Source organism: Parabacteroides faecis, from assembly GCF_014647375.1.
In the GTDB taxonomy this organism is placed as follows: Bacteria; Bacteroidota; Bacteroidia; order Bacteroidales; family Tannerellaceae; genus Parabacteroides; species Parabacteroides faecis.
Map to the genome: position 1 here is coordinate 57,672 of NZ_BMPB01000005.1, position 115,343 is coordinate 173,014.

Below are 115,343 nucleotides of genomic sequence, written 5' to 3' on the forward strand. Positions count from 1 at the left end.
GGTACAGAGCGGAATGCATTGAACCATTTTGAATAATTATACTATTGAACCTAATAAAAGAACACCATGAAACTAGTATCAATCGGCAAAGTAATTCTATTTTTATTTATTTTATTTGTTTGTTCCGGTATAACGGCACAGTCTTATGAACGTGACTGGCGTACGGATCGTCAGAAGATCAAGATCATCTCTTATAACATCATGGATGGTTTCAGTAATGGTGCGGACAAAGACCGTATCGCACGCTTTACCGCCTGGGTTAAAGAGCAGTCGCCCGATGTCCTGGCTTTGAACGAACTTTGTGGTTTCACCGAGGCGAAACTGAAAGAATTGGCTGCCGGTTACGGCCATCCTTATGTCGCTATTGTAAAGGAGAACGGTTATCCGGTTGGTCTCACTTCCAGAACTCCGCTCAAAGTGATCGATAGAAAGATAGATGGCTACGGTCACGGGCTGTTACACTGTAAAGTGTTGGATATGGATTTCCTGGTGACACATCTGAATCCTTCCGACCGTCTGAAACGTAAGAAAGAAGCCGATAATATCGTCGACTATATAAACAGTAACCAATTAACCAACTGTCTGTTGATGGGAGATATGAATGCCCATTCTCCTTTTGATGCCTCCTGGACAGACGAACATCTGGAAGATTATGCTGTTATCTCCACATTTATGGCTGCATCTTTACATGATATCTGTTATATGTTCACCCCTGACAGCCAGCGTTATTCTTTTCCTTCCCGGATATTGGCAGGTTCACCGAAGGGGGATGCTTTACGCCGTCAGCAAGAACGGATCGATTTTATCTTTGTAACCGACAGTCTGCGTCCGGATTGTGTAGATGCACAAATTTATAATGGTCCGGAAAATGATTATCTGTCTGACCATTATCCGGTCGGGATCAGTATGTTCATACCTAAAAAGTAACAAGATAAAAATACCCCCGGCGGAAATTCCGTCGGGGGTTATTCATCTGTTGGCTCCGAGATTATTTAATCTCAATGTTTCTATGCAATTTAGCTGCTTCTACAGGTGCTTTTTTAGGAACATCTACTGTTAATACACCATGTTCCACTTTTGCACTGACCTGATCTTTATCAACATTATCCGGCAATATCATTGTCTGCTGGAATCTTGAATATGAGAATTCGCGGCGCAGATAACGTCCGTTGTGCTTTTCGTCTTTATTCTCACTTTTCTTTTCCATCGAAATAACCAGGCAATTGTCGTCGTCGATACGAACGTTGAAATCGTCCTTTGTCATTCCGGGAGCAGCCAATTCTATTCTATAATCTTTTTCGCTTTCAATCACATTGATGGCAGGGGCTGTAGAATTAGCTTTTTCCATCCAGTCGTTATCGAAGAAATCATTGAAGATACTCGGTAACCAATTTTGATTTTTTCTGATCGGCATCATAATTAAATCTCCTATATTTAAGTTACACATTCAATAATTTATTGAACTCCGGGCTTTTTCCGAACCCTTCGTTCATCTATCAATATACAAACTGTGTGCCAGAGTGCATAGAAGAAGTACAGTGTCTTTTTGTCATGTATTTAAGTCTATATTACTTATTTCTGTGACAAAATGCTTCTATACTCTTCTATTTACTTCTAATATGATTAATTCTTTTTGGCCTTTTCCGTAACATGCTCTACACGGTCGGCGATGTATTCAGCCTGATTGACACCTTTGTCGACAACATCTTTGAATTTCTTTTTTGTTCTGTCTGCCAACTCACTCATGTCGTCGTGGATACATTTGAATTTACCATCGTCTTCCATTTTACGGAGTACATAACCAATTGCGATACCGGCTGCAATGCCAATTAATACATTTTTCATAACTATTTTATTTTAAATGATTCTGTCTGGTTTATTTATATATGAAACAGAACCCCGGGTCATATTGTTCCCGGCTTAAAGAGAAAAAATATGAAATATAAAAACAACGTTTCCCCATCTCTTTCCGCTGAAAGTAGTGGGGAAACATAAAGTTAGGAAGAAGGTTTGGTTGTTTTCTTAGTGTCTTCAAAATAAGGAATAAAGTGTGTTTCATTTCGATAACAAAAGTAGAGTGGCGGTATTACAAACCTGTTACATGCACTATACAGTTTTATTAAATAATACCGGAATAATTACCTTCTGATATTGTTTGCTGATTGAAATACTGTATTTTTGCCTTAAAGCAGAGATAAGCTGCGCCTCAGTATAAAAAATGAACGAGTTCATTTTATTCTGCTCCCGACTTGCATTATCTTTGCAGAAGAACATTTAGAAATTAAAATAGATAGAGATGGCACAGTACAAACGAATTCTCCTGAAACTCAGTGGTGAATCGCTGATGGGAGGAAAACAATATGGTATCGACGAAGTTCGTCTGAACGAATACGCAGCACAGATCAAAGAAATTGCCGAAATGGGCGTACAGATCGGGATCGTGATCGGCGGAGGAAATATTTTCCGTGGCCTGAGCGGGGCTTCCAAAGGTTTCGACCGGGTGAAAGGCGATCAGATGGGGATGCTGGCAACGGTGATCAATAGTCTGGCATTAAGTTCTGCCCTTGTCGCACAAGGTGTAAAGGCAAAGGTTCTGACAGCTATCCGCATGGAGCCGATCGGTGAATTTTATAATAAATGGCGTGCCATCGAATTGTTGGAACAGGGGAATGTCGTGATCATGTCAGGCGGTACGGGTAACCCGTTCTTCACAACCGACACCGGTTCATCCTTGAGAGGTATCGAGATCGAAGCTGATGTGATGCTGAAAGGAACTCGTGTGGATGGTATCTATACGGCTGATCCTGAAAAAGATCCGACGGCAACCAAATTCTCGGATATCACTTATGACGAAATCTATACACGTGGCTTGAAAGTAATGGACCTGACGGCAACCACGATGTGTAAGGAGAATAACTTGCCTATCATTGTCTTCGATATGGATACGAACGGTAATCTGAAGAAGGTAATGAGCGGAGAGAATATCGGGACATTGGTACACAACTAGACAGAAGACCCTGTCTCTTCTATTTTTCATAGTAGTGACAGGGTAGTGCCACAGTTATGGCACAAGACTGCCACAGTTATGGCACAAGACTGCCACAGTTATGGCACAAGACTGCCACAGTTATGGCACAGCATTCAGGTAAGGATAAAACAGATCCCGTTATAGGGTCAAAATATGATAAAAACCATAATTGTAAGCCATGAGGCATATCTTATCCATACTACTTCTTTTAAGTCTTCTTGTCGGTTGCAACCATACCGATAAGGAGAAGAAGTATGTGATAGGAATTTCCCAATGTATGTTGGATGATGCCTGGCGGCAGGAGATGATCCGGGAAGTGGAGATCGAAGCATCCAATTATGATAATATCCAATTGGTGATAAAAGACGCCGACAGCAACAACGATCGTCAGATTAAACAGATTCGTGAGCTGATCGCTCAAAAAGTGGATATACTGATCATCTCTCCTTTCCAGTCCGACCCGATTACGGGAGTGGCGGAAGAGGCCTACCGGGCAGGTATTCCGACTATTATTACCGACCGGAAAGTCAATACGGACCAATATACCACTTTTGTCGGTGCCGATAATTATGAACTTGGTTTTACTGCGGGCAGGTATGCTGCCAGATATTTGCCGCCACATGCTACTATACTTGAAATATGGGGTATGATGGCTTCTTCTCCGGCTCAGGAACGTCATAAAGGTTTTCAGGCTGCATTGAAAGACCGGACAGACCTGGCTTTTCGTCCGATAGAAGGAGACTGGCGGTATGATGTGGCGGTAAAATGTCTGAAAGATATCGATTTTTCCCAGCCGGTAGATTTTGTGTATTCCCATAACGACATGATGGCGATTGCCGCACGTGAACGTTTCCTGGCTTTGGACTCCGTTCGCGGCCGGGAGTTGCATATCATCGGGATGGATGCCGTTGCACATGCCGGGCTGGAGGCTGTGGCAGACGGGCGGATCAATGCTTCTTTCCTTTACCCGACCGGAGGGGAACAGGTTATACGGACCGCCATGCAGTTGATAAGAGGGGAACAGGTGGATAAATATATCCCTTTGCTTAGCGGCCAGGTAGATCAGGCGGCTGCTCAAACCCTTCTGCTCCAATCCGAGCGGCTGAGCAATTATCAGCAGCGCATAGAGACGCAAAGGAATCGTATGCTCGAACTCCTGAACCGCTTTTATTTTTTGCAGGATTCGCTGGGGATTATCATGCTTTTGATGATCGGGCTTATTTCTTTATCTGTCTATGTCTTCTTTATCAACCGGAAGGTGCGTATTAAGAACCATGAATTGCATGAGATCAATAAAAAAGAAGAGGAGCAACGGCGTAAACTGATTTCGCTGAATGCAGAGATAGAACAGGTGACAGCCTCTAAATTGCAGTTCTTTACGAATATCTCCCATGAAGTACGTACTCCGTTGACTCTGATACTCGGCCCGCTGGACAAGCTGCTTAATTTGTTGCATGATTCGCCCTATATATCCGATCTGGAACTGATCCATAAGAATGCAGGCCGTTTGCTCAGGGTGATCAATCAGATCCTGGATTTCCGGAAAGTGGAGAATAAACAGGAGACACTAAAAATCCGCGAAGTCGAGATCGTCTCTTTTGTCAGCGAGCTGAAGTCTTATTTCAACAGTATGGCGAAGGTACGTTCCATCGATTATACATTTTTCCCGGAGATGAAAGAGTGTACTGTCTGGATGGATGCCGACCTGATGGAGAAAGTTCTGGTTAATCTGCTGTCCAATGCCTTCAAATTCACTCCCGAAGGAGGAAAGATTCGTGTGTCCCTTTACGATAAAGGAGAATGGGTAGAGATTGGTGTCGAAGATAGCGGCTGTGGTATAAAAGAGGAAAATATACCTTATTTATTCAACCGCTTTTATTCGGAGAATGGCCGGGTTGGTACCGGTATCGGCCTTCATTTGGTGGATGAATATGTCCGGATGCACAATGGTAAGGTGTCTGTCGATAGTACATTGGGTAAAGGGTCCTTATTTACCGTCAGTCTCAGAAAAGATAAAAAAGAACTGAAAGGGGATTACATAACGGAAACGCCTGTCTCGCTGCTGGCTTATGATGCCTCCCAGTTGGATGATTCGGAAGAAAGAGCGTTGGTAAGCAAGGAGTATCCTTATACGGTTCTTATTGTGGAGGACGACGATGAGGTGCGGAGTTTCCTGGAAAAAGAGCTGTCCGCTAACTTCCGTGTTCTGACAGTTACCAATGGAAAAGTCGCTTTGGCAATTTTGCAGGATGAGGAAGTCTCGTTGGTGTTAAGCGATGTAATGATGCCGGAGATGAATGGTTTTGAGTTATGCCGGTCGATAAAGACGGATTTGCTGACAAGCCATATACCGGTGATTCTCCTGACGGCTTTGTCTGACGAACGTCAGCGGATGTACGGTATCTCAGGCGGTGCGGACGGTTATATCCAGAAACCGTTCCGGATCAACTATGTGAAGATCCGCATTGTCCGTATCCTGGAGGAACGCAGACGCTTGCGGGAACAACTGTTGCATAAATTGCAGGATAGCAACCTACTGATGTCAGAGCCGGAGAAAGTGGAAAATATGGATGACCTTTTCCTTCGTAAATTTGTGACACGTATAGAAGAAATTTATACGGACCCGGAATTTAACGTCGAAAAACTAAGTGACACCCTGGGCCTGTCACGCGGGCATTTACACCGTAAGATAAAAGAACTGACCGGAACGACTCCTGTCGACTTTCTTCGTAATTACCGCCTGGGAAAAGCGGCACAGTTACTTAAACAAAAACAATATTCAGTCAGCGAGATAGCCTATCAGACAGGTTTCTCTTCTCCCGCTTATTTCTCGAAATGTTTTAAAGCGGTGTATAATATGACTCCTTCCGAATTCCAGTAAGATTGAAAATATAACAAATGTCATCTGATTATGACAAATGTCGCATGCTGTAGGCTTTTTCTTACAGATGTTACATTTATTATCGACTTGAGCAGGATTGTGATCGTCGGCTATTCAGGCGGGTGGTATTTTTGTCGAAAATAATTGTTCAACAAATAAATTTAAACACATGAAAACATCACTCACTAAATGGTGCCTCTGTGTCTGCCTGTTATTCTTTATACAGACAGTTTGCGCACAACAAGTGTCTGTAAAAGGTGTTATCACAGCCAAATCAGACGGATATCCTGTTATCGGTGCCTCTATTGTGCAGACAGGAACCACAAATGGGATCGTATCCGACCTGGATGGTAAATTTACACTGGATGTGCCGGCCGGCTCATCATTGACCATATCTTATATAGGTTATAAGACAATCACGTTGAAGGCTGCTCCGGAGATGGAGATCGTTATGGAAGACGATTCGCAGGCATTGGAAGAAGTGGTCGTAACAGGTTATACCACCCAGCGGAAAGCTGATCTGACCGGTGCCATATCGGTGGTCAGCATGGACGATATTGCAAAGCAAAATGAAAATAACCCTATGAAAGCATTGCAAGGACGTGTCCCGGGTATGAATATTACAGCCGACGGTAATCCGAGCGGAAACACCACGATCCGTATTCGTGGTATCGGGACGTTAAATAACAACGATCCTCTTTATATTATCGACGGAGTACCGACGAAAGCCGGCATGCATGAACTGAATGGGAATGATATCGAATCCATTCAGGTTCTGAAAGATGCCGCTTCCGCTTCCATCTACGGTTCGAGAGCCGCAAACGGGGTAATCATCATTACGACTAAAAAGGGGAAGGAAGGACAGTTGAAGATCAACTTCGACACATCTGTTGCTGCTTCTATGTACACGAATAAAATGGAGGTGCTGAATACCGAACAGTATGGCCGTGCCATGTGGCAGGCTTATGTCAATGAAGGACAGGATCCCAATACCAATGCCTTGGGTTACAAATATAATTGGGGATATGATCCGAACGGTTACCCATTGCTGAACAGTATCAGCATGTCTAAATATCTGGATGCGGCCAATACGGTGCCGGCAGCGGATACCGACTGGTTTGACGAAACGACCCGTACCGGTATTATACAACAATATAATGTATCGGTAAGCAACGGCTCTGAAAAAGGAAGTTCTTTCTTCTCTTTGGGTTACTATAAAAACCTGGGTATTATTAAAGAGTCTGATTTCGAGCGTATCTCAGCCCGTATGAACTCTGATTATAATCTGATTGGGAAAGTCCTGACGATCGGTGAACATTTTACCTTGAATCGTACTTCTGAAGTACAGGCTCCGGGTGGCTTCCTGCAGAATGTATTGCAATTCAATCCCTCTTTGCCTGTATATACTATTAACGGAGAATATGCCGGCCCGGTAGGAGGATATCCCGATCGTGAAAATCCGGTAGCAAGACTCGAACGTAATTCGGATAACCGTTATACCTACTGGCGTATGTTCGGTGATGCTTATATAAACCTGAATCCGTTCAAAGGCTTTAATCTCCGCTCCACTTTCGGATTGGATTATGCCCAGAAAGCACAGCGTATTTTTACTTATCCGATTACCGAAGGAAATGTAGCAAACGATAAAAATGCTGTCGAGGCAAAACAGGAACACTGGACGAAATGGATGTGGAATGCGATCGCAACCTATAATCTGGAAGTGGGTAAACATCGTGGCGACGCTATGGTCGGTATGGAGCTTAACCGGGAAGATGATATGAGTTTCTCAGGTTATAAAGAAGATTTCTCTATTCTTACCCCTGATTATATGTGGCCGAATGCCGGTTCGGGAACGGCTCAGGCTTACGGTATAGCCGAAGGATATTCGTTGGTTTCCTATTTCGGGAAATTCAATTATGCTTATGACGATAAATATTTGGTCTCTTTAACCGTACGTCATGACGGTTCTTCCCGCTTCGGAAAGAACAACCGGTACGCCACTTTTCCTTCTTTCTCTGTGGGATGGCGTTTGAAACGTGAAAAGTTTATGGAAAGCATTACCTGGCTCGACGATCTGAAAGTTCGTGCTTCATGGGGGCAGACCGGTAATCAGGAAATCTCCAATATAGCCCGGCATACGATCTATGTTCCTAATTACGGCGTTACGGAGTCGGGAGGTCAAAGCTACGGGACTTCTTATGATATTGCCGGAACCAATGGCGGAAGTATCCTTCAGTCCGGATTTAAACGGAATCAGATCGGTAATGATGATATCAAATGGGAAACGACTGCACAGACTAATCTGGGGGTTGACTTTTCTCTTCTCGATCAGACATTGTACGGTTCGCTCGACTGGTTCCATAAAAAGACAACAGATATTCTGGTTGAAATGGCCGGTATTGCCGCTATGGGTGAAGGCAGTACTCAGTGGATCAATGCCGGAGAAATGAAAAACGTCGGTTTTGAATTTAATCTGGGTTACCGTAATACGACCTCTTTCGGTTTGAAATATGATCTGAGTGCGAATATCTCTACTTACAGGAATGAAGTTACCGCATTACCGGCCACGGTTGCGGCAAACGGTACTTTTGGAGGTAACGGTGTGCAGAGCGTGATAGGACATGCCAACGGTTCGCAGGTGGGTTATGTCGCTGACGGCATTTTCAGATCGCAGGAAGAAATTGATAACCACGCAACGCAGGAGGGGGCCGGTCTGGGACGTATCCGCTGGCGTGACCTGGATAATAACGGTGTGATCAATGAAAAAGATCAGCAATGGATTTACGACCCTACTCCCGCATTCAGCTATGGCTTGAATATCTATCTGGAGTATAAGAATTTCGATCTTACCATGTTCTGGCAAGGCGTTCAGGGAGTAGATGTCATCAGCGACCTGAAAAAAGAAACGGATTTGTGGAGTGGGTTGAATATCGGTTTCCTGAATAAAGGCAGGCGGGTACTGGATGCCTGGACGCCAACTAATTCCGGTTCGGATATTCCAGCATTATCACGCAGCGATTTGAATAATGAAAAGCGGGTTTCCACCTATTTCGTGGAAAACGGTTCTTTCCTGAAACTGCGTAATATCCAGTTAGGCTATAATCTGCCGCAGTCTTTAACCAGAAAAATAAAGATGGAACGATTACGCTTTTATTTAAGTGCTCAGAATGCACTGACGATCAAGAGTAAGAGTTTTACGGGAGTGGATCCGGAAAATGCAAACTATGGTTATCCTATTCCGATGAATTTGACATTTGGCATTAACGTAGGTTTTTAATACAATAAATCGGTTTATCATGAAAAGAATAATATATACAACAATTTTAGGGCTAACCTTGATGTGCAGTAGTTGCTCCGACTTTCTGGAAGATCAGGTGCCTCAGGGAACGATCAGTGACGAACAGCTGAAAGATCCTGCTTATGTAGACAATCTGGTTATATCGGCTTATGCGGTATGGATCACGGCCGAAGATATCAATTCCTCTTTCTCTATGTGGAACTACGACGTACGTTCGGATGACGCTTATAAAGGAGGAAACGGTACGGAAGACGGAGATGTGTTTCATGCTTTGGACGTTTCACAGGGCATCATGACCACTGCCTGGAATATCAGCGACATGTGGCAACGTCTGTATAACTGTATTTCGCGTGTCAACACTGCATTGCAGTTGCTCGAACAGGTAGATGGAACCAATTATTCGTTGAAGCAGGAGCGTATTGCAGAAATGCGCTTTCTGCGCGGACATGGTCATTTCTTACTGAAACGCCTGTACAAACAGATTGTATTTGCCAACGATGCAAACTTATCGCCCGAAGAATACAATTATTTGTCGAATACAACCTATACAAACGATGAAGGCTGGCAACAAATCGCCGATGATTTTCTGTTTGCTTATGAGAATCTGCCTGTAAAACAAGCGGAAAAAGGACGTCCGGCAAAAGCAGCAGCGGCAGCATACCTGGCAAAGACTTATCTCTACAAGGCGTATCATCAGGATAACGCAGGATCTCATGAAGTTACGGGGATCAGTTCTGAAGATTTGCTTCAGGTGGTGAAATATACGGAGAATGCGATTATGTCGGCTGGAGGTTGTGCGCTGGAGCCGGATTTCCATTCAAACTTCCGTCCGGAACCTCAGTATGAGAATGGGCCGGAATCTTTATGGGCAATGCAGTATTCCATGAATGACGGGACAAATAACGGTAACTGTAACTGGTCTTACGGGTTGATCGTGCCGAATATACCTGGAGTGACTGACGGAGGTTGCGATTTCTATAAACCGAGCCAGAACCTGGTGAACGCATTCAGGACAGATGCGGCCGGACATCCGGTATTCGATTCTTTTAACAGCAAAGATTATGACTCGCAGTCGGATTATGCAGACCCTCGTTTGTTCCTGACTGTCGGAATGCCCGGATTCCCTTATGCTTTCAATAAGAAATACATGATGGACGAATCTACAACCTGGAGCCGTAGTAACGGACTTTATGGTTATTACGTGACTTTGAAACAGAATGTAGATCCTGATGGAGGTTATCTGATAAAAGGATCCTGGTGGGGATCTCCGATGAACCGGATCGTATTGCGTTATGCGGATGTATTGTTGATGCGCGCCGAAGCATTGATCCAGTTGAACGACGGCCGTATCAATGAGGCTATAGGCCTGATCAACCAGGTACGTAACCGCGCCAGGCAGAGCACGTCTTCGATCTCGGATTATGAACTGGAATATGGCGTACGTTTTAATGTGCAACCTTACGCCGGAACTTACCCGCAGCAGGATGCCCTCAAATTATTGAAGTTCGAACGTCGTGTAGAGATGGCGATGGAATCGGAGCGTTTCTTCGACCTGGTCAGATGGGGAGAGGCTGCTGAGGTATTGAATAAGTTCTATGCAGAGGAAGCCAATGATTGTACAATCTATTCGAACGCTTTATTCACAAAGAATAAGAATGAGTATTTACCGATTCCGTTTGCCCAGATGAGTGCCAGCAATGGCAACTATACACAGAACTGTGGAGGCTGGTAATAATAATCTTTTTAAAGCATAAACATATGAAATCAATGATAAATAAAATCAGTTTGCTTCTTCTGGGATTTACGATACTGTTTGTTCTTCCGGGATGTAGCGATGACAATAAATCCGATCTTCAGTTGGATGGGGATACCTGGCTGACGGTTCTTGAACTGGATGATAATTACCAGGGAATCATAGACCGGACGACAAAAACGGTAACAGTGGCGGTTCCCGAAATATATCAAACGGACGCCATGAAGGTTACGGCTATTGAGGCTTCTGAGGGTGCTGTCACTTCCATACAGCCGGGCGATATGGTAAATTTCTCTTTCCCTCAGGTAATTAAGGTTTCAAATGGAGATGTTTTTCTGGATTTTACAGTTCAGATAAAACATGATGAGGCTAAGATAATCTCTTTCAAGTTGAATGATACGTATGCCGGGGTAATCGACCAGACTAACCATACTATTACCGTGCGTGTTCCGGGAACTGTGGATGTGAGGAATCTGGTGCCGGTGATAACGACGTCGGAAGATGCCCTTGTAACTCCGGCTTCCGGTCAGGCTGTCGATTTTACCGATCCTGTCGATTTCAAAGTAACATATAACACGGCTTCGGCGGTTTATAAAGTAACGGTTATTCCTACGGATGCCCCAAGTGCCGTATATGTCGGTTTGGCTGTATCCATGGACCAATTGAATGCAGAAGAGAAAGAAGCGGCAATCTGGATGCTGAATAATATTGCAAATTCACAATACATCTCTTTTGAAGATGTTCAGGCAGGAAGAATCGATTTAAGTGAATGTAAACTGATGTGGTGGCATCTGCATATCGACGGAGGCATCGATACGATGGACAAATTCGATAAAGCGGCTCCGCAGGCTGTTAATGCTTTAGTCAGGATGAAAGAGTTGTACAATGACGGTATGAATTTGTTGTTGACCCGTTATGCGACCTATTATGCGGCTAAACTGGGAGCGACTAAAGACGGGAACAATCCGAATAACTGTTGGGGACAGTCGGAAGAATCGGGTGAAATAGCCGGAGGTCCGTGGAACTTCTTTATCGCAGGACACGAATCTCATCCTATCTATCAGAACCTGATCATGAATAGCGGTGAAAATGATAAGGTTTACACCTGTGATGCCGGATACAGGATAACCAACAGTACGGCACAATGGCATATCGGCTCTGACTGGGGCGGCTATGATAATAATGATGTATGGAGAGAAAAGACCGGCGGAGTCGATCTGGGTTATGGCGGTGACGGTGCTATTGTGGTTTGGGAATACCTGCCGGAAGAAACCAAAGGCGGAATTGTCTGTATCGGTTCCGGTTGCTACGATTGGTATGCCTTCGGGGTAGATGCTTCGGGTGACAAATATCACGGGAATGTTGGCCGGATGACAGAGAATGCAATCAACTATTTAATGAGTAAATAAAAAATTAAATTATGAGAACAATGATATATTCATTTGCCCTGACTGCCTTACTGACATCATTTGTCGGTTGCAGTGACGACAACGATCCGGTCCTGACACAGAAAGACTGGGATGGAACCACGACTTATTTCGCTCCGACCGATGCTATGAGTTTTGATACTTATTATAAACCTTATGCCGGTTATGTAGGCGACCCGATGCCTTTTTACGACCCGGTTGCAGGAGACTTTAAAATAATGTACTTACAGGAATTCCGGCCGAACCAGGCCGGAACTTACCATCCTGTCTGGGCGTTAAGCACTGAAGATGCGGCTTCATATACGGCGTTGGGAGAACTGATCTCTTGCGGAGGTTTGGCGGAGCAGGATGCTGCTATCGGTACGGGCAGTACGATTTATAATCCGGCCGATAAATTGTATTACACATTCTATACAGGCAATAAATATCGTCCTACGTCTGCCGATAACGGCCAGGTTGTGATGGTGGCGACTTCTCCTGACTTTAAAACCTGGACAAAGAACCGTTCTTTTTATCTGAAGGGAGATATCAACGGTTATAGCAAAAATGATTTTCGTGACCCGTATGTTTTTGAAGGAGAAGACGGAAAATATCATATGCTTGTTTCTACGACCAAAGATGGGAAAGGAGTATTGGCTGAATATACGTCTGCCGATATGAATAACTGGGAACATGCAGGTATATTTATGTCAATGCACTGGGATCGCTTCTATGAATGTCCCGACGTTTTCAAGATGGGAGACTGGTGGTATCTGGTTTATTCGGATATGTCGAAATACTCCCGCAAGGTGCAGTATTTTAAAGGCCGTACGTTGGATGGGTTGAAAAATACAACCGATCCTCTTGCCTTTCCGGATAATAAAGAAGGTGTTCTGGATTCACGTGCTTTTTATGCCGGAAAAACGGCTTCGGATGGAACAAATCGTTATATTTGGGGATGGTGTCCGACACGTCCGGGCAATGATAATACGGATGTCGGTGCGGATAATGAACCGGAGTGGGCAGGAAACCTTGTCGCCCATAAAATTGTTCAGCATGCAGACGGTACATTATCTTTTGGGTTAATAGACGGCATTGGTAATAAGTATACAACGGAATCGACCGTAAAGGTGATGGAGAAAAGCAACAGTGTATCTGAAAATGGTGGTAGTTACACGTTGACAGGTAGTTCGTATGTTCTTTTCAATCGTTTGAATGTACATAACAAGATATCGTTTACGGTGAAAACTGCCGGTAATGCGGATAAATTCGGTTTCTCCTTTGCCCGTGGCACCGATTCAGAAAAGTATTATTCGGTAGTTCTGAATCCGGAAGACAACGGTAATAAACGGAAAATAAATTTTGAAGAGGAAGGTGAGAGCGGTAAAGGTTTTATCGCCGGAATAGATGGTTATCTGTTCGATACTCCTACGGATCATGTATATAACGTGACCGTTTGTACGGATAATTCGGTTTGTGTGATTTATATAAATGATAACGTGGCTTATACAAACCGTATTTATGGTGTACAGCAAAATACATGGTCTGTCAATTGTTATTCGGGAACTGTGGAAGTGAGTAATCTGAAGATTAGCTATTATTAAGTAAGTAGAACATCAAAAGAATAAACGTACCATGAAAACACACGATCAGTATATCTATAAACTAAAAACGGCATGTATGGGATTCTTATTGGGAATAGCATCCATAGTCAATGCGGCAGATACTTCACTGACCATCCGGCATCTTGCCAATGAGCAGAATATCCTGTCGGTTAAGTCGGCGACAAGGTTTGTACTGCTTCCTGTTCAGGATAGTGCTCCGGAAGGAAAAGTGTATGTCGTAGTCGATAATCAGGCTGTGAAAGGAATGAATGTTCGTATGGCGAGAGAAAAGGTCGATTATTATGTGCCGCTGGACCTGACCGGGTTTGAAGGAAAGGACCTTGCGATCGACGTGCAGAATGTTCCCCAATCCTCTCTTTGTTGGAAAGAAATTAAATTATCCGATACGTTCGATCTGACAAATCGTGAGTCTTATCGTCCTGTCTATCACCATACACCGCCTTACGGGTGGATGAACGATCCGAACGGAATGTTTTATAAGGATGGCGTGTATCATTTGTATTATCAGTTCAATCCTTATGGTTCGACCTGGGGAAACATGCACTGGGGGCATTCCACCAGCACAGACCTGGTAAGCTGGAAACATGAAGATATAGCGCTGTCTCCTGACGCCTGGGGTTCTATATTCAGTGGTTCTTGCGTGGTAGACCATGATAATACGGCGGGTTTCGGAGCCGGGGCTGTTATTGCCATTTATACTTCCGCAAAGCCGACTCCCTGGGGAGATTGCCAGACACAGAGTCTTGCATACAGTCTGGATAACGGATATACATTTACCAAATATGCACATAATCCGGTATTGACATCCACGGAACGCGATTTTCGCGACCCGAAAGTGTTCTGGTATGCACCGGATAAACATTGGGTGATGTTGTTGGCTGTAGGTCAGGAGATGGAAATTCATACCTCTGCCGATTTGAAAGAATGGAAGAAAGAAAGTACTTTCGGTGCAAAACAGGGGGCACATGGCGGAGTCTGGGAATGTCCGGATCTGGTGGAGCTTCCCGTTGAGGGGACCGGTCGGAAGAGATGGGTATTGATCTGCAACCTGAATCCTGGCGGACCTTTCGGGGGAAGTGCCGCCCAATATTTTGTCGGTTCTTTCGATGGTAAAACATTTGTAAACGAATCGCCGGCAGTGACGAAATGGCTGGACTGGGGAAAAGATAATTACGCGACTGTAACATGGAGCAATGCTCCCCAGGAACGTTGCATAGCATTGGGGTGGATGAGTAACTGGCAGTATCAGGCTATACTTCCAACCAAACAGTATCGGGGAGAGAATACGATAGCACGTGATCTGACTTTGTACGATCAGGGAGGAGAGCTTTATTTGAAGTCGTCTCCGTCTCCTGAAATAAAGATGATCCGTAAGGAAAAAGTATCGATGCCTTCTTTTAACGTAAGCGACACTTATGAGATCGCGGAATTGCTTAAGGATAATTCCGGTACGTACGAACTGGAAATGACAATAAAGAATATAAGTGCCGGGAAAGTTAAATTCTGCCTCTCAAATGAAAAAGGGAACAAGGTGGACATGTATTACGATATGAAACGTAAACTGTTTGTGATGGACCGTAGTCTGAGTGGCAAAGTCGATTTCAGTAAAGAATTCCCGGCTGTAACTGTTGTACCGATTGCTGAAACGAAGGAGATGCAGATACGTTTGTTTGTAGATAAGTCCAGTATAGAGGCCTTCGGTGAAGAGGGTAAGTTCGTTATGACTAATCTGGTATTTCCGGATGCTCCTTACAATCGTATCAGTTTCCAGTCTGAAGACGGTTCTTATAAAGTTTCCTCATTGAAGCTATATAAATTAACCCTTTAGAAGAAATAGTGCCTTGTTTTCAGTGTAAAGCGACGTTTGTAATAGTTTATGTGTGATTTGTTATCGTCTATTTTATAAGTATATCATACTTTTGCCATACACTTTGAGTATAATTTAATAACATGAAAACAGTATGAATTACGGTAAATTGTTAACTTTATTAGTTATGGCGTTTACTCTTTCGGGAAGTATGAACGCAGAAGATCTTACACTGAAAATTACGAAGAAATATCTGAATCTTCCGGTTTCTCATCAGAAAGAACGGGCTGTGATGACTTTGGCTGTAGATGGAAAGCCTGTCCATTCTTTTGATATCCGACTGGCATCGGCAGAGCCGGATTACTGGGTGTTTTGTGATGTATCTTCTTTCAAGGGGAAGCAGATAAAAATATCTTACCGCGGAGATGCCGCCGGTATGGATAAGATCTATCAGGCAGATGAAATAGCCGGGCAGGATAGTCTTTATAAAGAGACGAATCGTCCGCAAATACATTATACTCAACGCCGGGGATGGAATAACGACCCGAACGGATTGATTTATTATGAAGGCGAGTATCATCTGTTTTATCAACATAATCCTTATGAGCGCGACTGGGGAAATATGCATTGGGGGCATGCTGTAAGCAAAGACCTGATCCATTGGGAAGAGTTACCCATCGCTTTATTCCCGGACGAACATGGAACCATGTTTTCAGGATCGGCTGTGATCGATTATAAGAATACGGCTGGTTTCAATAAAGGCAATATTCCGGCGATGGTTGCTGTTTATACTGCCGATAGTCCGGAAAAACAGGTGCAATGTATTGCATATAGCCTGGATAAAGGGAGGACCTGGACGAAATATGACGGAAATCCGGTTGTCGACTCCAAAGCAAAGTGGAATAGTCATGATACCCGGGATCCGAAAGTCTTTTGGTATGAACCGACCGGTAAATGGGTGATGGTACTGAATGAACGGGACGGACATTCCATTTATAATTCGGATGATCTGAAGCATTGGACTTTTGAGAGCCATATAACCGGTTTTTGGGAATGTCCCGAATTATTCGAGTTACCGGTCGATGGAGTTACCGGTAATAAGAAATGGGTGATGTACGGAGCTTCCGGTACTTATATGATCGGTTCATTTGATGGCAGGACTTTCGTGCCGGAATCGGGTAAACATTATTATTCAACCGGAACGATTTATGCTGCCCAGACGTTTACTAATATTCCTTCCGGCGACGGACGCAGGATACAGATTGGCTGGGGACGGATTTCTCATCCGGGAATGCCGTTTAACGGAACCATGTTGTTGCCTACGGTTTTATCTCTGCGGACGACAAAGGATGGCATTCGTTTATTCAGTGAGCCGATAAAGGAATTGGAGGCCCTTCAAATTGCGAAAGGACAGTGGAAAGATCTGTCGGCAGAAAAAGCCGGAGAGTTATTGCAGCCTTACAATCATACCGGCAGTCTTCGTATTCGTACGACTTTGTCTTTGTCACATGCCACCAATGCCGGATTGAGCTTGTATGGACAGAATCTGTTGGATTATGATATGAATTTTAATAAAGTGAACGGAGTCTTTTATTCTCCGGAAGATATGACCAGCATGGAGATTTCCGTTGATATTATTCTGGACAGGACTTCCGTAGAGGTGTTTGTGGATGGAGGTGCCTATTCCTATTCGATGGAAAGAAGGGCTGATTCGAATAATAAAGACGGTTTCCGTTTCTGGGGGAATAATATACAGGTGAAGAACCTGGAAGTTTATGAACTTCAGTCTATTTGGAATAAATAAAATATAAAATCATGGAAAAGAATAAACCAGTAGTAGTCGGTATCGGTGAATTGCTTTGGGATGTTTTGCCCACCGGAAAAAGAGCCGGAGGAGCCCCGATCAACTTTGTTTATCATGCCACGCAGATGGGAGCGGAGGGATATGCGATCAGTGCTGTCGGGAATGATCTGTCCGGTACGGAAATTGTTCAGGAGTTGGAAAAGAACCATATCTCCAACAGCCTGGGAATCGTGGAATATCCGACCGGAAGTGTGATGGTCGAATTGAAAGAAGGTATTCCGACCTATACGATCATTGAAGGTGTAGCCTGGGATCATATTCCTCTGACTCAGGAATCGATCGATCTGGTAAAGAAAGCAGATGCCATTTGTTTCGGTACATTGGCTTTGCGTTCACAGGCATCCAAAGACACTATTTTATCTTTGTTGACGTATGCCCGTGAAGAAGCTCTGCGCTTTTTCGATATCAATATCCGTCAGTCGTACTATTCGAAAGAACTGATAGAAACATTGCTCCACAAAGCGAATGTATTTAAAGTAAATGATGAAGAACTGGTTTTACTTCGTGGCATGTGTGATTTGGAGGGCTCGGATGAAGAGGTCTGCCGCAAGATGCTGCGGAAATATAATCTGAAATATGTCATTCTGACGGCAGGCAGTGCATTCAGTTCTATCTATTCGCCGGATGAGCAGTCTACTATCCCGACACCTAAAGTTGAAGTGGTCGATACGGTCGGTGCCGGTGACTCCTTCTCCGGTGCGTTTGTTTACTCCCTGTTAACCGGGAAATCCTTGCGTGAAGCTCATCAGATCGCTGTAGAAACGGCCGCATTTGTTTGTACCCGGGAAGGCGCATGGCCTCCTTATCCTAATAAAGATTGATCATGAAAGAAAAAGGACTCTATATAAAGTTGATCCCGATCATGCTGGCGTTCTTCGCTATGGGATTTGTGGATTTGGTGGGTATTGCCTCTAATTATGTAAAGGCAGACCTTGGGTTGACCGATTCGGAAGCTAATATCTTCCCCTCTCTGGTTTTCTTCTGGTTTCTTATTTTCTCCGTTCCGACAGGAATGCTGATGAACCGTATCGGGCGGAAAAAGACTGTATTATTAAGCCTGGTTGTCACTTTCTTTTCTTTACTTCTGCCCATTTTTGGCGATGGTTATACGCTGATGCTTATTTCCTTTTCGCTGCTGGGTATCGGTAATGCATTGATGCAGACTTCACTTAACCCATTGCTGTCAAATGTGATACGAGGAGATAAATTGGCCAGTAGCCTTACTTTCGGTCAGTTTGTAAAGGCAATCGCCTCTTTCCTTGCACCGTATATCGCTATGTGGGGGGCAACGGCAGCAATTCCTTCGTTCGGTCTGGGATGGCGTGTGTTATTCCCGGTCTATATGGTCATTGCGGTCATCGCTATCCTGTTGTTGGGAGCAACGCAGATAGAAGAAGAGAAACCGGAAGGGAAACCTTCTACATTCAGCGAATGTTTTGCCTTGTTGGGTAAGCCCTTCATCTTATTATGCTTTATCGGGATCATGTGTCATGTCGGTATCGATGTCGGTACGAACACGACAGCACCGAAGATATTGATGGAACGTCTCGGAATGGGACTTCATGATGCTTCGTTCGCAACCAGTCTTTATTTTATCTTCCGTACGGCAGGTTGTTTCCTCGGAGCAATTATCCTGAGTCGTATGTCGGCAAAGCTGTTTTTCGGGATCAGTGTGATGATGATGGCTGCGGCTATGGTCGGGCTATCCATTTTCCAGAGTAAAGATATCATATATATATGTATTGGATTGATCGGATTAGGGAACTCCAATGTATTTTCGATCATCTTCTCTCAGGCTATCCAATCGATGCCGCAACGGAAGAATGAAATATCCGGCCTGATGATTATGGGATTGTTCGGAGGAACAATTTTCCCTCTGTTTATGGGGCTCCTTTCGGATGCGATGGCTTCCCAACTAGGTGCTGTGATCGTGTTGAGTATAGGCGTATTGTATTTGATATTCCTTTACCCGAAATTGAAATCGGCCTGATGGACCTGTAAGATTCATACAAATAGAATCAGTGCCGGATCATACGACTGCATGGTCCGGCACTGAACTCAAAACTACTTCGCTATATTATTCCCAGCTAATATCCAGGGCATTATATCCTTTGGTCTCATCACTGTTAAAGTTGTAATGATACAAGCGTCCTTTCTTTGTCTTTAGATTCAGGTAAGTATAACTTGCTCCTAAATACAGGTAGAACGAGTTGATGGAAATCTCAGATCCGGTAGGGTAACATGGGATAGGGATTTTTTCCGTATCATTATTATAGAAATACCAGGCTGTTGCACTCGATTGATAGCCACCTGCCGGTGTGATAACATTCGTGGTGGCATCTAATGTAAATATAAAATCAGTACCGGAATTCAGATAGTTGGTGATCTTATATTTGTTCGTACCTTCCATTTGCAGGATATCTTGTTTGAATGCCGGGAAGATGGAACCGAATTTGAACGTTGCCTCTTTGATGGCAACTTCCCAACTGGCAACTAATACCGAACCTGTGAATTTACTGGCTCCGTCGAGTATTGAATAGGGATCTGCATATTCGCTGCCGTCTATCTCGAGACGGTAAGAATAGGGAGTTGCCGTTGCAGCATTCGGAAAACTGATCTTGATAGTTGAAATGCTTTGACCGGCAGTAAATTCTACTTTTGTCGGAATGGAGAGCACTTCGTCCTGGCTAAGTATTTTAATGGGTACGGATGCGGCAGATGCGGTTTGTTCGCGCCCTATTTTCAACGTGATGGCATATTCTTCCGAGGCATCGATTACTTTAGATGCTTCGTTCGTACTCAGGAAATAAACCTGCATGCAGTTCGGAGATGTTTGCGGACCGGGTTCGTAAGAATCATCGTCGTTGCATCCTGTGAAACCGAATCCAATCAGACCGGTCAACAGATATATAATGTTTTTAATTGTTTTCATAAGATTATTCATTTACTGATTTGAGAATAGACGGATTATTCAGACCAGAGTTTGATCGCCATGGTTGGATCCGGATTATTGATGACACTATCGTTGATCCTGTTTTCCGTTTCTGTGATATAGATATTAAGCCATGGGGCAACATATCCCAGAATGGAATTGAAACGTTGTGAAGCGACATGATTAGTTCCTTTGTATCCGCGGACTATTTGCATTTCCAGGCGTTTGTAATCAAAATAGATAATACCTTCTCCCCAGAATTCGATGCGTTTCTGTACTATTAACTTATCCATAAACTCTTCTATTCCGGCTAATTGCCCGCATTCATACGAACCGTCTGTGTAGCGATATTGGTTCATAAAACTTTCCAGTGCGGATACCCCGGCTTCCATTCCTTGCGTAAAAGCCAGTGCTTCAGCTTCGATGAAATACATTTCTTCGATTCGCATGACCGGAATGTCTGTTGCTGCCCCGATTTTGTAGGTATCCATTTCGCCTGAACCCGGACGGAATTTGAAACCTGTGTATGCCGGTGTTTTTGCCCAGTTCTCATCGCTTAATAATGTGTGATATTTGGCCGAAGGAGCTTTTCCGGCATCTTCAGGGGCAATCCAGGTTACTTTTCGCCAGTCACCGTCGGGAATCTGGTCGAAAAGGCTTTTACTGATCATCCTGTATGTGTTGTACTTATAGTTAGCCACACCGAATGTTGTTTCCGGCGATATGTTACCGATAAAGTTCTTGTAATTTGAGTTTATGGAGTTGGTACCGATAATGATGCCCAACATCCACGACATTTGCGAATCACTTTTATTAAAACCTGAAGTCGTGTTATGCCATTGATCTTCCGTCAATGGCGAATAGGCTCCGGAGTTGATCGCTTTTCGTGCGTATTCCAGTGCTTTGGCATAGCATCCTTCAGCAGATGTTACTCCCAGAGGGACCAGATCCTGGAGCTCGGCATCGCTTTCATGAGACATTTGCGTCGATAGGTCATCCGGATAAAGCCGGAAACGTGTTGCAATCTCCAGCCAGGTACGTGCTTTCAATCCGTAGACAACTGTCAGGTCCGGAGTGTTCCTGGCTTTGCGTGTAAAACCGGCCAGATATTCTTCAGCTTTGTCGAGGTCATTCAGGATGAAACGGTACATCTTGTAGAAAGGAGCACGCGGGTTGTTTTTGGCTTCTTCTTCAGATATATTTTCCGTTATGATAGGAACTGTAAGGCCGTAAATCTTATCGGCTGCGGCTTTACTGTCCAGGCTTGATACTCCTGTGTGCTTATATTCAAACATACAGGATAACTCCAGATATGCCAGTGCCCGGTAAGCCAGAGAGCTGCCCAGATATTGTTTGGCTGCTTCAGTCGCTTCTTCCGGGTCGACTGTACGGATGGTACTGTGGGCATTGTTGATCAATCGGTAATAAAAATACCAGATAATCTGTTGATATGTATAATTTCCCAGGTAATTCGTACTGCCCCACGGGTTATTAAAATAATCGTATCCTGTTTTGCTGACCGGGAAATCGTTACACATAACATCCCGCGAGGTCATAATGGCTGGATAGCCGTAATCTGTAGCTCCGGCACTGGTACTGTTCAGAATATTATATGCATTCATATGGGCTGCTGTCGCGTTAGCCAGGGCTTCCAGTGCCGTGGTCGACTTTGCTACTTGTTCCGTTGAAGCGACATCTGTTGGGAATGTCTCTTCAATACAGCTGCTTAATAAAGTGACTGCTGTACAAAAAGCGATTGTTTTTATAGATATTTTTTTCATCTTTACTTCGTTTTCAAATTAGAACTGGACATTTATGCCTCCTGAAATACTCCGGACAGGCGAGTAGGATAATCCGGACGGGTTACCATCGAAATTGCTACGCGGGTCGAAACCTTTTCGTTTTGACCAGTAGAAGAGGTTGTCGCCGGCTACATAGACACGTACCTTGTTAAGGTATAAAGTTTTAACCAGTTTAGTGGGGAACGTATATCCCAGATTGACATTTTGTAAAGTTAGCCAACTGGCATCTGTTAACCAACGGTCGGAGGAACTCGTCGTATTGGTGTCTGCATATTGCCAACGTGGTATATTGGATGTCTGGTTGTCTTCCGACCAGGCGTTCAGGATATCTTTGTGGATATTTGATCCTGTTGAACCGGCAATAGGCGAACCCATCAGGGATGCATAGTCCTTGTCATAGAATTTCCCTCCGATAGAGTAAGAGAAGGATACGCCCAGGTCGATTCCTTTAAATGACAGATTGGTCCCGAAACCTCCGTACAGGTCGGGGAGGGCCGTTCCGCATAAATGGTAGTCAGCATCACTGTACACCGTTGTTTTTTGCTCGTTTCCCTCTTTGTCGGTATAATACCACATCTGTTGCCCTTCTTCGGATACTCCGGCATATCTTTTTAGACGCCAGCTATACATAGGAAGGCCTTCTCCATAAAATTGGTTACTGCTGGGATAACCTTTATATCCGTCTAATTCGGTCCCTTTTCTGTCTTCAGCCAGATAGGTGATCTTGTTTTTATAATGGGTCAGGTTCAGATTGACCGACCAATTCAGATCTTTCGTCCGTATGGGTGTGACAGTCAGGTCCAGTTCGAGTCCTTTATTGGTCATATCGCCGATATTGTCGTAATATCCGCTGTATCCCATCGAGAGGGGAGTGCCTAGCCAGCATAACATATCAGTCGTTTTGCGGTAAAAATAATCGATACTTCCGTTCAGTCGTCCCTGGAATAATTCGAATTCGAGGCCTGTATTGAAGTTCCCGTTTGTTTCCCAGGTTATCTCTTTATTCCCTTTTGTTTTGAATACGAGTGAGATCGATCCGTCTGAGTCCTGGATATCATAGGTATCCGTATATCTGTTATAACCTATGTCGTCATTTCCTTGTGAGCCGTATGATACTTTATATTTCAGCATGTCGATCCAGTTTTGTTTGAACCAGTCTTCTTTGCTGATAATCCATGCACCGCCGACCGACCAGAAGTTTCCCCAGCGGTGATCCGGATGGAAACGTGAGGAAGCATCCCGGCGATAAGAGCCGGAGATAAAATATTTTTCCTTGAAGTCGTATTGTCCGCGTAAGAAATAACCTTCTGTATTGTAATCTTCCGATTTAGAATTGGTATCGTTCAGAGTAATTGCTCCGGCCAGTTCCTGGTTGTCAAAATAAGAATACATATTTGTTTTACTTCCCCACACATATGCATAATTGTATTTGAAATTTTCATGTCCGATCAAAGCGGAGATGCTATGATCGCCAATTTTCTTATTATAATTTAATAATTGCTGGAAGTTGACTGTCGTAGTGCGATAATGGTACGTATAGACATATCCGCCCTGTCCGGCATAATAGCCATAGAAGGGTTGTGTAGTCGATGTTTTTCGTCGTTCATAATCAGAAACACCCAGATTAAGTGTGAATTTGAAATCGTTCAGGAATGAGATATCCATGAAACCGCTTGCATTAATGGAATTCCCGTTTGTTTTATTTGTGTTTAACCGATCTGTCTGTAACGGGTTGGTGTTGGGGAGCACGGAACGTTCCAAACCTGCATTATTGCCTTTTCCGTAATCATATACATTGCCGTTTTCATCCTGCAGGATATTCCCCTGACCATCACGGACGTAGAGAGGATAGATCGGAGCGATTGTAGTGACGTGCCCGAATAAATTTGTAGAACTCAAGTCGCTGGGGTCTACACCGGAAATTCCGTTTGTTATACTGTGTGTGTAACTGATATTTCCACCGGCTTTTAACCATTTCTTTGCCTGGTAGGCAGCTTTTAAACGGCCGGAATAACGTTCGTAGTCGGCGTTGTAGACAACGCCTTCATTCTTAAGATAACCTAACGACAGGTAGAACTGGAGTTTCTCCGTGCCTCCGTTTATGTTTAGATTATATTCCTGGCGCAGGGAGGAGCGGTAGGCTTCTTTCTGCCAGTCGTCGGGCGTTAATAAGTAATCTTGTCCGTTATAGTTAACGATGTTGCCTAAAGTTGCGTTAGGGTTCAGACGTCCGTTTTCTCCGATCAGGTATTGTCCGTCCGGTACATTATATATCATATATCCCAATCCGCCGTTGGCAGAAGATTGCGGAATCATTTCGTTTGCGTGTTTATGCGCATCATAAACGCTTTGGCCTTGTCCACGTTGATAATAATTGTAAAGGGCCAGATAATGTTGTTCGTAATATTGTCCGGGATCAGTAATATAATCATACAGTTTGGCGGCATGTGTATTAACCCCCCATTTGGCATCCAATGTGACAACTGCGTCACCGGCTTTTGCTTTTTTTGTCGTGATCATGATCACACCATTAGCTCCACGGGCACCGTATAGGGCATTCGATGCGGCATCTTTCAGGACGGTCAGTGATTCTACATCCGACGGGTTGATATTGTTCCAACCGCCATCATAGGGTATTCCGTCCAGGATAATTAGCGGGTCTTTGCCTGCGTTGATCGAGCTAAGACCACGAATACGGATTTCGGGAGTTGCATCAGGGGCTCCTGAAGCATTTATCATTTGTACGCCAGCAACTTTGCCGTTCAATGCGTCTACAACGTTCGTCACCTGCCGGGTACTTATGTTTTCTGCTTTTACAACACCGGCAGAACCGGTAAAAGCAGCTTTCTTTTGTTCTCCGAAGGCAACGACAAGCACTTCACCCATTTGTTGGACATCTGTCTTTAATACTATTTTTAAATTCGGTTTAATCGCTGTCTCTTCGGGTTGCATACCTAAAAATGAGACGACCAGAGTCTGTGCAGAACTTGGTACATTTAAATTCAATACCCTGATTATATCTCATATATAACTTGTTTTTATAGCATCAAAAAATAGAGCTATACCAACAGGGTAGAAAATAAGAGATGGTAAGTAAAACACACCATAAAACATCATTTTGTAAATTTAAATTTGTTTTTTTTGATAAAATTTATTATATTTGCATATATAAAGAGGTCACACTAGTAATTCCTTGAAAAACAAATCAGGAAACAGTATATTAAACTATAATTATCCATTATGAAAAAGAAGCTTATATTATTGTTAGGAAGCCTTTTAGCTAGTATCACTCTGGCTCTTGCGCAAAAAATCACAGTAAACGGTACTGTATTCTCGGAAGAAGACAGCGAGCCCATCCAGGGAGCAACCGTATTGATAAAAGGAACGAATATAGGAACAATCACCGATGCAGACGGAAAATTCATTTTATCAAATGTACCAAGTTCTGCACAGACTAATTCAAATAGTTTTTAAATAAAAACTCTATATTTTAATGTTGTTTTTCTCAAATATATATGCTTCCTTTGGGATAACTTACCATCTGTATCCTATTCTGACATAAGTTTACTGTGGTGTTTTGTCAACTTATTTCAGGACAGGACATCCTTTACTTTTTAGCGGCTGATAATTGTGAGCCATACGGTTGATGATTGTCAGCCAAGCGGTCGATAATTATCAGCCAAGCGGCTGACGGTTATCAACCGCTGATTAGTCGCCGTAGTAATTGGAATTAGTATGCATAGTAATTCAAAAAAACATGGTAGGAAACCTGAAAAGATACCGAATCATTTTGTTCTTGTTTGTCAGGTTCAAAAACTTTACTACTTTTGTTTATCGAAAAAACAGAAAACAAAATATCAATCAGTTATGGCAGATATCAAGCAGTATGTAAAGTCAGCAGAAGAGAAAATGTCGTTCGCAATCGATTATCTTGACGAACAGTTAGCTCATATCCGTGCCGGAAAGGCTAATCCGAAGATTCTTGACGGAGTGAAGGTCCCTTATTATGGAGGTCTTGTTCCTCTGACAAATGTGGCTTCGGTTACTACTCCGGATGCAAAAACGATTATTATCACTCCCTGGGAAAAGCCGCTTATCAAAGAGATTGAGAAAGCGATCATGAATTCTGAAATAGGTATCACTCCAGAAAATAACGGTGAAGTGATCCGTTTGGGTATTCCTCCGTTGACGGAAGAACGTCGTCGTAATTTGGCAAAACAATCCAAACAGGAAGCTGAAACGGCAAAGATCAGTATCCGTAATGCACGTCGCGATGCTATCGAATCGATAAAGAAAAGTGTGAAAGCCGACGGAACTCCTGAAGACGTGGCAAAAGATACAGAAGCGGAAGTTCAGAAGATACATGATAAGTTTATCAAAAAGGTAGATGACCTCTACGCTGCTAAAGAAAAAGAAATAATGACAGTTTAACTTGTAGGGGCGAAACATTTTTCGCCCTTCTTTTTTTATAAGATAATAAATAGAAAATGAAAGGACTGGTAATAAAGAATACAGGTAGCTGGTATACCGTACGTACCGATGACGGACGTGATGTGGAAAGTAAAGTAAAAGGAAATTTCCGTTTGAAAGAGATCCGCAGCACGAATCCCGTCTCTGTCGGTGACCGGGTTGATATCAATATCAATAATGAAGGAACTGCCTTTATTACCGAGATCGAAGACCGGAAGAATTATATTATCCGCCGGGCCTCCAATCTATCCAAACAGTCGCATATTATTGCTGTCAACCTGGATCAGGCTATGCTGATCGTGACTGTTAATTATCCTGTCACTACCACGGTTTTTATCGACCGTTTTCTGGCTACGGCAGAGGCTTACCGTGTGCCGGTCAAATTGGTTTTCAATAAGATCGATCGTTACAAAGGCGAGGATAAAGAATATCTGGATGCTTTGATCAATTTATATACGACGATCGGTTATCCTTGTTCCACTCTTTGTGCCAAGACGGAAGAAGGACTCGATGCACTCAGAGATGATTTGAGAGATAAGATAACGCTTTTATCAGGACATTCGGGAGTCGGAAAATCGACTATAATCAATAAACTGGTTCCGGGTGTGAATCTTCGGACTGGTGATATTTCCGAATATCATAATAAAGGAATGCATACCACCACCTTTTCTGAAATGATCCCGTTGCCGGAAGGCGGCTACCTGATCGACACTCCGGGGATCAAAGGATTTGGAACGATCGAAATGGAAACGGCAGAGATTTCCCACTATTTCCCCGAAATATTTAAGTTTTCCGAAGATTGCAGATTCAGTAATTGCTCCCATCGGCACGAACCGGGTTGTGCAGTGTTGCAGGCACTTGAAGAACATTATATCAGCGAATCCCGTTATAAGAGTTACCTCAGTATCCTGGAGGATAAAGAGGAAAGTAAATATCGGGAAGACTATTAAACAGCCGGCAGGCTCATGCCTGTGATCTTACGGTAAAGGTCGAGTGCATATACATCGGTCATACCTGAAATATAATCGAGTACACATTGTATTTTCCCATAAGTTGTTGGTGCGTTTGTGTCGTATTGCTCCGGAATACGTTGCAGTAATAGCTTACTGTATGCATGACTTTGGTTCATCACCGCTTCTGTCAGGCTGTCGATCAGATGACTGAAAATATGGTACCCCGCCAGTTCTATGTCCAGAACTTCTTTTGCACGGTAAATCTTTTTGTAAGCCGTTTTAGAACAAGCCGCATACGCTTCTTTAGCCTGCTCGCCGATCTGCTCTATTAGCGGGGCGTTATAAGTTCCGTCAAGTATACCTTGTTCATTTTCCAAGAAAACGCGTGAACATTCATCTACCAGAAGTCCGATAATGCAAGAGCGGAGATAAGCGATCTGTTCGTTTGTATCGTCCACCATTTTCATGACACGGGTGATATGATCCAACCGTTCTCCTTCAAAGAAGTTTAGTAGCAGTTGGATAGCCTCTTCGGTTGTCAGGATATGAAGCTTGCATGCATCTTCTATATCCATGATCTGGTAACAGATATCGTCGGCGGCTTCAACCAGATAAACCAATGGGTAACGGACGAATTTGTTATCATCTTCCGGATTGCGGTTTATGCCGAGTTCTGTGGCGATACGCATATAGGTCTCTTCTTCAGACTGGAAAAAGCCGAATTTTCCTTTTTTGCCTGAATAAACTGATGCATAAGGATATTTGACGATAGAAGCTAATGTGCTGTATGTTAAAGCAAATCCACCTTTTCGTCTTCCGATGAACTGATGGGTAAGTAAGCGTATCGCATTGGCGTTTCCTTCAAAATGAAGAAAATCTTCCCAGCGTCCTCCGGCTGAGCGGATCTCGCTTTCCAGATAACTGCCGTTCCCTTCCAGGAAATAAGCGGAGATAGCCCTTTCTCCGGAATGCCCGAAGGGGGGATTTCCCATATCGTGTGCCAGGCAGGCGGCAGAAACAATAGAACCTATTTCCGGGAAATTGATACTTCCGTCGGGATACTTCTGCATCAATCCTTTGGATACATTATTACCTAATGAACGGCCTACACAGGATACTTCAAGACTGTGTGTCAAACGGTTGTGTACAAAAATGCTTCCCGGTAAGGGGAACACCTGCGTTTTGTTCTGTAATCTGCGGAAAGGGGAGGAGAAAATTAAACGGTCATAATCCCGCTGGAAGTCGGTACGTTCGTGTTTACGTTCGTGATACTCTTCCATTCCAAAGCGTTTACCTGATAATAATTGGGTCCAGTCCATAGTTCAAATTAATAATGTAGTTCTACAAAGGTAACTAAAATGTGGATACGGTTTTAGTATTTAGCGGAGACTTTGTTTTAAAAAGGATAAGTCCTACAAGAACTATGTTAAATAGAAGGTAAATAGTAGGGTTTCTGATGTTGCAAATGTGAATATTAATGTTTGAAAGGTTAAATATGACTAATATTTGCTTTTTAAGATAAAGCTTCCATCCTTTATATAGTGTATTAATAAAATAATTAAATTACATTTGTAATCTATGTACATGAGTTCTTGTAGAACTATGTATGAATCTAAAGTTAATTGGATACGACTATTAACAATTTAACTCGTTTTAAAAAGTGCATTATGAAAAATTATTTATTGTCAAACCTAAACAATCTGTCTGTATGAGAAAGAGCTTTGTTATGTTGGTACTATTCTGCATCGGGATATGTACGAATGTGCTTTGGGCACAAGGAAAAGTAAGCGGTGTTGTAATGGACAAAGAACTGAATGAGCCTCTCGCTGGTGTTAATGTTCTACAAAAGGGTACGACTATCGGTACTGTAACTGATTTGGATGGTAAGTATTCACTGGAAGTTGATGGTAACGCAATTTTAGTCTTTTCTTATTTAAGTATGAAAACAATAGAGGAGCCGGTTAACGGACGTTCCGTTATCAATGTCTCTATGGTTTCAGATTCGGAGCAATTGGGTGAAGTTGTCGTAACAGCCATGGGTATCAAGCGTGAGTCGAAGACACTCTCGTATGCTGCCCAGACAGTTGGGGGCAAAGACCTGAACGAAATCAAGAATGTAAACATGATCAACTCTTTGCAGGGAAAGAGTGCCGGTCTGCAGATCACTCCGAACTCAACTGGTGCCGGTGGTGCATCTAAGATCCTGTTTCGTGGTAACAAATCTATTAATGGTAGCAACCAGCCGCTGATCGTTGTGGATGGTGTTCCTTTGATGATGAATGTGTCAGACTCTCAGGTGAACAGTAACTATGGTGGAGGTCGTGACGGTGGTGATGCCATGTCTACGATCAACCCGGATGATATTGCTCAGATAACATTGTTGAAAGGTGCATCTGCTGCCGCTTTGTATGGTGCTGTTGCTGCCAATGGTGCGATCATGATCACAACAAAGTCGGCTTCGTCCGGAAAAGTTTCGATCGATGTATCCAGTAATACGACAGTAGAAACTGTTTCTTCGTTGCCAAAGTTCCAGAATACTTATGGAATGAGTGATGAAGGTACATTCAGTTGGGGCAGTAAATTAGCTAGTGCAGCTCCTAACTATGCAAAAGAATTCTATCAGACAGGTTTCACTACCAACAACTCTATTTCTTTGAGTGGTGGTAATGAACATATCTCTTCTTATTTTTCTTATGCAAATGTCGCTTCTAACGGTGTTACACCGAAGAATACTTATATGAGTCATAACTTATTGGCTAAAGTAGGTTTCAATTTGTGGAAGAAAGTTCATATCGACGTAAGTGCACGTTACAATAATCAGGATATAGAGAACCAGGCTGCTGCCGGTTTCCTTAATAATCCGGTCACAGGTGCTTATCTGTTCCCGAGAGGAGAAGACTGGGATAACTATAAAAACAATTACGAAGTTTATAAACCCTCTTTGAACGCAAGTGTTCAGAACTGGACAAATACAGCTCAGGAACAATTCTCCAATCCTTACTGGATGGTGAATCGTCAGAAACCGACATCAAACCGTAACCGTTATGAATTTGGTGGTAGCGTGAAGTATGATATTATGGAAGGTCTTTCTGTTACCGGTCGTTTACGTTATGAACGAGGTGATGAAAAATGGATCTATAATGAATATGCATCCAGTACTGGTGGTCGTAACCAGATGGGGACAATGAAAGATTCCCGTATCTTCAGTGAACAGATGTATGGAGATTTCCTGGCTAGTTATAATAAGACCTGGGAAGAAACTTATACTTTGTCGGTAACTGCAGGTAGCAGTTTCACGAAAACGACCGGTTCGAGTGTGGATCTGATCGGATGGGGTGATTCTAAGTTCGCAGTAGTCGACGGAAAGCCGACAGGTAGCGCTTATTATCCGAATATCTTCTCACCGGCAAACTATTACCGGATGAGCACAACGGAATCATTGAAAGAAAAACGTTTGAATTCAGTATTTGCAACTGCTCAGTTTGGTTATAAGGAAGGTCTGTTCCTGGATGTAACTGCCCGTAACGACTGGTCTTCTGCTTTGGCATATACAGATGGCGTTTCATTCTTCTATCCGTCGGTAGGTGCCAGTGCATTGCTGGATAAGTTTATCGACTTCGGTAAGAATGTGAATATGTTCAAATTTCGTGCTTCTTACTCTATGGTAGGTAACGACGTTCCTGTCTTTATGACCAATCTGCGTTATGAATTGGCTGATCAGGGTTCTCTTACTCCTCCTGAAAATGCTCCGTTCAAGACATTGAAACCGGAAAAGACCAATTCTTTGGAAGTCGGTTTCGACGGTACATTCTTCCAAAACCGTCTGGATGTAAACCTGACTTACTATAAGACCAATACAAAGAACCAGTTCTTCTCAATCTCTGCTCCTTGGGAAACAGGTCTGAGAAACCGTTATGTAAATGCCGGTAACGTAGAGAACCAGGGTTTTGAAATCGGTTTAGGATGGCACAATCAGTTTACCGATCATTTCAGCTGGAGCACAAACTTCAACTTCGCTTATAACCAGAATAAGATCAAAGAATTGGTGGATGAACTGCCTGACGGTCTGACATTGGCCGATTATGGTGGCGCAAAAGTGATCCTGAAAGAAGGCGGTCATTATGGTGACTTGTTCGTACGCCAGATTAAAAGAGATGAAAACGGTAAACCTCTTGTTTCTGAAAGCGGTGCACCTCAGTTGGGTGGTGATGGTATCGAAGACCTGAAATATGTCGGCGATATGAATGCGAAGGTAAATATGGGTTGGACCAATACATTCCATTATAAAGACTTTACTTTATCATTCCTGATCGATGCAAAGGTCGGTGGTAAAGTGATGTCGACCACAGAAGCCACTTTAGACGGTTGGGGCGTTTCAGAACGTTCCGGTGCTGCCCGCGATGCTGGTAGGGTTGTATTTGAAGGCGTTTCATTCGATCCTCAGCAGTTCTATTCTGTAGTAGGTGCAACGAACTTCAACTCACAATATGCAAATGAACTGTATGTTTATGACGCAACAAATGTCCGTTTGCGTGAATTGTCTATCGGATATACATTCCGTAATCTCTTTGGTATCGGCAAGAATCTGAATGCTTCGATCATTGGCCGTAACCTCTTCTTCTTCTACAAAGACGCTCCGATGGATCCGGATGTATCAGCCGGTACAGGAAACGGCTGGCAGGGAATCGATATGTTCGCTTTGCCGTCTTCACGTAGCGTTGGTCTTAACTTGAAATTAAACTTTTAATCTTGATTATCTATGAAATTAAATATATTATTCAAATATGCAGCCGCATTGGGCTTGACTATTGCCTGCGGTACGATGGTTGTAGGCTGTACTGATAATTTTGAAGAACTGAATACGAATAAGTATGAAGTGGATCCGGATAACATGCCGTTTGAAGCTCAGTTTATAGAACCGATCACTTATGTGTATGCTCCGCAGCAGAATATGTTCCAGTTCTGGACAAATCTGAGTGTGGACTTGTTTGGCGGTTATTTTATGACTCCTCACAACTTTGGTGGTAATGGTAATGTCGATTATAATCTGAACCGTGGTTTTTGTGGTGGTATGTATGAAAACTTTTATCTGCATATCTTCAACAATACCCGTCGTTTGATCAATGCCTGTGAAGAAAAGGGCATTAAGGATTATGCTGCCGTAATGCGTGTCGTTCAGGTTTACGGCATGCTGATGATGACCGATGCTTATGGTCCTATCGCTTACCAGTCTGTTCTGGATGGGAATGATGTAGCCTTTGCTTATGACACTCAGGAAAGTGTTTACAACAGTATGTTTACTCTGTTGGATGAAGCTATTGAAGGATTTAAGAACGGCAATTCTGCAGTATCGGATATGCAACAGTTTGATTACTGGTGTAAAGGTGACCGCAGCTTGTGGGTAAAGGTTGCCAATCAGTTCAAATTGCGTATTGCTATGCGTATTGTCAAAGCCAATCCGACTTTGGCAAAACAGAAGGCGGAAGAAGCTGTAGCAGGGGGGGTATTGACCTCTGCCGATAAAGATATCCTGATCGACCAGGGTTTGAGTAACGAGTTGACCCGTATGTTCGAATGGGGGGACTGCGGTATTAATGCAAACCTGGTAACTATTATGGAAGGTTATAAAGATCCGCGTATTGCCCTGTATATCACGAAGAATACCAATGATATCAAAGACGGAGAAAAAGTGATTGTTGCTAAAGGAACCCAATATTTGGGCATCCGTGGTGGTTGTAATCTGCCGAATAAGCCTAACCAGTGGGGCAACTTCTCCAGTGTAGTATGTTCTTATTCAACTCCGTTCCCGGTAATGAAAGTAGCCGAATCATATTTCCTGCGTGCAGAAGGTGCTTTGCGTGGCTGGAGTATGGGCGGCAATGCAAAAGATTTGTATGAAGAAGGTATCCGTCTCTCTATCAAGAATGAATTGAAGTATAAAGGTGTTTATGCCGGTGTCACTTCCATTACTGACGAAGAAATCGATGCATACATTAATGGAACGTCTATTCAGGCCGACTTTGTCGATCCGGTTGACGCTAAGAATAGCATTAAGGCTATGAATACTATTCCGGTGAAATGGAATGACGGAGCAAGCAATGAAGAAAAGCTGCAACGTATCATTACGCAGAAGTGGATTGCTAACTTCCCGTTGTCAACAGAAGCCTGGGCTGAATATCGTCGTACGGGTTATCCTAAACTGTTCCCTAACCGTGTGAACAGCAGTAACGGAACAATCGATACGGATGAACAGATCCGCCGTTTGATCTATTCGAATATTGAGATCAATACCAATAATATCGAATTACAGAAAGGTATCGAACTGCTCAACCAGGAAGCAAGTTCAAGCTTCAAGGGGGATATCGGTGGTACTCGTGTTTGGTGGGATAAAGCGAACGTAGGAAACTTCTAGTTCACGGATATTCATTGAATAAAATAAGAAAGGCTTCCGGCTCTGTCAGAGTGGGGAGCTTTTCTATTTTTATATAGGTCTTGTTTTATCGGGGAGAGTCCGGTGTATCGGAGGCCCAGATGGCTTTGATCGTTTCCTCCTGATTGTAACCTGCTGGGCAAGCCTTGCTACGTGTATTGGCCCTGTAGGTGTTTTGCGTTTCATTCGGACAACAGATGCCTCTTAGGCCAGGCATTTCGATATGTCCGTTCGGATCGGTCTGTTTGATCCACTGCCAGGCATATCTGAGCCAGTCATTCCGATAGGATTCCGGTTGTTTGGCATACCAGGATATCTCATCCCAACCCCATGGGAAATAAGAAGTCGTATCGGCAGTATTGACCGGTTCTTCATGGCCGTAGTTGTCTATCTCCACCAGATACGGGAGCGATTCGCATTCCCAACCGCTGGGTGTTTTGCATCCCTGGCTTTTCCCGTAAATACCGTCCAGGTGGTTGACGCGTAATTCCGCTCGTTGTGCTTCACCTTCTTTTATATTTTCAGGAATGGCACAGATGCGCATGGGAAATGAATTGAAGTCGATCAGGCTTTTACCGTCTTTCAACTTGCCTCCTTTAGGTGTGTGGGCATCGAGAAGAACCCAATGGCGGCGGGCGTGGCTGGCGGCATAATCGCGGATATGGCTGATTACGTCTGCCCAGTGTTTCCGTTGAGGATCATGCATACCTATCAGTTCGATCTGTCCCAGGTGGAAGGCTTCACAACCGATATTGATAAATGAACAGGCCAGGTACTGAAACCATAACTGTGTTTCGGTACGGCTGATATCCGGTACGCTTCCTCCTTTGTGCCAGTGATCTACATATTTACCTTCCTGGCTCAACATGTCTTTATAAGAGAAGTTGCGCTTTTCCGGTTGTAGGCCGTATGATTGGAATACCCAGTCGGGAATAGGTATTGTGTTGACATCTTCGGAAATGGCTTCGAACAGGCAAGCCTGAAAGATGATATCCGGGTCGTAAGCATGTAATTCCTGTATGATCGATTGGGCTTTCGTCCAAAAGCCCGGATCGTTGAGAATATGTTCGTTTTCCCAACGGAAGATGGCACGGCCGATGAACTTGGCTCCGGTGTTTTTGATCATGCGGATATCATCCGTATAAAGATCCGGATTGTTTTTACCCGGTACCAATACACAGGAGAGCGTGATGGAACGGTCCAGATAGTTTTCCAGTACTTCCCGGTCTATCCCGTTCCGGTCAAAATGATAAGCCTTATGCTGGGCATTTATGCAAAGAGGGAATAAGGCTAACAAAAAGAAAAGTTTACAGATCTGTTTCATATGTTTCCTGATTATTTTCAAATATAAAGAATAATCAGGAAATGCAGAAAACTATTCTAATATTCCTTTACCCTGACGTATAATTTCGAAATCGTCTGTCGTGCAGTCTACTACCGTCGAGGCTTCAAAACCACCGTAACCCCCGTCGATCACGATATCTACCGTATTCTCATACTTTTCGTAGATCAGTTCGGGATCGGTGGAATACTCGATCATATCGTCGTCGTCATGTACGGACATGGTCAGTATCGGGTTTCCCAACTCTTTGACCAACGTACGGATGATATTATTGTCCGGTACACGGATACCGACTTCTTTCCTGTTCTTATATATTTTCGGTAACTCGCTGCTTGTCGGAAGAATAAAAGTGAAAGGACCGGGCAAGTGTTTTTTCATCAGCTTGAAAGCTGAATTGCTTACTTTGGCATATTCACTCAGATTGGAAAGATCATAACAGATGATGGAAAGGTTACTCTTTTGCGGGTTGATCCCTTTCATTTGGCATATCTTTTCAACGGCACGGACATTCAGTGCGTCACAGCCGATCGCATATACCGTATCGGTCGGATAAATGACCAGACCTCCGTCACGGAGAACACCGATCACTTTGTCTATTTCCCTGGGATTGGGGTTTTCAGGGTAAATCTTTATTAGCATAGTTTTTTCAGTTGATAGTTGACAAGTGACAGTTGACAGTTAAAACAAGAAAATTAATCGGCTGAAAGCCACATATCTGTCAACTGTCAACTGTCAACTTTTACGGCTTAGCCGTAAATTATGTTGCCGTTCTCGTCGGTAAATTCTTCTAATCCTTTGCTATACTGGTTCATGGCTCGAAGGCTCATGCCCATGCTTGAGAAGCCACCGTCGTGGTATAGGTTCTGCATCGTTACCTTACGGGTAAGGTCGGAGAACATCATTACGCAATAATCTGCGCATTCTTCTGCCGTTGCATTTCCCAGCGGACTCATCTTGTCGGAGAAGTCCAACAGGTGTTCCATGCCTTTTACTCCGCTACCGGCGGTTGTCATGGTCGGTGACTGGGAGATGGTGTTGATACGCACTCCCTTTTCGCGTCCATAAATATAGCCGAAGCTGCGTGCAATCGATTCCAGCAAGCTCTTGGCATCCGCCATGTCGTTATAACCGAAGAAAGTACGCTGTGCTGCCACATACGATAAAGCAAGTACGGAACCGCCCTGGGCGATAGCATCCTGCTTTTTAGCTACCTGAAGCATCTTATGGAAAGAGACAGCGGAGATATCCAGTGTCTTATCCAACATATCATAATCCAGGTCATCATATGTACGTTTCTTGCGCACGTTCGGGCTCATGCCGATTGAGTGCAATACGAAATCTATTTTTCCTCCCAGTATTTCTACTGATCTGGAGAATACCGTTTCCAAATCTTTTACGTTTGTAGCGTCTGCCGGCAGAACTTCAGCATTCAGCTTCTTAGCCAGGGCATCGACTTCGCCCATACGTACTGCAACCGGTGTATTACTCAATGTAATGGTTGCACCTTCTTCTACAGCCTTTTCTGCCACTTTCCAGGCAATAGACATTTCATTCAGCGCGCCGAAGATAATGCCTCTTTTACCTTTCAATAAATTATGACTCATACCTTTATTTAATTTATTTACGGCACAAAAGTACACAATTTGTGCAAGATAAACAATTTATGTCCGGCTTTGCTGTATAACTAATGCGTGAAATGGTTATAAAACGATAAACCCGGATACAAAATCTGTATCCGGGTTTATCGTTTATGTTCAGAACGTTATTCTCTGTAATATACCCTTTTTACCCGTGGAGACACTGACGTCAGAATCTCGTAAGGTATTGTTTTTAACTTGTCGGAAAGTTCACTGACCGGTAACTCTTCTCCGAAGACAATCACCGGATCGCCTTCCTGGGCATTTGTATCGGTGACGTCGATCATGCAGGCATCCATACAGATGTTTCCGACGATCGGGCAACGTTTCCCATTGATGAACACCTCGCCTCCCCGGTTACTGAAATGGCGGTCCAGCCCATCGGCATAACCGATCGGGATGATGGCAATGCGCGAATCGCGATCAACGTAGGTCCGGCGACTGTAACCGATAGAATCGCCTGCCGGTACTTGTTGTATCTGAAGGATAGTGGTGCGCAGGGTACTGACGTTGCGTAACCCTTTCATGCCTGAAGCACTGACTCCGTATAAGCCGATTCCCAGGCGGACCATATCCATCTGATAGTCCGTAAAACGTTCGATCCCGGCCGAGTTCAGGATATGTTTGATAACCTTATATTCCAAGCCGTTCTCCAGTTCAGCGGCAGCCAGGGTAAATGTATCCAGTTGTTTCTTTGTGAAGTCATCGAAGACAGACGAATCGCTGCCCACCAGATGGGAGAAGACAGAACGTGCCGTAACGCCGCTTTGTTCTTTCAACCGTTCGCAGATGGCAGGGACGTCGCCCGGCTGGAATCCCAAACGGTGCATTCCCGTATCTATCTTGATGTGGATCGGGTAGGAGGTAATCCCCCGGCGTTCCGTTTCCTTGATCATGGCATCCAACAGGCGGAAACTGTATATCTCCGGCTCCAGATTGTTTTCAAATAATACATTGAAACTGCTGAACTCCGGATTCATAACGATGATGGGGATCGAAATACCTTCTTTCCGAAGTTCCGCCCCTTCATCGGCTACCGCAACGGCAAGGTAATCGCAACGATGCTCCTGTAATGTCTTGGCCAATTCGTATGAACCGGCACCGTATCCGAATGCTTTTACCATGCAGACCATCTTGGTTTCCGGTCTCAGCTTCGAACGGTAATAGTTGAAATTGTGTACAACGGCATCCAGATTTACCTCGAGTATCGTTTCGTGTACTTTCTTTTCCAATAATTCGGAGATACGTTCGAAATGGAAATGGCGCGAACCTTTTATCAGTATCAGTTCGTCCCTGAAATTCTTGAAGGTCGGCGATTTAAGGAAATCATCCGTACTCAGGTAGAATTCCTTTTCTATATCGAATGCATTGCCATATTCTTTCAGATCCCGTCCGATGCCGATAATACGGTCTATGTTTTTACGCCGTACCAGGTCGGCCACCTTTTTATAAAGCGATTTAGGCAGAGTGCCCGATTGCAGGATATCGGAAAGGATCAGCGTACACTTGAGGCTCTTATCCACATGACGGCTCTGCTGGAAGTCGAGGGCGATGTCCAGCGAGTTGATATCCGAATTATATGTATCATTGATCAGTATGCAGTTGTTGATACCCTGCTTAACGTCCAGGCGCATGGCGACAGGTTCCAACTGTGTAAATTTATGAGCGTCATTTACACTGGTAGGCTTTAAGTAAAGCATTACCGCCAGGCAGTGGATGACATTCTCGATGGAAGCGTCGTCGATGAAAGGAATGACATATTTCTGAGTCAGTCCGAGCAGCGTGCAACGGATGATCGTTTCCGATTCTTTTTTCTCGATCGTTTCGATATAAAGCGGTGCTTCCGAATCCGTTCGGCTCCAGGCTATTGCCTTGTGCGAAAGGCAGGCCGATTCGATGCAGTTGGAGATGAAAGCATCGTCACCGTCATATATGATTGCTTCGCAGTCGTTGAACAGCGTCAGCTTTTCCAGGCATTTCTGGGTAGTAGAAATGAAATTTTCCTGATGCGCCTCTCCTATATTAGTAATAACACCGATGGTTGGGGCAATGATCGGGCGAAGGTTTTCCATCTCGTCCGGCTGTGAAATACCCGCTTCAAAGATACCCAGCGTATTCTTGTCGCTCATCTGCCAGACAGACAGCGGCACACCCAGTTGCGAGTTGTAGCTGCGTGGCGAACGGACAATATTGAATTCCTTATGCAACAGCTGATAAAGAAACTCCTTTACGATCGTCTTTCCGTTACTTCCTGTAATACCTATTACGGGGATATTAAACCGCTTCCGGTGATAGATCGCCAGCTTTTGAAGTGCTTTCAACGTGTCTTTGACCACCAGGAAGTTCGCTTCCTGAAGAGATTCGAACTCCGGAAGCATTTCGCTCACTACAAAATTGCGGACGCGCAGTTTATAGAGCTCTTTTATATATCTGTGTCCGTCGTTGGTCTTTGTCTTTAGGGCAAAGAAGAGACTTTGTTCCGGAAAAGAAAGCCGGCGACTGTCAGTCAGCAAGATACTAATGGTACTATCTTGTAGGTTTCTTGCTTTGGCACCAATAACTCCTACTATTTCTTTTATCGAGTATTCCATTTTTTACATTAGTTTAGACTTTATTATTTCCATCTCTTTTGTACTATCAAAGGAAGGAAATTTCTCGTTAATTCGTTCCATCTTTAACAAAGTTTGCGAGATGAAACGTTTATAGGCTTCACTTTCGGGTTGAAACGGGCGGTGATTAATAGCCTTTTGTATCTCTGCCCATTCTTTAAGAAAACCTTTCGTTTCATCGGATAAGAAATTTTCTGTAAAACGTTGCCAAATATAATCAACAGCCAGCTCTGAAGGGTGTAGCATGTCGTTGGCATAGAAGCGGTAATCGCGCAGTTCGTCCATCATGATCTCGTAGGCAGGGAAGTAAGCGATACGTTCAGGATAGGTCGTTTGAAGCGTATCGATAGCCAGCAGTAGAGTCGCTTTACTGAGCTGGTTCCCATGTGCCCCGTCTTTCCAGTGACGGATAGGGCTGACGGTGAAAAGAATCTTTAGTTCCGGGCATTGCTCCCAAAGGGAAAGCAGCAGCTCTTTCCATTCCGACACGATTTCTGCTACGGATAACATCGAGCGGTCGAATATCTTTTCGGGTAGTTTATGGCAGTTTGCCACCACTTCGCCCGTACTTTTCAACCGGTAGACATAAGCTGTCCCCAAGGTAACCACGATGTATTTCGTCTCCCGGAGTTCTCCCGCCGAAGCAAACAGCCTGTCGTTTATATTCTCCAGGCATTCCGTTTCCGAAGTGGAAGAAAAGCGGCTGTGGTGCGTAAAGCTGTGAAATACGCCTTCGTGGCGGAACAGATCGTCGGAAGTGAACCGCTCCGGATGCAGCAACCTGCGTAACGCCGCTGCGATGGATGCCGGATTATACAGTGTCCCGAACGGGTTAATGTCGACATTGAACCGGTTCTCTGCCAGCTTCGTCCCGATATTTTCCGCAAAGCAGGAGCCGAGCAACAGCGTATGTTCCTGCCACGAAAAGCGGAAAGGCGGCTTGGGTAGTTGGATTGCAGTGTATAGCTCCATATTATTCTGTTGGATCGTTTGGTAACAGATCTGTCGGTGGTTGTTGTGTCGAACGTCTGATATAGAACGCCCGTTTCCCGCACCAGTTCTTTTGTATCTGGTTGTCTTCCAGTAGCTGTTCCAGGTCTTTTTTAGTCTTTTGACGTGTACACTGGTTCAGGCTGGCTGCTACTGTCAGGTTGATCGTTCCGTAGTTCTTTATATACCACAGGATACGTTTCTGCCGGATATCCGAATTGTAGTTTTTTTTCTCGCTGGTCCCTTGCCGCCGTTCGATGCGTACGCCCCGGAAACGTTTCTTCATCTCCGGATCAGCGCGGAACTCTATGTTCTTGAACTCGATGGATGCCGACCGGATATCTTTTTTATTTTCCACCTGTTGCTTGCATCTCAGTGTTACGGAAAACGTTCCGATCCCTTCCAGATGTACGCTCTGACTGTTGCTTAGGCAGAAGAACAATTGTTCGCAGATCGCTTTGATGGCTCCCTTGATATCGGCAGACGTAAAGGTACTCATGCTTTCGATCATCCGTGCCAGCTCGTTGGTGTTGACGGTCTGGATATTGATAGCTCTGGCATGTAACGTCGGCTTCTCTTCCCCGTTTTTGGGAGGATTGGCAAATAAGTCGTATTCAATACTCATACACTTCCTTCTGTTTAAGGTTTAACGTCGTAACTATTAAGGATTTTCCTCCCTAATCTTATTTATGAAATAAATTCTCTTCATAAAAGTAAGGTTAAGGATACAAATAGGTAAGGTATGCTTTTCATTTTCGCAATGTATTCCTTACTTATTTAAAAGTCCGTACCAAAGGTAATAAATCTCCTGATATAAAGAATTAATTGTCCGGTGGTTTTTTCTTGCTTCTGCCGGGTTATTTGTGAAGTGTTGTAAGGTGCTGAAAGAAAAGGAGTATAGTTATATATATAGATGTACGGGCGTACATTATATTAATTGCTATACAATAGAATAAAATATGTGCGTAATTAGCTGAAAAATAGAAATATGAGTGGAATAACGGAGTGACGAATTTAATCGTTCCTTTTTTCTCGTCAACAAAAGTAAGAATTAGTTTCGTATCAACCATTCTTTTTAAGATATTTTTTATTCGTCTATATGCTTTCTTATCAATTGAATAGCAAACAATGTACAAAACGGGGGCTTTCACAAACGAAAGGAAATGCCCTCTAAAAAAATGGCGAGATTAAAGGAACGTTTAAACTCGCCATTTTTAAGGGGAGTGAGGCGTTTCAATTGTGAATTGAACTTATTACACTTTAGTATTAATATTAAATTATTTATTATGAACAAAAAGTTTTCTACTCTTTTTGCAGGTGTAGCATTGTTAGGTGCAACATCTGTTTTTGCAGCAGATAACGTTACTTCTTTAGTTGAAGGAACCAATAGTGGTTTGTATCAATTGGTTGTAGGTGATGGTACTGCTCGTGATCAGTTTTTGTCGGTTAATGCTGACGGAAAGTTGGTCGCTGTTCCTTCTATTGAAGCAGACAATGTAGCGAGTACTTTGTGGTGTGTTACTGTTACAGAAGAAAATAAGGGAAAAGCACCTTATTTTGACTTTGTAAACAAAGGTGCTGAAGCGTTGCTGGCCATTACAATGGAAGAATTTGCAGCTGGTGCCACAGTAACAACTGCTGCTCCTGAAGTTGGTGGTGAAATCAGTGGTTGGGCATTTTCTTCTACTTATGAAACATTGCAATCTAACAAGTCTTTGTATTCTTATTTTACAACAGACTCTGTTGTTGGTTTTGTTGTTGGTGCTGATAATACAGTAACTTTAAAGAAAGAGTTAGCAAGTAAAGTCGTTGATGGAACTTTCGCTTCTTTCTCTTTGGTTGAAGCTGATTCTGTAACTTTGAATGCAACTCAGATCAATACTAAGCTGGGTATCCAGAAGGCAGATGCTGGCGTTACGCTGAAATTTACTCCGGATGCAAACAAAACAAGTTTGAAAAATCCGTTTAGCCAGGAATCTTTCTTAGCTGCTGATGCAGAAGACGGTTTTGTTTATATTACAAGAAAAGCTGATGATAAAGCTTTATTCGTAGATACAGCTTTCATCAACACAACAGGTTCTATGTTCCTTGCATTTAATTATATGGAGGATCTGGATGAGTTGAAAGATAGCGATTTGGAAGGACATGGTCAGTTCTTGTTCACTTATTTCCCGACAAATGACTCTTTGGTTATTCAGGTAAAGAGTATCATTAAAGAACCGACTGCTGGTAGCTGGGCTGCTACGGCTGCTACATCTATCACTGATAATGATGATGATTTTAACTATGTAACAGTTCAGGATTTGGTAAAAGCAGATCAAATTCGTGTCGTAACAATTGGTGAAAAGAAAGAAACTGATATCGTATTAGGTTTCACTTCTTGTAAAGAAAGCGATACAGACAGAGTATCTTTAGAAGATGGTGTATATTTCATCCAGAGTGCTACAAACAATAAGTATTATGCATCTCCGATACATATCGACGGTGAAACAGAAGAATGGGTAAGCGTTGACGCTAACGAACAGAATGTTAACCACATGCCTGCTTATCAGTGGGTTGTTCTGAAAACTAAAACATCTGAATACTTCTCTGCTACTTCTCCGGTAGATGTTACAAATCGTGAATATGCAAGCTTGAATGGAACTTATCAGTTTACTCAGGCTGCCGGTTCTTCTAAATATTTCTGTGAAGCTATCTCTACTACTGACTCTTTGGTTATTACTAAGATTACAGATACAAAAATCTTAGGAGATGAACATCTGGGTTACAAATATCTGACTGACGATGAATTGATGATCACTAACTATGCATTCAACTACTTCAACCCCTACACAATGAAGAAATACATTGCTCAGGTGGCTGGTAGCAACACATTGAATGTATTGCAGGAAACTCCTACTTATTTTGAAATCAAGCCGGTTGGTAATAATGTTGCTGCTAATTATGGTTATACAGTAACAGCAGACGTTCAAAAAAGAATCAAAGGATTGGCTCAGTTGAAGAGAGTAGCTTATACAATCAACACTAAAAATGCATCTATCGTATTAGGTGATGAAAATAACTTCGTGATCACAGATAAAGGTACTGCAAGTCAATTCTTCTTCAAAGAGAATAACCAATTGGATGAAACTTGCTATTATGCATTTGTAGATGCTGCAAATGTGAATGCTGATAAGTCATTCGAGTTTAAAGCCGGTGTTGCTGACCAGAGCTTGACTGCATTGTTGCAGCAACAGGTTATCAATGAAGTAAGAACATCTGCATTCTCTATCGGTTTAACCGACCAACCTCTGTATCGTCGTTTCAACCATGTAGAATTGGATGGTGCCGTAACAGGTAATGAAGATGCAACTAAGCTCTTGAAGTTCAAAGAAGCATACGTAAGCGACTACTTAATGGACGAAACTAACATATACTTCAAGCGTGAAGGTATGAACTACTTAGGTATCGGCGCTGCTAATATTGCTGCAGCTGGTCTGTCATTCAATGTACGTCCGTTCAACATTGGTAAATCTGCACAGTATCAGATCAAACCGCAATACCTGATCTATGTAGGCGAAACTGTAAATGAAGGTTCTGAAAATATTCCTTGTGATGCAACTAATCACAAGCACATGAATGCTGCTGGTGAAGAATGCGGACCGGAAGATTGTATCCACGCAACTCCGGCTGTAGAAGGATTCAACCGTTACAAACTGTTGGTTAGCTTCGCTGACTCTACAGATGCAGAAGTTGTTACAGAAAAACAACTTTACAAATTCGGTAAATATGTTCGCGTAGGCTTCGTAGATGCAGTAGAACAGGATAGTGTAATCTATGTTTTGGGTAACGAATTTGCAGATGTTGCAACTAAAGACTTGAAGATGGATGATGTTAAGGCTGCTTTGAAAGCTGAACAAATCTCTTCTATAAACATGAAAACAACTGTTAAGGAAGACAAACATCACAACTACACTTGGTCATTCCGTTATATCGACCCGACTAAGGCTGCTAACGAAGTAGAAGAAGATCGCGCATTCTTGATCGAATCAAATGCTGAAGCTCCTATAGCTCCAAAGAATGCAGCATGGATCAAGAACCAGAATAACTGCTTGGTATTGTCTGCTATGGATGCTTCTTTCGATGATGCTAAGACTGGTGGTGATGCTGCTTTGATCTTCAACATCGAAAAGGGTGCTGCTGACGATATGGCAACAGATAATGAAAACATCAGCGCTTCTGAAGTATCAGTAGTTGCAACTAACGGTGCCGTTATCATTAAGGGTGCTGAAGGTAAGACTGTTGCTATCAGCAACGTTCTTGGTCAGACAATTGCTAATACTGTAATCTCTTCTAGCGAAGCTACAATCTCTGTTCCTGCAGGTGTAGTTGTAGTAGCTGTTGAAGGCGAAGCTGCTGTTAAGGCAATCGTAAAATAAGATAATTTATAATCAAAAATAAATTCTAAAATTTCCACGAGTTGGAGTCGAGACGTTAAATGTAACGTCTCGACTATCCCATCAATTACCCTGTGACAGGCGAACAAGTGGTTATTAATATTAAGTAATAAAATAAAGTTCTTACTGTAATTTCTCCCGTGAGGAAGGAATACAGAAAAAAACAGCCTCTGCGATCATGTATCGTGGAGGCTTTGTTGTTTGTCGTTATTTTACATGACGAAATAGGTTGAAAATAAAAAAATGTAATTAATTTAGCTGCCCTAGAGAAGGTGTTAATTCTTAAAATCGATATGGGAAAACTGGATAAACAACAAGAATACTTTGTTATGTCTGCCTTGAGGCAAGACAGTAAAGAAGCTTTCTCATTACTATTTCAGACGTATTATACAGACCTTGTATTGTTTTGTGGAAACTTTGTGAAAGACAAGGACTCTTGTGAAGATATTGTTCAGTCTATTTTCCTGAAACTTTGGAATGACAGGAAGAATATACAGATAGAAATATCACTAAAATCTTATTTGCTGAAGGCTGTTCGTAACAGTTGCCTGGATGAATTTCGCCATATAGAGATTGTTCGTCAATATGAAACAGAGTATGGGAGTTCTGTCTTGGATAACTATGATACGGAAAATTATATATTGTATTCGGATTTGTATGCCCATTTATCTCGTGCATTAGAAAAAATTCCGGATTTATACAAGGAAGCTTTCGTATTGAATCGCTTTGAAGGCTTGAAGTATAGGGAAATAGCGGAGAAGTTAAATGTGTCGGAACGAACAGTCGAGGTACGTGTAAGCAAAACTCTCGATTTATTGAGAAAACAGTTGAAAGATTTCTTTGTATTTTTAATTTCAATTGGTATTCCCTAAAAAAAGTTATAAGCGATGTGGTAAAGAGATATTAAGGCGTCTTAGTACTATAAAATAGAAAAAATGATAGAAAAAGATCACATACAACCTATTATAGCAGCTTATCTCTCAGGAAAAGCGACGGATAAAGAACGTTGTGAACTGGAAGAATGGGTGAAGCAATCGCCTGATAATAACCACTATTTCCAGGAAATGCGTAATGTGTGGCAGGTAATGAATCCCGCCTTTAATCCTTCTGAGATTGACGTATTTGCTGCCGAAAAAAATATTTTTGTAAATATTGCAGCCACGAAAAGGAATATAACCCGTACTATACTACTTTATTGGCAACGTGCGGCTGCTATTCTCGTTATTCCTCTATTGATACTTTGTGCTTTTCTATATCTAGATAAAGACAGTAGTCGTGATACAATAGAGTATCAGGAGGTAAAATCTCCTCACGGAACGTTTTCCGAAGTCCGTCTGCCTGATGGAACAAATGTCTGGTTGAATGGCGGAAGTTCTCTTAGATACCCTCTGGCTTTTCGTAAAGGGGAACGGAATGTTTTCTTAAATGGCGAAGGTTATTTTGAAGTACATTCCGATAAAGAAAATCCTTTTATTGTAAAAACAGACCAAATGACTTTGCGAGCTACTGGTACGGCTTTTAATATAGAGGCATATAACATTGATTCGATCACGGCCGTTACAATGGTAAGTGGCAAGATAGATGTTGCTTTTGGAAATTCTTCGCCTGTTACTATGGTTCCGGGGGAACGTGTCTCCTTTAATAACCAGTCAAGAGAGTGCCTTATTGCAAAGACAGACCCTTATAAGTGGTATGCCTGGAAAGATGGTTTAATGATATTCCGGGATGATCCATTATCTTATGTGTTCAAACGTTTGGGCTTGACTTTCAATGTTAATATAGAACTAAAAGACTCCGCATTAGCCAATTCCCCTTATCGTGCTACTTTTGAGTATGAATCATTGGATGAAATATTGCGGTTACTGAAGATGAGTGCTCCTTTGTCTTTCAAACAAAATAAAAGGGTAAAGGATAAAGATAATATTTATGAGAAGCAAACTATAGAGGTTTATAAAGCAAAATAATTCATTTTAGATTGTAATACTTTACTTGATAAAAAGCCCCCGGGAAGTGATAGCCTCCCGGGGGTATTTTGTTAGTTACTACCGGATAATATTTCAAAAGCTCAATTCTATTGCTACAAAACAATTCACATGTTACAGTATACTCTAAGTCTGAAATTGATGATTTGCGTTCTTGTTTTTAATATACTCTAGATAAAAATATCAAAAAAAGTATTTTTTGATATGTGGAAAAAATGAGGAGAAACGTCTTAATAATGTATAAAGAGATAAAAGTCGTTTGTGTTCACCATTAAAATCTGATGCCTATGATGTAAAGTTGTGTTATTGTATTAAATAAATGTATTGAACAAAAAAGGAAAGGTCTAGCACACCTTCCCTTTTAAAAGTTCAGTCATTAAAAAAGTTTTTAGTCAACCTTATTTTTCTAACTAAACAAACAAATGTATGAATTCCATTTCGAATAATAAAATCGAAGGGCTAAATTTTGCCATTAAAATTTTTCGAGTTATGAGATTATGCTTGTTATTTGTAGCTTTAAGTCTATCACAAATTCTTGCCTCAGTATCTTATTCACAGTCAATCTCTGTGAGTCTTCAAATGAGTAATGTTTCAATAGAAGATGTACTGAATCGGATAGAAGAAGAAACTGAATTCCGTTTTCTTTATAACAAGAAAATGGTTGATGTGGAGCGCGAAGTCAATGTCTCGGTTTATAACAAGAATATTGTAGAGGTATTGAATAATTTATTTAAAAATGCTGGTATTTCTTATTCGATAAATGGCCGGCAAATAGTTTTAAATAAAAGAGATACGGATTCGTTTGCACAACAAACGAACAAGGTGACTGGGATTGTCTTAGATTCACAAGGAGAACCGGTTATTGGGGCCAATATTGTGGAAAAGGGGACAACGAACGGTACGATTACTGATGTTAACGGAACATTCATATTATATGTATCGACAAATGCTATTTTAAAAATTTCTTATATTGGCTATGAAGATCAGGAAGTGGCAGTTGGTAATAAAACGAATCTGGAAATCCGATTAGCTGAAAATATAGAACTGATCGATGAAGTTGTAGTAATCGGTTATGGTACAACAACTAAAAAAGATTTTACAGGTTCTGTAAGTTCCTTAAAGCTGGAAAATTCTCCTATAGCTCTCTCTCCTAATATGAATGCTTTGGAGTCTTTGAAAGGTAGTGTATCCGGTTTGGATATTGGTGCGACAAATTCGGCGGGAGGACAACCTTCTATGCAAGTTCGTGGCCAGAACTCTATTTCAGGTTCAAATGATCCTTTGATCGTTGTTGACGGTGTGATTTTTATGGGAAGTATCAATGATATTAATCCTAATGATATTGCATCTTTTGATATATTGAAAGATGCTACATCTGCTGCTGCTTATGGTTCACGTTCTGCGAATGGCGTTATCATTATTTCTACTAAAAAGGGAAAAACAGGTAAACCTATCATAAATATGAACGTGACAGGAAGTATGCAAAACTGGCATCTTCGTCCGGAATTGCTGCATGGTGAACAGTGGCTGAACATGGTTCGTGATAAGAACAGATACGATGATTATAGCTTTTTATTTGCCCAACAGAAAATAAATTATGAAGCAGGTCGTGAAATAGATTGGCTGGACGAGTCTACTCGGACAGGTTGGATGCAGGATTATCAGGTATCGGTGTCTGGTGCAGGAGAAAAAATGAATTATTACTTATCGACTTCTTATACAGATAATCAGGGAATTGTAAAAGGAGATGATTTCTCCCGAATGACAGTTTTAGGTAAGATGAATACAGATATAACGAGTTGGTTACAGATAGGAGTGGATGCTGCATATACACATTCTGATTATTCCGGAGTTGGAGCCAATTTAACGAATGCACAAATTCTTACCCCTTATGATATGATGTATCGTGGAGGCTCTACATCTCTATTGGAAAAATATCCGAATGGACAGAGCGAAGCGATGAATCCATTATGGAATGTAGACTCAGGAAGTTTGGATGACATAGATTTACGAAACAATTTCCGAATGAATGCTTTTATGGTAGTGAAGTTACCTTGGGTTAAGGGATTAAGCTACCGTTTGAATTATGCAGGAAATTTAGACTACAGAAGGGTAGGACAATTTTATCATGAATCCAATTATGCCCCTATCGGGCCTTATGATGATGAGTCTCGCTATTCTATTACCACTCAACAAAATTATTTGGCTAGTGCAAATGGTTTTTCTCAAAATATAAAAACAACAAGCTGGGTTTTGGATAATATTTTGAATTATAAAAATACATTTGGTAAACATACGATCGATTTGACAGCGGTGGCTACCCGGGATAGCCGTTTGAGTAAGGATGAAAAAATGACCGGTTCTGATTTTGCGGCAAACGGGAATACTATTTTAGGTGTGAATGGATTGCATTATGCTACTATACAGAAGTTATATAATAATAATGTGAAAAAAAGAAATGTAGGTTATTTTGCCCGAGCCTCTTATTCGTTTAATGATATTTATTATTTAACAGCTTCTTATAGAAGGGATGGGGCTTCTGTATTTGGAGCACAGAATAAATGGGGTAATTTTGGTGCAGTAGGTGCAGCCTGGCGTATTTCAAATGAATCATTTATGGATAGTGCAGATTTTCTTGATGATTTGAAACTTAAATTATCCTGGGGTAAGAATGGTAATCAGGGAATAGATCCGTATGGAACGTTATCGACTGTAAGCGCAGGATCTTCCGGTGGTGTTTTTTATCCTTTCGGGAATATGGGATCACCATCTTATGGAATTAAACAACAGATGATCGGAAATGCGTTGTTGGGTTGGGAAACAACTGAAGCATGGAATGTAGGTTTTGAATCTTCATGGTTAAATAATAGGCTGTTTGCCGATTTGGATGTGTATTTCTCTAAAACTTATGATCAGATATTTAATCGGGCCATTCCTTCTATGACAGGCTTTAATGAAATGAAATCATCGATGGGGGAAGTGAAGAACCGGGGCGTAGAAATGACACTTCGTTCTGTTAATATTCAAACTCCGGATTGGAATTGGAGTACAAGTTTGACCTTCTGGCTGAATCGTAATCATTTGAGTCGTCTGTATGGAGAAGATTTGGATGGAGATGGAAAAGAAGATGACGACATTGGTAATAACTTGTTTATAGGACAGTCTATTCATTCCATTTATGGATATAAACAAGATGGCATTGTACAGCAAAATGATGTCGATTACATAAAAGCCAATGGTGTAGAAGCTGGAACTCCTAAATATGTCGATATGGATGGTGATGGAGTAATAACTGTCGATGATCGTATTATTGTAGGAAATAAGGATCCACGCTTTAAGTTGAGCCTGGGCAATACGATCTCCTGGAAAAATCTGGAATTGTATTTCTTATTTACCGGAACTTTTGGTGGTAATGGTTATTTTCAGGAAAGCAATACGCCTGCTTATATGGCTGGTAGAGCAGACTTCTTCAGTGCAAATAATATTTACGTGCCTTACTGGACAGAAGAAAACCCGAGTGATAAGTATCCGGCTGCATGGTTTACGGGAGATAGTAAATTTATCGGATTGCAGAGTCGCTCTTATGTCAGATTACAGGATTTGACGATATCTTATACTTTTAATCAACCTTGTATAAAAAATATAGGTATCAATAACCTGAAGGTCTTTTTCACTGGTCGGAATCTGGCGACGATCACAGGTTGGAAAGGAGGAGATCCGGAATTAGGGAATATTCTGACTTCGGGAACTTATCCTGTAGCAACAACTTTGTCACTAGGTGCAAATATTAGTTTTTAATCTTAATACGATATAATTATGAAAATAAGTATCAGAGTAGGAGTGTTGGCGTTGTCTTCTATGTTGTTCAGCTGTAATGATAATGCTTTTTTAGGAGAAAATCCGGAAACATTTTATACGATAGAAAATATATTTACAACATCAAGTCAGGTAGAACAGGTTGTAACGAGTTGCTATGCTCATGTTCGTTTGATATATTGCCCTCATGAAAACTGGGATTTGGATTGGTATGCTTACCGGTTGGGAAATGGCACTGATATGTATGATGTAGCTACAATCCGGTTGGGAAATCGTTTTAATGATTATAGTATTTTAAATTCGCAAACAAAGGGTTTCTTTTGTACGTATTCGGCTTTTTATCAATTGATAAATATAGCCAATACAGCAATCGCTGCTGCTGATTTGGAGAATATAGTATGGGCTTCGGAATCTGAAAAGGCGAGAATCGTGGCAGAGGCACGTTTCTTCAGAGCATTCGCATATCGAAATTTGGGTGAGCTATTTGGGGGCGTTCCGATCGTAACGGATTTGACTACTGAACCTCGTTATGATTATACCCGTTCTACGCGTTTGGAGACATATCAGTTTGCAATCGATGAATTGGAAGCGTGTTTGAATGATTTACCTGAAACGACAGCTGAAGCAGGGAAATTAGTACGTGCTGCAGCCCTGCATAATTTGTGTCAATTATATATCGACAAAGGTGTTGTTCTATCGGAAGACGGAGGTGATGTAACATCTGCTTATAATAAAGCCGTGGAATATGCTGATGCTGTTATTAATAGCGGATTATATAGTTTAATGACGGAACGTTTTGGAACACGTTCAACAGAAGATCCTCAGTTCTATTATGCCAGTTCGGATGCCGAACAGACAGAGGCACATCTTTATGAGAGAGCAGGATATAAAATTGAAGGAAATGTATTTTGGGATTTGTTTCAGGTTGGGAACCAAGATTATCAGTTAGGGAATAAAGAGGCTATCTGGGTTGCTCAAATTGATTATGAAGTGTATAAAAAAGAAGGTGCACAGGGTACGATATATTCTGGATATTATTGTCCTGTATTTAGAGATCAGGGAGGTGAGTATGCAACCGGCTCAATGGAAGATGTCGGTGGATTGGGTACTTGTGCTGTTCAACCGACATTCTATACCCGTGATTTAATTTATGAAGATAAATGGAATACGGATTTAAGGAATTCAGATGCTGTTTTTCGTCGTACGATATTAGGAAATGTTCCCGGTACGGACTATTATGGAAAGCGTTTACCTTGGTCGTTACTTTATCGTGAAGATGCCTCCGGGAAAAAGAATGATGTGGCAACTACCCAGTTATATCCTGTTTCTTGTAAGGTTGGACCGGATAAATATGTAGGAATTGAGGATGGCGAAAACAGGTCTCATCTTTTTAGAGATGATTATCTGATCCGTCTGCCGGAAACGATTTTATTGAGAGCAGAAGCAAAGTTTAGATTGGGGAACAAACAATCTGCTGCAGACGATATAAATCTGTTACGAGATCGTGCTAAATGCGAATATAGAGTGACGGCTGCGGATATAGATTTGGATTTGATCCTGGATGAACGGGCCAGGGAGTTAGTCTACGAAGAATCTCGTTGGAATACTTTGTTGCGAATGGGAGGTACTGTTGCTATCGATCGTATAAAGAAGTATTCTTATTGGGACTATCCTCGTACTACCTTAAATAAGACCTTCAATCTATGGCCTATCCCTCAAACTGTCATTGATACCAATAAAGACGTGAAACTGGAACAGAATCCGGGTTGGTAAGAATCTTAGGCTGTACTGAAACTTTTTCAACTAAAGTAGAAGTACAGCCTTTATCTTTAAAAAATGTTTTATCTTTGAGATTATAGATTATGGATATGAAAAATATTTTGATCAGAAATTTGTGTTTAGGGATTCTCTCTTTTTTGCTAATGTCTTGTAACTCTTATTCTTCTTTGAAAATAAATATGTTACAATGCGAAGAGTTGGATAATCCGTTGGGGATTGATAATACGTCTCCTCATTTTAGTTGGTTACTTCAATCCGAAGAACAGGAATGTAAGCAAACTGCTTATCAGATACTCGTAGCTTCTTCAGAGAAGCTTTTGTCTGAAGGAAAGGCGGATTTGTGGAATTCCGGAAAAACAGAGTCCGATGAATCTGTTTGGGTGTTATATCAGGGAACACCTTTAGTATCTAAAAGTTTGGCTTATTGGAAGGTTCGTGTTTGGGATGAAAAGGGAAATGTAAGCCAATGGAGTGAACCGGCATTTTTTGCGGTTGGATTACTTCATACGGATGATTGGAAAGCCAAATATATAGGAATAAATTATGGACAAGAACCTCCTCATTCTCCTCAGTTTCATAAAACCTTCCTATGGGATAATAAAGGGCAGAAAGCTTTCTTGCATGTAAATTCTTTGGGTTATCATGAAGTTTATATAAATGGCCAGCCTGTTTCTGATGTGGTGTTGACACCTGCTGTATCTCAATTTGATAAACGCTCATTAGTGGTCACTTATGATGTGACTGAATTTTTACAAAAAGGAGAGAATGATTTGGTGATTTGGTTAGGGCAAGGTTGGTATCATAACGGACTGCCGGGCGTAATAGAGGGAGGACCATTTGTTCGTGCTCAGTTAGAAGAGCTGAAAGATGGTTTATGGGATACTTTTTTGATAACGAATGCTTCCTGGGAAGCTCGGGAAAGTGGTTATGAGTCAACCTGGAGGAAATATAGATTGGGCGGAGAAATAGTTGATGCATCTAGGCTTTTACCGGATCTGACTACTGCATCTTTGAGTAAAGTAGAGTGGGATACAGTGAAAGAAGTAATAATTCCGTCTCATCAAACAACCCCTCAGATGGTTGAGGCAAACCGGATACAAAAAGAATTTCATCCAAAATCCTTCCAGTCGGTAGGAGACACGGCCTGGATATTTGATTTGGGAACTAATTTCACTGGTTGGACAAAGATTAAATTCCCAAAATTAGAAAAACAGCAAAGGATACAAATAAACTATTGTGATTTCCTGGATGAAAAAGGAGAGTTTATAAATAATTCAAATTATGATGTTTACATTGCCTCCGGACAAGGAAACGAATCTTTTGTAAACAAGTTTAATTATCATGCTTATCGGTATTTGAAATTATCCAATTTGAAAAAGGCCCCGGCTTTATCTGATATAACCGCATGTCTCATTCATACGGATTATGGAGGAACTTCTTCTTTTTCCTGTTCGGATGGTGATTTGAACGCAATTCACCAAATGATACAATATACATTAAACTGTTTGACTTTAGGTGGTGATCTGGTTGATTGTCCGCATGTTGAAAGATTGGGCTATGGAGGAGACGGAAACGCTTCAACTCTGACGATGCAAACTATGTATAATATGGCTCCGCTTTATATGAATTGGATGCAGGCCTGGCGCGATTGTATCCGGGAAGACGGAAGTATGCCTCATACAGCACCTAATCCTTTTTCTGCAGGAGGTGGTCCTTATTGGTGCGGATTTATAATTACAGCATCATGGCAAACTTATGTGAATTATGGAGATCGTCGTTTGTTGGAACGTTATTATCCATATATGCAACAATGGTTAGGATATGCCCAAAAGTATTCGAAAGATGGATTACTAAGACAATGGCCCAGTACGGAATATCGTAATTGGTACTTGGGAGACTGGGCAACACCGGTCGGGATAGATCAGACGAATCCGGCTTCGATTGATGTAGTGAATAATAGTTTTATGGTTACTTGTTATCAGACGATGGCTAAAATTGCTAAAGTGTTGGGAAAAGATCAGGATATACAACCCTTTGTTGAAAAAGCGGAAGAACTGGAGCAATTAATCCATAAAACATTCTATGATCCGAAGCAGAAAAGTTATTCGACGGGAACACAGATTGATTTAATTTATCCGATGTTAGTTGGCGCTACACCTAAAGAAGAATTACCGGATGTACAGAATACGTTGTTTGCAGTGACTGCCGATCGCTTTAAAGGGCATCTATCTGCGGGTTTAGTCGGGGTTCCTGTGATTACTGAGTGGGCTGTGAAAAATCGGCAGGCAGATTTCATGTATTCTATGTTGAAAAAAAGAGAGTACCCAGGTTATTTATATATGTTGGACAATGGGGCGACAACTACGTGGGAACATTGGAATGGTGAACGTAGCCATATTCATAACTGCTATAACGGTATCGGTTCATGGTTTTATCAAGCCTTAGGGGGGATTTTACCCGATGAAAATGAACCGGGATACAAACATGTATTCATTCAACCTCAATTAGTGGAAAGTCTTACCTGGGTAGAGGTTTCTAAAGATACGCCTTATGGACTTTTAAACGTGAAATGGGAAAAGACAAATACAACTTTTGCTATGACTATTCATGTCCCTATAGGTTGTGAAGCGACGTTGACTATACCTGTTGATGCGAAATCTGTATTTATTAATGATTTGAAATCAGACAAATTGAATGATTTTAAAATACGATCAGGAAATTATCGGATTATGTGTAATTTATGAGAATGAATCGAATTAATTTAATCTTGTTATTCTGTTTGAGTTGGTTGGCCAGTACTTCGACTGTATTGGCAGGTGACTCTTTACAATCAGGCTTTATGAATCCTCCGGAATCGGCCAAGGCACGAACTTGGTGGCATTGGATTGATGGAAATGTGACAAAGGAGGGGATAACTGCAGATTTGGAGGCGATGAAGCGGGTAGGAATTCAGGAAGTTCAATTATTCAATGCAGGAATGGGCTATCCTGAGGGTGACGCCATCTATTTAGGTGATAAATGGCTGGAGCTTTTTGAGTTTGCTGTCTCGGAAGTAAAGCGCTTGGGTATGGAGATAGGCTTTAATAATGGAGCTGGTTGGTCCTCTAGTGGGGGACCTTGGATAACTCCGGAATATGCAATGCAAACTATTGTTTATAGCGAGGTTCAGTATAAAGGGGGAAAATTATTAAAGGAGAAATTGCCACAGCCGGCAATGAAGCTAGATTATTATAAGGATATTGCAGTCTTGGCATTTCCGAAACCTCGACAAGATATAAAAATTGATGATCTTGCTTTGAAGAGTCTTTCGGGACATTCTTTCCGGAATCATTTGGAACCGGAGATGAAAGTAATTTCTGAATCTGCCGTAGTAGATAAAAAGCAGATAATAAATTTGACATCTAAACTGACTGCTGACGGCACATTGGAGTGGAATGTTCCTGAAGGAGATTGGGTTATATTGCGATTGGGGCATACCCCGACCGGAAAAGAAAATAGCCCGGCTGTTACTGGTGGTCGAGGTTTGGAATGTGATAAAATGAACCGTACGGCGGTTGATATGTACTGGAAAGGAGGTATCAAACCTATTTTAGATAAACTAGGTCCTTTGGTGGGAACTTCTCTTGTCAATTGTATTATTGATAGTTATGAAGTAGGATGTAATAATTGGACTATCGGTTTTCGTGAAGAGTTTAAACGGCTTCGAAGATATGACTGTCTGCCATATCTGTTGACTGTAGCTGGATATTATGTCGATAGTGGTGAAGTGACGGAACGTTTTCTGTGGGATTTTCGGCGAACAATCGGTGATTTGATGGCCGAGAATTATTACGGATATTTTAGGGAGCTTTGTCATCGGGAAGGGCTAAAACTTTCTATAGAACCTTATGGGGGACCTTTTGAATGTTTACAGGTCGGTGCGATGGGTGATATTGTTATGAGTGAGTTTTGGTCTGGTGAAAATATCTTTTTTGATTCTCCTAAATTTGTTGCTTCGGCTGCACATGTGAATGGAAAAACATTTGTAGGAGCTGAATCTTTTACTAATCTGGGAGGTTGGTCGGATCATCCGGCGACATTAAAACCTATTGGAGACAGAGCTTGGGTGGAAGGTATTAACCGTTTGATATTTCATACCTACGTACATCAACCCTGGAACGTTGCTCCGGGAATGACTTTGGGTACATATGGCTGTGACTTCAACCGATTAAATACTTGGTGGGAGCAAAGTACGGATTATTTGAAATATTTGGCACGTGCTCAGTATTTACTTCAACAAGGGCGATATGTTGCTGATATTTTAGTCTTCGCTGGAGAGTCGTCTCCCAATGATGCGATATTGAAACCCGATATCAGAGCTTTGGGATATGATTATGATTTGATAGGAACTTCAAACATGGCATCTTTGACTGTAAAGGATGGTTGGATTTATACGCCCGCAGGTGGAAAATATAGAATTCTAATATTGCCGGATAGCAGGTGGATGACTCCGGACTTGTTAGGGAAAATAGAAGAATTGGCTAAAGCTGGTGCTGTAATTATTGGTCCTCAACCTCAACGATCACCGAGTTTGTCCGGATATCCGAAATGCGATGATCAAGTAGTCCGTCTAAGTGAAGAACTATGGGGAAACCATTGGGTTAAGGATTGTTCTATGGAGGAGATTCTGGATGAGAAAGGGGTGTTGCCTGACTGTGCGACTGAAGTGGGTGATGAGAATTTTGGTTTCGTTCATCGTATTACTGGTGACACAGATATTTATTTTGTAATCAATTCGCAAAAAGTCGGATATTTAGACACTTGTCGTTTTCGTATTTCCGGAAAGAAACCGGAATTTTGGAATCCGGAAACCGGAGAGATCCGAGATGTTCCTGTTTGGCAAAGTAATGCAGATGGAACGACTAGTATCCCTATTTCTTTTGAGCCGGAAGGTTCACTTTTTGTTATTTTCCGGCAACCGGTCGCAGAACATATTGTTCAAATGAAAACAGAGTTGTTTCCACAGGACGGAACTCCATTACCGGACCTGAAAATTATCAGTGCAGAATATGGTACATTCTTTCCGAATGGACTGGCTGACGTTACTTCTGCATTGAATGAATCTATTAAACAAGGAGGAATAGATATTTCTGTTGGTAATCATCTGGCCTCAGGAGATCCAGCTCCTGGTTCTATCAAAGAATTGCGTGTAGAATATAAAATAGGAAATCAATATAAACAGGCTAGTTTTTTAGAAAACCAACATTTTGTCGTAAAAGCTCAACCGGCAGAAGATCTGAAGGTGATAAAGGCAGCGTATGGAAAGTTTGATCGTCGACTTAATGATATTCCTGTTTCTGTCCCTGTTTTCGATGTTACGGATCGTTTGAATTCATTGCTTGTTTCCAATCGATATATAATACCGGTTAATGATTCTTTGATTGGAGGTGCATCATCTTCTGTGGAACAAAAGAAAGAGCTTAGATTGGTTTATGAATGTAAGGGTGAAAGGTTGCGGTTGACTGTTCCGGAAGGTGGCAAATTGAAATTAATAGAAGATACACCTGAGCCGAAATTAATAATGGATGAAAGAAAGCCTGTATGGATAACTCCTTATCGGGGGAAACTTCAGTATACAACTTCAACAGGAAAAAATAAACACATAGAGGTGAAATCTGTTCCGGAACCGATTAAGCTGACCGGAAATTGGAATGTTACTTTTATATCAAAACAGGGAACATTGTTCGATTCTGTATTTGATCAATTGATTTCCTGGCCGAATACAGCAAATGAAAGAATACGTTACTTTTCAGGGACGGCTGTTTACCGGAAACTATTTACGCTGCCAGACAATTTTATCCTTACAGCTTCTTTATTGGAGTTGGATTTAGGTGCAGTACGTGTGATGGCTGAAGTTATAGTAAATGGGGAAAACTTAGGAGTGGTTTGGAAGGCACCATATCGCATAGATATTAGTCGGGCGGCAAAAGAAGGAGTGAATGAACTGGAGATCCGGGTCACTAATTTATGGCCTAATCGGTTAATTGGTGACGAACGTTCTCAGGCTAACCGGGATTATCCACCGAAGAGTTGGCCTGATTGGGTACGGAATGGAAGTAAGATCCCGACTCAATATTCTACATTTGCGACATGGAAACATTGGGATGCGGATTCGCCTTTGCTGTCTTCTGGCTTGTTAGGACCGGTTTTGATACGGCCTTATGTTTCTGTTGAAGGAACTTTTTGAACTATTACAGGTAGTGCAAGAGGGATTGTCATATTATTAAGGTATATTGGGTTTATGGAACGTTTTCTCTTTTTATTCTTGTAACATAGTATAACTATGTTATCTTTGTTCCTCATATAGACCTATTGTTTACCTTAATAATATGATGATATGGATAGACGTACTTTGATTGTGTTTTTATTCTTTTTCTGTTTTAGCTTAGAAACTGTGATTGCTCAAAACCGTTGGTCGATCAACCCCGGCGGCAGTATCTCATGGGAAATAAAAGACCGTATTCCTCATTATGACCATATTGAAATGAGTGGTTTGAAGGTTTCGACTGTACTTCGTTACGGGGTGAATGCAGATGGCTCATTCGAGTTGAATAAGAGTTTGATCTGGCCGATGCTGCGGACTTTGCCGAATAATACGCATGCCAGTTTGATGCGTCGTTTTGCCTGGAACGCTTCGGATATGGTCTCTGTAAACGGGCAATCGCTGTCCGGGGAAAAAGTAAATAAAATTACTCTGGATGGTAAAATGACTGTTGAAAGTACAGTGGAGTTGTCGCGTAATGCAAAGGCAAAGCTGACGCGTGTGATCTTTCCGGCCGTGACAAATCCAGCGGTATATGAAAAATATATCTTACGAAATACGGGAGAAACTCCTCTCGTGGTAGAAGTCCCCGAATCGCGTGCTGTAACGAATACGGAGGCTGCGAAAGGTGTAGACGGAAGCTATAAATTAGTTTCGGAAATCATAGGAGGGACAACTAGGCAACTCCAACCCAAGGAGGAATTGGTATTTTATGCCGCTATTACCGGATATAAAAATGGAGAAAGGGAGTTGAAACCGGATATTGAAAAAGAACTTCAGGCACGTAAAGATCTTATTGCCGGTTTTTGGGATAACCTGATCCTGGAGACACCGGACCCTGTTGTCAATACAATGTTTGCTTTCGCTAAGATACGTGGAGCAGAAAGTATTTACGATACGAAAGGCGGATTCATGCACGGACCGGGTGGAGAGTCCTATTATGCTGCTATCTGGGCGAATGACCAGGCTGAATATATCAATCCTTTCTTCCCTTATATGGGATATAAAGTAGGGAATGGTTCTGCCCTTAATTCATTTAAACACTTTGCCCGTTTCATGAATCCGGAGTATAAGAAAATACCGAGTTCGATCATCGCGGAAGGCATAGACGTTTGGGGAGGAGCCGGCGACCGTGGAGATGCTGCGATGGTTGCTTACGGGGCTTCCCGTTATGCTTTGGCGAGAGGAGATAAGGCAGAAGCCGAAGAGTTGTGGCCCCTTATCGAATGGTGTCTGGAATATTGTCGTCGAAATCTGAATGAGCAAGGCGTGGTCGCCTCTGATTCGGATGAACTGGAAGGGCGTTTCCCTGCCGGAAAAGCCAATCTTTGCACCTCTTCATTGTATTATGATGCTTTATGTTCTGCCGTATATTTGGGAAAAGACCTGCAAAAGCCATTTTCCGTTTTGGCTGATTACGGAAAGCAGGCAAAAGATCTTCGTAAAAATATGGAAGACTATTTCGGTGCTAAAGTCGAAGGATTCGATACTTATCAATATTATGAAGGAAATGATATTCTTCGTTCATGGATTTGTATTCCTTTGACTGTCGGGATCTTTGATCGTAAAGAAGGTACGATTAATGCTCTTTTCTCTCCTCGTCTGTGGACTGAAAACGGCTTGCTGACACAGGCGGGAAGCGAGACTTTCTGGGATCGTTCAACCCTTTACGCTTTGAGGGGAGTATATGCCTGCGGAGCAACGGAAAAAGCAACGGAATACTTAAAGTTCTATTCTAACCGTCGCCTGCTGGGAGATCATGTCCCTTATGCCATCGAAGCATGGCCGGAAGGAAGCCAACGCCATCTTTCTGCGGAAAGCGGTTTATATTGCCGCATCGTTACGGAAGGAATGTTCGGCATTCGTCCGACAGGATTGAAATCTTTCACCTTTACTCCGCGTTTACCGGCAGAGTGGGATAAGATGAGCTTGCGTAAAATAAAAGCATTCAATGCAACATTCGATATTGAAGTGATCCGTGAGAATGGAAAGCCGGTTGTTACTGTCAAATCAGAAGGGAAAACACTGCTTCATAAGGCTATAAAAGAAGGAGAAGTCATTTCTGTGAAACTGGACTGATTATTAATTTATTACAGTTCCTCATAGTTCTGTGCTTAGGAAACTGGAGTTCCCTCCTGAAGAAACTGGAGTTTCCTGCGCGGGGAACTATAATTTCCTCCCGAGGAAACTCTGGTTTCCTAAGGAGGAAATTGTATTTTATTCCCTGTTCGACCCATTACGGAATTACACATCGGTTACATAACTACCCTGTCGGTATCGGCCATCTTCATAGAACGCAGCGCGTTCTATGAATGGCATCAGTGGGTGAGAGCGTGAAGCGAAGGGGAAAGACGGAGTGTCCGAAGGCTGTGTTGTTTGAGCGAAGCCGGTGCCCCCTTGACTTTTTGCTTACTTTTCTATCAAGAGAAAAGTAAAATCTCCTACCTGTTGATAACTTTTTTGTACTTTTCTCTTATATTTCTTGGAAGGTAATTTGATAAATGTTTAATTTTACCCACAAATAGAGTAAAGTGCCAGTTGCCAACGAAGTACGGTGCTTTTGTTTAAGGGAAAGTTTAACATGTAAGACATAAAATGGAAGAGAAAGAGAACAGCTATCATGTACCGGTGATGCTCGATGAAAGCGTGAAAGGTCTGAATATTCAAGAAGGGGGCATCTATGTTGATGTGACTTTCGGAGGAGGAGGACATTCGCGTGAAATCCTGAAACGGATGGATAGCGATAGCGAACTTTACGGATTTGACCAGGATGCCGACGCCGAACATAATATTCCTGATGATCCCCGTTTTGTGTTTGTCCGCAGTAATTTTCGTTATTTATATAATTTTATGCGCTATCATGGCGTGAATGGTGAAGTCGACGGACTGTTAGCCGACCTGGGTGTCTCTTCTCATCATTTCGATGATAAAGACCGCGGCTTCTCTTTTCGTTTCGACGGGGCATTGGATATGCGTATGAACACCCGTGCCGGTCAGACGGCTGCCGATATTGTCAACACCTATACGGAAGAAGCGTTGGCAGATGTTTTTTACCTGTACGGCGAACTGAAAGTGGCCCGCAGGTTGGCTTCGTTGATCGTCAGAGCGCGTGAAAACAAGAAAATAGAAACGATCGGTGACTTCCTGGAGTTGGTTAAGCCCTTCACCGGAAAAGACAAAGAGAAAAAGTTCTTGGCACAGGCATTCCAAGCACTTCGCATCGAAGTGAACGACGAAATGCGTGCCTTGAAAGAAATGCTGCAACAAACCCTGCAGGTATTAAAGCCCGGCGGACGTTTGGTTGTAATCACTTACCATTCACTGGAAGACAGGCTGGTAAAGAATTTCCTGAAAACAGGAAACTTTGAAGGAAAAAGCGAGCAAGACTTTTTCGGAAATGTACAAACGCCATTTCGTATGGTAAACAATAAAGTGATTGTGCCTTCCGACGAGGAGATTGAAAGAAACCCTCGTTCGAGAAGTGCCAAATTGAGAATTGCAGAGAAAAAGTAGACAGGTGCAGTTGCTGGTCGACTGTCAACTAATATAGGGGTTATGGAGGAAAAACAACAACGTAAAAAGTCGAAGAAAAAAGAGAAACGTCTTTCTCTTTTGTATGTGCTGGGCGGTGGTATCCTGAATGAGGATTTTATCGTTAAACACACACGGATGATCGTGCTTGTTGTGATAATGATATTCTTCTTTATCGGAAACCGCTACACCTGCATGCAAAAACTACGTGAGATCGACCGCCTGCAACAACGTCTGCGCGACATTCGTTTTGAGGCATTGTCCATCTCATCGGAACTGACGGGTAACAGCCGCCAGTCGCAAGTTGAATTATTGATTGAAGAACAAGGTATTGAACTGGAAGGAGCCAAAACTCCGCCGTATGAATTATACAAATAAATATGGCTGAAGAGATCGAACCAATAGAAACTGCCCCGAAGAGTAACCGTATATTATTCTGTTACTTTATTGTCGTGCTGCTGTTGGGGCTTATAGCGGTTGGAATATTGCTACGCACGTTTGATACAGCTTTCGTGGAAAAGGAGAAATGGGAAAAAGTGGCAGAAAGCCAGAAACGCCCAAACCGTCTGATATTGCCCGGACGCGGAAACATCTATTCTTCCGATGGAAAGCTGATGGCTACCAGTGTGCCTCGTTACTATACCTATATAGACTTCCGGGCCGATGGATTTTCTGTCGATACGTTCCTGAGTTCGAAGGTGAACGGAGTCGATTCTTTGTCGGTCTATTTATCCCGGAAATTCAAAAACCGGACACCGGCCGGATATAAGGCCCATCTGCTTCGCGGACTGAAAAGTAAAAGCCGCCAGTATCCCGTCTATGAAGGCCGTGCTTCTTATACCGACCTGAAAGAGATGAAGAAATATCCGTTTCTCCGTTTAAGCCGGTACAAGAGCGGATTCTATACAAAGGAAATGGTGCAGCGTCAGAAGCCGTTCGGAACACTGGCTTCCCGTACGATCGGAGATATCTATGGTGAAATTGAAGCTGGAGGTATGACCAAGGGAAAGAATGGTCTGGAGTTGCAATACGATTCGTTGCTCCGGGGCGAAGCTGGTTTGAGTTCGGTACGTCGTGTAGGTGGCGGTTGGACGAATGTCGTTGAGGTGGAGCCGGTGGACGGTATGGATATCCGTACGACGATAGATATCAATATCCAGGATATAACCGAGAAGTCATTGGTCGATATGTTGAAGAAGATCGATGCCGAATCGGGAACAGCTGTAGTGATGGAAGTTTCCACAGGCGAGATAAAGGCAATAACCAATATGGGGCGTATCCGTGAAGGTGCTTATGCCGAAACGAAAAACCATGCTGTGGCTGATGAGATAGAGCCGGGCTCTACTTTCAAGGTCGCTTCTATGATGGTGGCGTTGGAAGATGGCGTCTGCCAGCCGAGCGATACGGTGGATGTCGGTAAGGGTGTTTATATGTATAAAGGAGCCCGCATGACCGACCATAATATGAACAAAGGCGGTTACGGTCGTATTTCGGCAGAACAGGCGATCTGGTATTCATCGAATATCGGTGTTGCCAAGATCATTCTGAAAGGATACGAAAAGAACCCGACCAAATATGTGGAAGGCCTGTATAAACTAGGCCTGACCATCCCGCTGAACCTGGAAATACCGGGAGCCGGACGTGCCAAGATACGTATGCCGAATGATACCACTTTATATTGGTCGAAGACTACGTTGCCCTGGATGTCGTTCGGATACGAAACGCAGATACCTCCGATCTATACGCTGACATTCTTCAATGCCATAGCGAACGGCGGTAAGATGGTGCGCCCGATGTTTACCAAAGAGATCATGCACAACGGCAAGACGGTGCAGAGTTTCTCGACGGAAGTCCTGAAATCGTCGATCTGTTCCGACAATACACTGGCTATTATCAAGGATATGTTGTTGGGTGTGGTTGAGCAGGGAACAGGTAAAGCCGTGCATTCGGATATTATCCGTATCGCGGGAAAGACAGGTACGGCACAGATCGCATCCGGCGGTGTTTATCGTACGAGCGGTCACCAGGTCGCTTTCTGCGGATATTTCCCGGCCGATGAACCGAAGTATTCCTGTATCGTTGTGATCCGCCGTCCGCGTATCGGTTATCCTTCAGGGGGTACGATGTCCGGAGGCGTAGTGAAGGCCATTGCCGAGAAAGTCTATGCCAGCCATATGTCGTTCGACGTGCGCGATATGGAACGCGATTCGTTGGCAGTTATGCTGCCGGCGGCAAAGAACGGTAATCTGGATGCGTTGGAAAATGTATTGGGTAAGCTCGATGTCAGTGCAAACACGGATAGCCTGGAAACAAAATGGGTGACCTCTAAGCGGGAAGAAGGAGATGAAGAGCTTCATCTGCGTGATCTGACGATCCGTGAAGGACTGGTTCCGAATGTGATCGGCATGGGAGCGAAAGATGCTGTCTACTTGCTTGAAAGTGCAGGTTTACGAGTGGTATTGGATGGAATGGGACGAGTTTCCTCCCAGTCGATGGGACCGGGAACGCGGATTGCCAAAGGACAGTCCATCCGCTTAACATTAAAATAATAGAAGGACAGGTTTTCTGACCTGTCTGCAAACAGATAGAATATGGAACTGAAGAAATTGATTCATACGTTGGATGTACTGGAAACAGTGGGTGCTGATGATGTAAAAATCACAGGTATCCAGTCCGACTCCCGTAAGGTGGAAAACGGCTTTTTATTCGTAGCGGTCAGAGGCACGGCAGTCGACGGACATGCCTATATCGACGGAGCTATTGCCAAAGGAGCCGTAGCGGTCATCTGCGAGGAAATTCCATCCCTTTCGGAAGAAAGGGAAGTTTCATTCGGGAGAAACATTTGTTTTATCCGGGTGAAAGATTCGGCGGACGCATTAGGTAAGGTCGTCTCGACCTGGTATGACAATCCTTCGGACAAACTGACGCTGGTAGGTGTTACCGGAACGAACGGTAAGACGACGATCGCGACTTTATTGTATGAAATGTTCCGTAAGATGGGGCATAAGGTAGGACTGCTTTCAACCGTATGCAATTATATCGACGGCGAAGCGATCCCGACCGATCATACGACGCCCGACCCGATCACCCTCCACGGCCTGATGGCACGCATGGTAGAAGCCGGATGCGAATATGCCTTTATGGAAGTCAGTTCCCATTCGATCGACCAGAAACGTATCAGTGGCCTGTCGTTCGACGGCGGTATTTTTACCAACCTGACACGCGACCATCTGGATTATCATAAAACGGTAGAGAATTACCTGAAGGCAAAGAAGAAATTCTTCGACGACCTGCCTGCCGATGCTTTTGCGTTGACTAACGCAGACGATAAATCAGGTCTGGTCATGCTCCAGAACACGGCGGCCAGGAAACTGACCTATTCGCTCCGTACCTTGGCAGACTTCAAAGGAAAGATTCTCGAATCTCATTTTGAAGGAACCGAAATGGTTATCAACGGACGTGACGTGATCGTGCATTTCGTAGGCCGTTTCAATGCTTACAACCTGTTGGCTGTGTACGGTGCTGCTGTTTCTTTAGGGAAGGACCCGGAGGAAACGCTGATCGTCCTGAGTACGTTGCATTCGGTCTCCGGTCGTTTTGAAACGATACAATCTCCGTTCGGTTATACGGCGATTGTCGATTATGCCCATACACCTGATGCCTTGACAAATGTACTGAATGGTATCCAGGAAGTGCTCGACGGCAGAGGCCGCATCATCACCGTGGTGGGGGCGGGTGGCAACCGTGACAAAGGCAAACGTCCGCTGATGGCGAAAGAAGCTGCCAAACTGAGCGACCAGGTGATCCTGACCTCTGATAATCCTCGTTTTGAAGAACCGGACGAGATCATTCAGGATATGGTGGCCGGACTGAGTAAGGCGGATATGGAACGTACGCTTTGCATCACTGATCGTATGCAAGCGATCAAGACAGCGACTATGCTGGCAAAGAAAGGCGATGTGATCCTCGTGGCCGGTAAAGGACATGAAGATTATCAGGACGTGAAAGGCGTAAAACACCATTTTGACGACCGGGAAGTAATAAGAAATATATTTAATAGTTGACAGTTGACAGATGATGGTTGACAGTTAAATGTACATCACAAATAACTGTCAACTGTCACTTGTCACTTGTCAACTGAAAACAAAGTTTTTATGTTGTATTATCTTTTTAATTATCTGGATCAATTCGACTTACCTGGAGCGGGTATGTTTAAATATGTATCATTCCGTTCCGGATTGGCGTTGATTCTCTCTTTGTTCATCTCGACAGCCATCGGCCGCCGTATTATCGACCGCTTGCAGATGTTGCAGATCGGCGAGACGGTACGTAATCTCGGATTGGAAGGACAGATGAGCAAGAAAGGCACTCCGACGATGGGTGGAATCATTATCATCATTGCGATTCTGATTCCGACCTTGCTTTGTGCGAAACTGAATAACATCTATGTGATCCTGATGATGGTTACCACCGTTTGGCTGGGTGCCCTGGGTTTTGCCGACGATTACATTAAAGTATTCCGTAAGAACAAAGAAGGAATGCACGGTAAATTCAAGATCGTAGGTCAGGTCGGCCTGGGGCTGATTGTCGGGCTGGTGTTGTTTATGAGTCCTGATGTCGTGATCAAAGAGAATATGGAAGTGCGTCACGATAACGTAATTGAGGAAGTTCATTATCACACGGTGGAAACAAAATCGACCAAGACGACCATTCCATTTATGAAGAATAATAATTTCGATTATGCCCAACTGGTTAGCTGGGCAGGCGATTATAAAGAAGAAGCAGCCTGGCTGGTATTCGTTTTGATGACCATATTCGTGGTGACGGCCGTTTCTAACGGTGCGAACCTTACCGACGGACTGGACGGACTGGCGGCAGGAAGTTCTGCTATCATTGGGGTTGCATTGGGTATATTGGCCTATATGTCTGCCCACTTCGAATTTGCTTCCTTCCTGAATATCATGTTTATCCCCGGTGCAGAGGAATTGGTGGTTTTTGCTGCTGCCTTTATCGGGGCGACAGTCGGTTTCCTTTGGTATAATTCATACCCGGCACAGGTGTTTATGGGAGATACGGGTAGTTTGACGTTGGGAGGTATTATTGCTGTGTTCGCTATAATTATACGTAAAGAGTTGCTAATACCGATTCTTTGTGGTATTTTTCTCGCTGAAAGTATTTCGGTTATGGTACAGGTTGCCTACTTCAAATATACAAAAAAGAAGTATGGTGAAGGGCGTCGTATATTTAAGATGACGCCGTTGCACCATCATTTCCAGAAGGCGGGAAACGCAGGAATACAAGCGTTGCTGCAAAAACCGTTCAACGTGGTGCCCGAATCGAAGATCGTGGTACGTTTCTGGTTGATCGGTATTATTCTGGCGGTTATTACGATTGTGACATTGAAGATGAGATAAATTCAGTTGACAAGTGACAGATGACAGTTGACAGATAAGGTTAGCGACTGATACCTGTCAACCGTCACTTGTCAACTGTCAACTAAAAAATAAAGTTTTTTATGAAGCGGATTGTTGTATTAGGGGGAGGAGAAAGCGGTGCAGGTGCAGCCGTGTTGGCGAAGGCAAAAGGATTTGACGTGTTCGTTTCCGACTTTTCGTCTATCAAACCCAAGTATAAGGATATGCTCGACGCCCACGGGATCCGTTGGGAAGAAGGACAGCATACCGAAGCCGACATTCTGAATGCCGACGAGATCATCAAAAGCCCCGGAATACCCGACAAGGCTCCGATGATCCAGAAACTGAAAGCGCAGGGGACGCATATCATCTCCGAAATCGAATTTGCCGGGCGATACACCGATTCGAAGATGATCTGTATCACCGGAAGTAATGGTAAGACAACGACTACCATGCTTACATACCACGTCCTGAAAGAAGCCGGAGTGGATGTCGGCCTGGCCGGAAACGTAGGGAACAGCCTGGCATTACAGGTTGCCGAAGACCCGCACGCGGTCTACGTGATCGAACTGAGCAGTTTTCAGTTGGACAACATGTACGACTTCAAAGCGGATATAGCTATCTTGTTGAATATAACGCCCGATCATCTGGACCGTTATAACTACGAGATGCAGAATTATGTGAACGCCAAGTTCCGCATAATCCAGAACCAAACGTCGGAAGATGCGTTCATCTTCTGGAACGACGACCCGATCATAGCCCGCGAGATCGCTAAACGCCATCCTGCGGCTACTCTTTACCCATTCGCCGAAACGCATGAAGACGGCGTGAAGGGATATACGGATAATAAGCAAATAGTAATTGAAACCTCAAACGGAACATTTACAATGGATCAGGACTTATTGGCATTAACGGGTACACATAACCTGTACAATTCGCTGGCATCGGGCATCGCATCCAAAGTGGTCGATATCCACGATGAAAATATACGAGCTTCACTGAGTGACTTTACCGGGGTGGAACACCGCCTGGAGAAAGTGGCCCGTGTACGCGGAGTAGATTATATCAACGACTCGAAAGCGACGAACGTGAACTCTTGCTGGTATGCCTTGCAAAGTATGACGACCAAACTGGTACTGATACTGGGCGGAACGGACAAGGGTAACGACTACTCCGAGATTGAAGAACTTGTAAAACAAAAAGTACGTGCCTTGATCTTTCTGGGTGTCGACAATAACAAGCTGCATACTTTCTTCGACGGAAAGGTGGCGCAGATTGAAGATGCTCGCTCGATGGAAGAAGCGGTAAACAAGGCTTATAAACTGGCAGAAAAGGGAGACACCGTGTTGTTATCGCCCTGTTGCGCCAGCTTCGACCTCTTCAAGAGTTATGAAGACCGCGGTGATCAGTTTAAGGCTTGCGTACGTAATTTGTAAAATAAATTAAAATGGATCTGGCAAGTAAATTATTCAAGGGCGACCGGGTGATATGGATCATCTTTATGTTCCTGTGCCTGATTTCGGTGATTGAGGTGTTCAGTGCCACGAGTACGATCGCCTACAAGAACGCGAATCATTGGGCGCCGATCGTCCGGCATGCCACTTTCCTGTTGGGGGGATTTGTGCTTGTCTTGTTGCTGCACAATGTCCCGTGCCGGTTCTTTCCGGCGTTTATTTTGTTGCTTCCCGTATCGGTGCTGATGTTGATCGTCACGCCTTTTGTGGGGATCAATGCCAATGATGCGCACCGTTGGCTGGAGATATTCGGGATACAGTTTCAGCCTTCCGAGTTTGCGAAGCTGGCATCTATTGTGTTCATCGCCTTCCTGCTCAGCAAGCGGAGCAGGTTTACCGACGACCAGATATTCAAGTATATCCTGATTGGGGTGGGAACGACTTGCGTGCTGATCCTTCCGGAAAACTTTTCGACGGCTTTCATGTTATTCGGGGTGTGTTTCCTGATGATGTTTATCGGACAATTGCCGCTGTTGAAGCTGGGTAAATTGGCGGGTGTCCTGATATTGGCACTTATCCTGTTTATCATGTTGTTGCGGTTTACGCCGGCAGGAGTCACCCAATATTTGCCCGATCGTTTTGCTACGTGGCAGGGGCGTCTGGAACGTTTCTTCGACGGGCACGAATCGGATACGGATGAAAATGGTGTATATAAGATAACCGATGATAACTACCAGGTCTCCCATGCAAAGATCGCAATTGCACACGGAGGATTGTTCGGACAGTTGCCTGGTCACGGTCAGCAGAGAGATTTCCTTCCGCAGGCCTATTCCGACTTTATTTATGCGATTATTATAGAAGAGTTGGGAGTAGTCGGAGGCGTATTCGTGCTGATGCTATATATCATGCTGCTGGTACGAGTCGGGATGATCGCCAGGAAATGCGATAAAGCCTTTCCGAAATACCTTGTGCTGGGGTGCGGCTTGTTGGTCGTGGTGCAGGCTCTTGCCAATATGGCGGTGGCAGTCAACCTGATACCGGTGACCGGACAGCCGATGCCGTTGGTTAGCCGTGGTGGTACCTCTACGGTGATATCCTGTATTTATTTCGGGATCATCCTGAGTGTAAGCCGTTTCGGAGCTAATATGGGTAATGAAGAAGATGAGCTTCCGGAAGAGGAAACCGAAGGTGCCGGTGCACCCCCGGCCATCACGGAAGAAGAAATATCCAACTGGGTGCCTGATACGCAACCCGCAACAGAGGAAGAAGTAACAGAAACAAAATAGAAAATGAAACAGTACCGTATAATAATAAGTGGCGGCGGAACCGGAGGTCATATCTTCCCGGCCATCTCCATCGCCAATACCATCAGGAAACGTTTTCCTGATGCGGAAATCTTATTTGTAGGTGCGGAAGACCGGATGGAAATGGAAAAGGTTCCGGCCGCCGGCTATCAGATAGTAGGTTTACCGGTGAGCGGCTTCGACCGTGCTCACCTGTTCAATAATATAAAGGTGCTCAACCGTCTGCGTAAAAGTCTCGGAATGGCGAAGAAAACGATCCGTGAGTTCCATCCCGATATTGCAGTAGGCGTAGGAGGTTATGCCAGTGGTCCGACTCTGTGGATGGCGGCTTCGCAAGGTATTCCGACGCTGATTCAGGAGCAGAATTCCTATGCAGGGGTGACGAATAAGTTGCTTGCAAAGAAAGCATCGAAAATATGTGTCGCTTACGATGGGATGGAGAAGTTTTTCCCTGCAGAAAAAATTGTGGTAACCGGAAATCCTGTCCGTCAGGATCTGGAGGAAGCACTCGATAAGAAAGAAGAGGCTTTGTCCTTTTTCGGACTATCGCCAGAGAAGAGAACGATCCTGGTGGTAGGAGGCAGCCTGGGGGCACGGACGATCAACCGGAGTATCCAGGGCGACCTCGACAAACTGTTCGCTTCCGATGTACAGGTGATCTGGCAGACCGGACGTTATTATTACAACGAAGCCACCAAGCATCTGAAAGCCTATCGTGGTATGCCGGTCTGGTGTTCCGACTTTATCACCCGTATGGATTATGCCTATTCGGCCGCCGACCTGATCATATCCCGTGCCGGTGCAAGTTCGATTTCCGAACTTTGCCTGTTGAAGAAACCGGTTATTCTGGTTCCTTCTCCCAACGTGGCGGAAGATCATCAGACAAAAAATGCGCTTGCTTTGGTAAACAAAGACGCGGCGATCATGGTTGCTGATAAAGATGCGGAGCAGGAATTGGTCACGAAAGCGCTCGAAGTCGTTCACGACGACGAACGGCTGGCGTTGATGAGCCGTAATATAGAAAAGTTGGCCCATCATCACAGTGCGGACCAGATTGTCGATGAGATTATTAAAATAATAGAACAGAAAACGATATGAATATAAATACGATAACGGCCGTTTATTTTGTCGGAGCCGGAGGAATCGGGATGAGTGCCTTGATCCGCTACTTCCTTTCAAAAGGAAAGCAAGTAGCCGGATACGATAAAACACCCTCCGACCTGACCGCTCAGCTAAACCGCGAAGGAGCCGTTATTCATTACGAAGATAATGTTTCCTTGATACCGGATACCTTCAGGGATCCGGCTCGAACATTGGTAGTCTACACCCCGGCCGTTCCCGAATCGCATACTGAACTAAGCTATTTCCGTCAGAACGGCTTTGAAGTTATGAAGCGTGCCCGTGTCTTAGGTGAAATAACCAACTGCTCACGCGGTCTTTGTATTGCCGGGACGCACGGAAAGACAACGACTTCTTCCATGCTTGCCCACCTGCTGAAACAATCGCATGTAGATTGTAATGCTTTCCTGGGCGGTATCCTGAAGAACTATGACAGTAACCTGATGCTCTCCGATAAAAGTGACCTGACCGTCATCGAAGCCGATGAGTTCGACCGTTCTTTCCATTGGCTGACCCCTTATATGGCAGTGATCACCGCCGCCGACCCGGATCACCTGGATATCTATGGTACGGCAGAAGCCTATCGTGAAAGCTTTGAGCATTTTACCTCACTGATTCGTCCTGACGGCTGTCTGGTTATGAAGAAAGGTATCAATGTGACACCCCGCTTGAAAGAAGGTGTTAAGCTCTTCACCTACACTGGAGCTGAAGAAGATAACGGTCATCTGTCAAGTGTCAAGTGTCAAGTGTCAACTGAAAAAGCTGATTTCCATGCCGAAAACATCCGTATCGGTAATGGTGAGATTTGGTTCGATTTCGTAGGCCCTGATATCCGTATTGCCGATATCCAGTTGGGTGTTCCTGTAAAAGTAAACATAGAGAATGGTGTTGCTGCCATCGCTTTGGCATGGATGAACGGCGTAACACCCGAAGAAATAAGAAGAGGTATGGCTTCTTTCGGAGGTCCGAAACGCCGTTTTGATTTCCACCTGAAGAAAGATAATATTGTCCTGATCGATGATTATGCCCACCATCCCGCCGAACTGGCTGCCAGCATCCAATCCGTTAAGGAACTCTATGCCGGACGCAAAGTGACGGGCATTTTTCAGCCGCACCTGTACACTCGTACACGCGACTTTGCACCTGACTTTGCCGCCAGCCTGTCGCTGTTGGACGAACTGATCCTGCTGGATATTTATCCTGCGCGGGAAGAACCTATTCCGGGGGTCACTTCGGAAATCATATTCGATGCTGTTACTATTCCTTCCAGGAAGCTGATCCGCAAAAGCGAACTGCTCGACCTGGTAGCGAAAGAGGCGGATACGTTTGAAGTTGTATTGATGGTCGGCGCCGGTGATATCGACCGGTTGATCGAACCTGTAAAACAAATATTGGATAAGAAATTGTGATTCGTATAGTTTCCATAGTAGTAGCTACACTGTTGTTTTGTTACATCGTGTTTGTTTCCTTTTTCTTCCGGGATATGAGGCAGGACAAGGTGTGCCAGGATCTCCAGGTCGTGGTGAAAGACAGTCTTGACAAACATTTCGTAAGCGAAAGCGACCTGGTGTCGATCCTTAAAAAGGCCGATCTGAACCCGATCAAAAAGCCTATGGATGCGATCAATACCGACAAGATAGAAACAGAACTGAAAAAGAACGAGATGATCGCCCGTGTCGAAGCATATAAAACACCTTCCGGGATCATTAAGCTTGAAGTTGAGCAGAAAATTCCTATCTTGCGTGTGATAAGCTCCAGAGGGAACTTCTACGTGGATAATCTCGGCACTACGATGCCGGTCAGTTTCCGTTATGTTGCCGACGTTCCTTTAGTAAGCGGATATGTCGAAAAAGAGCTGGCGATAACCGACTTATACAAATTTGCATTATTTTTGCAGGAGAATGAGTTCTGGAATAATCAGATAGAACAGATTTATGTTCATCCTGATAACGAAGTGGAGCTGATTCCCCGGGTGGGCAACCATCGTATTGTACTGGGTTCTTTCGACAACTTTGAAGAAAAGCTGGATAACCTGCGGCTCTTCTATGATAAAGTCGTTCCGAAAACGGGTTGGGAGAAATACAGTATACTGAATTTAAAATACAAAGATCAGATTGTTTGTACTAAAAGATAGATAATATGGCATACACAGACTTTATAGCAGCCATCGACCTTGGCTCTTCTCACATGGTCGGTATGGTAGGAACGAAGAGCCCGACGGGCGCTCTCTCGATTATTGCCTACGAAGTTGAGAACTCCGCTACCTGTATACGAAGAGGATGTGTATATAATGTGGAAGAAACGGCGAATAAGATCAAACGGCTTATCCTGAAGCTCGAGAATAAACTGAACGGCGCGAAAGTCGGTAAGGTTTATGTCGGTATCGGCGGTCAATCGTTGCGTTCGATCGACCACACGGTTCCCCGTATCCTGGGCACAGACGGAGTAGTGACGGAGGAAATTATCAAGGGGCTGTATGAGGAATGCTGTAATTACCACCCGGACATGCTGGATGTGCTGGCTGCGGTTTCGCCTACCTATGTTTTAGACGACAAACCTGAACCCAATCCGGTAGGTATTCCCTGTACCCGGATTGAAGCACGTTATAAGCTGATTGTCGGACGGCCTTCGTTGAAGCGTTACGTGGTCAACAGTATTGCCGACCGTGCTAAAATAGAAATTGCCGATATCGTTGTCTCTCCGCTGGCTTTGGCCGATGTAGTGCTGACCGACAACGAGAAAGATCTGGGGTGTGCCCTGATCGGTTTCGGTGCCGGAGTGACAACACTGACGGTTTATAAAGGCGGCCAGCTGGTCAATCTTTCCGTCATTCCTTTCGGAGGAAACCTGATCACCCGCGATATTACCAGTCTCCATCTGGTGGAAGCTGAAGCCGAACGTGTGAAGTTGACTTATGGGAGTGCCCTGATGGAAAAAGACAACGACCTGAGTATTCAGGTGAGTTCCGCCGATGGTATGGGACTGCGTGAGGTTAAACTGGCTGATCTCAATAATGTGATCGAAGCCCGTATGAAAGAGATACTCGAAAATGTATATGCCCGTCTTGAAGCGACCGGCCTGATGAATTCGCTGGGTGCAGGTATCATTATTACCGGTGGCGGTGCCGCCCTGAAGAACCTGCCTGAAGTGATTCGTGAACGCTTGAAAATGGATGTACGCTATTCTGCCGTACGCAAAGGCATCGTGGAAAGTGGCGAGATGATCGCCAACAATCCTGAATATGCTGTCGCTGTCGGCCTGTTGGCAAGGGGAACAGAAAACTGTGCCCTTTATATTCCTCCCAAAGTTGAACCGATACCGGAGAAGAAGGAAGAAGAGCCCGTTGTGGAAGAACCCAAGAGAGCTCCCGAACCTCCCAAGAAGAAACCGGAGAAGAAGAAAGGCCCCGGCCTGTTCGGACGCCTGACCAAGGGAATAGATACGTTTGGCAAGAGCCTGTTTGACGACGAAGACGATATAAAGTAAATCAGCGAATGGATTAAAACCGGAAGACAATGGACGACACAATATTAAGTTTCAATTATCCGACAGATACTCCTAAGATCATCAAAGTAATTGGTGTAGGAGGCGGTGGTGGTAACGCTGTTACCCACATGTACAAAGAAGGTATACATGATGTTACATTCGTTCTGTGTAACACAGACAACCAGGCGCTGAACCGTTCGGACGTGCCGGTCAAAGTGCCGCTGGGCCGTAATATCACCCAGGGACTGGGAGCTGGTAACAAGCCCGAACGTGCCATGATGGCAGCTGAGGAAAGTATGGAAGATATCCGTAAGATGTTGAGCGATGGAACCAAAATGGTCTTTATCACTGCCGGAATGGGTGGTGGTACGGGGACGGGCGCTGCTCCGGTTATTGCCCGCATCGCCAAGGATATGGGAATACTGACCGTCGGTATCGTAACCATACCTTTCGTTTTTGAAGGCGAACGCAAGATTATCCAGGCCCTGAACGGGGTGGAGGAGATCAGTAAGAATGTGGATGCCCTGCTGGTGATCAACAACGAACGCCTGCGTGCTATCTATTCCGACCTGACTATGACGAATGCGTTCGGAAAGGCGGATGATACCCTGACGATTGCCGCCAAGAGCATTGCTGAGATCATCACCCTTCCGGGTATTATCAACCTTGACTTTGCCGATGTCAACACCACCATGAAAGACGGTGGCGTAGCATTGATGAGTAACGGTTTCGGTGAGGGAGAAGGTCGTGTGCGCCAGGCGATTGAAGACGCATTGAACTCTCCGTTGCTTAACAACAACGATGTATTCAATGCCAAGAAGATATTATTCAACGTATCATTCGGCGAAGAAGCCGAGTTGCGTATGGAAGAAATGAACGATGTACATGACTTCATGTCACGCTTCGGACGCGATATCGAGGTGATCTGGGGTACGGCAATCGACAATACACTCGGAACACGGGTGAAAATGACGATCCTTGCGACCGGGTTCGGTATGGAAGATATTCCGCAGATCGCAGAGAAACGTCAGATCGAACAGGGCCGTATGACCGAAGAAGAACTTCGCCTGGAGGAAGAACGGTTGAATAAGGAACGTGCCGAAAAAGATCTGATCGACAAATATTACGGTGCTTCCGGTCAGCGTATGCGCCGTGTGGCTGCCCGTGCCAAGGCTGTTGTATTGACGCAGGACGAACTGGACGATGACGCATTGATCGCCCTGATCGAAGATAATCCTACTTATAACCGTGATCCGAAAGTGATCGCCCGTGCCCGTTCTAAAGTGCAGGGTGGAGATATTCCGGTATCATCGGCAACCGTAACGGCTCCGTCGGCTCCGCGTCCGGAAGGAAAGAAGCCGGATACAGGAGGTAAGCAGGTGATAAGTTTCCGATAATTTTTAATAAGAAATTAAGATATGGATTTGTTTGAAAGAGTCAGCGAAGACATTAAAAACGCAATGAAGGCAAAAGATAAAGTAGCCCTCGAAACACTGAGAAATGTAAAAAAAGTCTTTCTGGAAGCTAAAACAGCTCCGGGAGCAAACGATACCCTGTTAGATGCCGATGCGACCAAGATGATCCAGAAGCTGGTAAAACAGGGCAAGGATTCAGCAGAAATCTATGCCCAGCAAGGTCGTGCAGACCTGGCGGAGGCTGAATTGGCACAGGTTAAAGTGCTTGAAGCATACCTCCCGAAACAGATGACTGCCGAGGAACTGGAAACAGAAATAAAAGCTATCATCGCCCAGGTGGGTGCTGCCGGCCCGAAAGATATGGGGAAGGTAATGGGGGTTGCCTCCAAAGCTCTTGCCGGAAAAGCGGAAGGACGTGCCATTTCAGAAACGGTAAAACGTTTGCTGAATAGCTAATATATCGCTTTGAAAGTAACTTATCCCCTCTTGAAAGGGGCAGGGGTGTGTTAGAGTCAGTCTAACGAAACTATAACACACCCTTTTTCCCCATTTATTTTTCTTTAGACTCATTCTTTTAGAACATAGACCGTATTCTAATAACTCTTATACAATGATAACCTTTATCTGCTGCCTGGCAACCCTTATTGCAGGCTATTTCATCTACGGTTCTTTTATAGAACGTATCTTCGGGATCGATCCTTCCCGTAAAACTCCCGCTTATACTCATCAGGACGGAGTCGATTATATCCCGATGTCTTCCTGGAAAGTCTTTATGATCCAGTTCCTGAATATCGCAGGTCTCGGACCGATCTTCGGTGCCATAATGGGGGCAAAGTTCGGTACGGCCTCTTTCCTCTGGATCGTTTTGGGAACGATCTTTGCCGGAGCGGTTCATGACTACCTGGCAGGAATGCTTTCCTTGCGGCATAATGGAGAAAGTCTGCCTGAGATCATCGGCCGTTATCTCGGAAACAACTTCAAGCAGTTTATGCGTGGTTTTACTGTGGTTCTGATGATATTGGTCGGTGCTGTCTTTGTTGCAGGTCCGGCAGGTTTGCTGGCAAAGCTGACACCTGAATATCTCGATGCTACTTTTTGGATATTTGTTGTATTCATCTATTATATCCTGGCTACCTTATTACCGGTCGATAAGATTATCGGTAAGATATATCCGTTGTTTGCTGCAGCCCTGCTGTTTATGGCTGTCGGTATTCTGGTGATGTTGTTTGTGAATCATCCGCCGTTACCGGAGTTGACAGACGGTTTGACAAATAAGCATCCGGAGAATCTGCCTATTTTCCCGATCATGTTTGTCAGTATTGCCTGTGGAGCGATTTCCGGATTCCATGCGACTCAAAGTCCGTTGATGGCACGTTGTATCAAGAATGAAAAAATGGGACGCCCGGTCTTTTTCGGCGCTATGATCACCGAAGGTATCGTAGCTTTGATCTGGGCTGCAGCTGCTACTTATTTCTATCATAACAACGGAATGGGGGAGAGCAATGCCGCTGTTATTGTAGATAGTATCACAAAAGAGTGGTTAGGCACAGTCGGTGGTGTACTGGCGGTGTTGGGGGTTATTGCAGCGCCGATTACTTCCGGCGATACGGCATTCCGTTCGGCTCGTCTGATCGTTGCCGATTTTCTGCATAAGGAGCAGAAAAGTATAGCAAGCCGTTTGATGATCTGTATCCCTCTGTTTATCGTAGCTATAGGCATATTGCTTTACAGCTTGAAAGATAAAGACGGTTTCGATATGATCTGGCGTTATTTCGCCTGGACGAACCAGACTCTGGCTGTATTTACCTTATGGGCATTGACGGTCTTTCTGGCGCGTTCTAAAAAGCTGTATATTGTTACCTTGATTCCGGCTTTGTTTATGACAGCCGTTTGTTCTACGTATATTTTTGTCGCTCCGGAAGGATTAGGTATGGGGGTTGCTATTTCGCAGACGATTGGCGTGGTGATTACAATCATCACATTGATCGCATTTTTATGGTGGAAAAGAAAACAGTAAAATCTCCATCCGTATAAACGCTACTGGTCTTTCATCTTTTCCAGAATTTTCGGAAACTGCCAGAAAAACAGCAGCGTGCAGCAGATAGCTGCGGTGGCGTCGGATATGGCTTCTGCAGCATATACACCGGTTACACCCATAAAATGCGGAAGTATCAGTGCTAACGGGATCAGCAGGATTACCTTGCGGAGCAAAGCGATGAAAATGGATATCCGGGCCTGCCCCAAAGCGACAAACATATTCTGACAGGCACGCTGTAATCCGAAAATGGTCATGCCACCCAGAAAGACGGGCATTGTCCAGCTGACCGTTTCTATCAACCTTTCGTCGCTTGTAAAAGCTGACGCTATTGTGGAAGGGAACACGATCATAAACAGCATCAGAATCAAATTGAAAGAGAACATCGTGATCAGCGCGATACGGAAACATTCTTTCACACGCCGTTTGTCACCATGGCCGTAATTATAACTGACTATCGGGACGAAACCTTGTGCAAATCCTGTCAGCGGAACACTGGCGAATTGCATCGAGGTTTGCAGAACCGTCAGGGCACTGACATAAATATCTCCGAACTCTTTCAGGCTGCTGTTCAGTACAAAGCCGACCAGACTCTCGGTGCTTGCCATAATGAACGGAGATATTCCCAGAGCAAGCATCGCAACCACGATCCCTTTGTCCGGTTTCATATAACGTCTTTCTAAAGGCAAAGAGGCACGTCGGGAAAAAAGAAAGAGCAACACCCATATGGCGCTGCAAGCCTGTGAAATCACTGTAGCCAAAGCTGCTCCTTTCACCCCCATGTCAAGCCAGAAAATAAAGATCGGATCGAGAATGATATTCAGGAAAGCACCGATCAGCACTGAACCCATGGCAATAGCAGGCCGTCCCTGGGCATTGATGAAAGAGTTCAGTCCGGTAGAGATCTCCACAAAGATTGTCCCCAGCAAATAAATGGAAAGATAATCGACTGCATATCCCAATGTATGTTCCGAAGCTCCTGTAAAGAGCAGGATGGGTTCCATAAAGGTATAGGCTATGGAAGAGGTCAAGATGGTGAACAGGATCAGCAGAATAAAACCATTTCCCAATATCTTCCCGGCACGCTGGCGGTCGCCTTGCCCGAGGGCTATCGCAGCCAACGGCGCACCCCCTCCTCCGACGATCGCCGAGAAAGAAGAGATCAGCACGACGAGGGAGATGGTTACTCCCACGCCTGCCAATGCTTCGGTTCCAATGCCCGGAATATGTCCGATATAGATACGGTCGACAATGCTGTAAAGCAAGTTGACGAACTGGGCTGCTACAGCCGGGAGTGCCATCCTGAAGACCAACGGCAACATGCGCTCGGTCCCCAGGCGTTCTTCATATTTATTTACCATCTTGAATCTTATCGCCTAAAATGGCTACAAAGATACAAGAAATAGCGTTAACCGACTACGCTATAAATACAAACCTCCGGTGCGGCCTGGAAGAAAGGCTTCAACTCGACCACTACATCCTGATTGAATAAATCGGAATGTAGATATCCTTCGGCTTCCGCCACGGAGGAAAAACCGTGAAGAACCTGCACATCCTCTTTTCTTACAAGCAATTGTTTGCTGACTGCTCCCGAAATCGTATCCAGAAACGGTTGTCGATACTTGGTGTACACTGCCGCAGCTGCGCCACGGTCGCTTTCATTCACTTTGAGAGTTATCTCCAGATAAGCTCCTGCTTTTTTTTCTGTTGTCATAATCTTTTTGTTTTTAATGAACGATACAAAGGTAGGAGTGCCGGTAACGGTATTCAATGCGGATTCAGGACAAAGAATGGTAAATTTGGGAATGTGGTCTTGTCTTTATTCCCCTGTTTCCCAAATATACCATTTTATGTTTGCATTTTACCATCATCGGAATCAAAGAACAAACTACCTTTGCTCCGGACAAAAACAGGAACCGTATGAAGAAGAATGAAGTATTTACAAAATATGATCTGGAAAAGGATGCACCTGACGGGATACAGTTCGATATCATGGAAATGCCCTCCTTCTTTATTGAGAACGGGGATAACCCTATGTATCCGCATATTCATGGTTTTTACCAGATCATTTGGTTCAGGAAAGGGACAGGAGCGCATTATGTCGACTTTAAAGAATATAGCATAACAGACAATACCCTGTTTTTTCTTTCGCCGGGACAAATACATTCTTTCGATGGGAAGCGCGATCAGGAAGGGATCATCATCCACTTCAACGAGAGTTTTCTTTCCGATGAAGGAAGCAGCGAGAACGTTTTCCTCAAATACAATGTATTCAATGCCTTCGATGCCGTTCCTTACTATAATATAGCGCCTGCAGATACCCGACGGCTGAATTATATCGTGGAAGAAATGGAAATAGAGACGCAACATACGAATGCTTTTGCTCATAAAGATTATCTGAAATATCTGGTAAAAATGTTCCTGATCTACGTGCAGCGGACAGGGCAGAAGGGAACTGGCCTTCCGTTATGTATCAACAATTCATCCAACCGTACTTTTGTCCAGTTTCGGCAAATGCTGGAACACCATTATCGGCATATGCATACGGTAAAAGAATATGCGAATCGTCTGAATGTCTCCACCAAGACATTGACCAATTGCGTATATGAGAGTTCCCGCAGCACCCCTTTAAAGATTATCAACGACCGGATCATCCTTGAAGCGAAACGGCAGCTCCTCCATTCCAGTTTAAAGATCAAAGAGATTGCTTTTTACCTGGGATTTGAAGATCCGTCATATTTCGTAAAGTTCTTCAAGCGCCAGACGGGATATTTGCCGGTAGAATTCAGGGAGTAAATCAAACAAACTAACAGAAGATGAATATTGTATATCGAAAAACGAAAGATTTCACAGAAAAGGAAATAGAAGAGTTATTCCTTTCGGTCAACTGGTTATCAGGTAGATATCCGGAACGTCTGATCAAAGCCTTAAAGGCGTCTTCATGTGTGGTTACAGCATGGGACGGCACAAAGCTGGTCGGCCTTATTCGGGCCTTGGATGATGGCGGGATGGTTGCATTCCTCCATTATTTATTGGTACATCCGGATTATCAGGGGAAAGGTATCGCTGCCACATTGTTGACAATAGTAAAGGAAAAATATAAAGATTATCTCTATCTTAACATAATGCCGGATGAAAAGAAAAATATCTCTTTTTATGAAAAACACGGTTTTTCTCTGTTGGAGGAAGGAGCAGCCATGCAAATAAAACATTTGTGATTTTCCACAAATAAAGGTTCATCTTTTCTTAAAAAATACCGTTGAAGGGTATTGTATATGTAAAAAGGACACTCTACATTTGTCGACCGTTATCGATAGTATAAATTAGCAAATATCTACCTATATGAATGCAAAGGTTAAGGGGTACATGCTGGGAGCCATTGCGGCTGCCACTTATGGCATGAATCCTCTTTTTGCTCTTCCCTTGTATAAGGCAGGAATGGATCCTGACTCAGTGCTTTTTTTCAGATATCTGTTTGCCCTCCCCGTGTTGGGAATAATGCTGAAAGCAAGAGGTCGGAATTTTAAATTATGCCGGAAGGACCTGCCGCCGTTAATTATCCTGGGCTTCCTGGTCGCTTTTTCATCGCTGGCTTTGTTCCAGAGTTATAATTATATGGAAGCCGGTATCGCTTCAACCTTGCTGTTCGTTTATCCGATCATGGTCGCTTTGCTTATGTCGCTGCTTTTCAAGGAGAAGTTAACCCTGCAAACTGTCTTATGTATTTTGCTGGCATTGGGCGGCATCGGACTACTCTACAAAACAGGGAGCGGAGCGACCCTTAGTACGACAGGAGTTCTACTGGTGATGGGATCGGCTCTCTCTTATGCCATTTACATTGTTGGCGTGAATCGTCCGAGATTAAAGGATATAGCCACATTGAAGCTGACTTTTTACATATTGCTTTTCGGAGTGGCCCTTTTTCTGATTCGTGTTGATTTCGGAAAAAGTCTGCATGTTGTCGATGACTGGTATCTATGGGGGAACCTGATCGCTTTAGCAATCTTTCCCACTGCTATATCATTCCTGTGTACCACGCAGGCTATCCAGTATATCGGTTCTACACCGACCGCTATCCTGGGGGCACTGGAACCTCTGACAGCCGTGTTTTTCGGAGTGACTATCTTCGGTGAAGTTCTGACCCCCAGACTGGGTTGCGGGATCGTGATGATCATTCTGGCTGTTACGCTCATCATCGCCGGGAGCAATGTCACGACTTACCTGATCCGCTTCAGAAAGTTATTTCCCCGACTTCCGTTCCCGAAAAAGTAAGAATATATCCTATCGGTTAAGATTCCATTCCCCCGGATTTAACCATTCTGTAAAAGAAATGCCCCGCTAAAACTATTTTATGTGGCGTTAATTCTTTACATTTGCCACAAAAATTAGCGGACATGATAGATTGCAAGGATGAACATATATTGAACGTCATTAATTATCCGGAGGATTTGCGTAAGTTGCCTCCCGAAAAATTGGGCCAGGTATGTGCAGAGTTGCGTCAATACATTATAGATATACTTTCTGAAAATCCCGGACACCTGGGTGCCAGTCTCGGAACGGTTGAACTGACCGTTGCCCTGCACTATGTTTTCAACACCCCGTACGACCGGATTGTCTGGGACGTCGGACACCAGGCTTACGGACACAAGATACTGACCGGACGCCGGGATGTTTTTCATACGCTCCGGAAGTTCAAAGGGATCAGTGGCTTTCCTAACCCGGGAGAAAGTGAGTATGACGCTTTTATTGCCGGCCATGCCTCCAACTCCATTTCGGCTGCCATGGGTATGTCGGTCGCTTCCGAACTCAAAGAAGAACATAACCGGCATGTCATTGCTGTGATCGGTGACGGCGCAATGACCGGTGGACTGGCCTTTGAAGGACTGAACAATGCCTCGGCAAATCCCAACAACCTGCTGATCATTCTCAACGACAACGATATGGCTATCGATAATTGCGTAGGAGGATTGAGCCAATATCTGGTGGACATCACCACCAGTCAGGCATACAATAAGATGCGCTATGATGTGTACAGGGGATTGCGGAAGATGAAACTGATCAATAATGACCGTCGTGGAAATATTCTCCGTTTCAACAATAGCCTGAAAGCATTGATCACACAACAACATAACCTGTTTGAAGGATTCAGTATCCGTTATTTCGGACCTGTGGACGGGCATGATGTCAACTATATGATCAAGCTGCTGAACGATATAAAAGATCTGCAAGGCCCCAAACTATTGCATATCAAGACTAAAAAAGGCAAAGGCTTCAAGCCTGCCGAGGAATCGGCAACCGAATGGCATGCACCGGGCAAGTTCAATAAAGAGACCGGACAGCGGATTATCGTCCACAAACTGGACGAACCGCAATTGTATCAGGATGTTTTCGGACATACACTCGTTGAACTGGCTGAACAGGACGAACGGATCGTGGGTATTACTCCCGCCATGCCAACCGGAAGTTCCATGATCTATATGATGAAAGCTTTTCCCAAACGGGCATTCGATGTCGGAATAGCAGAAGGACACTCGGTGACCTTCTCTGCCGGACTTGCTAAAGAAGGGATGATCCCGTTCTGCAACGTCTATTCATCGTTCATGCAACGGGCGTACGATAATCTCATACACGATGTCGCTTTGCAAAAGCTGCATATGGTGATCTGTCTGGATCGTGCCGGGCTGGTCGGTGAAGACGGAGCCACGCATCACGGGGTGTTCGACCTGGCATACCTGCGTCCGATCCCCAACCTGACGATCGCCTCGCCGCTCAACGAACTGGATCTGCGGAACCTGATGTACACCGGGTACAAAGAGGCACCGGGTACTTTTGTGATCCGTTATCCACGTGGCAAAGGAGAGAAGAAAGACTGGCGCAACGAAATGCAGGTCCTTCCCATCGGAAAAGGGAAAAAACTGAACGAAGGAGACGATATAGCTGTTTTATCTATCGGGCCGATCGGAAATGAAGTGATAAAAGCTATAGAGGAAGTGGCCGGTGAAGGACTATCGGTTGCACATTACGACATGATTTATCTGAAACCGATCGATGAAGAGTTATTACATGAGATAGGCAGGAAGTTCAAACGCGTCATTACCGTAGAGAACGGTGTAGTGAAAGGCGGATTGGGCACAGCCGTTCTTGAATTTATGGCAGACAACGGATATACTCCGCGGGTGAAACGCATCGGTATACCCGACACATTCATTGAACACGGATCTATCCCCGAACTTTATAAATTATGCGGTCTGAATGCCGAAAGTTTGGCCGGAGAGATCCGAAAAATGATGAACGATTAAATATTAATGACAACTTGCCGGACGATGCGGCAAACGGAATGAGTAACAATTAGTAAAATGAAGATTATTATTGCCGGGGCAGGCGAAGTGGGTACACATCTCGCGAAGATGTTATCTCAGGAAAAGCAGGATATCATCCTGATGGACCCGAGTGAGGAACGATTGAATATCACCAATTCCAATATGGAGATTCTTCCTATGGTTGGAAATCCGACTTCGATCCGTGACCTGGAAGAAGCCGGTATAAAAAAGACAGACCTGTTCGTCAGCGTTACTCCTGAAGAGACGACGAATATTGCTGCAAGTATCCTGGCTTCCAAGTTGGGAGCACGCAAAACCCTGGCACGTATCAATAACTACGAATATTTGTTACCCAAAAACAAAGAGCTGTTCGAAAAGTTGGGGATCCACTCGATGATCTATCCGGAAATGCTGGCTGCTAAAGAGATTGTCAGTGCGATACGCCGTCCGTGGACACGCCAGTACTGGGAACTGTTCGGGGGCGCCCTGATCCTGCTGGGAGTGAAGGTCCGTGAGAATTCCCGCCTGGTAAACAAACAACTGGTCGAACTGCTGAACGAACAGAAGCTATACCATATCGTTGCCATCAAACGGCAATATGAAACGATTATCCCGCGCGGTACCGATTATATCCTGCCCGGCGACATCGTTTTTTTTACGACTACCAAGGAACATATCAAGGATGTGCAGCTACATGCCGGTAAAAAAGACCCGGAAGTGAAAAAGATCTTTATCATGGGAGGCAGCCGTATCGCCATCCGTACCAGCCAGTATCTGCCGAATAATATCCGGGTAAAGATATTGGAGACAAATAAAGAGAAAAGTCACCGCATAGCCGAAGTGGTGCCGAGCAATGTCCTGATCATTAACGGCGACGGACGCGATACGGAGCTACTGATGCAGGAAGGAATCAAGGATGCTCAGGCATTCGTTGCCCTGACGGATAATTCAAGTACGAATATCCTTGCCTGTTTGGCTGCCAAACGTTTCGGCGTATTCAAAACGGTGGCCAAGATCGAGAATATCGATTATATCCCATTAGCCGAAAATATGGATATCGGTTCGGTTATTAACAAAAAGCTGATCGCCGCCAGCCATATCTATCAGTTCCTGCTGGATGCCGATGTTTCCAACGTAAAGTTCCTTACCTTTGCCAACGCCGATGTGGCTGAGCTCGTTGCCCGTCCCGACTCGAAGATCACCCGCAAACAGGTGAAAGACCTGCATTTACCGAAAGATCTGACTTTAGGAGGGTTGATACGAGACGGAGAGCCGATGATGATTAAGGGAGACACCCAGATACAAGCCTACGACCACGTGGTGGTGTTCTGTCTGGAGACGGCTATGCGCAAACTGGAAGATTATTTTAATTAGTATGTTACTGAATATACGTTTCATAATAAAGATGCTGGGGATGATGTGCATCCTCGAAACGCTGTTCATGCTGATGGCAACGGTTGTCGCCTTCCTCTACAAAGGCGGTGATTTCTATACGTTGCTTTTGTGCAGCGGAATACTGTTCGGGGTGGGCGTATCGCTTTATGCTATCGGCTTCCGTGCAAACGAATATATGGCCGGACGACGGGAAGGGATGCTGACGGTGACATTCACCTGGATATTACTTTCTCTATTAGGCATGTTGCCTTTTTACCTGGGAGGCTATATAGATAACGTGACGGATGCCTTTTTCGAAACGATGTCGGGCTTCACGACGACCGGATCGACCATCCTGACCGATATTGAGTCATTGCCGAAAGGAATCCTGTTCTGGCGTAGCCTTACCCAATGGCAGGGAGGTATCGGGATGATCGTGTTCACCGTAGCATTAATGCCTATCCTGGGCGGCGGTGCGACACAGATGTTCAATGCTGAGACGCCGGGGATTACCCATGAGCGTTTCCGTCCTCGCGTGACACAGGTAGCCAAGCGCCTTTGGGGTGTTTACCTGTTCCTTACTTTTCTGTTGATCGGGCTGTTATGGATCGGACCAATGGATTTGTATGACGCTGCCAACCATGCCCTGACGGCTATCTCTACAGGAGGATATTCCACAAAGAATGCCAGTATTGCTTATTGGAATTCCGCTTATATCGAATATATTATCACGATCTTCATGTTCATCGGGGCGACCAATATCACATTGATCTATTTCTGCCTGAACGGGAATGTGAAGAAATTGTTTTTTGATGAAGAGTTCCGTTGGTTTTTCTGGTTTGTCATGCTTATGATAGCCGTGACAACTGGATGGATCATGTATAAGGGGTTCTTTACCGACTTCCCGACTGCATTCCGGCAGGCAGCCTTCCAGGTGGTGACATTGGTCTCTACGTGCGGATTCGCTACGGAAAACTATATTCCCTGGGGACCGTTCTTCTGGATGATCGCATTGATATTGATGTTTATTTGCGGTTGTGCCGGCTCTACCTGTGGAGGGTTGAAGATGGGACGTTTCGTGATCCTTTCGAAGAATCTCTTCAATGAATTCAAGAAACAGACACACCCGCATGCGATTATACCTGTACGGATGGATTCGCATATCGTATCCGGAGATATTGTTCATCGCGTGCTGGCATTTGCTTTCGCTTATATGTCCCTGATCGTGATCAGTTGTATCGTTCTGATGCTCGACGGTTTGGGATTCGAGGAGTCGATCGGTGCTGCAGTCTCGGCCATCAGCAATGTCGGTCCGGGGCTTGGCAAGCTGGGACCGGTGGATAACTTCTCTGAAGTGCCTGTCGTATCCAAATGGTTCCTTTCCTTCCTGATGATGACGGGACGTCTGGAAATATTTACCGTATTGACATTACTTGTTCCGGGATTCTGGAAACAATAAAATAACAGCTGATATGAAAACACGTACAATGCTTCTTTCGATCATGAGTTGCCTGTTTATCGGAGTAACGACCGGAGCACAGACAGCCGTACAGCGCGAAACGACCGACTTACTGCCGGAAGGTACTTTCACCAACGGAATAGAAGGCCCCGCCACCGATAAATCCGGTAATCTGTACGCCGTCAACTATGGTAAAGAAGGAACGATAGGCATTGTACGCCCGGACGGATCGCACGAATGTTTCGTGACACTTCCCGAAGGTTCTACGGGCAACGGTATCCGTTTCAATAAGGCCGGAGAGATGTTGGTCGCAGATTATACCGGCCATAACATTCTGAAAGTAGACATGAAAACCAAAGGCATCAGCGTCTATGCCCACGAGCCGAAGATGAACCAACCCAACGATATCGCCCTGGCACCCAATGGTAACCTGTATGCCAGCGACCCGGACTGGCCGAACAAGAAAGGACAGCTTTGGCTGGTCACTCCGGACGGTAAAGTCACCCTGCTGGAAGGTGATATGGGGACGACCAACGGCATTGATGTCAGTCCTGACGGTAAAAAACTTTATGTTAACGAGTCTGCACAACTTAAAGTATGGGTGTACGACATAAAACAGGACGGAACACTTAAAAACAAGACACTTTTCCATACGTTCGAAGGTTTCGGTATGGACGGCATCCGTTGCGACGTAAAAGGCAACCTGTATCTCTGCCGTTATGAAAAAGGAACGGTAGCCCTTATAAATCCGAAAGGGAAACTGATCCGTGAAATACAGCTGAAAGGAAAGAAACCGTCGAACATTACATTCGGAGGCCCTGACAACCGTCGCTGTTTCGTCACGCTACAGGACCGCGGCTGTTTCGAAACCTTTACTGCCGAATACCCTGGAAGGGAATAAATATTTACCTATTTGAATATTTCTTTAGGTCTGATATACGCTTTTGCTTAATTTTGCGTTATTATATGTACGAATAACTAGAAGAGACGCAAAATGATAGAATATATTAAGGGGGATATCGTAGAACTTACTCCCACACAGATGATCATCGAATGTGCAGGGATTGGCTACGAACTTAACATATCTCTGACTACATACAGCGCTTTCAGCGGGAAACCTACCGGGAAAATTTACGTATATGAAGTCATACGTGAAGATGCCCATCTTTTGTTCGGTTTCGCTCAAAAGGCTGAACGTGAGTTGTTTTTATTGTTGACATCGGTATCCGGAGTCGGCCCTAATACAGCACGTATGATCTTGTCTTCTCTTCCTCCTGCCGAATTGATCCAGGTAATTGCCAACAAAAATGAAACGGCCCTGACTTCGGTAAAAGGGATCGGACAGAAAACTGCACAGCGTATTCTGGTCGACCTGAAAAATAAGGTAAAGGCCGGCGATTCGATAGCAAGTGCAGGAGCTCCTGTTACGGGGGGAAACGGTGCGGTTGCCCAGGAAGCGGTTGCCGCCCTTGTGATGTTGGGATTCCAGAAGGTTGCTTCGCAAAAGGCAGTCAGTTCGATACTGAAAAGTTCGCCGATGCTGGCAGTGGAACAAGTGATAAAAAGTGCACTCAGAATGCTTTAATAGTTGACAGGCAGGGGAGGTTTGCCGACCACCCTTACAAGTACAGTTGACAATTTAAAATGAAAAAGAAAACTCTTAAATATCTTATCTGGGTTACAATACTGCTATTCGGGGTCAGTATGGTCTCATTGAATGCCGATTACCTGACTTATACCGCTGAGTTGCCGGATATACAGTTGCTTGAAGAACAGGATTTTCCGGATGGAAAAGATACGGTTCCGGCAACCCGTTATCCGGTGTCGAAAACCATACCGGAAGGTTATGAGGACCTGGGCAAAAAGTTGCCGATGGACTTACGTGACCCGGAAAACGTAAAGACGGTCGTTGAATACGACATCAATACCGGAAGATATGTAGTCCGTACCCGTTTAGGTGAGAAAGACCTGACCACGCCGATCGACTTGAGTCCCGAAGAATATCAGGACTATAGCATGAAGCAATCGCTCCGCTCTTATTATCGTCAGAAAAACGAAGAAGAATTTCAGAAAGAAGCGGATAAGCAGTTCAACCTGGCAGATATGCAGTTCGGTATCGGTGCGGCAGAACGCATATTCGGTCCCGGAGGTGTACGTGTAAAGACACAAGGGTCGGCAGAAGTTACTTTAGGTTTAAAGAGGAATAGTACCAAAGATCCTTCGCTGCCTGAACGTGCCCGTAGCAATACCATTTTTAACTTCGATGAAAGCGTGCAGTTGAATGTACAGGCATCCGTGGGCTCGAAAGTGAATTTCGATATGAATTATAACACGGAGACTTCTTTCGACTTCGACTCCAAAAAGCTGAAACTGGCTTATACGGGTGAAGAGGATGAGATCATCAAATCATTGGAAGCCGGTAACGTATCGATGACGACAAGCAACTCGCTGATCAATGGCGGGGCGGCTTTGTTCGGTATGAAAGCAGACCTTCAGTTCGGTAAACTGAGGGTTAATGCGTTGTTTGCACAACAGAATTCGGAGTCTAAAACAGTGAACTCCAAAGGCGGTGTGCAGACCAAAGATTTTGAGTTGAAGATCGACGAGTATGATGAGAACCGACATTTCTTTCTGGCACATTATTTCCGGAATAGATATAACGAGGCTGTGGCCAGTTTACCCCAGATATATGCAGATATAAACATTACCCGCCTGGAAGTTTGGGTGACGAATAAAAGAGGCAATTACGATCAGTCACGCAATATTGTTGCCTTTACCGATATTGGTGAAAATGATGATGCATACATGGCTAACCCCGGTGCTTTTCCGGTCAGTGGTAGTAAGTATCCTGCCAATAGTGCGAACAGCTTGTACAACCAAATGACTACGACTTACTCGGGTGCCCGTCAGATTAGTCAGGTGGCACAGGTGTTGTCGGGTTTTACAGGAGGTGCTGAATATGAAGAGGTGGAGAGTGCCCGTTTGTTGGATGCTAACTCTGAATATACATTTGACAAACAGTTGGGATATATCTCATTGAATACAAGTTTGCAGACAGATGAAGTGTTGGCTGTCGCTTTTGAATATGAATACAATGATGTTTCCGGTAAACGTACGGGAAGAGTCGGTGAATTTTCCGACAGTGATCCGGCTAACCCCAACAACTGTCTTTATGTCAAGTTGCTGAAAGGTGTAAACATGTCTCCGCCCATGATGTACTGGGACCTGATGATGAAAAATATCTATTCTCTCGGTGCCTATTCTGTCCAGAAAGAGAAGTTCCGCCTGGATGTCATGTACCAGAGCGATACGACTGGTACTTATGTAAACTATTTGCCGGAAGCCAGTCAGGATACCGCTTCCAGGAAAATCTGGATACGCTTGATGGGAGCAGACCGTCTGAATGCCCAGAACGAAAAGCATCCCGACGGATATTTTGATTTTGTGGAAGGATATACTGTACAACCTGCTACCGGTAGAGTGATCTTCCCGACCATCGAGCCGTTCGGTTCCAGTTTGAAAGAGAAATTGCAGGGTGTCGTCAGTCCGGCTATCGCAGACAAATATGTATTCCAGGAATTGTACGATACGACACAAACCGCCGCCCGCCAGATCGCAGAAAAGAACAAGTTCATCATGCGGGGGGAATATAAGGCATCTTCCGCTTCCGAGATACAGTTGGGAGCCAGCAACGTGGCACGCGGCTCGGTACGCGTAACGGCAGCAGGTGCCACATTAACGGAAAATGTGGATTATGCGGTCGATTATACATCCGGTACCGTTACTATTCTGAATGAGAGTATCATTGCTGCCGGAACCCCCGTAAGCGTTTCGTTGGAAAACCAGACGGCATATAATATGCAACGAAAGACAATGATGGGGTTGGATCTCAACTATCAGTTCAATCCGGACTTTTCGCTGGGAGCCACCATTATGCATATGTCGGAAATGCCGTTGAGCACTAAAACGGCATTCGGTGACGAGTCTATTAAAAATACATTGTGGGGATTCAATATTGCCTATAAAACGGAAAGCCAATGGCTGACAAACGCATTCGACAAACTGCCGTTGCTGAACCTGACAAAACCCAGCCAGATTGCATTCACTGGTGAATTTGCCCACCTGATAGCCGGACATTATGAAAACAAATATACCGGAGGTTACTCTTATCTGGACGATTTCGAATCGACACAAAGTGGTTTCGACCTGTTGAATCCGTATCCGTGGAAACTGGCCAGTGTACCCTGGGATGATAACGCCACAGCTCGTTTCCCCGAAGCCAGCCTGACAAACGATATCGAATATGGTAAAAACCGTGCCTTGCTGGCATGGTACTATGTCGACGGATTATTCAATCGCAAGAATTCCAGTCAGGCACCCACGCATATCCGTAATGATAAAGAACAGTTGTCCAACCATTACGTTCGTGCCGTCTATGTAGATGAATTGTTTCCGGATAAAGACCAGGGTTATAATGAATCGAGCACAATTCAGGCGCTCAACCTTGCCTATTATCCGAATGAACGTGGTCCATATAACCTCGATGCCGATCTGGTCAACTCTGATGGTACGTTGCAAAATCCGGAAAAGCGTTGGGGCGGTATCATGCGTAAGATCGACCAAAGTGATTTCGAGACTGCCAATGTCGAATATATTGAGTTCTGGTTACTCGATCCTTATCTTTATGAGGCACAGGAAGGTGTTACGGCAAAAGGCGGTGACCTTTATTTTAACCTGGGAGAAGTATCGGAAGATGTGCTGAAAGATGGAAAGAAGTTCTACGAGAACGGCTTGCCTGTCGATGGTGACAGAAGCAGGGTCGATTCAACAGTCTGGGGACTTGTACCGAAGCAGCAAAGTACGGTCTATGCCTTCGACAATACTTCCGGAGCACGTGCAAGACAAGATGTTGGCCTTAATGGTTTATCGGCGGAAGAAGAACGGGAGTATCCCGCCTATGCGGAGTTTATCAGCAAATTGATGACTAAGTTGTCGCCGACAAAGATCGATTCGATGATGAAGGATGATTATTCGCCTTTAATGAATCCGGCAACCGATAAATACCGTTATTTCCGCGGCACAGACCTGGATGAAAATGGAGTTAGCATTCTCGACCGCTACAAACGTTACAATGGAACAGAGGGCAACTCTGCTGAGAGTGGAACTTCCGGAGAGCGTTACGATACTTCCGCCTCCAAGAATCCGGATGTGGAAGACCTGAATCAGGATAACACGATGAACAAAAACGAAAAGTATTTTGAATACAAGGTGTCTATTCGTCCGGAAGACCTGAAAGTAGGAAAGAATTTTATTGTGGATGTGAAGGAAACTTTTCCGAAACTGCCTAATGGTGATAACGAGACCAGTGGTAAAAAGAACCCGGCGAAATGGTATCTTTTCAAGATTCCGGTGAAGAAATACGACCGTGCTGTCGGGGCTATTAGTGACTTTAAAAGTATCCGCTTTATGCGTATGTATATGACTAATTTCTCCAAGCCGACAATTTTGCGTTTCGGAACATTCGAGTTGGTACGTGGCGAATGGCGTTCATACGAACAAGACCTGTCCGACCCGAAAGTGCCGCCGATGGTCAATGGATCACTGGAGGTTTCTTCGGTGAATATAGAAGAAAATAGTCGTAGGGAGCCTATTCCTTACAGGGTTCCTCCCGGCGTAAGCCGTACACAAGACCCCGGTCAACCTCAGGTAAACCGGCAGAACGAACAGGCCCTGTCCATGAAAGTGACTGAGTTGGCAACGAGAGATGCACGTGCCGTTTACAAGACGACAGCTTACGACCTGCGCCAGTATAAACGCTTACAATTGTTTACCCATGCGGAAGCATTGCCTCTGGATGCAGATAATTATACCCAGCTTGTCGACGGAGACTTATCAGTGTTTATCCGTTTGGGTTCCGATTATAAAAATAATTATTACGAATATGAAGTTCCGTTGAAAGTGACTCCGACAGGGAAAGGTTCATACGAAGATATTGATGTCTGGCCGGCAGAGAACATGCTCGATTTCCGTTTTGAAGTATTGACCAATCTCAAACTGAGCCGGAACAAAAAGAAGCGGGCGGGTGACAAAGGCATTACTTTCAATACCGTTTATTCGGAGCCTGACCCTGACAATTTAAGCAATACGATCAGTATCGTAGGTAACCCGAGCTTATCGGAAGTGAAAACGATTATGATCGGTGTCCGTAATGTATCTGGCTCGAATGCAGTCAGAAGCGGTGAGGTGTGGATCAACGAATTACGTCTGGGTGAATTCAACGAAGAAGGCGGTTGGGCGGCCAATGCCAACCTGAACGTGGCCGTGTCTGACCTGGCTACGGTGAATGTAGGCGGGCGTATCGAAACGGCTGGTTTCGGTGCACTCGACCAGTCGCTGGCTGAACGCCGCATCGACGACTTTACGCAATACAACGTAGCGGCCAACATCGAATGGGGTAAATTCTTCCCCGAAAAGGCAAAGGTCAGCATCCCGATGTACTATGCTTACTCTAAAGATCAGACGAAAGCAAAATACAATCCGCTCGATCAGGATATCAAGCTGGACGATGCTTTGGATGCTGTCGAGACGAAGGCGGAAAAAGACTCCATCAAGAGTGTGGCAGTCGATCAGACAGTTATCAAGAGTATCTCATTCAACAACGTAAGGGCAGATATCCGCAGTAAGACACCGATGCCTTACGACCCGGCGAACTTCTCGATCGGCTATTCATTCAGCCAGACGAAAAGGCAGAATCCGGAAACGGAATATGAAACGACAAAAGATTATCGCGGCAACTTCGCCTACAACTATACACCGTATGCGAAACCGTTCCGTCCGTTCCAGAAGATGAAGAAGAACAATGGCTACACCCGTTATATCAAACAGTTCAGCTTGAACTATCTGCCGTCGAATATCAGTTTCCAGACAGCTATGATGCGTAATTATAACGAAATGCAGCTGCGCGACCTGGAAAACACCGGCTACAAACCGGAGGTAACTTTCAGCTCCGAGTTCTACTGGGACCGTGCTTTCAGCTTGCGCTGGGACTTTACGAACAACCTGAACATGACCTTCACTTCCGGAACAAATGCCCGGATCGAGGAACCGTACGTTCAGGTCAACAAAGAACTGGCTGCCGACCAATATCAGGTTTGGAAAGATTCTGTTAAACAGAGTATCGCCGACCTGGGTACGCCTTTGAAATATGACCAGACATTCAATGTCACCTGGAACATGCCGTTGCAGTATATCCCGGTTCTGGACTGGGTGAACAGTTCCGTCACATACAATGCGCAATATAACTGGGATCGCGGGGCGGTCACCGATACGCAATATGAGCTCGGTAATACGATCACCAACCAGCGTCAGATCGACTGGCAGGGTAGCTTGAACCTGCAATCGCTTTACAACAAGAACAAGTTCCTGAAGAAAGTGAACCAGAAGTTCTCGGCAACCCGTACGGCAACCAAGAAGAAAGAACCGAAAGAGATAAAGCTGGAAAGAGACATCCAGCTGAACATGGACAGCGGTACGGTCGTGCAGCACGGAATGTTCACCAAAAAGGTGCGTATCACTGCCCGCGGAGCCGACGGCAAAGTGTATGCGATTAAGTATAAACCGCTCAACTATGCGCAGGTAATGATCCTGAATCAGGATACGGCCCATTTGAAACTGACCATCAAGCCGGGCCCGAAAGCAACGGAAGACTTCCTGTATAAAGCTGCCGAACACGCCAGCCGCTTCCTGATGATGGTTCGTCGCATCAATATTCAGTATGCCACTACGGATGGTATGATGGTGCCCGGATTCTCCCCGATGATCGGTGATATCTTCGGGCAGGGACGTTCACCGTTCGGCCTGACACCGGGATTGGGTTTTGCCTTTGGAGCCGTGAACCGCGACTTCCTGTATGATGCCAAAGACCGTGGCTGGCTGATCGAAAATACGACCAATGTCAACCCGGCTGTCATGACCAGCGCGAAGAACCTGAATATCCGGGCGAACCTGGAACCGATCACCGGATTGAAGATCGACCTGAATGCCAATCGCGTGGACACCCGCAGCACCGATATACAATATATGTATGCTGGAATGCCGGAACTGACCGGAGGTAATTTCACAATGACGACTGTCGCTTTGGGTAGTTTCTTCAAAGGCATCGGCAATGCAGGCAACAACTATGCCTCCAAATCGTTCGAAAAATTCATCGAGAACCGTGAGATCATAGCCCAGCGCCTTGAAAACCGTTATGCCGGGACTTTCTATCCGTATGGTGGCTTTCTTAGCCAGACCGGATATACCGGGCAACTCTACGATCCGGGAGATAACAATGAACTGGGAATCAGCCGTAACTCGTCTGACGTGTTGATCCCGGCATTCCTTGCCGCTTATACCGGGAAAGATCCGAACAAGATTTCGCATTCACCGTTCCCCGCCATCCGTAGCATGTTGCCGAACTGGCGTATCACGTACGACGGGCTGATCCGTATTCCGGCGATAAAGAAATACTTCAAGACGGTTATGTTGAGCCATCAGTATCGCTGTACGTACAACGTCGGTGCTTACGAAACCTATTCAACCTGGGTCGATGCCGGTCTGGGCGATAATCTCGGATTTATACAGAATGCATCCGATAAGCCTATTCCTTCTTCGCCTTACTCGATCTCTTCCGTCAGCCTGACTGAGAGTTTCAGCCCGCTGTTGGGAGTCGATGCCACGATGTTGAACAATATAACGATCCGTGCAGACTATACGACTACACGCAATCTGAACCTGAATATCTCGTCTTACCAGATCGTAGAGGCGCTGTCCAATAAATACACGATCGGGTTGGGATACAAGTTTGCCGAGTTCAACAAGATATTGAAGATGAAGAAAACACGTGATTTCAGCAACGACCTGACCGTGCGCCTGGACTTCTCGTACAACAAGATGCAATCATTGATCCGTAAGATCGAGGATAGCTTCACGCAGGCTACCAGCGGTAACGTTGCGAAGACAATCCAGTTCTCTGCCGATTACGGTTTGAGCCGCGCGTTGACCCTTCGTGCGTTCTACGACCTGCAGATCAATGAGCCGCTGATCTCTAATGCAGCTTATCCGACAAGTAACTCGAATTACGGTGTCGCCCTCCGGTTCTCACTGGCGCAGTAAGCATAAACGAGGCTTTGTCACCCTTATGACACAACCTTGCCATGCCTTTGGCACAACTCTGCCAAAGGCATGGCAAAAGATTGTCACTTGCATGGCAAAACTCTGCCAACACTGTGGCAAAACATTTTGCCCGGCACAAGAGGTCGGTTACAGAATAGACTTATTCAACAGATTACAGCATGTGGTAACCCTTAAGCTCATGGCGTAAAGCAAGCGCCTTATTGTCTGTCACGCTGTTCAGTAGTTTCCAGAAACGGTCGCTGTGGTTCATCTCCACCGTATGGCAAAGTTCATGGAGCAGGACATAATCGATCAGATGCCAGGGGAGAAGCATCAATGATAAAGACAGGTTAATGCTTTTGCGTGTGCTGCAACTTCCCCACCGGGTCTTGCTGTTCATGATCCGTACGCCTGTGCAGGTGAAACGATGGCGGGCGGCCAGCGCCATCAGCCGGTCGGGTAACAACCGCTTGGCTTCGTGGCGGAGTGCTTTCTCCAGTAAATCCTTTAAGATCTCCTGTACCCTGTCCGACTCGAAACGGGTTCCGGACGGGCAGGCGATACGAAGTATCCCTTCCTTCAGAGTCATGTAATAGTTGTTGCGGTCGGTACGGAATATTTCCACCCGGAAGGTAGTCGCCTGCAATGCGGTCGCTTCGTTCAGCAACGGGCGTGCCGGGTGTTTCTTCAGGGCGGCGAGCAGCTTTTGGCGGTTTTCTTCGATAAAAGACAACATCCATCCTTCATCCCCTCCCTCCGGCATGGTGGCGGTGATCATTCCCTTTGATATTTTCAGCGTATAACGGGTGGCTCGCGGGGTAGTACGGAGAAGGATGGTTCCCAGATCGTTGTCGTATATCTTCTTTTCCATATTTACCACAAAAGTAATACTTTAAAGGGAAATAATATTACGTCGGAAATGCTTATCTTTGCAGCAAAGCGAAGATAAGCTGCGCCTCGGCATAAAAAATGAACGAGTTCATTTTATTCTACTCTCGACTTGCATTATCTTTGCACCCGGTATTAGATATTTAATAAGTATAAACTATATAAATAAGGCAATCATGAGCAAAAAAGCACTTTTATTGATCTGCGATGGCTGGGGAATCGGCGACCGTGGTAAAGATGATGTAATCTATAACACACCCACTCCCTATTGGGATTATCTGTTGAAAACATATCCTAACTCTCAGTTGCAGGCTTCCGGCGAAAACGTAGGTTTACCCGACGGACAGATGGGTAACTCGGAAGTAGGACACCTGAACATCGGTGCAGGCCGTATCGTTTATCAGGACCTGGTGAAGATCAACATCGCATGTCGTCAGAATACAATCCTCGACAATCCCGAAATCAAACGTGCTTACAGCTACGCCAAAGAAAACGGCAAACAGATCCATTTCATGGGACTGGTTTCCGACGGTGGTGTGCACAGCTCATTGGAACACCTGTTCAAACTGGCTGATATCGCTAAGGAATATGGAGTGGACAAAGCATACGTTCATTGCTTTATGGACGGTCGCGACACAGACCCGAAGAGCGGTAAAGGTTTCATCGAACAACTGGAAAACCATTTAAAGACGACAGGCGGCAAGATCGCGTCTATCATCGGACGTTACTATGCTATGGACCGTGACAAACGTTGGGAACGTGTGAAAGAAGCCTACGACCTGATCGTGAACGGTACAGGCAAACCTGCCGAAGACATGGTTGTTGCGATGGAAGAATCGTATGCAGAAGGTGTAACGGACGAATTCATCAAACCGATCGTACACGTAGAAAACGGCAAGCCGGTGGCTACTATCGAAGAGGGCGACGTGGTTATCTTCTTCAACTACCGTAACGACCGTGCGAAAGAACTGACAGTCGTTCTGACTCAGCAGGATATGCCGGAAGCTGGAATGAAGACTATTCCTAACCTGCAGTATTTCTGTATGACTCCGTACGATGCCAGCTTCAAGGGTGTCCACATCCTGTTCGACAAGGACAATGTAGAAAATACACTGGGCGAATTCCTGGCATCAGTTGGCAAAACACAGTTGCACATTGCCGAAACAGAAAAATATGCTCACGTTACTTTCTTCTTCAACGGCGGACGCGAAACTCCGTTTGATGGCGAAGACCGTATCCTGGTTCCGTCGCCGAAAGTGGCTACTTACGACCTGAAACCGGAAATGAGCGCGTTTGAGGTAAAAGACAAGCTGGTAGAAGCTATCTACACCAAGAAATATGACTATATCGTTTGTAACTATGCAAACGGCGATATGGTGGGCCACACCGGTATTTACTCGGCTATCGAAAAGGCTGTCGTAACGATCGACGCTTGCCTGAACGATACGGTAGAAGCAGCGAAAGCAAACGATTACGAAGTGATCATCATCGCCGACCACGGTAATGCCGACCACGCTTTGAACGAAGACGGTACACCGAACACGGCTCACTCTTTGAATCCTGTTCCTTTCGTATATGTAACGGAAAACAAAGAAGCTAAAGTAGAGGACGGTATCCTGGCAGACGTTGCTCCTTCCATCCTTCACATCATGGGATTGAAGCAGCCGAAAGAAATGACAGGCAAATCGTTGATTAAATAACAACTCCTAGAAGTTGACAGTTGACAAGTGACAGTTGACAGTTAGCAGTTGGCAAGTAACGGTTATTGTTTTTCGTAAGAAAGAGATAACTGTCATCTGTCAACTGTTATCTGTCAACTGTCCTTGTCACTTGTCAACTATCAACCAATATGATCCAAATTGATGATACCCTGGTCAGCTTAGACCTGATCGAAGCTAATTTCATTTGCGACCTTGCCCAATGTAAAGGCATCTGCTGCGTGGAAGGCGACTCCGGTGCTCCGCTCGATAAAAGCGAGATCGCCGAACTGGAGAAAGCGCTTCCGGTTATCTGGGATGACCTTTCTCCCGAGGCACAGGCAATCATTAAGAAGCAAGGTGTCGCCTACATCGACTGCGAAGGCGATATCGTCACTTCCATTGTCAATGGCAAGGATTGCGTATTTACCTGCTACGACGAAGACGGAACCTGCAAATGTGCCGTCGAGAAAGCCTACCGCGAAGGCAAACTGTCTTTCTACAAACCGGTATCCTGTCACCTGTATCCGGTGCGTGTTACCCAATACAAAGACTTCCGTGCCGTAAACTACGACCGGTGGAAAATATGTAAGGCAGCAGAAATAGTAGGGCGGAAAGAAAAACTTCCTCTGTATAAGTTCCTGAAGGAACCGCTTACCCGTAAATTCGGCCCGGAATGGTACGAGTCATTGGTGGAAGTGGCAGAAGAGTGGAGAAAACAAAAGGAAGAAGAGAAATAATATATCCATAAGAAAATGTGCCAATATGCCCATTGAGATAGTATAGATACATCTCTTATAATTGGCATATTGGCACATTCTTTATTCTGTTTTCCGTATCAGGTCTGCCGTCTGCGCCTCCTCTTTCAGATACGTTTCGATATGGCGTTTCTTCTTGTCTTCCAGAATTTCATTGATGGCGATCAGGATACCGGTTTCTTCCACATCGCCGAACTCATGGTTGATCGCCGTACCGAATACGCGCATCTTGGGTGAAAGGCTCATATAAGCATTTACCAGCGGCGGTACATTGATACCGAACTTGCGGACCTCCTGGTTCAGCACCTTGTAATTATCCTTGAAATTATCATAACGGAACAACTCTTTCATCTTCTCCATATCCATATCTGTCTCCAGCGGATATATCGGAGTGACCAGCTTGTCCGAATCCGGGAAATGCATTCCCAGGAAATAAAGGATCATATTGCGTGCTTCCGTATTATAAGTATTATACATCGTCACTTTCCCGAAATAATACTGCAGGCTCGGATCGACTACCGACAAAGCCCCCAGTCCGTCCCATAAGTTATCGAGAACAAACAAACCTTTGGCACCGGCACGTGTAGACTGATATTCCAGCGTTACAAAAGAACGGCCCAACTCGACCGTATACGGAAGGAATTCTTTATTGAACTTCTCAGAGAAGTTGAACAGATGCGAAGTCGCCAGCATCGGCTTCCCGTTCTCATCGAACTTGACATCCGAACCACACAGGAAACGGTATCCTCCCAGGATCTGTTCATCTTCCGGACTCCAGACGATCAGTTGCCGATAAGCATCCTCCATCGTGTCGAACTCGTCAATATCTACCGGAAAACCTGTTCCTCCGCCATAATAACGGAAAGCGATTTCCCGCAAACGCCCGATCTCCTGCATCACATTGGGAGAATCGTGGGCTGTAATAATGTATATCTCATTGTTTGACTTATTCGTGCTGCGGAGCTTCTTTTCTTTTGTCAGCTCCGATTTCAGAAGTGCACGATCAATCGGCTTAATAATGTCTTGCATATAAATAGAGTCTTTGTTTACTTGAGATTATAAGCAAGTCCCTTCACCCACTCTGCCCATTCAGCCGGCTTTTTACTATTGTCGAAAGTCTGCCACGGAACAGGTTTGCCGAAATGGATTCGGAACGTTTTATGTTTGGACCGGAACATTTCGTCCGGCAAATAAATCATTTCATAGTTCATCTTTATCCCCAACGCCTTGCGCAGATTCGCCAGCCGGTAGAAAAAATTGGAATTTCTCCCTTCGAAATACACCGGGACAATATCCCGTTTATGTTCGACCGCCTTCTGGATGAAGGACTTTTTCCATTCGGTGTCCTGTATCTTCCCGTTAATCTTGCGCGAACAAAGTCCTGCCGGGAATGTCACGATCTGATTGTCGGAAGCATAGGCTTCGTCGATCAGCCGGGCATTGTTCTTTCCCTGCGAACCATGTTTGTTGATAGGTACAAAGATCGATCTCAGATTTGACAAGTAGAGGAGGAGGTCGTTCACCAGATAACGGATTTTCCCGTTATAATGCTGTCCGATCACTGCCGAAAGGCAAATGCCGTCCAGCCCTCCCAACGGATGGTTGGAGGCAAAAATATAGCGACCTGTCGCCGGGATATTTTCTTCATTCACCAGCTCCAGGGTCAGGTCAAAATAACCGATCAGTTCCTGCATAAAATCAACCCCATCCTTGTCATGATAACGGGTGAGAATATCATTCAGTTCGTCCTGATGAATGGTACGGATCAGATAATTGACAATAAAACCGGGTATTTTTCCCGCCACTGAGGGCGCTTTTTGTTGTAATACCTGTTTTACATCAATTTGTGTAATACCTTCTTGTGCCATCTTGCATAACTCTTGTCAGCAGCAAAGATATAGCTAATAATTAAATTTGAATGCATTCGGCATAAGTTTTTAAGAAGTTTCAAGTTCTCAGGTTATATGTTGTTTGCCGTCATATAAAATAATTCGGCATCTCCATTCGTTATACATATATATTATTCTGCACCTGCATGCAAAAACAGCTCCTATGATTCTTTGTAGGAATTCATATTTTTTGCATAACTTGAAACAAAATAATCAATAATTGTGTTTTTATACACAGGAACGAATTAACAAATGTGCCTAAGGATAGGTGATTATCAATATAAACCCTTGTTTTCAAAGGGAATGAAGGTAATGTCAGATTGATAGCTAAACTATTTTTAAGAAAAATGGGCTATGATTTTTACCTTTTTTGTGTGAATATTAAACTAAAATGAGCGTTATTTGTTCTGTTAAAAAGAGAAAGTATTTGGAATGAGGAAATCTACGATTTGGTTACTCGCTTGTGTAATGGCATTTGCTTTTGCCGGTTTGCTTTTCCTGCAGGTTAAGTACGTGAGCATTATACTCAAAAAAAGCAGCGAGCAATTCAATGAAACAGTCAAAAGGAGCTTGCACCAAGTCTCAAAAAACCTGGAGCTGGATGAAACGCGTGAGTATCTGGAAGAAGATCTCAGGCGTGAAGATAACAACTATCTGCGTAACAGCCAGAATCCGGAAGAGATCACGCAGGCGATCACTCAGCAGAAGCTGAATATAAAGGATGCCGATGGCAACAATATTATGCAGATAGAACAGTTGCATAGTTTCAGCCAGAAGTTTCAGCCGCTTTCGTCGCTCGACAAAAAGCAAGCGGCCAACAATATTGTCGGTACATCCCACGACTTGCAGCAATCATTGAAATACCGTCTGAAGTATCAGGGCGATCTGATGCAGCTGGTTTTACTGAATCTGTTGAACACTCCCAACCAGAAGCCGATTCAGGAACGTGTCGACTTTAAGAAGCTGAATAATTACTTAAAAACAGAATTTATTAACAATGGTTTGAACCTGCCGTTCATATTTTTTGTTATTAACAAAGACGGGAAGACAGTGTACCAGAGTGGGGAAATAAAGAAGGAACCTATTGCGTCTGATATAATTACGTACGTATTGTTTCCGAATGATCCTCCCTCGAAGCAGAATTATCTGAAAGTATATTTCCCTACGAAAGGTGACTATATTTCAAGTTCTGTAACATTTATTGTACCGTCCGTGCTTTTCTCGCTGATACTTTTGGTAACGTTTATCTTTACCATTTATATTGTGTTCCGCCAGAAGAGGCTGTCAGAAATGAAAAATGATTTTATCAACAATATGACGCACGAGCTGAAGACTCCGGTTTCCACGATCTCGTTGGCGGCACAGATGTTGAAAGATTCGGATATAACGAAAAGTCCTGATGTATTCAGACATATATCAGGCGTGATAAATGATGAGACGAAGCGATTGGGCTTCCTGGTAGAGAAGGTGCTCCAGATGTCGTTGTTCGAACGGCAGAAAGCAGCTCTCAAATTGAAGGAAGTGGATGCGAACGACCTGGTGATCAGCGTGGCCAACACCTTCGCCCTGAAAGTCGAAAAGTACGACGGTACGCTCGATGTAGACTTGCAGGCTGTCGATTCGTCCATTTATGTAGATGAAATGCACATCACCAATGTATTGTTTAACCTGATGGACAACGCAGTGAAATACCGCCGTCCGGAGGTGCCCCTTACATTGATGGTAAGAACCTGGAACGACAACAACGGCAAACTGCTGATCGCCGTTGAAGACAATGGTATCGGGATCAAGAAAGAATACCTGAAAAAAGTATTCGACCGCTTCTTCCGCGTGCCGACAGGGAACGTACACGACGTAAAAGGTTTCGGTCTGGGACTTGCTTACGTCCGTAAGATTATCGAGGACCACAAGGGTACGATCCGTGCCGAGTTGGGTCCGGGAAATGTAGGAACAAAATTTATTATTACTTTACCTCTTATAAAAAGTTAGTTATGGAAGAAAAACTGAAAATCTTCTTTTGTGAAGACGACGAAAACCTGGGTATGCTATTAAGAGAATACTTACAGGCTAAAGGTTATGTAACAGATCTTTTCTCTGATGGAGAAGCAGGTTACAAAGGTTTCACCAAAGGCAAATATGATCTTTGCGTATTAGACGTAATGATGCCGAAAAAAGACGGTTTCACTCTTGCACAGGAAATCCGTTCTATAAATCCTGACATTCCAATTATTTTCCTTACTGCCAAGACAATGAAGGAAGATATTCTGGAAGGCTTCAAGATCGGTGCCGACGATTATCTGACAAAGCCGTTCAGCATGGAAGAGTTGCTGCTTCGTATCGAAGCGATCCTTCGCCGTGTGAAAGGTAAGAAGATGAAAGACATTCCTTTCTATAAGCTTGGTAATTTCTTGTTCGATACCCAGAAGCAAACGCTGGCTATCGGTGACAAGGTAACGAAGCTGACAACGAAAGAATGCGAACTGCTGAGCCTGCTGTGTGCCCATGCAAATGAAATTCTGGAACGTAACTATGCACTGAAAACTATCTGGGTTGACGACAACTACTTCAATGCCCGTAGTATGGACGTGTATATCACCAAACTTCGTAAACTGTTGAAAGATGATCCGGGAATCGAAATCATCAACATCCACGGTAAGGGTTACAAACTGATCACTCCTTCAGGAGAAGAACAGGCCCGCGAAGAAGGTATCCAGGTACTTTAAGGGACAGATCCCGGAGGCTGCCGCCCTACGGCTGGCACTTTCCGGAAGATGAGATAAGAAAGGCATTGCCCCGGTTGGGCGATGCCTTTTTTAGTTTGTGGCATTGGGTTTTATATTCTGGGTGAATTCCTTATAAATGCGTCCCGATGTTGTTTTTATAAACATGGATTATATTATCTTTGATGATTATATGTATTAAAGAATATGGATAAACTGGAGCGTATGCCTTTCAAGGCGCAAAAACAACTATTCGAGAAGCTGGAGAAGATAGCCGGTGTGGCTAATCTGACCAAGGAGGAACGCCAGGAATATGACGAGGCACTCAAAGTGTATCGTGACTGCAAGAATATAGTGGATTATGCGGAGGAGAAAGGTGAAATCAAAGGAGAAATTAAGGGGATAAAGCGGACTGCCAGGAAAATGAAGGAAACAGGTTCTTCCCTTGAATATATCATGGAATGTACTGGGCTTTCCGAAGAAGATATCCATAACTTGTAAACTCCTTATATAAAATAATGGATAAGGCTGTCGTTTTAAACGATGGCCTTTTTTTGTTTTTAGAACTCTGATATAAGATCATAAATGTTGACTGTGTTTTCCTTTTTCAAATACTTAAAATGGAGCTCAATGACCCTTTTAACATTTGCTCGCTGGGTTTTGGAAAATAGGTATGCTGATATACAGTATATTAGGATATTTGCGTGTATAAATATTTGTGTCTAAATACTTAAGTATAAATGTATATTAAATATCAGGTTTAAAGGGGAATACGAATTTAAAGTAGTGACAAAAATAAACGTTCCTTTTTTCTAGTCACAAATTTAAGAATTAATATTTACTGAATTGGCATAAACTAAAAAATAATTTATCAATGTATATGCTTTCTTATCAACTGAATATGAAATCAAGTACAAAAATAAGTCTTTTTATTACAAAGTCATAAATGACCCGAAAAAATGACTAGAAAAAAGGAACGTTTTATCTAGTCATTCACTTTTGAAAGACATTCTTTTTTCAAGGCTGAAAGTATTTGAATAGCACTATTATTAATATTAAATTAGAGAATCATGAACAAGGGATTATTTATTCCGGCTGCAACGGTAAGTCTTACGGAAAGTTCTATTTTCTGTAAGTATGCGGGCAACTTCGGTCGTTTGGGTTGTAACGATGGTTACGGTTTTCCCTGCAAAGACTGCAATAAATACTGCGGAAGGAAAGGAAGAGACTCGTATTGTAGTAGCTGTTGAATACGAAGCCGCTATCAAATCAATCACAAAATAAAAATGAAAAAGAAATATAGAGACATACCCTCGTATGTCTCTATCATAATCAATAAATTTTAGTTGACTGTGTGGCATGTTTAATTATCTCTTTTGTATGCCAAGTACCCTGCGACAGGTGAATAAGCAGTCAATATTAATACTAAAGTAATAAAATAAAGTTCTTCTGTTCGATCTCTGTGAAGAGCGAAGGCAGACAAAAACAAGCCCTGGGATTCATCGTCCAGGGCTTCGTTTTTTAGAAAAGTATCAACTGGTGATTAAATATTCAAACCAGATAATTAATAGTACATCGACATGAAAAAAAAATCGAAGCCTCCCAACTGAATGGAGCAATCAGAGAGTTAAAAGAAAAATGTGAAAGAATGGAAGCCGATCTGCATGAAATAAACAAATGTGCAAGAGCTATTAACCGCTTGCTGGAACATGCCGTATTTGAAGAAGACATGGTGGAGGAAGAGAAGATCTTCTTTTACGGAGAAACAAACGAATTTATCGAACTCATCATCCCGCTGATCCGCAGCACAAAATGGCGGGTGAACGGGAATCGGATGCAGAAAAAATTTCTCCGATCTATTGATGAAGTCTTCAAAATTAAGAATGAAAAGACAAAAGACCTTCTTAAATTCGACAGTTTGTATGCTGCCTTGAAAGAGTATTTCGACAGACATTTCCCTGACGATGTTTTTTCGTAAAAAAACGAAAAAGACAGGAAGCCAATCAATGGCTTCCTGTACCTTTATAACATACCGGATAACCGGAACAATCTCCAAATCGAAACGATATGATCGAAGCAACCGTCTTTACAAACTTCAGGTTTTGCCAGGGAAACAAACCGCTCACGGCTATTGCAGACGAAATCCTTAACGGGAAGTACGAGACAACTATCAAACTACACCGGGCCGCACTGCATGCCGGTGATCCCGCCACTGCTGAACGGATCAAGAAATCACTCGAAGCATTCACTGTCTCCGCTACCTACCGGAAGACGCGCAAGGAACCGGACATGATCGGCTATAACCCGCTCCTGATCCTCGATATTGACAAGCTCGCACCCGAAGCGATTCCTCGCCTTAGGTCGCTTATCAATGAAGCTCCCTATACCATTTACAGCTTCCTGAGTCCTGGTGGACAAGGACTGAAAATTATTGCCTGCTCGGCAGTAGATATCGAACAGCTCCCTCAAAACCACCGGATCATCTATAATACCGTCAAGGCGTGGTATGAAGAATTGCTCGGTGTGGAGATCGATGCTTCGGGGAGTGACGCCGGGCGACTCTGTTTTGTCTCCTACGATCCTTTGCTTTATGCCTCTCCCCGTTTTAGTGACTGGCTGCATACCGGAAAAGGGATGCCTGAAGACTTGCCATTGCTCAAGCCTTTGCTGCAAAAAACGAGAAAAACGGCCAACACCCGCCATGTGGCTAAACAGCTCAGTAATGCCCGGAACCGACTCGACAAACAGGAGAAGTATCAGGATGGCAACCGTAACAATTATGTTTACCACTATGCCTGCCTGTGTAACCGGATAGGCGTGCCCGAAGAAGTCCTGACCGGTTATTGTACGGAAAACTTCGGCGATCTTTCGGCAGAGGAACGTTCCAGTGCGATTACGAGTGCCTACAGTCATAGAGAGGAGCACGACACCTTTCCTCTGATAAAAAACGGGAAGAAGGTGGAGCTGATCCGGGAATATCTGTCCACACATTTCTTTCTGCGTAAAAATGTAGTTCGTAACCTGGTAGAATACCGGGATAAAAGGGCAAAAAGCCACACATACCATCCTGTGACCGATTACTGGGAGAATACCGTCTGGTGCAATCTCCAACTCGAAGGAGTCAATTGCAAGATCACTGAATTGAGGTCGGTGATCCATTCCGGATTCAGTAAAGAATTTGACCCGTTCAAGTTCTATTTCAGTAAATTGCCGTCATGGGATGGCGAAACAGATTATATCGCCCGGCTTGCTTCGACCGTCAGTACCACACGGCCTGAATACTGGCTGACCTGCCTCCGGAAATGGCTCGTAGCCACTGTGGCCTGTGCCATAGACGAAAAGACGGAGAACCATGCCGTATTGCTGTTGAGTGGCGGGCAGGGATTGGGTAAAACAACCTGGTGCCGTAATCTGGTACCACCTGAACTGCATCAATATGTCTATTCCGGCAATCTCGATCCTGCCTCGAAAGATGCTTCCCTGCTCCTGAGTGACTGTTTCCTGATCCTGCTCGACGAGCTTTCGGGACAAAGCCGCATGGAACTGAACCGCCTGAAAGCAATGATCACGAAAAACAGTGTACACGAGCGCCGCGCCTATGCGCATAATTCGGAAACATATGAGCGCCGTGCTTCATTTGCCGCTACGGTCAACGACAGCCAGGTGCTGACCGACCGTACCGGTTCGCGTCGTTTCCTTTGTTTTGAAACAGTCCGGATAGATTATCTTACTCCTGTCGACTACAGCCATATCTATTCGCAGGCACTGGCTTTGTATAAAGGCGGCTTCAAGTACTGGTTTTCCGATACTGATATTGCAGAGATCAACGATAACAACGAACCTTTTCAGCAGAGCAGTCCGGAGGAGGAATTGTTCTATACTTTTTTCCGTAAACCCTGCCGTTTCGAGGCTTATTTACAGTTATCCAGCAGTGAAATAATAGCCAAAATAGCTGAAAAGACCCGTATGCCTATTACTCAAATCAACGTGGTTAACCTCGGAAAAATGTTGAAAAGGACAGGGTTTGAACATTTTATACGTAACGGGAAACGCTTTTTCAACGTTATAGAACTTACGTTCGACGAAGTAAAAGCTGTACAGCTCGGAATCCGTTCGTATGACAATGTAGATGCTCAAGCTGTTGATAATAAAGGAGTGGTTCCTGATGATAAAACAGATGAAGGGAATGAAAAACCTCAAATTCAATTGCCCTTCTGAGGCTTTCGGGTGGAGAAGGTGGAGGTTGTTTAACGGTTGGCACACTTTCTGTATTTATGTTTATATATTACTATCAACAACAACCGAAAGGTCTCCTTATATTTATAAAAGTCGGCCGAAATGTATTTTCATCTTCACCTCCTCCACCTGCTGCTTCCTCCGGTGATCTCTTCCGATAGTTCCCGACCGAAAAAAATCCGTTCCCGACCCATTTATTTTCAGTCGGGAACGGATTTTTGCGTTGATAACTATTCCTCTTTTAAGGTTCTCCCAAATGTTCCACGATACAGATCACCTGTTTGGGGGTGAAACAGCGAATCCCCGGATGATACCCGAGGGTAACCAGTTTTTGTTTGAGGATGTCGTGATGGTTGATCCAACGCCAGAGCTGCATGACGGCGCCGCGGTGGGAGAGATGGGGATTATATAGCTGGGCGAGTTCGCCGACACCATATGCACGGATGACAAATGTTTTCTGTTCCATAGCATTTATTGTTTTACTTCTATAAATGTACATATTAATGATAAGAAAAACAAGGCTTTAGATGGGAATAAACAAAATAAAATGCTGCTTCGTCACGTCTGCTCACATAGGGCATCGACGAGGCTATCCGGGTGTTGTATCTTTATGATGTAATTAATTGCAAAACAGTTTTATAACTAAAAACAATCGGATTATGGCAGTACAGTATCACTTGGTTCTCAGAAAGAACATGAGCAAAGAAGTAGAAGAGGGGAAAGAGAAGCTCTATTATGCACAGACCCGTGCCACGCGCACCTGTGGTTTCGATGAGCTATGCGACCTGATCGCTGAAAGTTCCACAGCATCCAGCGGTGATGTCAAAGTCGTTCTCGACCGTATGAATAAGTTTGCCGCGAAAGCACTCGAACGTGGCGAAGTTGTCCAGCTGGGCGAACTCGGCAGCCTTCAGCTGATCATGGGCAGTAAAGGGAGTGCGACAACGGAGGGTTTTTCCTCGACCTTGCTGAAGAAGGCGCGTTTGTGTTTCCGTCCCGGTACGATTCTGCGAAACACGACGCAGGTGGCTAAAGGGGAACGTACGACTATCGATGTTACTCCGGTAACACCTCCTACAGGTGGCGGAGGCGACCGTCCTGAAATTGAATAGTAACACATTAACCCGACTTTCCAATGGATAAACAATCATTTGTAAAACTGTATCTTCCTGCCGCGCGTATGGCTGGAGATCTGTACCGGATCAATCCGGTCGTCATTCTGGCTCAATCGGCCATTGAAACAGGATGGGGCGAGAGCGCGCTGGCACGGCAATACAATAACTTCTTCGGATTAACCGGATATGGTGTCGTAAACACCTACTGGCATGGAGGAAAGGTTAGCCTTGAAGAGAATGGCCTGTTGTTCAGGCGTTACGACGCACCGGAAAATAGTTTTCTTGATTTTGCACGGCTGATCTCTACCGCTTATCGTCTTGCCGCCGCAGTCAGTAACTACCCCGCTGCCTATGCTCGTGAAATAGCTTACAGCCGTTATATCAGTGAAGTGAACGGTGATAACCGGGCGGCGTATGAAGAAATGCTTACAAGGATTGCGCGGAGCCTGATGCCTTTGGTGGAGGAAAGGCTGCGTCAAGAGGGGTTTTGTGAGGAAAGGACGCGCAATGTTGGCCTGTGTACAAAGAAACCGTAAAGGCGGATATTATTTAATCATTTAAAATGAATCAGTATGAGCAAATTAAAATCTGTTTTTGAGTTTATTATGGCGTTGCTGGGATTCCTTCTGGATTTCGGAAGGAAAAAAGAGAAGAAGGAATGACGGAATTGAAAGTTCCTGTTTCCTGTGCGCATGCTCTGTGATGTAGACCGTATGCGGGAGACTTTTCAACAAACTAATGGTTTATCAACAAAGTTATCAACAGGTTAATTGATTGATAATATTTATTTTAGATGTTTTGTTAATAAGATATGAACAAAAGCGCATAACTCTGTTGTGAATAACTTTGGCAGCCTATAAAAAGAAAACAGCCTCAGAATAAATCTGAAGCTGTTTTTCTTTGAGTGATCCGCCTGGGGTTCGAACCCAGGACCCCATCCTTAAAAGGGATGTGCTCTACCTGCTGAGCTAGCGAATCATCCTGTGCATACTCTGTATTGCGGTGTGCTTTACTTCTGTATTGCGGGTGCAAAGGTAGGGTTTATTTTTTAATTTGCAATAGCAGGAGGATCTTTTTTTGAAAAAAGTTACTTTTTTTCTTCCTCCTTCGGTTGAATATCGGCTGGCGGGGGAGGTAGAATGTCCCCTTCCAGTAAGATAAAACGCTTATAATAAGACAGGCAGAGTGTTGTGAGCGGCAGGGCGATGATCAAGCCGATGAAACCGAGCAAAGTTCCCCAGATAGACAAAGAAAGAAGGATGATGGCTGGATTCAGGCCCATCGCTTTCCCCATGATGCGGGGCGTGAGGTATAAATCCTGGATACATTGGACGATTCCGAGTATCAGTAATCCGGAGCCCAAAATAAGCCAGAAATTATCTCCCGTCTCTGCCGATTTCAGCAAACTGAGGATGACCATCGGGATCAGTCCGATCGTTTGCAGGTAAGGGATCAGATTGAGTACGCCGATAAATAGTCCGAGTGTGACCCCCAGCGGGAAACCTACGATCTTGAATCCGATAGCCAGCAGGACGCCGACACACAACGCGATCAGCGACTGGCCGCGGAAGTAACGGTTCATGCTCTGTTCCACGTCGTCGGCCAACCCTTTGGCGAAAGGACGGATATGCGCCGGGATCAGGTTGATCCACCCGTTGGCTATCTTCTCGTAATCCAGCAGGATGAAAATGAAATATAACAGGATCACAAAGATGATCGTTATGCTGAAAAGGATCGAAAAGGTGTTCGACAGGATATTCCATACTTTGGGCGCCAGCTGCTTGATGGCATTCTGGATGTTTTCGCGGCTGAGAAGTTCCATCAACTGGTTGATGTCCACATTATTCTCCAGATATGTGATCCACGACTCGGGGATAAGCGGGATATGCCCTTCACCCGGATTGTGCGTACGCATCAGGTTCAGGGTTCGTTCGGCTTCCTGGGCGATGGAGGGGACAACCAGTGCAGCTGCCGCACCGATGATCAGCGAGGCGCAGATAATTACGGCTATGATAGCCAGGATGCGGCTTTTCAGCTTCAGCTTGTATTGGAAAAATTTCACGAAGGGTTGCATCATATAGGCCAGCAGCCACGCGATCAGGAAGGGGAGCAGGGCAGTCCGCAGTATGGTGATCAGATAGAGCAATGCGCCGATGATGACGATACTGAATACGATACGTGTGACACGGTCGAATGTAAATGGCCTTTCGAATAATGAGTTCATATTTTAATTTTTATCTTTGCCTGCGACAAAGATAAAATAAACTGGAATAGGATAATAAGATGATAAAGAAAATATTATGTGCTGCTTTACTGTTAGGCTGCTTTTCACAGCCGCAGGCACAGACTCCCCAACCTGTAAAACAATTGCTGAATGCCCCTTATATGAAGGGGGCGACTTTCTCCATTGTGGTAAAAGACGTGCAGGATGGAAAGACGGTTTACAGCTATGACGAGGATCGTGAGGTTTCTCCGGCTTCTGTCCTGAAAACGGTCGCGACGGCTACGGCTCTCGAAATATTGGGAGACGATTATCGGTACGCTACGTCGCTGGAGCATGACGGGAGTATCAAAGAGGGTGTCCTGAACGGAAATCTGTATATCAGGGGAGGCGGTGACCCGTCGCTGGGGTCGTCGCATTTCGCTCCCGACAGGAATCGTTATACGCCCGCACAGAATACCTTTATTCCCGAATGGATAGCGGCGCTGAAGAAGGCGGGTATCCGGAAGATCACCGGGGCGGTGGTGGCCGACGAACGTATTTTCGATACGGAGGGTGCTTCTATCAAATGGCTGCGGGAAGATATGGGAAATTATTATGCACCGGGAAGCTATGGGCTTTCGGTGTTCGACAATATGTATAAGTTGTCCCTGAAGACGGGGGCTGCCGGAACTCGTCCGGAGGTCGTTGGGACTGATCCGGCAATTCCTTCCCTGCGGTTTATCAATTATCTGAAAGCGTCGTTGTCGGATAGTGCTTATATAATCGGTGCCCCGTTGTCCGGCGAGCGTTATTTACAGGGTGTCGTTCCTGCTAACCGCGAGAATTATGTGTTGAAAGGCGATATTCCCGATCCGGCTTTGTTTCTGGCGGAATATCTGACCGGTTGCCTTGAGCACGAAGGTATTGTGGTAGGAAAGGAGCCGACTTGTTACCGGATCGAATCGGAAGCCGGGCGGTGGAAAACGGTCGAGAGGAAGCCGGTTGTAACGACTTATTCGCCGACATTGAAAGAGATTGCGAGCGTGACGAATCATGTCAGTCATAATTTGTTTGCGGATGCGCTGGTGAAAACGGTCGGTCTGCAATATGTTCCCCGGAAAAACGAGGTGATCTCTTCTTTCGGACGGGGCGTGCAGGTGGTACTCGATCATTGGAGGAAGAAGGGGCTGGATGTGTATCCGTTGCGGATGTATGACGGCAGCGGACTGGCTCCGGCCGATAAGGTATCGGCTGAGTTTATTGCTGATCTACTGGTGTATATGGCGACGAAATCGGAGGTTTCCGAAGCTTTCTTCGAGTCATTGCCGCAGGCGGGTGTGGAAGGCTCGGTCCGCAACCTGTTGAAAGGAAGCAAGCTGCAAGGGAAAGCTCGTTTGAAGAGTGGCGGGATAACGGGAGTACGTAGTTATGCCGGGTATATAGACAAAGACGGTAAACGTTATGCTGTTGCCGTTTTCTCCAATAATTATTCCTGTAGCATGGGGCAGATGACGAAGGGGCTGGAAAAGTTGCTGTTGCAACTTTTCTAGTTGACAGTTGACAGTTGACAGTTGACAGGTTATTGATAGAGTCTCAAACTGTCAACTGTCACTTGTCAACTATCAACTGCTAAGGCAGTAGCGACCTCTGTGCCAGAAACTCCATGAACTTCTGTTTGTAGTTGTCGGAGATAGGAATATATTCTTTGCCAAAGACGATGCGGTTGCGTTCGATCACTTTGATCTTTTCCGGCTGGACGATGAAGGAACGGTGTACGCGGATGAAACGGTTGGTCGGCAGCATGTCTTCCAGGCTTTTCATACTCATCAGCGAGAGGATCGGATGCGGTTCGCCTTCGATAAATATTTTGACATAATCTTTCAGTCCTTCGATGTATAATATCTTGCGGAGTTCGACCTGCACCAGTTTGTATTCTGTCTTGATAAAAATGCTTTCGATCGATGTCTGGGATTGTACTGCCGGGGCGGTCGGCTGGCCGTCTTTCCCGGGATCGGCTTTCCCCTCTTTTCCTTCCCGCAACAGTTCGTACCATTGCAGCGCCTTGTTGGCCGATTTCAGGAAGTCGGCATAACTGATCGGTTTCAGCAGGTAATCGAGAGCGTTTACCTTGTAACTGTCGAGTGCATATTGGCTGAAAGCCGTTGTGAAGATGATCCGTGTCTCGGCTTCCAGTATGCGGGAAAATTCCATGCCGTTGAGTTCGGGCATCTGGATGTCCAGGAACAGGAGGTCGACAGGCTCTTTGGTGAGCATGGGCAGGGCATTGACCGCACTGTTGTATTTCCCGGCAAGTTCCAGGAACGGGGTCTTGTTGACATAACTTTCCAGCAGGCTGATTGCCAAAGGCTCGTCGTCGATGATTGCACAAGTCAGTTTCATAAATAATACTTATTTAGTTGACAGTTGACAGTTGACGGTTGACAGTTATTTCGGCTTTTACCGATTTGTTTACCGGATGCGAAGCCTAACTGTCAACTGTCACTTGTCAACTGTCAATTGATTTGTATTTCCAGCATGCTATGATAACTGTCACCGTCTACACCGCATGAGAAAATATGTTTGTTCGGATAAATTAATTCAAGCCGTTTGCGCAGGTTCTTGATGCCGATTC

79 protein-coding genes and 1 tRNA gene (2 of these 80 cut by a window edge) are annotated in these 115,343 nt (G+C 44.3%); 58 read left to right on the forward strand and 22 right to left on the reverse strand.

Annotated elements, in window-relative coordinates:
* Together IEY67_RS07910 and IEY67_RS07915 are read left to right on the forward strand one after the other, a co-directional pair.
* On the forward strand, positions 1-22 hold the 3' end of the coding sequence (locus tag IEY67_RS07910; RefSeq protein ID WP_183671298.1) for a biotin--[acetyl-CoA-carboxylase] ligase. 740 nt of this gene lie to the left of the window's left edge; the window shows 22 of its 762 coding nt (coding positions 741-762); its start codon lies beyond the left edge, outside the window; it ends in the stop codon at positions 20-22.
* A gap of 44 nt (positions 23-66) precedes the next feature.
* Positions 67-927: an endonuclease/exonuclease/phosphatase family protein gene (locus IEY67_RS07915; protein ID WP_183671297.1), complete on the forward strand. Its 861-nt coding sequence runs from the start codon at positions 67-69 to the stop codon at positions 925-927.
* Positions 928-988: 61 nt separating this feature from the next.
* Here IEY67_RS07915 and IEY67_RS07920 read toward each other — a convergent pair whose 3' ends face one another.
* Both IEY67_RS07920 and IEY67_RS07925 read right to left on the reverse strand, forming a co-directional pair.
* Positions 989-1,417 (reverse strand): Hsp20/alpha crystallin family protein, encoded by a 429-nt coding sequence (locus IEY67_RS07920; protein WP_122374943.1) that lies wholly within the window; start codon positions 1,415-1,417, stop codon positions 989-991.
* Positions 1,418-1,623: 206 nt separating this feature from the next.
* On the reverse strand, positions 1,624-1,845 hold the full coding sequence (locus tag IEY67_RS07925) for a hypothetical protein (protein ID WP_122351892.1): 222 nt from the start codon (positions 1,843-1,845) through the stop codon (positions 1,624-1,626).
* Positions 1,846-2,296: 451 nt separating this feature from the next.
* On the opposite strand from IEY67_RS07925, the gene pyrH reads away from it, so the two are divergent.
* From pyrH to IEY67_RS07975, 10 genes are all read left to right on the forward strand, one after another.
* Positions 2,297-3,007 carry a UMP kinase gene (gene pyrH / locus IEY67_RS07930; protein WP_005867363.1) on the forward strand — a complete coding sequence of 237 codons (711 nt, stop codon included), beginning with the start codon at positions 2,297-2,299 and terminating at the stop codon, positions 3,005-3,007.
* A gap of 199 nt (positions 3,008-3,206) precedes the next feature.
* On the forward strand, positions 3,207-5,909 hold the full coding sequence (locus tag IEY67_RS07935; RefSeq protein ID WP_183671296.1) for a substrate-binding domain-containing protein: 2,703 nt from the start codon (positions 3,207-3,209) through the stop codon (positions 5,907-5,909).
* Positions 5,910-6,078: 169 nt separating this feature from the next.
* Complete coding sequence (locus tag IEY67_RS07940; RefSeq protein WP_183671295.1) at positions 6,079-9,186, forward strand: SusC/RagA family TonB-linked outer membrane protein; 3,108 nt, start codon at positions 6,079-6,081, stop codon at positions 9,184-9,186.
* A 19-nt stretch (positions 9,187-9,205) separates the two neighbouring features.
* A complete protein-coding gene (locus tag IEY67_RS07945; RefSeq protein WP_183671294.1) occupies positions 9,206-10,939 on the forward strand; it encodes a RagB/SusD family nutrient uptake outer membrane protein in 1,734 nt (577 codons plus the stop codon).
* A gap of 26 nt (positions 10,940-10,965) precedes the next feature.
* Positions 10,966-12,369, forward strand: a complete 1,404-nt coding sequence (locus IEY67_RS07950; protein WP_183671293.1) for a DUF4960 domain-containing protein — start codon at positions 10,966-10,968, stop codon at positions 12,367-12,369.
* An 11-nt stretch (positions 12,370-12,380) separates the two neighbouring features.
* A complete protein-coding gene (locus IEY67_RS07955) occupies positions 12,381-13,970 on the forward strand; it encodes a glycoside hydrolase family 32 protein (protein WP_183671292.1) in 1,590 nt (529 codons plus the stop codon).
* A 31-nt stretch (positions 13,971-14,001) separates the two neighbouring features.
* On the forward strand, positions 14,002-15,819 hold the full coding sequence (locus tag IEY67_RS07960) for a glycoside hydrolase family 32 protein (RefSeq protein ID WP_183671291.1): 1,818 nt from the start codon (positions 14,002-14,004) through the stop codon (positions 15,817-15,819).
* A 166-nt stretch (positions 15,820-15,985) separates the two neighbouring features.
* Positions 15,986-17,602, forward strand: coding sequence for a glycoside hydrolase family 32 protein (locus tag IEY67_RS07965; RefSeq protein WP_373292245.1), 1,617 nt, complete (start codon positions 15,986-15,988; stop codon positions 17,600-17,602).
* Positions 17,603-17,613: 11 nt separating this feature from the next.
* The gene (locus tag IEY67_RS07970) at positions 17,614-18,483 is read left to right on the forward strand and encodes a carbohydrate kinase family protein (RefSeq protein ID WP_183671289.1); all 870 of its coding nucleotides are present in this window, start codon (positions 17,614-17,616) and stop codon (positions 18,481-18,483) included.
* Positions 18,484-18,485: 2 nt separating this feature from the next.
* Positions 18,486-19,652: an MFS transporter gene (locus IEY67_RS07975; protein WP_183671288.1), complete on the forward strand. Its 1,167-nt coding sequence runs from the start codon at positions 18,486-18,488 to the stop codon at positions 19,650-19,652.
* An 87-nt stretch (positions 19,653-19,739) separates the two neighbouring features.
* Here the strand turns inward: IEY67_RS07975 and IEY67_RS07980 are convergent, their stop codons facing one another.
* Genes IEY67_RS07980 through IEY67_RS07990 form a run of 3 tightly spaced genes read right to left on the reverse strand, consistent with a single transcriptional unit; the run spans position 19,740 to position 25,402 of the window.
* Complete coding sequence (locus IEY67_RS07980; protein ID WP_147382538.1) at positions 19,740-20,594, reverse strand: hypothetical protein; 855 nt, start codon at positions 20,592-20,594, stop codon at positions 19,740-19,742.
* Between the two features lie 35 nt (positions 20,595-20,629).
* Positions 20,630-22,375: a RagB/SusD family nutrient uptake outer membrane protein gene (locus IEY67_RS07985; RefSeq protein WP_183671287.1), complete on the reverse strand. Its 1,746-nt coding sequence runs from the start codon at positions 22,373-22,375 to the stop codon at positions 20,630-20,632.
* A gap of 18 nt (positions 22,376-22,393) precedes the next feature.
* Positions 22,394-25,402, reverse strand: a complete 3,009-nt coding sequence (locus IEY67_RS07990) for a SusC/RagA family TonB-linked outer membrane protein (RefSeq protein ID WP_183671286.1) — start codon at positions 25,400-25,402, stop codon at positions 22,394-22,396.
* A gap of 234 nt (positions 25,403-25,636) precedes the next feature.
* On the opposite strand from IEY67_RS07990, the gene IEY67_RS07995 reads away from it, so the two are divergent.
* The 3 genes from IEY67_RS07995 to rsgA all read left to right on the forward strand — a co-directional run bounded on the left by IEY67_RS07995 (position 25,637) and on the right by rsgA (position 27,816).
* Positions 25,637-25,870: a carboxypeptidase-like regulatory domain-containing protein gene (locus tag IEY67_RS07995; RefSeq protein ID WP_122351879.1), complete on the forward strand. Its 234-nt coding sequence runs from the start codon at positions 25,637-25,639 to the stop codon at positions 25,868-25,870.
* Between the two features lie 393 nt (positions 25,871-26,263).
* Complete coding sequence (gene frr, locus IEY67_RS08000) at positions 26,264-26,827, forward strand: ribosome recycling factor (protein ID WP_122351878.1); 564 nt, start codon at positions 26,264-26,266, stop codon at positions 26,825-26,827.
* Between the two features lie 56 nt (positions 26,828-26,883).
* Positions 26,884-27,816 (forward strand): ribosome small subunit-dependent GTPase A, encoded by a 933-nt coding sequence (gene rsgA, locus IEY67_RS08005; protein WP_183671285.1) that lies wholly within the window; start codon positions 26,884-26,886, stop codon positions 27,814-27,816.
* Here rsgA and dgt read toward each other — a convergent pair.
* Positions 27,813-29,138 (reverse strand): dGTP triphosphohydrolase, encoded by a 1,326-nt coding sequence (gene dgt / locus IEY67_RS08010; RefSeq protein ID WP_122351876.1) that lies wholly within the window; start codon positions 29,136-29,138, stop codon positions 27,813-27,815. The two genes, rsgA and dgt, sit on opposite strands and share 4 nt — an antisense overlap.
* Before the next feature lie 389 nt (positions 29,139-29,527).
* Here dgt and IEY67_RS08015 point away from each other — a divergent pair, with 389 nt between their 5' ends.
* Together IEY67_RS08015 and IEY67_RS08020 are read left to right on the forward strand one after the other, a co-directional pair.
* The gene (locus IEY67_RS08015) at positions 29,528-32,566 is read left to right on the forward strand and encodes a SusC/RagA family TonB-linked outer membrane protein (RefSeq protein WP_183671284.1); all 3,039 of its coding nucleotides are present in this window, start codon (positions 29,528-29,530) and stop codon (positions 32,564-32,566) included.
* A gap of 12 nt (positions 32,567-32,578) precedes the next feature.
* Positions 32,579-34,231 (forward strand): SusD/RagB family nutrient-binding outer membrane lipoprotein, encoded by a 1,653-nt coding sequence (locus tag IEY67_RS08020; RefSeq protein ID WP_183671283.1) that lies wholly within the window; start codon positions 32,579-32,581, stop codon positions 34,229-34,231.
* Positions 34,232-34,316: 85 nt separating this feature from the next.
* Here the strand turns inward: IEY67_RS08020 and IEY67_RS08025 are convergent, their stop codons facing one another.
* The 6 genes from IEY67_RS08025 to IEY67_RS08050 form a co-directional block, all read right to left on the reverse strand.
* Complete coding sequence (locus IEY67_RS08025; protein ID WP_183671282.1) at positions 34,317-35,573, reverse strand: hypothetical protein; 1,257 nt, start codon at positions 35,571-35,573, stop codon at positions 34,317-34,319.
* Positions 35,574-35,624: 51 nt separating this feature from the next.
* Complete coding sequence (locus tag IEY67_RS08030) at positions 35,625-36,230, reverse strand: L-threonylcarbamoyladenylate synthase (RefSeq protein ID WP_122351872.1); 606 nt, start codon at positions 36,228-36,230, stop codon at positions 35,625-35,627.
* 107 nt (positions 36,231-36,337) lie between these two features.
* On the reverse strand, positions 36,338-37,195 hold the full coding sequence (locus IEY67_RS08035; RefSeq protein ID WP_122374814.1) for an enoyl-ACP reductase FabI: 858 nt from the start codon (positions 37,193-37,195) through the stop codon (positions 36,338-36,340).
* A 158-nt stretch (positions 37,196-37,353) separates the two neighbouring features.
* Positions 37,354-39,819, reverse strand: coding sequence for a bifunctional UDP-N-acetylmuramoyl-tripeptide:D-alanyl-D-alanine ligase/alanine racemase (locus IEY67_RS08040; protein ID WP_183671281.1), 2,466 nt, complete (start codon positions 39,817-39,819; stop codon positions 37,354-37,356).
* 3 nt (positions 39,820-39,822) lie between these two features.
* The gene (locus tag IEY67_RS08045) at positions 39,823-40,809 is read right to left on the reverse strand and encodes a GSCFA domain-containing protein (RefSeq protein ID WP_183671280.1); all 987 of its coding nucleotides are present in this window, start codon (positions 40,807-40,809) and stop codon (positions 39,823-39,825) included.
* Between the two features lies 1 nt (position 40,810).
* A complete protein-coding gene (locus IEY67_RS08050) occupies positions 40,811-41,452 on the reverse strand; it encodes an HU family DNA-binding protein (protein WP_183671279.1) in 642 nt (213 codons plus the stop codon).
* Positions 41,453-42,113: 661 nt separating this feature from the next.
* Here IEY67_RS08050 and IEY67_RS08055 point away from each other — a divergent pair.
* The 22 genes from IEY67_RS08055 (at position 42,114) to IEY67_RS08160 (ending at position 78,881) form a co-directional block, all read left to right on the forward strand.
* Entirely contained in the window at positions 42,114-45,245 is a 3,132-nt protein-coding gene (locus IEY67_RS08055) for a DUF6383 domain-containing protein (RefSeq protein WP_183671278.1), read from the forward strand.
* Positions 45,246-45,556: 311 nt separating this feature from the next.
* On the forward strand, positions 45,557-46,135 hold the full coding sequence (locus tag IEY67_RS08060; protein WP_183671277.1) for an RNA polymerase sigma-70 factor: 579 nt from the start codon (positions 45,557-45,559) through the stop codon (positions 46,133-46,135).
* A gap of 63 nt (positions 46,136-46,198) precedes the next feature.
* Complete coding sequence (locus IEY67_RS08065; RefSeq protein ID WP_183671276.1) at positions 46,199-47,227, forward strand: FecR family protein; 1,029 nt, start codon at positions 46,199-46,201, stop codon at positions 47,225-47,227.
* Between the two features lie 597 nt (positions 47,228-47,824).
* Complete coding sequence (locus IEY67_RS08070; protein WP_229801000.1) at positions 47,825-51,043, forward strand: TonB-dependent receptor; 3,219 nt, start codon at positions 47,825-47,827, stop codon at positions 51,041-51,043.
* Between the two features lie 18 nt (positions 51,044-51,061).
* Entirely contained in the window at positions 51,062-52,834 is a 1,773-nt protein-coding gene (locus tag IEY67_RS08075; RefSeq protein ID WP_183671274.1) for a RagB/SusD family nutrient uptake outer membrane protein, read from the forward strand.
* Positions 52,835-52,929: 95 nt separating this feature from the next.
* Positions 52,930-55,584, forward strand: coding sequence for an alpha-L-rhamnosidase (locus tag IEY67_RS08080; protein ID WP_183671273.1), 2,655 nt, complete (start codon positions 52,930-52,932; stop codon positions 55,582-55,584).
* A gap of 2 nt (positions 55,585-55,586) precedes the next feature.
* The gene (locus IEY67_RS08085) at positions 55,587-59,066 is read left to right on the forward strand and encodes a glycosyl hydrolase (RefSeq protein ID WP_183671272.1); all 3,480 of its coding nucleotides are present in this window, start codon (positions 55,587-55,589) and stop codon (positions 59,064-59,066) included.
* Between the two features lie 150 nt (positions 59,067-59,216).
* A complete protein-coding gene (locus tag IEY67_RS08090) occupies positions 59,217-61,220 on the forward strand; it encodes a glucosidase family protein (RefSeq protein ID WP_183671271.1) in 2,004 nt (667 codons plus the stop codon).
* A gap of 516 nt (positions 61,221-61,736) precedes the next feature.
* Entirely contained in the window at positions 61,737-62,654 is a 918-nt protein-coding gene (gene rsmH / locus IEY67_RS08095; protein WP_183671270.1) for a 16S rRNA (cytosine(1402)-N(4))-methyltransferase RsmH, read from the forward strand.
* A gap of 42 nt (positions 62,655-62,696) precedes the next feature.
* A complete protein-coding gene (locus IEY67_RS08100; protein WP_009859918.1) occupies positions 62,697-63,050 on the forward strand; it encodes an FtsL-like putative cell division protein in 354 nt (117 codons plus the stop codon).
* Between the two features lie 2 nt (positions 63,051-63,052).
* Complete coding sequence (locus IEY67_RS08105; protein ID WP_122374825.1) at positions 63,053-65,221, forward strand: PASTA domain-containing penicillin-binding protein; 2,169 nt, start codon at positions 63,053-63,055, stop codon at positions 65,219-65,221.
* A 42-nt stretch (positions 65,222-65,263) separates the two neighbouring features.
* The gene (locus IEY67_RS08110; RefSeq protein ID WP_183671269.1) at positions 65,264-66,736 is read left to right on the forward strand and encodes a UDP-N-acetylmuramoyl-L-alanyl-D-glutamate--2,6-diaminopimelate ligase; all 1,473 of its coding nucleotides are present in this window, start codon (positions 65,264-65,266) and stop codon (positions 66,734-66,736) included.
* Positions 66,737-66,826: 90 nt separating this feature from the next.
* The gene (gene mraY, locus IEY67_RS08115; protein ID WP_122351857.1) at positions 66,827-68,086 is read left to right on the forward strand and encodes a phospho-N-acetylmuramoyl-pentapeptide-transferase; all 1,260 of its coding nucleotides are present in this window, start codon (positions 66,827-66,829) and stop codon (positions 68,084-68,086) included.
* Positions 68,087-68,187: 101 nt separating this feature from the next.
* On the forward strand, positions 68,188-69,522 hold the full coding sequence (gene murD, locus IEY67_RS08120) for a UDP-N-acetylmuramoyl-L-alanine--D-glutamate ligase (RefSeq protein ID WP_183671268.1): 1,335 nt from the start codon (positions 68,188-68,190) through the stop codon (positions 69,520-69,522).
* A gap of 11 nt (positions 69,523-69,533) precedes the next feature.
* Positions 69,534-70,826 carry an FtsW/RodA/SpoVE family cell cycle protein gene (locus IEY67_RS08125; RefSeq protein WP_122351855.1) on the forward strand — a complete coding sequence of 431 codons (1,293 nt, stop codon included), beginning with the start codon at positions 69,534-69,536 and terminating at the stop codon, positions 70,824-70,826.
* Positions 70,827-70,829: 3 nt separating this feature from the next.
* Positions 70,830-71,942: an undecaprenyldiphospho-muramoylpentapeptide beta-N-acetylglucosaminyltransferase gene (gene murG / locus IEY67_RS08130; RefSeq protein ID WP_183671267.1), complete on the forward strand. Its 1,113-nt coding sequence runs from the start codon at positions 70,830-70,832 to the stop codon at positions 71,940-71,942.
* The gene (gene murC / locus IEY67_RS08135; protein ID WP_183671266.1) at positions 71,939-73,372 is read left to right on the forward strand and encodes a UDP-N-acetylmuramate--L-alanine ligase; all 1,434 of its coding nucleotides are present in this window, start codon (positions 71,939-71,941) and stop codon (positions 73,370-73,372) included. The genes murG and murC overlap by 4 nt, the downstream gene beginning before the upstream one ends.
* Positions 73,369-74,097, forward strand: a complete 729-nt coding sequence (locus IEY67_RS08140) for a cell division protein FtsQ/DivIB (RefSeq protein WP_183671265.1) — start codon at positions 73,369-73,371, stop codon at positions 74,095-74,097. The genes murC and IEY67_RS08140 overlap by 4 nt, the downstream gene beginning before the upstream one ends.
* A gap of 5 nt (positions 74,098-74,102) precedes the next feature.
* Positions 74,103-75,449 (forward strand): cell division protein FtsA, encoded by a 1,347-nt coding sequence (gene ftsA / locus IEY67_RS08145; RefSeq protein WP_122351851.1) that lies wholly within the window; start codon positions 74,103-74,105, stop codon positions 75,447-75,449.
* Between the two features lie 29 nt (positions 75,450-75,478).
* A complete protein-coding gene (ftsZ, locus tag IEY67_RS08150) occupies positions 75,479-76,846 on the forward strand; it encodes a cell division protein FtsZ (RefSeq protein ID WP_122351850.1) in 1,368 nt (455 codons plus the stop codon).
* Positions 76,847-76,867: 21 nt separating this feature from the next.
* The gene (locus IEY67_RS08155; RefSeq protein WP_122351849.1) at positions 76,868-77,320 is read left to right on the forward strand and encodes a GatB/YqeY domain-containing protein; all 453 of its coding nucleotides are present in this window, start codon (positions 76,868-76,870) and stop codon (positions 77,318-77,320) included.
* A 154-nt stretch (positions 77,321-77,474) separates the two neighbouring features.
* Positions 77,475-78,881: a carbon starvation CstA family protein gene (locus IEY67_RS08160; RefSeq protein ID WP_122351848.1), complete on the forward strand. Its 1,407-nt coding sequence runs from the start codon at positions 77,475-77,477 to the stop codon at positions 78,879-78,881.
* Between the two features lie 20 nt (positions 78,882-78,901).
* Here the strand turns inward: IEY67_RS08160 and IEY67_RS08165 are convergent, their stop codons facing one another.
* A complete protein-coding gene (locus IEY67_RS08165) occupies positions 78,902-80,260 on the reverse strand; it encodes an MATE family efflux transporter (RefSeq protein WP_183671264.1) in 1,359 nt (452 codons plus the stop codon).
* A 47-nt stretch (positions 80,261-80,307) separates the two neighbouring features.
* A complete protein-coding gene (locus IEY67_RS08170; RefSeq protein ID WP_122351846.1) occupies positions 80,308-80,613 on the reverse strand; it encodes a hypothetical protein in 306 nt (101 codons plus the stop codon).
* Between the two features lie 206 nt (positions 80,614-80,819).
* On the opposite strand from IEY67_RS08170, the gene IEY67_RS08175 reads away from it, so the two are divergent.
* The 9 genes from IEY67_RS08175 (at position 80,820) to sov (ending at position 97,205) form a co-directional block, all read left to right on the forward strand.
* On the forward strand, positions 80,820-81,695 hold the full coding sequence (locus tag IEY67_RS08175; RefSeq protein ID WP_183671263.1) for a helix-turn-helix domain-containing protein: 876 nt from the start codon (positions 80,820-80,822) through the stop codon (positions 81,693-81,695).
* A gap of 20 nt (positions 81,696-81,715) precedes the next feature.
* Positions 81,716-82,117 (forward strand): GNAT family N-acetyltransferase, encoded by a 402-nt coding sequence (locus IEY67_RS08180; RefSeq protein ID WP_122351845.1) that lies wholly within the window; start codon positions 81,716-81,718, stop codon positions 82,115-82,117.
* Between the two features lie 124 nt (positions 82,118-82,241).
* Entirely contained in the window at positions 82,242-83,171 is a 930-nt protein-coding gene (locus tag IEY67_RS08185) for a DMT family transporter (RefSeq protein ID WP_122351844.1), read from the forward strand.
* A 122-nt stretch (positions 83,172-83,293) separates the two neighbouring features.
* Positions 83,294-85,198, forward strand: coding sequence for a 1-deoxy-D-xylulose-5-phosphate synthase (gene dxs, locus IEY67_RS08190; RefSeq protein ID WP_122374835.1), 1,905 nt, complete (start codon positions 83,294-83,296; stop codon positions 85,196-85,198).
* Positions 85,199-85,255: 57 nt separating this feature from the next.
* Positions 85,256-86,593 (forward strand): Trk system potassium transporter TrkA, encoded by a 1,338-nt coding sequence (gene trkA, locus IEY67_RS08195; protein WP_122351842.1) that lies wholly within the window; start codon positions 85,256-85,258, stop codon positions 86,591-86,593.
* A gap of 1 nt (position 86,594) precedes the next feature.
* Positions 86,595-88,052: a TrkH family potassium uptake protein gene (locus IEY67_RS08200; protein WP_183671262.1), complete on the forward strand. Its 1,458-nt coding sequence runs from the start codon at positions 86,595-86,597 to the stop codon at positions 88,050-88,052.
* Between the two features lie 13 nt (positions 88,053-88,065).
* Positions 88,066-88,953 carry an SMP-30/gluconolactonase/LRE family protein gene (locus IEY67_RS08205; RefSeq protein ID WP_183671261.1) on the forward strand — a complete coding sequence of 296 codons (888 nt, stop codon included), beginning with the start codon at positions 88,066-88,068 and terminating at the stop codon, positions 88,951-88,953.
* Positions 88,954-89,046: 93 nt separating this feature from the next.
* On the forward strand, positions 89,047-89,637 hold the full coding sequence (ruvA, locus tag IEY67_RS08210) for a Holliday junction branch migration protein RuvA (RefSeq protein ID WP_122374837.1): 591 nt from the start codon (positions 89,047-89,049) through the stop codon (positions 89,635-89,637).
* Positions 89,638-89,696: 59 nt separating this feature from the next.
* Entirely contained in the window at positions 89,697-97,205 is a 7,509-nt protein-coding gene (sov, locus tag IEY67_RS08215; RefSeq protein WP_183671260.1) for a T9SS outer membrane translocon Sov/SprA, read from the forward strand.
* Between the two features lie 172 nt (positions 97,206-97,377).
* Here sov and IEY67_RS08220 read toward each other — a convergent pair whose 3' ends face one another.
* Positions 97,378-98,076, reverse strand: a complete 699-nt coding sequence (locus IEY67_RS08220; RefSeq protein WP_183671259.1) for a M48 family metallopeptidase — start codon at positions 98,074-98,076, stop codon at positions 97,378-97,380.
* 193 nt (positions 98,077-98,269) lie between these two features.
* Here IEY67_RS08220 and gpmI point away from each other — a divergent pair, with 193 nt between their 5' ends.
* Entirely contained in the window at positions 98,270-99,793 is a 1,524-nt protein-coding gene (gpmI, locus tag IEY67_RS08225) for a 2,3-bisphosphoglycerate-independent phosphoglycerate mutase (protein ID WP_122351837.1), read from the forward strand.
* Positions 99,794-99,942: 149 nt separating this feature from the next.
* On the forward strand, positions 99,943-100,530 hold the full coding sequence (locus IEY67_RS08230; RefSeq protein ID WP_122351836.1) for a DUF3109 family protein: 588 nt from the start codon (positions 99,943-99,945) through the stop codon (positions 100,528-100,530).
* An 81-nt stretch (positions 100,531-100,611) separates the two neighbouring features.
* Here IEY67_RS08230 and glsB read toward each other — a convergent pair whose 3' ends face one another.
* Both glsB and glsA read right to left on the reverse strand, forming a co-directional pair.
* Positions 100,612-101,577, reverse strand: coding sequence for a glycine N(alpha)-acyltransferase GlsB (gene glsB / locus IEY67_RS08235; protein ID WP_122351835.1), 966 nt, complete (start codon positions 101,575-101,577; stop codon positions 100,612-100,614).
* A 17-nt stretch (positions 101,578-101,594) separates the two neighbouring features.
* The gene (gene glsA / locus IEY67_RS08240; protein WP_122351834.1) at positions 101,595-102,416 is read right to left on the reverse strand and encodes a lyso-glycine lipid O-acyltransferase GlsA; all 822 of its coding nucleotides are present in this window, start codon (positions 102,414-102,416) and stop codon (positions 101,595-101,597) included.
* Positions 102,417-102,869: 453 nt separating this feature from the next.
* Here glsA and IEY67_RS08245 point away from each other — a divergent pair, with 453 nt between their 5' ends.
* From IEY67_RS08245 to IEY67_RS08265, 5 genes are all read left to right on the forward strand, one after another.
* Entirely contained in the window at positions 102,870-104,426 is a 1,557-nt protein-coding gene (locus IEY67_RS08245; RefSeq protein WP_122351833.1) for a sensor histidine kinase, read from the forward strand.
* Positions 104,427-104,428: 2 nt separating this feature from the next.
* Positions 104,429-105,160: a response regulator transcription factor RprY gene (gene rprY, locus IEY67_RS08250; protein ID WP_005861388.1), complete on the forward strand. Its 732-nt coding sequence runs from the start codon at positions 104,429-104,431 to the stop codon at positions 105,158-105,160.
* Positions 105,161-105,364: 204 nt separating this feature from the next.
* Positions 105,365-105,658, forward strand: coding sequence for a hypothetical protein (locus IEY67_RS08255; RefSeq protein WP_183671258.1), 294 nt, complete (start codon positions 105,365-105,367; stop codon positions 105,656-105,658).
* 1,147 nt (positions 105,659-106,805) lie between these two features.
* Complete coding sequence (locus IEY67_RS08260) at positions 106,806-107,135, forward strand: hypothetical protein (RefSeq protein WP_183671257.1); 330 nt, start codon at positions 106,806-106,808, stop codon at positions 107,133-107,135.
* Positions 107,136-107,224: 89 nt separating this feature from the next.
* Positions 107,225-109,375, forward strand: a complete 2,151-nt coding sequence (locus tag IEY67_RS08265; RefSeq protein WP_183671256.1) for a VapE domain-containing protein — start codon at positions 107,225-107,227, stop codon at positions 109,373-109,375.
* A 259-nt stretch (positions 109,376-109,634) separates the two neighbouring features.
* On the opposite strand, the gene IEY67_RS08270 is transcribed toward IEY67_RS08265, so the two are convergent.
* On the reverse strand, positions 109,635-109,892 hold the full coding sequence (locus tag IEY67_RS08270; RefSeq protein ID WP_229801001.1) for a DUF4248 domain-containing protein: 258 nt from the start codon (positions 109,890-109,892) through the stop codon (positions 109,635-109,637).
* A gap of 160 nt (positions 109,893-110,052) precedes the next feature.
* On the opposite strand from IEY67_RS08270, the gene IEY67_RS08275 reads away from it, so the two are divergent.
* The gene (locus tag IEY67_RS08275; protein ID WP_122351828.1) at positions 110,053-110,505 is read left to right on the forward strand and encodes an HU family DNA-binding protein; all 453 of its coding nucleotides are present in this window, start codon (positions 110,053-110,055) and stop codon (positions 110,503-110,505) included.
* Positions 110,506-110,528: 23 nt separating this feature from the next.
* On the forward strand, positions 110,529-111,044 hold the full coding sequence (locus tag IEY67_RS08280; protein ID WP_183671255.1) for a glucosaminidase domain-containing protein: 516 nt from the start codon (positions 110,529-110,531) through the stop codon (positions 111,042-111,044).
* A 369-nt stretch (positions 111,045-111,413) separates the two neighbouring features.
* Here IEY67_RS08280 and IEY67_RS08285 read toward each other — a convergent pair.
* Positions 111,414-111,486, reverse strand: a tRNA-Lys gene (locus IEY67_RS08285).
* A gap of 109 nt (positions 111,487-111,595) precedes the next feature.
* On the reverse strand, positions 111,596-112,732 hold the full coding sequence (locus IEY67_RS08290) for an AI-2E family transporter (protein WP_122351812.1): 1,137 nt from the start codon (positions 112,730-112,732) through the stop codon (positions 111,596-111,598).
* Between the two features lie 59 nt (positions 112,733-112,791).
* On the opposite strand from IEY67_RS08290, the gene dacB reads away from it, so the two are divergent.
* Positions 112,792-114,261, forward strand: coding sequence for a D-alanyl-D-alanine carboxypeptidase/D-alanyl-D-alanine endopeptidase (gene dacB / locus IEY67_RS08295; protein ID WP_183671254.1), 1,470 nt, complete (start codon positions 112,792-112,794; stop codon positions 114,259-114,261).
* A gap of 79 nt (positions 114,262-114,340) precedes the next feature.
* Here the strand turns inward: dacB and IEY67_RS08300 are convergent, their stop codons facing one another.
* Both IEY67_RS08300 and IEY67_RS08305 read right to left on the reverse strand, forming a co-directional pair.
* Positions 114,341-115,111, reverse strand: a complete 771-nt coding sequence (locus tag IEY67_RS08300) for a LytR/AlgR family response regulator transcription factor (RefSeq protein WP_183671253.1) — start codon at positions 115,109-115,111, stop codon at positions 114,341-114,343.
* A gap of 113 nt (positions 115,112-115,224) precedes the next feature.
* On the reverse strand, positions 115,225-115,343 hold the 3' end of the coding sequence (locus IEY67_RS08305; protein ID WP_122351809.1) for a sensor histidine kinase. Its footprint extends 955 nt past the window's final position; the window shows 119 of its 1,074 coding nt (coding positions 956-1,074); its start codon lies beyond the right edge, outside the window; the stop codon is at positions 115,225-115,227.

Excerpts from the sequence above, each read along its gene's own strand:
- IEY67_RS07915 (WP_183671297.1), top strand. The coding sequence starts at position 67 with ATGAAACTAGTATCAATCGGCAAAGTAATTCTATTTTTATTTATTTTA.
- IEY67_RS07920 (WP_122374943.1), bottom strand. The coding sequence starts at position 1,417 with ATGATGCCGATCAGAAAAAATCAAAATTGGTTACCGAGTATCTTCAAT.
- IEY67_RS07925 (WP_122351892.1), bottom strand. The coding sequence starts at position 1,845 with ATGAAAAATGTATTAATTGGCATTGCAGCCGGTATCGCAATTGGTTAT.
- pyrH (WP_005867363.1), top strand. The coding sequence starts at position 2,297 with ATGGCACAGTACAAACGAATTCTCCTGAAACTCAGTGGTGAATCGCTG.
- IEY67_RS07935 (WP_183671296.1), top strand. The coding sequence starts at position 3,207 with ATGAGGCATATCTTATCCATACTACTTCTTTTAAGTCTTCTTGTCGGT.
- IEY67_RS07940 (WP_183671295.1), top strand. The coding sequence starts at position 6,079 with ATGAAAACATCACTCACTAAATGGTGCCTCTGTGTCTGCCTGTTATTC.
- IEY67_RS07945 (WP_183671294.1), top strand. The coding sequence starts at position 9,206 with ATGAAAAGAATAATATATACAACAATTTTAGGGCTAACCTTGATGTGC.
- IEY67_RS07950 (WP_183671293.1), top strand. The coding sequence starts at position 10,966 with ATGAAATCAATGATAAATAAAATCAGTTTGCTTCTTCTGGGATTTACG.
- IEY67_RS07955 (WP_183671292.1), top strand. The coding sequence starts at position 12,381 with ATGAGAACAATGATATATTCATTTGCCCTGACTGCCTTACTGACATCA.
- IEY67_RS07960 (WP_183671291.1), top strand. The coding sequence starts at position 14,002 with ATGAAAACACACGATCAGTATATCTATAAACTAAAAACGGCATGTATG.
- IEY67_RS07965 (WP_373292245.1), top strand. The coding sequence starts at position 15,986 with ATGGCGTTTACTCTTTCGGGAAGTATGAACGCAGAAGATCTTACACTG.
- IEY67_RS07970 (WP_183671289.1), top strand. The coding sequence starts at position 17,614 with ATGGAAAAGAATAAACCAGTAGTAGTCGGTATCGGTGAATTGCTTTGG.
- IEY67_RS07975 (WP_183671288.1), top strand. The coding sequence starts at position 18,486 with ATGAAAGAAAAAGGACTCTATATAAAGTTGATCCCGATCATGCTGGCG.
- IEY67_RS07980 (WP_147382538.1), bottom strand. The coding sequence starts at position 20,594 with ATGAAAACAATTAAAAACATTATATATCTGTTGACCGGTCTGATTGGA.
- IEY67_RS07985 (WP_183671287.1), bottom strand. The coding sequence starts at position 22,375 with ATGAAAAAAATATCTATAAAAACAATCGCTTTTTGTACAGCAGTCACT.
- IEY67_RS07995 (WP_122351879.1), top strand. The coding sequence starts at position 25,637 with ATGAAAAAGAAGCTTATATTATTGTTAGGAAGCCTTTTAGCTAGTATC.
- frr (WP_122351878.1), top strand. The coding sequence starts at position 26,264 with ATGGCAGATATCAAGCAGTATGTAAAGTCAGCAGAAGAGAAAATGTCG.
- rsgA (WP_183671285.1), top strand. The coding sequence starts at position 26,884 with ATGAAAGGACTGGTAATAAAGAATACAGGTAGCTGGTATACCGTACGT.
- dgt (WP_122351876.1), bottom strand. The coding sequence starts at position 29,138 with ATGGACTGGACCCAATTATTATCAGGTAAACGCTTTGGAATGGAAGAG.
- IEY67_RS08015 (WP_183671284.1), top strand. The coding sequence starts at position 29,528 with ATGAGAAAGAGCTTTGTTATGTTGGTACTATTCTGCATCGGGATATGT.
- IEY67_RS08020 (WP_183671283.1), top strand. The coding sequence starts at position 32,579 with ATGAAATTAAATATATTATTCAAATATGCAGCCGCATTGGGCTTGACT.
- IEY67_RS08025 (WP_183671282.1), bottom strand. The coding sequence starts at position 35,573 with ATGAAACAGATCTGTAAACTTTTCTTTTTGTTAGCCTTATTCCCTCTT.
- IEY67_RS08030 (WP_122351872.1), bottom strand. The coding sequence starts at position 36,230 with ATGCTAATAAAGATTTACCCTGAAAACCCCAATCCCAGGGAAATAGAC.
- IEY67_RS08035 (WP_122374814.1), bottom strand. The coding sequence starts at position 37,195 with ATGAGTCATAATTTATTGAAAGGTAAAAGAGGCATTATCTTCGGCGCG.
- IEY67_RS08040 (WP_183671281.1), bottom strand. The coding sequence starts at position 39,819 with ATGGAATACTCGATAAAAGAAATAGTAGGAGTTATTGGTGCCAAAGCA.
- IEY67_RS08045 (WP_183671280.1), bottom strand. The coding sequence starts at position 40,809 with ATGGAGCTATACACTGCAATCCAACTACCCAAGCCGCCTTTCCGCTTT.
- IEY67_RS08050 (WP_183671279.1), bottom strand. The coding sequence starts at position 41,452 with ATGAGTATTGAATACGACTTATTTGCCAATCCTCCCAAAAACGGGGAA.
- IEY67_RS08055 (WP_183671278.1), top strand. The coding sequence starts at position 42,114 with ATGAACAAAAAGTTTTCTACTCTTTTTGCAGGTGTAGCATTGTTAGGT.
- IEY67_RS08060 (WP_183671277.1), top strand. The coding sequence starts at position 45,557 with ATGGGAAAACTGGATAAACAACAAGAATACTTTGTTATGTCTGCCTTG.
- IEY67_RS08065 (WP_183671276.1), top strand. The coding sequence starts at position 46,199 with ATGATAGAAAAAGATCACATACAACCTATTATAGCAGCTTATCTCTCA.
- IEY67_RS08070 (WP_229801000.1), top strand. The coding sequence starts at position 47,825 with ATGAGTAATGTTTCAATAGAAGATGTACTGAATCGGATAGAAGAAGAA.
- IEY67_RS08075 (WP_183671274.1), top strand. The coding sequence starts at position 51,062 with ATGAAAATAAGTATCAGAGTAGGAGTGTTGGCGTTGTCTTCTATGTTG.
- IEY67_RS08080 (WP_183671273.1), top strand. The coding sequence starts at position 52,930 with ATGAAAAATATTTTGATCAGAAATTTGTGTTTAGGGATTCTCTCTTTT.
- IEY67_RS08085 (WP_183671272.1), top strand. The coding sequence starts at position 55,587 with ATGAATCGAATTAATTTAATCTTGTTATTCTGTTTGAGTTGGTTGGCC.
- IEY67_RS08090 (WP_183671271.1), top strand. The coding sequence starts at position 59,217 with ATGGATAGACGTACTTTGATTGTGTTTTTATTCTTTTTCTGTTTTAGC.
- rsmH (WP_183671270.1), top strand. The coding sequence starts at position 61,737 with ATGGAAGAGAAAGAGAACAGCTATCATGTACCGGTGATGCTCGATGAA.
- IEY67_RS08100 (WP_009859918.1), top strand. The coding sequence starts at position 62,697 with ATGGAGGAAAAACAACAACGTAAAAAGTCGAAGAAAAAAGAGAAACGT.
- IEY67_RS08105 (WP_122374825.1), top strand. The coding sequence starts at position 63,053 with ATGGCTGAAGAGATCGAACCAATAGAAACTGCCCCGAAGAGTAACCGT.
- IEY67_RS08110 (WP_183671269.1), top strand. The coding sequence starts at position 65,264 with ATGGAACTGAAGAAATTGATTCATACGTTGGATGTACTGGAAACAGTG.
- mraY (WP_122351857.1), top strand. The coding sequence starts at position 66,827 with ATGTTGTATTATCTTTTTAATTATCTGGATCAATTCGACTTACCTGGA.
- murD (WP_183671268.1), top strand. The coding sequence starts at position 68,188 with ATGAAGCGGATTGTTGTATTAGGGGGAGGAGAAAGCGGTGCAGGTGCA.
- IEY67_RS08125 (WP_122351855.1), top strand. The coding sequence starts at position 69,534 with ATGGATCTGGCAAGTAAATTATTCAAGGGCGACCGGGTGATATGGATC.
- murG (WP_183671267.1), top strand. The coding sequence starts at position 70,830 with ATGAAACAGTACCGTATAATAATAAGTGGCGGCGGAACCGGAGGTCAT.
- murC (WP_183671266.1), top strand. The coding sequence starts at position 71,939 with ATGAATATAAATACGATAACGGCCGTTTATTTTGTCGGAGCCGGAGGA.
- ftsA (WP_122351851.1), top strand. The coding sequence starts at position 74,103 with ATGGCATACACAGACTTTATAGCAGCCATCGACCTTGGCTCTTCTCAC.
- ftsZ (WP_122351850.1), top strand. The coding sequence starts at position 75,479 with ATGGACGACACAATATTAAGTTTCAATTATCCGACAGATACTCCTAAG.
- IEY67_RS08155 (WP_122351849.1), top strand. The coding sequence starts at position 76,868 with ATGGATTTGTTTGAAAGAGTCAGCGAAGACATTAAAAACGCAATGAAG.
- IEY67_RS08160 (WP_122351848.1), top strand. The coding sequence starts at position 77,475 with ATGATAACCTTTATCTGCTGCCTGGCAACCCTTATTGCAGGCTATTTC.
- IEY67_RS08165 (WP_183671264.1), bottom strand. The coding sequence starts at position 80,260 with ATGGTAAATAAATATGAAGAACGCCTGGGGACCGAGCGCATGTTGCCG.
- IEY67_RS08170 (WP_122351846.1), bottom strand. The coding sequence starts at position 80,613 with ATGACAACAGAAAAAAAAGCAGGAGCTTATCTGGAGATAACTCTCAAA.
- IEY67_RS08175 (WP_183671263.1), top strand. The coding sequence starts at position 80,820 with ATGAAGAAGAATGAAGTATTTACAAAATATGATCTGGAAAAGGATGCA.
- IEY67_RS08180 (WP_122351845.1), top strand. The coding sequence starts at position 81,716 with ATGAATATTGTATATCGAAAAACGAAAGATTTCACAGAAAAGGAAATA.
- IEY67_RS08185 (WP_122351844.1), top strand. The coding sequence starts at position 82,242 with ATGAATGCAAAGGTTAAGGGGTACATGCTGGGAGCCATTGCGGCTGCC.
- dxs (WP_122374835.1), top strand. The coding sequence starts at position 83,294 with ATGATAGATTGCAAGGATGAACATATATTGAACGTCATTAATTATCCG.
- trkA (WP_122351842.1), top strand. The coding sequence starts at position 85,256 with ATGAAGATTATTATTGCCGGGGCAGGCGAAGTGGGTACACATCTCGCG.
- IEY67_RS08200 (WP_183671262.1), top strand. The coding sequence starts at position 86,595 with ATGTTACTGAATATACGTTTCATAATAAAGATGCTGGGGATGATGTGC.
- IEY67_RS08205 (WP_183671261.1), top strand. The coding sequence starts at position 88,066 with ATGAAAACACGTACAATGCTTCTTTCGATCATGAGTTGCCTGTTTATC.
- ruvA (WP_122374837.1), top strand. The coding sequence starts at position 89,047 with ATGATAGAATATATTAAGGGGGATATCGTAGAACTTACTCCCACACAG.
- sov (WP_183671260.1), top strand. The coding sequence starts at position 89,697 with ATGAAAAAGAAAACTCTTAAATATCTTATCTGGGTTACAATACTGCTA.
- IEY67_RS08220 (WP_183671259.1), bottom strand. The coding sequence starts at position 98,076 with ATGGAAAAGAAGATATACGACAACGATCTGGGAACCATCCTTCTCCGT.
- gpmI (WP_122351837.1), top strand. The coding sequence starts at position 98,270 with ATGAGCAAAAAAGCACTTTTATTGATCTGCGATGGCTGGGGAATCGGC.
- IEY67_RS08230 (WP_122351836.1), top strand. The coding sequence starts at position 99,943 with ATGATCCAAATTGATGATACCCTGGTCAGCTTAGACCTGATCGAAGCT.
- glsB (WP_122351835.1), bottom strand. The coding sequence starts at position 101,577 with ATGCAAGACATTATTAAGCCGATTGATCGTGCACTTCTGAAATCGGAG.
- glsA (WP_122351834.1), bottom strand. The coding sequence starts at position 102,416 with ATGGCACAAGAAGGTATTACACAAATTGATGTAAAACAGGTATTACAA.
- IEY67_RS08245 (WP_122351833.1), top strand. The coding sequence starts at position 102,870 with ATGAGGAAATCTACGATTTGGTTACTCGCTTGTGTAATGGCATTTGCT.
- rprY (WP_005861388.1), top strand. The coding sequence starts at position 104,429 with ATGGAAGAAAAACTGAAAATCTTCTTTTGTGAAGACGACGAAAACCTG.
- IEY67_RS08255 (WP_183671258.1), top strand. The coding sequence starts at position 105,365 with ATGGATAAACTGGAGCGTATGCCTTTCAAGGCGCAAAAACAACTATTC.
- IEY67_RS08260 (WP_183671257.1), top strand. The coding sequence starts at position 106,806 with ATGGAAGCCGATCTGCATGAAATAAACAAATGTGCAAGAGCTATTAAC.
- IEY67_RS08265 (WP_183671256.1), top strand. The coding sequence starts at position 107,225 with ATGATCGAAGCAACCGTCTTTACAAACTTCAGGTTTTGCCAGGGAAAC.
- IEY67_RS08270 (WP_229801001.1), bottom strand. The coding sequence starts at position 109,892 with ATGTACATTTATAGAAGTAAAACAATAAATGCTATGGAACAGAAAACA.
- IEY67_RS08275 (WP_122351828.1), top strand. The coding sequence starts at position 110,053 with ATGGCAGTACAGTATCACTTGGTTCTCAGAAAGAACATGAGCAAAGAA.
- IEY67_RS08280 (WP_183671255.1), top strand. The coding sequence starts at position 110,529 with ATGGATAAACAATCATTTGTAAAACTGTATCTTCCTGCCGCGCGTATG.
- IEY67_RS08290 (WP_122351812.1), bottom strand. The coding sequence starts at position 112,732 with ATGAACTCATTATTCGAAAGGCCATTTACATTCGACCGTGTCACACGT.
- dacB (WP_183671254.1), top strand. The coding sequence starts at position 112,792 with ATGATAAAGAAAATATTATGTGCTGCTTTACTGTTAGGCTGCTTTTCA.
- IEY67_RS08300 (WP_183671253.1), bottom strand. The coding sequence starts at position 115,111 with ATGAAACTGACTTGTGCAATCATCGACGACGAGCCTTTGGCAATCAGC.